Annotated in this window: 90 protein-coding genes, 1 tRNA gene and 1 rRNA gene (1 of these 92 only partly in view); 66 read left to right on the top strand and 26 right to left on the bottom strand. The window is 73.0% G+C overall.

What is annotated here, in order from left to right:
* Nucleotides 1-22: 22 nt before the first annotated feature.
* The 4 genes from rrf (at nucleotide 23) to K329_RS0106650 (ending at nucleotide 2,404) form a co-directional block, all read left to right on the top strand.
* Nucleotides 23-139, top strand: a 5S ribosomal RNA gene (gene rrf / locus K329_RS0106665).
* A 98-nt stretch (nucleotides 140-237) separates the two neighbouring features.
* Entirely contained in the window at nucleotides 238-1,359 is a 1,122-nt protein-coding gene (locus K329_RS31430; protein WP_052336443.1) for a hypothetical protein, read from the top strand.
* 159 nt (nucleotides 1,360-1,518) lie between these two features.
* On the top strand, nucleotides 1,519-2,100 hold the full coding sequence (locus K329_RS0106655) for a hypothetical protein (protein WP_028472429.1): 582 nt from the start codon (nucleotides 1,519-1,521) through the stop codon (nucleotides 2,098-2,100).
* Nucleotides 2,101-2,131: 31 nt separating this feature from the next.
* Complete coding sequence (locus K329_RS0106650; RefSeq protein ID WP_043642079.1) at nucleotides 2,132-2,404, top strand: DUF4031 domain-containing protein; 273 nt, start codon at nucleotides 2,132-2,134, stop codon at nucleotides 2,402-2,404.
* A gap of 41 nt (nucleotides 2,405-2,445) precedes the next feature.
* On the opposite strand, the gene K329_RS25120 is transcribed toward K329_RS0106650, so the two are convergent.
* From K329_RS25120 to K329_RS0106635, 3 genes are all read right to left on the bottom strand, one after another.
* Nucleotides 2,446-3,045 carry an HD domain-containing protein gene (locus tag K329_RS25120; RefSeq protein WP_043642076.1) on the bottom strand — a complete coding sequence of 200 codons (600 nt, stop codon included), beginning with the start codon at nucleotides 3,043-3,045 and terminating at the stop codon, nucleotides 2,446-2,448.
* 44 nt (nucleotides 3,046-3,089) lie between these two features.
* Nucleotides 3,090-3,896 carry an alpha/beta fold hydrolase gene (locus tag K329_RS0106640; RefSeq protein ID WP_052336442.1) on the bottom strand — a complete coding sequence of 269 codons (807 nt, stop codon included), beginning with the start codon at nucleotides 3,894-3,896 and terminating at the stop codon, nucleotides 3,090-3,092.
* 98 nt (nucleotides 3,897-3,994) lie between these two features.
* Nucleotides 3,995-4,714: a hypothetical protein gene (locus K329_RS0106635; RefSeq protein WP_028472426.1), complete on the bottom strand. Its 720-nt coding sequence runs from the start codon at nucleotides 4,712-4,714 to the stop codon at nucleotides 3,995-3,997.
* 102 nt (nucleotides 4,715-4,816) lie between these two features.
* On the opposite strand from K329_RS0106635, the gene rlmC reads away from it, so the two are divergent.
* Complete coding sequence (rlmC, locus tag K329_RS0106630; protein WP_028472425.1) at nucleotides 4,817-5,944, top strand: 23S rRNA (uracil(747)-C(5))-methyltransferase RlmC; 1,128 nt, start codon at nucleotides 4,817-4,819, stop codon at nucleotides 5,942-5,944.
* Nucleotides 5,945-5,980: 36 nt separating this feature from the next.
* On the opposite strand, the gene K329_RS0106625 is transcribed toward rlmC, so the two are convergent.
* Nucleotides 5,981-7,111, bottom strand: a complete 1,131-nt coding sequence (locus K329_RS0106625) for a serine hydrolase domain-containing protein (RefSeq protein ID WP_211225734.1) — start codon at nucleotides 7,109-7,111, stop codon at nucleotides 5,981-5,983.
* Nucleotides 7,112-7,308: 197 nt separating this feature from the next.
* On the opposite strand from K329_RS0106625, the gene K329_RS29395 reads away from it, so the two are divergent.
* Both K329_RS29395 and K329_RS0106615 read left to right on the top strand, forming a co-directional pair.
* A complete protein-coding gene (locus tag K329_RS29395) occupies nucleotides 7,309-7,815 on the top strand; it encodes an EVE domain-containing protein (protein ID WP_052336440.1) in 507 nt (168 codons plus the stop codon).
* A gap of 43 nt (nucleotides 7,816-7,858) precedes the next feature.
* Nucleotides 7,859-8,146, top strand: coding sequence for a DUF7218 family protein (locus K329_RS0106615; protein WP_211225733.1), 288 nt, complete (start codon nucleotides 7,859-7,861; stop codon nucleotides 8,144-8,146).
* A 40-nt stretch (nucleotides 8,147-8,186) separates the two neighbouring features.
* On the opposite strand, the gene K329_RS25110 is transcribed toward K329_RS0106615, so the two are convergent.
* The gene (locus K329_RS25110) at nucleotides 8,187-9,101 is read right to left on the bottom strand and encodes a sigma-70 family RNA polymerase sigma factor (protein WP_084541024.1); all 915 of its coding nucleotides are present in this window, start codon (nucleotides 9,099-9,101) and stop codon (nucleotides 8,187-8,189) included.
* 290 nt (nucleotides 9,102-9,391) lie between these two features.
* On the opposite strand from K329_RS25110, the gene flgN reads away from it, so the two are divergent.
* On the top strand, nucleotides 9,392-9,901 hold the full coding sequence (gene flgN, locus K329_RS0106600) for a flagellar export chaperone FlgN (RefSeq protein ID WP_245596449.1): 510 nt from the start codon (nucleotides 9,392-9,394) through the stop codon (nucleotides 9,899-9,901).
* The gene (locus K329_RS30745) at nucleotides 9,894-10,055 is read left to right on the top strand and encodes a hypothetical protein (RefSeq protein ID WP_157571590.1); all 162 of its coding nucleotides are present in this window, start codon (nucleotides 9,894-9,896) and stop codon (nucleotides 10,053-10,055) included. The genes flgN and K329_RS30745 overlap by 8 nt, the downstream gene beginning before the upstream one ends.
* Nucleotides 10,056-10,071: 16 nt before the next feature.
* Here K329_RS30745 and K329_RS0106590 read toward each other — a convergent pair whose 3' ends face one another.
* Both K329_RS0106590 and K329_RS0106585 read right to left on the bottom strand, forming a co-directional pair.
* Nucleotides 10,072-10,419 (bottom strand): MmcQ/YjbR family DNA-binding protein, encoded by a 348-nt coding sequence (locus K329_RS0106590; protein ID WP_028472421.1) that lies wholly within the window; start codon nucleotides 10,417-10,419, stop codon nucleotides 10,072-10,074.
* 64 nt (nucleotides 10,420-10,483) lie between these two features.
* A complete protein-coding gene (locus tag K329_RS0106585; protein WP_028472420.1) occupies nucleotides 10,484-11,173 on the bottom strand; it encodes a response regulator in 690 nt (229 codons plus the stop codon).
* 213 nt (nucleotides 11,174-11,386) lie between these two features.
* Here K329_RS0106585 and K329_RS25105 point away from each other — a divergent pair, with 213 nt between their 5' ends.
* Nucleotides 11,387-13,129 carry an MDR family MFS transporter gene (locus K329_RS25105; protein ID WP_245596448.1) on the top strand — a complete coding sequence of 581 codons (1,743 nt, stop codon included), beginning with the start codon at nucleotides 11,387-11,389 and terminating at the stop codon, nucleotides 13,127-13,129.
* The gene (locus K329_RS0106575) at nucleotides 13,126-13,608 is read left to right on the top strand and encodes a MarR family winged helix-turn-helix transcriptional regulator (RefSeq protein WP_028472419.1); all 483 of its coding nucleotides are present in this window, start codon (nucleotides 13,126-13,128) and stop codon (nucleotides 13,606-13,608) included. The genes K329_RS25105 and K329_RS0106575 overlap by 4 nt, the downstream gene beginning before the upstream one ends.
* Nucleotides 13,609-13,765: 157 nt before the next feature.
* On the opposite strand, the gene K329_RS0106570 is transcribed toward K329_RS0106575, so the two are convergent.
* Nucleotides 13,766-15,412: a glycoside hydrolase family 13 protein gene (locus K329_RS0106570; protein ID WP_028472418.1), complete on the bottom strand. Its 1,647-nt coding sequence runs from the start codon at nucleotides 15,410-15,412 to the stop codon at nucleotides 13,766-13,768.
* 82 nt (nucleotides 15,413-15,494) lie between these two features.
* Nucleotides 15,495-16,898 (bottom strand): cryptochrome/photolyase family protein, encoded by a 1,404-nt coding sequence (locus tag K329_RS0106565; RefSeq protein WP_052336439.1) that lies wholly within the window; start codon nucleotides 16,896-16,898, stop codon nucleotides 15,495-15,497.
* Between the two features lie 60 nt (nucleotides 16,899-16,958).
* Here K329_RS0106565 and K329_RS0106560 point away from each other — a divergent pair, with 60 nt between their 5' ends.
* Both K329_RS0106560 and K329_RS0106555 read left to right on the top strand, forming a co-directional pair.
* Nucleotides 16,959-17,645, top strand: coding sequence for an iron-dependent transcriptional repressor DtxR (locus K329_RS0106560; RefSeq protein ID WP_028472416.1), 687 nt, complete (start codon nucleotides 16,959-16,961; stop codon nucleotides 17,643-17,645).
* A 199-nt stretch (nucleotides 17,646-17,844) separates the two neighbouring features.
* The gene (locus tag K329_RS0106555; RefSeq protein WP_028472415.1) at nucleotides 17,845-18,126 is read left to right on the top strand and encodes a hypothetical protein; all 282 of its coding nucleotides are present in this window, start codon (nucleotides 17,845-17,847) and stop codon (nucleotides 18,124-18,126) included.
* Here the strand turns inward: K329_RS0106555 and K329_RS25100 are convergent.
* Both K329_RS25100 and K329_RS0106545 read right to left on the bottom strand, forming a co-directional pair.
* Nucleotides 18,066-18,959 (bottom strand): Sir2 family NAD-dependent protein deacetylase, encoded by an 894-nt coding sequence (locus K329_RS25100; RefSeq protein ID WP_052336438.1) that lies wholly within the window; start codon nucleotides 18,957-18,959, stop codon nucleotides 18,066-18,068. The two genes, K329_RS0106555 and K329_RS25100, sit on opposite strands and share 61 nt — an antisense overlap.
* Entirely contained in the window at nucleotides 18,956-19,225 is a 270-nt protein-coding gene (locus K329_RS0106545) for a DUF2277 domain-containing protein (protein WP_028472414.1), read from the bottom strand. Before K329_RS0106545 ends, K329_RS25100 begins: the two co-directional genes overlap by 4 nt.
* A 120-nt stretch (nucleotides 19,226-19,345) precedes the next feature.
* Here K329_RS0106545 and K329_RS0106540 point away from each other — a divergent pair, with 120 nt between their 5' ends.
* Nucleotides 19,346-20,569, top strand: a complete 1,224-nt coding sequence (locus K329_RS0106540; RefSeq protein WP_052336437.1) for a saccharopine dehydrogenase family protein — start codon at nucleotides 19,346-19,348, stop codon at nucleotides 20,567-20,569.
* Between the two features lie 138 nt (nucleotides 20,570-20,707).
* Nucleotides 20,708-23,341 carry a SpoIIE family protein phosphatase gene (locus tag K329_RS0106535; RefSeq protein ID WP_084541021.1) on the top strand — a complete coding sequence of 878 codons (2,634 nt, stop codon included), beginning with the start codon at nucleotides 20,708-20,710 and terminating at the stop codon, nucleotides 23,339-23,341.
* 53 nt (nucleotides 23,342-23,394) lie between these two features.
* Here the strand turns inward: K329_RS0106535 and K329_RS0106530 are convergent, their stop codons facing one another.
* Genes K329_RS0106530 through K329_RS25095 form a run of 3 tightly spaced genes read right to left on the bottom strand, consistent with a single transcriptional unit; the run spans nucleotide 23,395 to nucleotide 26,455 of the window.
* Nucleotides 23,395-24,201 carry a carbohydrate ABC transporter permease gene (locus K329_RS0106530; protein WP_028472411.1) on the bottom strand — a complete coding sequence of 269 codons (807 nt, stop codon included), beginning with the start codon at nucleotides 24,199-24,201 and terminating at the stop codon, nucleotides 23,395-23,397.
* Between the two features lie 2 nt (nucleotides 24,202-24,203).
* Nucleotides 24,204-25,118, bottom strand: coding sequence for a carbohydrate ABC transporter permease (locus K329_RS0106525; protein WP_028472410.1), 915 nt, complete (start codon nucleotides 25,116-25,118; stop codon nucleotides 24,204-24,206).
* On the bottom strand, nucleotides 25,115-26,455 hold the full coding sequence (locus tag K329_RS25095) for an ABC transporter substrate-binding protein (RefSeq protein WP_169721572.1): 1,341 nt from the start codon (nucleotides 26,453-26,455) through the stop codon (nucleotides 25,115-25,117). The genes K329_RS0106525 and K329_RS25095 overlap by 4 nt, the downstream gene beginning before the upstream one ends.
* Before the next feature lie 139 nt (nucleotides 26,456-26,594).
* On the opposite strand from K329_RS25095, the gene K329_RS0106515 reads away from it, so the two are divergent.
* A complete protein-coding gene (locus K329_RS0106515) occupies nucleotides 26,595-27,431 on the top strand; it encodes an alpha/beta fold hydrolase (protein ID WP_052336435.1) in 837 nt (278 codons plus the stop codon).
* Between the two features lie 154 nt (nucleotides 27,432-27,585).
* Nucleotides 27,586-28,806 (top strand): sensor histidine kinase, encoded by a 1,221-nt coding sequence (locus tag K329_RS0106510; protein WP_028472408.1) that lies wholly within the window; start codon nucleotides 27,586-27,588, stop codon nucleotides 28,804-28,806.
* A gap of 209 nt (nucleotides 28,807-29,015) precedes the next feature.
* Here the strand turns inward: K329_RS0106510 and K329_RS0106500 are convergent.
* Nucleotides 29,016-29,088 (bottom strand) — tRNA-Arg (locus tag K329_RS0106500).
* A 162-nt stretch (nucleotides 29,089-29,250) separates the two neighbouring features.
* Here K329_RS0106500 and K329_RS25090 point away from each other — a divergent pair.
* From K329_RS25090 to K329_RS0106460, 7 genes are all read left to right on the top strand, one after another.
* A complete protein-coding gene (locus K329_RS25090) occupies nucleotides 29,251-30,486 on the top strand; it encodes an LCP family glycopolymer transferase (RefSeq protein WP_052336434.1) in 1,236 nt (411 codons plus the stop codon).
* Nucleotides 30,486-30,701 carry a hypothetical protein gene (locus K329_RS0106490; RefSeq protein WP_043642075.1) on the top strand — a complete coding sequence of 72 codons (216 nt, stop codon included), beginning with the start codon at nucleotides 30,486-30,488 and terminating at the stop codon, nucleotides 30,699-30,701. Before K329_RS25090 ends, K329_RS0106490 begins: the two co-directional genes overlap by 1 nt.
* A 7-nt stretch (nucleotides 30,702-30,708) precedes the next feature.
* Nucleotides 30,709-31,350: a hypothetical protein gene (locus K329_RS0106485; protein WP_028472406.1), complete on the top strand. Its 642-nt coding sequence runs from the start codon at nucleotides 30,709-30,711 to the stop codon at nucleotides 31,348-31,350.
* Nucleotides 31,351-31,557: 207 nt separating this feature from the next.
* The gene (locus K329_RS0106475) at nucleotides 31,558-32,571 is read left to right on the top strand and encodes an ABC transporter substrate-binding protein (protein ID WP_028472405.1); all 1,014 of its coding nucleotides are present in this window, start codon (nucleotides 31,558-31,560) and stop codon (nucleotides 32,569-32,571) included.
* A 43-nt stretch (nucleotides 32,572-32,614) separates the two neighbouring features.
* Nucleotides 32,615-33,823 carry an ABC transporter ATP-binding protein gene (locus tag K329_RS25085; RefSeq protein ID WP_043642073.1) on the top strand — a complete coding sequence of 403 codons (1,209 nt, stop codon included), beginning with the start codon at nucleotides 32,615-32,617 and terminating at the stop codon, nucleotides 33,821-33,823.
* Nucleotides 33,820-35,634, top strand: a complete 1,815-nt coding sequence (locus tag K329_RS25080) for an ABC transporter permease (RefSeq protein ID WP_157571588.1) — start codon at nucleotides 33,820-33,822, stop codon at nucleotides 35,632-35,634. Before K329_RS25085 ends, K329_RS25080 begins: the two co-directional genes overlap by 4 nt.
* A complete protein-coding gene (locus K329_RS0106460) occupies nucleotides 35,631-36,200 on the top strand; it encodes a nuclear transport factor 2 family protein (protein ID WP_028472404.1) in 570 nt (189 codons plus the stop codon). Before K329_RS25080 ends, K329_RS0106460 begins: the two co-directional genes overlap by 4 nt.
* 204 nt (nucleotides 36,201-36,404) lie before the next feature.
* On the opposite strand, the gene K329_RS0106455 is transcribed toward K329_RS0106460, so the two are convergent.
* From K329_RS0106455 to K329_RS0106440, 4 genes are all read right to left on the bottom strand, one after another.
* On the bottom strand, nucleotides 36,405-37,670 hold the full coding sequence (locus tag K329_RS0106455) for an MFS transporter (protein ID WP_028472403.1): 1,266 nt from the start codon (nucleotides 37,668-37,670) through the stop codon (nucleotides 36,405-36,407).
* Nucleotides 37,667-38,923 carry an NAD(P)/FAD-dependent oxidoreductase gene (locus tag K329_RS25075; RefSeq protein ID WP_052336432.1) on the bottom strand — a complete coding sequence of 419 codons (1,257 nt, stop codon included), beginning with the start codon at nucleotides 38,921-38,923 and terminating at the stop codon, nucleotides 37,667-37,669. The genes K329_RS0106455 and K329_RS25075 overlap by 4 nt, the downstream gene beginning before the upstream one ends.
* 62 nt (nucleotides 38,924-38,985) lie before the next feature.
* Nucleotides 38,986-40,617, bottom strand: coding sequence for an FAD-dependent oxidoreductase (locus tag K329_RS25070; protein WP_043642524.1), 1,632 nt, complete (start codon nucleotides 40,615-40,617; stop codon nucleotides 38,986-38,988).
* Nucleotides 40,618-40,677: 60 nt separating this feature from the next.
* Nucleotides 40,678-41,937, bottom strand: coding sequence for a cytochrome P450 (locus tag K329_RS0106440; protein ID WP_028472402.1), 1,260 nt, complete (start codon nucleotides 41,935-41,937; stop codon nucleotides 40,678-40,680).
* Nucleotides 41,938-42,086: 149 nt separating this feature from the next.
* Between K329_RS0106440 and K329_RS0106435 the strand changes: the two genes are divergently transcribed.
* From K329_RS0106435 to K329_RS31425, 10 genes are all read left to right on the top strand, one after another.
* Complete coding sequence (locus K329_RS0106435; RefSeq protein WP_028472401.1) at nucleotides 42,087-42,278, top strand: ferredoxin; 192 nt, start codon at nucleotides 42,087-42,089, stop codon at nucleotides 42,276-42,278.
* 2 nt (nucleotides 42,279-42,280) lie between these two features.
* Nucleotides 42,281-43,630, top strand: a complete 1,350-nt coding sequence (locus tag K329_RS0106430) for an acyclic terpene utilization AtuA family protein (RefSeq protein WP_028472400.1) — start codon at nucleotides 42,281-42,283, stop codon at nucleotides 43,628-43,630.
* Nucleotides 43,627-43,971, top strand: a complete 345-nt coding sequence (locus tag K329_RS0106425) for an AtuA-related protein (RefSeq protein WP_028472399.1) — start codon at nucleotides 43,627-43,629, stop codon at nucleotides 43,969-43,971. Before K329_RS0106430 ends, K329_RS0106425 begins: the two co-directional genes overlap by 4 nt.
* Nucleotides 43,968-45,437, top strand: coding sequence for an aldehyde dehydrogenase family protein (locus K329_RS0106420; RefSeq protein WP_043642072.1), 1,470 nt, complete (start codon nucleotides 43,968-43,970; stop codon nucleotides 45,435-45,437). Before K329_RS0106425 ends, K329_RS0106420 begins: the two co-directional genes overlap by 4 nt.
* A complete protein-coding gene (locus tag K329_RS0106415) occupies nucleotides 45,434-47,020 on the top strand; it encodes an AMP-binding protein (RefSeq protein WP_169721571.1) in 1,587 nt (528 codons plus the stop codon). Before K329_RS0106420 ends, K329_RS0106415 begins: the two co-directional genes overlap by 4 nt.
* Nucleotides 47,013-48,236, top strand: coding sequence for a CaiB/BaiF CoA transferase family protein (locus tag K329_RS25065; protein ID WP_052336431.1), 1,224 nt, complete (start codon nucleotides 47,013-47,015; stop codon nucleotides 48,234-48,236). Before K329_RS0106415 ends, K329_RS25065 begins: the two co-directional genes overlap by 8 nt.
* Before the next feature lie 17 nt (nucleotides 48,237-48,253).
* Nucleotides 48,254-48,910, top strand: a complete 657-nt coding sequence (locus K329_RS25060; RefSeq protein ID WP_043642070.1) for an EthD domain-containing protein — start codon at nucleotides 48,254-48,256, stop codon at nucleotides 48,908-48,910.
* 103 nt (nucleotides 48,911-49,013) lie between these two features.
* Entirely contained in the window at nucleotides 49,014-50,150 is a 1,137-nt protein-coding gene (locus K329_RS25055) for a hypothetical protein (RefSeq protein WP_157571587.1), read from the top strand.
* Nucleotides 50,147-50,704, top strand: a complete 558-nt coding sequence (locus K329_RS30740; protein WP_028472396.1) for a UGSC family (seleno)protein — start codon at nucleotides 50,147-50,149, stop codon at nucleotides 50,702-50,704. Before K329_RS25055 ends, K329_RS30740 begins: the two co-directional genes overlap by 4 nt.
* 8 nt (nucleotides 50,705-50,712) lie before the next feature.
* Nucleotides 50,713-51,291, top strand: coding sequence for a TetR/AcrR family transcriptional regulator (locus tag K329_RS31425; RefSeq protein ID WP_052336429.1), 579 nt, complete (start codon nucleotides 50,713-50,715; stop codon nucleotides 51,289-51,291).
* Nucleotides 51,292-51,366: 75 nt separating this feature from the next.
* On the opposite strand, the gene K329_RS0106385 is transcribed toward K329_RS31425, so the two are convergent.
* Nucleotides 51,367-52,398, bottom strand: coding sequence for an LLM class flavin-dependent oxidoreductase (locus K329_RS0106385; RefSeq protein ID WP_028472395.1), 1,032 nt, complete (start codon nucleotides 52,396-52,398; stop codon nucleotides 51,367-51,369).
* A gap of 100 nt (nucleotides 52,399-52,498) precedes the next feature.
* Here K329_RS0106385 and K329_RS0106380 point away from each other — a divergent pair, with 100 nt between their 5' ends.
* From K329_RS0106380 to K329_RS0106350, 7 genes are all read left to right on the top strand, one after another.
* The gene (locus K329_RS0106380) at nucleotides 52,499-53,755 is read left to right on the top strand and encodes a cytochrome P450 (RefSeq protein WP_043642068.1); all 1,257 of its coding nucleotides are present in this window, start codon (nucleotides 52,499-52,501) and stop codon (nucleotides 53,753-53,755) included.
* 106 nt (nucleotides 53,756-53,861) lie between these two features.
* Nucleotides 53,862-54,521, top strand: coding sequence for an alpha/beta hydrolase fold domain-containing protein (locus K329_RS31420; RefSeq protein ID WP_342665402.1), 660 nt, complete (start codon nucleotides 53,862-53,864; stop codon nucleotides 54,519-54,521).
* A gap of 103 nt (nucleotides 54,522-54,624) precedes the next feature.
* A complete protein-coding gene (locus tag K329_RS0106370) occupies nucleotides 54,625-55,824 on the top strand; it encodes an ABC transporter substrate-binding protein (RefSeq protein WP_084541017.1) in 1,200 nt (399 codons plus the stop codon).
* Between the two features lie 121 nt (nucleotides 55,825-55,945).
* A complete protein-coding gene (locus tag K329_RS0106365) occupies nucleotides 55,946-56,833 on the top strand; it encodes a branched-chain amino acid ABC transporter permease (RefSeq protein WP_028472392.1) in 888 nt (295 codons plus the stop codon).
* On the top strand, nucleotides 56,830-57,783 hold the full coding sequence (locus tag K329_RS0106360; RefSeq protein ID WP_028472391.1) for a branched-chain amino acid ABC transporter permease: 954 nt from the start codon (nucleotides 56,830-56,832) through the stop codon (nucleotides 57,781-57,783). Before K329_RS0106365 ends, K329_RS0106360 begins: the two co-directional genes overlap by 4 nt.
* Complete coding sequence (locus K329_RS0106355; protein WP_084541016.1) at nucleotides 57,780-58,619, top strand: ABC transporter ATP-binding protein; 840 nt, start codon at nucleotides 57,780-57,782, stop codon at nucleotides 58,617-58,619. The genes K329_RS0106360 and K329_RS0106355 overlap by 4 nt, the downstream gene beginning before the upstream one ends.
* Complete coding sequence (locus K329_RS0106350) at nucleotides 58,612-59,337, top strand: ABC transporter ATP-binding protein (RefSeq protein WP_028472389.1); 726 nt, start codon at nucleotides 58,612-58,614, stop codon at nucleotides 59,335-59,337. The genes K329_RS0106355 and K329_RS0106350 overlap by 8 nt, the downstream gene beginning before the upstream one ends.
* A gap of 99 nt (nucleotides 59,338-59,436) precedes the next feature.
* Here the strand turns inward: K329_RS0106350 and K329_RS0106345 are convergent, their stop codons facing one another.
* On the bottom strand, nucleotides 59,437-60,192 hold the full coding sequence (locus K329_RS0106345) for a FadR/GntR family transcriptional regulator (protein ID WP_211225732.1): 756 nt from the start codon (nucleotides 60,190-60,192) through the stop codon (nucleotides 59,437-59,439).
* A 115-nt stretch (nucleotides 60,193-60,307) separates the two neighbouring features.
* Here K329_RS0106345 and K329_RS0106340 point away from each other — a divergent pair, with 115 nt between their 5' ends.
* Nucleotides 60,308-61,558, top strand: a complete 1,251-nt coding sequence (locus K329_RS0106340) for an acyl-CoA dehydrogenase family protein (RefSeq protein WP_169721570.1) — start codon at nucleotides 60,308-60,310, stop codon at nucleotides 61,556-61,558.
* Nucleotides 61,559-61,599: 41 nt separating this feature from the next.
* The gene (locus tag K329_RS0106335; protein ID WP_028472386.1) at nucleotides 61,600-62,364 is read left to right on the top strand and encodes an enoyl-CoA hydratase/isomerase family protein; all 765 of its coding nucleotides are present in this window, start codon (nucleotides 61,600-61,602) and stop codon (nucleotides 62,362-62,364) included.
* Between the two features lie 98 nt (nucleotides 62,365-62,462).
* Here the strand turns inward: K329_RS0106335 and K329_RS0106330 are convergent, their stop codons facing one another.
* The 4 genes from K329_RS0106330 to K329_RS0106315 form a co-directional block, all read right to left on the bottom strand.
* Nucleotides 62,463-62,918 carry a hypothetical protein gene (locus tag K329_RS0106330; RefSeq protein ID WP_028472385.1) on the bottom strand — a complete coding sequence of 152 codons (456 nt, stop codon included), beginning with the start codon at nucleotides 62,916-62,918 and terminating at the stop codon, nucleotides 62,463-62,465.
* A gap of 171 nt (nucleotides 62,919-63,089) precedes the next feature.
* The gene (locus K329_RS0106325) at nucleotides 63,090-63,890 is read right to left on the bottom strand and encodes a crotonase/enoyl-CoA hydratase family protein (protein ID WP_052336425.1); all 801 of its coding nucleotides are present in this window, start codon (nucleotides 63,888-63,890) and stop codon (nucleotides 63,090-63,092) included.
* Entirely contained in the window at nucleotides 63,887-64,651 is a 765-nt protein-coding gene (locus K329_RS0106320) for an SDR family NAD(P)-dependent oxidoreductase (RefSeq protein WP_028472383.1), read from the bottom strand. The genes K329_RS0106325 and K329_RS0106320 overlap by 4 nt, the downstream gene beginning before the upstream one ends.
* A 69-nt stretch (nucleotides 64,652-64,720) precedes the next feature.
* Nucleotides 64,721-65,926, bottom strand: a complete 1,206-nt coding sequence (locus tag K329_RS0106315; RefSeq protein WP_245596447.1) for a thiolase family protein — start codon at nucleotides 65,924-65,926, stop codon at nucleotides 64,721-64,723.
* A gap of 119 nt (nucleotides 65,927-66,045) precedes the next feature.
* Here K329_RS0106315 and K329_RS0106310 point away from each other — a divergent pair, with 119 nt between their 5' ends.
* Genes K329_RS0106310 through K329_RS0106290 form a run of 5 tightly spaced genes read left to right on the top strand, consistent with a single transcriptional unit; the run spans nucleotide 66,046 to nucleotide 68,617 of the window.
* Complete coding sequence (locus K329_RS0106310) at nucleotides 66,046-66,561, top strand: pyridoxamine 5'-phosphate oxidase family protein (RefSeq protein WP_028472381.1); 516 nt, start codon at nucleotides 66,046-66,048, stop codon at nucleotides 66,559-66,561.
* A 10-nt stretch (nucleotides 66,562-66,571) separates the two neighbouring features.
* Nucleotides 66,572-66,970, top strand: coding sequence for a DUF4286 family protein (locus K329_RS29390; RefSeq protein ID WP_052336424.1), 399 nt, complete (start codon nucleotides 66,572-66,574; stop codon nucleotides 66,968-66,970).
* Complete coding sequence (locus tag K329_RS0106300; protein ID WP_028472380.1) at nucleotides 66,967-67,740, top strand: SDR family NAD(P)-dependent oxidoreductase; 774 nt, start codon at nucleotides 66,967-66,969, stop codon at nucleotides 67,738-67,740. The genes K329_RS29390 and K329_RS0106300 overlap by 4 nt, the downstream gene beginning before the upstream one ends.
* Complete coding sequence (locus tag K329_RS0106295; RefSeq protein ID WP_028472379.1) at nucleotides 67,737-68,192, top strand: nuclear transport factor 2 family protein; 456 nt, start codon at nucleotides 67,737-67,739, stop codon at nucleotides 68,190-68,192. The genes K329_RS0106300 and K329_RS0106295 overlap by 4 nt, the downstream gene beginning before the upstream one ends.
* Nucleotides 68,189-68,617, top strand: a complete 429-nt coding sequence (locus K329_RS0106290) for a nuclear transport factor 2 family protein (RefSeq protein ID WP_084541014.1) — start codon at nucleotides 68,189-68,191, stop codon at nucleotides 68,615-68,617. The genes K329_RS0106295 and K329_RS0106290 overlap by 4 nt, the downstream gene beginning before the upstream one ends.
* 165 nt (nucleotides 68,618-68,782) lie before the next feature.
* On the opposite strand, the gene K329_RS0106285 is transcribed toward K329_RS0106290, so the two are convergent.
* A complete protein-coding gene (locus tag K329_RS0106285; protein WP_028472377.1) occupies nucleotides 68,783-69,358 on the bottom strand; it encodes a nuclear transport factor 2 family protein in 576 nt (191 codons plus the stop codon).
* Nucleotides 69,359-69,478: 120 nt separating this feature from the next.
* Here K329_RS0106285 and K329_RS0106280 point away from each other — a divergent pair, with 120 nt between their 5' ends.
* From K329_RS0106280 to K329_RS0106195, 18 genes are all read left to right on the top strand, one after another.
* Nucleotides 69,479-70,276, top strand: a complete 798-nt coding sequence (locus K329_RS0106280; RefSeq protein ID WP_052336423.1) for an SDR family NAD(P)-dependent oxidoreductase — start codon at nucleotides 69,479-69,481, stop codon at nucleotides 70,274-70,276.
* 78 nt (nucleotides 70,277-70,354) lie between these two features.
* Nucleotides 70,355-71,410, top strand: coding sequence for an LLM class flavin-dependent oxidoreductase (locus K329_RS0106275; RefSeq protein ID WP_028472375.1), 1,056 nt, complete (start codon nucleotides 70,355-70,357; stop codon nucleotides 71,408-71,410).
* Nucleotides 71,411-71,412: 2 nt separating this feature from the next.
* Nucleotides 71,413-73,056 carry an AMP-binding protein gene (locus K329_RS0106270; protein WP_211225731.1) on the top strand — a complete coding sequence of 548 codons (1,644 nt, stop codon included), beginning with the start codon at nucleotides 71,413-71,415 and terminating at the stop codon, nucleotides 73,054-73,056.
* Nucleotides 73,057-73,073: 17 nt separating this feature from the next.
* A complete protein-coding gene (locus K329_RS0106265) occupies nucleotides 73,074-74,240 on the top strand; it encodes an acyl-CoA dehydrogenase family protein (RefSeq protein WP_028472373.1) in 1,167 nt (388 codons plus the stop codon).
* Nucleotides 74,241-74,254: 14 nt separating this feature from the next.
* Nucleotides 74,255-75,175, top strand: a complete 921-nt coding sequence (locus K329_RS25035; protein ID WP_052336422.1) for an HpcH/HpaI aldolase/citrate lyase family protein — start codon at nucleotides 74,255-74,257, stop codon at nucleotides 75,173-75,175.
* Complete coding sequence (locus K329_RS0106255; RefSeq protein WP_211225730.1) at nucleotides 75,172-75,651, top strand: MaoC family dehydratase; 480 nt, start codon at nucleotides 75,172-75,174, stop codon at nucleotides 75,649-75,651. The genes K329_RS25035 and K329_RS0106255 overlap by 4 nt, the downstream gene beginning before the upstream one ends.
* The gene (locus K329_RS0106250; protein ID WP_028472371.1) at nucleotides 75,651-77,129 is read left to right on the top strand and encodes an aldehyde dehydrogenase family protein; all 1,479 of its coding nucleotides are present in this window, start codon (nucleotides 75,651-75,653) and stop codon (nucleotides 77,127-77,129) included. The genes K329_RS0106255 and K329_RS0106250 overlap by 1 nt, the downstream gene beginning before the upstream one ends.
* A gap of 1 nt (nucleotide 77,130) precedes the next feature.
* Nucleotides 77,131-78,339, top strand: a complete 1,209-nt coding sequence (locus tag K329_RS0106245) for a CaiB/BaiF CoA transferase family protein (RefSeq protein WP_028472370.1) — start codon at nucleotides 77,131-77,133, stop codon at nucleotides 78,337-78,339.
* Between the two features lie 86 nt (nucleotides 78,340-78,425).
* The gene (locus K329_RS0106240) at nucleotides 78,426-79,247 is read left to right on the top strand and encodes a mycofactocin-coupled SDR family oxidoreductase (protein WP_028472369.1); all 822 of its coding nucleotides are present in this window, start codon (nucleotides 78,426-78,428) and stop codon (nucleotides 79,245-79,247) included.
* Between the two features lie 65 nt (nucleotides 79,248-79,312).
* On the top strand, nucleotides 79,313-80,761 hold the full coding sequence (locus K329_RS0106235) for an aldehyde dehydrogenase (RefSeq protein ID WP_028472368.1): 1,449 nt from the start codon (nucleotides 79,313-79,315) through the stop codon (nucleotides 80,759-80,761).
* Between the two features lie 183 nt (nucleotides 80,762-80,944).
* Nucleotides 80,945-81,841, top strand: coding sequence for an SDR family NAD(P)-dependent oxidoreductase (locus tag K329_RS0106230; protein WP_028472367.1), 897 nt, complete (start codon nucleotides 80,945-80,947; stop codon nucleotides 81,839-81,841).
* A 41-nt stretch (nucleotides 81,842-81,882) separates the two neighbouring features.
* A complete protein-coding gene (locus K329_RS0106225; protein ID WP_028472366.1) occupies nucleotides 81,883-83,670 on the top strand; it encodes an AMP-dependent synthetase/ligase in 1,788 nt (595 codons plus the stop codon).
* The gene (locus K329_RS25030) at nucleotides 83,667-84,569 is read left to right on the top strand and encodes an enoyl-CoA hydratase-related protein (RefSeq protein ID WP_052336421.1); all 903 of its coding nucleotides are present in this window, start codon (nucleotides 83,667-83,669) and stop codon (nucleotides 84,567-84,569) included. Before K329_RS0106225 ends, K329_RS25030 begins: the two co-directional genes overlap by 4 nt.
* Before the next feature lie 148 nt (nucleotides 84,570-84,717).
* Entirely contained in the window at nucleotides 84,718-86,271 is a 1,554-nt protein-coding gene (locus K329_RS25025; RefSeq protein WP_052336420.1) for a sugar ABC transporter ATP-binding protein, read from the top strand.
* Nucleotides 86,268-87,362, top strand: coding sequence for an ABC transporter permease (locus K329_RS25020; protein WP_052336419.1), 1,095 nt, complete (start codon nucleotides 86,268-86,270; stop codon nucleotides 87,360-87,362). Before K329_RS25025 ends, K329_RS25020 begins: the two co-directional genes overlap by 4 nt.
* A 114-nt stretch (nucleotides 87,363-87,476) precedes the next feature.
* Nucleotides 87,477-88,622 carry a substrate-binding domain-containing protein gene (locus K329_RS0106205; protein WP_028472365.1) on the top strand — a complete coding sequence of 382 codons (1,146 nt, stop codon included), beginning with the start codon at nucleotides 87,477-87,479 and terminating at the stop codon, nucleotides 88,620-88,622.
* A complete protein-coding gene (locus tag K329_RS0106200; RefSeq protein WP_028472364.1) occupies nucleotides 88,619-89,791 on the top strand; it encodes a thiolase family protein in 1,173 nt (390 codons plus the stop codon). Before K329_RS0106205 ends, K329_RS0106200 begins: the two co-directional genes overlap by 4 nt.
* A gap of 64 nt (nucleotides 89,792-89,855) precedes the next feature.
* A protein-coding gene (locus K329_RS0106195; RefSeq protein ID WP_043642063.1) for an LLM class F420-dependent oxidoreductase crosses the window boundary here: on the top strand, nucleotides 89,856-90,875 show its 5' portion. 24 nt of this gene lie beyond the right edge of the window; 1,020 of the gene's 1,044 nt are visible here — the first part of the coding sequence; it begins with the start codon at nucleotides 89,856-89,858; its stop codon lies off the right edge, out of view.

Genomic DNA, 90,875 nt, shown 5'->3' with positions numbered 1-90,875 from the left:
GGGGTGGGGTGGTTCATAGAGTTACGGCGGCCATAGCGAGAGGGAAACACCCGGTCCCATTCCGAACCCGGAAGTTAAGCCTTTCAGCGCCGATGGTACTGCGATCGAGAGGTCGTGGGAGAGTAGGACGCCGCCGGACAACACTTCAGGTAGAGGCCATCCCGTTCGCGGGATGGCCTCTACTCTATTTGCACGTACGATCACACATCTGCACAGAGACTTCGAAGGAGACCAGCAGTGGCTGAGGAACGCGGGAAGGGCCGTCGTCCGTCATCGGGGCGCCCGGGCGCATCCGGGGGCTCTGGTCGTCCACAGCGGAGCTCCGGTGCCGGCGGCGGGAGCCGAGGAGCCGGTGGCGGAAACCGTGGCACCGGCAGCGACGGTGGCGGCCGCACCGGCGGACCTCGCAACGGCGGCACCGGCGGTTCGTCCTCCGGTGGCTCGGACGGCGCCCGCGGCGGTTCGTCGTCGGGCGGGTCCCGAGGCACGTACACGCCCGGTCAGGGTCGTACGGGTGGTCCGGGCCGAGGCAGCGGGGGACCCACGCGCTCCGGTGGTGGCTCCCGTTCCGGTGGCCAGGGTGGCGGCTCCTCGCGGTCCGGCGGTCAGGGTGGCCAGGGCCGCTCCTGGTCCCGTGACCGCAACGACGAGCGGAAGGTCGAGCGCACGGTCGACCAGGCGCAGTACGACGGTCCGCCGCTCCCCGAGGAGATCACCGGCAAGGAGCTCGACCGCAACCTCGCCGCCCAGCTGAAGGGTCTGCCCGAGAAACTGGCCGCTCGTGTGGCGCGCCACCTCGTCGCGGCGACGCAGCTGATCGACAGCGACCCCGAGACGGCCTACCAGCACACGCTGGCGGCCCGGGCTCGCGCGGCGCGGCTGGCCGTCGTACGCGAGGCCGTGGGCGAGGCGGCGTACGCCGCAGGCCACTACCAGGAGGCGCTGGGCGAGCTGCGAGCCGCGAAGCGCATGAACGGTGTCACCGCCTACCTGCCGATCATGGCGGACTGCCACCGTGCCCTCGGGCAGGCGGAGCAGGCGCTCAAGCTGGCGCGCAGCCCCTCCGTGGCGAACTTCGCCCCGGAGGCGAAGGCGGAGATGACCATCGTCGAAGCCGGCGCACGGCTGGACCTCGGTCAGGTCGACGCGGCCCTTCGGACGCTCGAGCTCGCCCCGCTGAACACGAAGACCCGCGCCTCGTGGGTGGTGCGGCTGCGCTACATGTACGCCGACGTGCTCGTGGCGGCTGGGCGCAAGAAGGACGCGCTCGAGTGGTTCCACCGCACCCACGCGATCGACAGCGACGAGGTCACGGACGCGGCCCACCGGGCCGAGCTCCTCGAGCTCGAGGTCGACTGACCGACGCGTCGTCGCCGACGCACGCAGGAGCAGAACGGGCGTGTTGCCTCCACAGGCGGCGCGCCCGTTCTGTCTGTCCACACGCGCCGGCCGACCGCCACGCCGGCGGGCTCGTCCCGCCACCCTGGAACGACGAGACGTCCATCAGGGGGAAGAGACATGAGCAGCAGCATCCAGTTCGTCGGGCACGTCGTGGTGACACCGCCGCTCGACGAGGCGGAGAAGAGCGACGTGCGCCGGCTCAGGTCGGGTGCCGGCGCCGGGGCGACCTCCACGGCATCGATGAGGGGCGGGGTCCGCGGCCGCTCGCCCTGGGTCCCGTGCGGCCAGGGGTGCTGCCTGACGGTCTCCGACGGTGCCTCCCCGACATCGGCCGAGGCGACGGCCTGGCTCGGTCGTCTGGTCGACCTCCTGGGAGGTGGCAGGGCGGCTGGCGAGCCCGGTCGGGCCGGTACGGCCCTGCGGCACTCCCTGCGGGGGATGGTCGTGGGCTGCGAGGTGGAGGACGGCGCGCTGTTCTCGGTCGCGGTCCACGACCGCCGGGTGACCCGTCGCCAGCTGCGTGCTGCCGGGCACACGCGGGGACGGTCCCGCCCCTGGGTGGTGTCGGGCGCGAGCTCCCACGGCTCCGGTGCGTTGCGACGCGCCGTCGTGGCGAGGGTGCGGCGTCGTACGACGTCGGAGGCCCGGGCGGCGGTGATCGACCTGGCGCGGCGGCGTGCACGGGCTGCCCGTCCCTGACTCCGTCGGTGCCGGGCACTAGCCTGCGGTGATGATCCTGATCGACGCCCCGCTGATCCCGTGGCGCGGGCGGCTGTGGTCGCACCTGGTCTCCGACACGTCCTACGACGAGCTGCACGCCTTCGCGGCGGGTCTCGGCGTACCGGACCGGGCCTTCGACCGGGACCACTACGACGTACCGGAGGAGCTGTTCCAGCCGGCGCTCGACGCGGGGGCCGAGCTGGTGCGGAGCCGTGAGCTCGTACGGCGTCTGTCGGCGGCAGGTCTCCGGCAACGCAAGGTGGCTCGGTCCCGTCCGTCCTGAGCGCCCGCACGACCGGACCTCCGGCCGGGCAGGGTCCGGGGCTAGGTGAGGTCCGACGCGCTCAGCGCCGCGATCTCGGCCTCCAGGTTGCGGCGGGCCGGAGCGTCCCAGCGGACGCGGGCGGCCGCCGTGCGGAAGAGGTGCTCGCGACCGGCGAGGTCCCGGAGCACCGCGAGGCGTCCTGCGCGGAAGGCCTCGTCCGGGAACGCTGCGTACTCGCGTCGGACGCCCGCGGTGTAGTCGGCGTAGCGCTCCGGGGCGGCGGCGAGGATCGCGAGGTCGGCGTCGCACAAGGCGGCGCCGCGGGTGTCGTCCGGCGCCGGGTCGTGGTGCTCGGTGAGCCGCACGAGTCGGGCGACCTCGTCCACGTCGACCCCCGTGCCGGCGAGCTCGGTCGACGCGAGGTCCGCCGATCGCTCCTCGGGCTCGGGCCTGCCGTCGTACACGGCGTCGTGGTACCACGCGGCGAGCACGACCTCGACGTCGTCGCCGTGCCCGAGCTCCGCCAGCCGGCTCAGCACCTCGGTGAGGTGCAGGACGTCGTGGTAGTCGCGGCCGGTGCCGTAGGCGAGCAGCAACCGGTCACGCAGGTCGGTGCGCGCCGGCAACGGCCAGGGCGGCGCGGGGGCGGGTGCGGCCATGACGGCAGCCTCGCAGACCCCGCCTGAACGCGGAACCGTCGGACTCAGGCGGCGACGACTCCTCGCGCCCGCGCCACCGTGGCCTCGACGAGGGCGACGATCTCATCGGGGCAGTCGGTCATGGGCACGTGGCCCGCGTCGGGGAGCGGGACGTGCGCGGCGTGCGGGAGCCGGCGGTAGGCCCGGGCGGACTGCCGGTAGGGGAGGATCCGGTCCTGGGTGCCCCACGCGACCGTCGTCGGCACGTCGACGGCGCCGGAGAACTCGTAGTGCAGGCCCTCCTTGGCGACGGCCTCGAACCCGGTGCAGCGCTTCAGGGCCACGGCGTCGCCGTACGACGCCTCCGGGTCGTGGCGCTCGGGGCGCGCGTAGAGCGTCATGCCGAGGAGGCGGCGACCGAGGGCGCGGCGGGTGAGGGCGCGCAGCAGGCGGTCGGGCGCCTGGCTGGCGAGGCGCAGGAGGGTGAGGATGCCGAGCGCCTGGAAGCGGTCGACGGGGCCGAAGAAGCCGGCCGGGCTGAGGGCCGTCACCGACGAGACGAGGTCGCGGACACCCAGCTCGAGGGCGATCGCCCCGCCGAGGGAGTTGCCGACCACGTGCGGACGCTCCACGCCCCAGGCTGCGAACTGCTCGGCGAGGTGCACGCACGCCACCTCCATCGAGTAGGGCACCCCGGCCGGGAACGACGGCGACTCCCCGAAGCCGGCCAGGTCGACGGCGATCACGTCGTACCGCTCGGAGAGGCGCTCGAAGACGGGGCGCCACGCCTGGCGGCGGTGGCCGATCCCGTGGATGAGCACGACGGGCTCACCCGTCCCGGCCCGGTCGTAGACCAGCTCTGCAAGCCCCACGGCTACCTCCTCGATGAACGTGACATCGGGAGTGTTACATCAAAACTGGCAGATTGCACGCGTCGGACCGGACCGGTTCTGGACCGGTCCACCGGGCCTCAGCCGACCTCGACCCCCACCTCGACCCGGACCTCGTCGTCCACGGTGACGTCGGTGAGGGTGACCGCGGGCCCGTCGCCGGCGCCGCACCCGTCGTCGCCGCCCGTGTCGTCCCCGTCGTCGCCCAGCGCCTCCGTGAGCAGGTCCTGCAGGCCGAGGTCGACCACGGCGTCCACCATCCAGCCCGGGGCGTCGACGCCCGCGACCCCGACCTCGGTGACGCCGAACCCCAGGTCGCCGCCCTCGATCTCCGGTGCGACCGCGACGTCCAGGGGGATCGTGCCGAGGACCGCGTCGTACCCCAGCGAGAGGGCGATCTCGCCCCCGCCGAGCTCGACGGTCACGGGCTGCTCCGAGTCGGCGAAGGGCGTGCCGACGAGCTGCTCGGTGACGATCGCCTCGAGCCCGGCCGCGTCCAGCGCCGCCTCCCCGTGGAGCTCGCCGCCGAGCACCTGGAGGACCACCGGCGTGCCCGACAGGGAGAGGGAGAGCTGCTCCGGCAGGCAGCCGGCGTCGTCCCCCGGCAGGCCCGCCACGACGGCCCGGGGCGCGACCTCGCCGAGCACGAGGCCCAGCACACCGACCGCGACCAGGGTCGCCGCGACGACGAGGCGCCTGACGGTCCGCGGGCGCCGCACGCCCACCACGACCCCGGCCACCAGCAGCGCCAGGCTGAGCGCCGCGAGGGCGACGAGCGCGACCGCGAGAGGCGTCGACATGGGTCTCCTGAGGTGGGTGCGCCGCCGCGGTGACGGGCCGGACTGCATTGGACCATCCCGTGGGTGCCGCCGGCCGCCGCACCTCCGCCTATCGTTCCCGCCGTGGACTGCCACCACTTCGACGCCGGCCGCTGCCGCTCCTGCAGCTGGCTGCCCCGCGCGTACGACGACCAGCTCGCCGCCAAGGAGCAGGGGTGTCGCGACCTGCTCGCGCCCTGGTCCGACCTGGAGTGGCTCCCGCCCGTCGCCAGCCGGCCCGAGCGGTTCCGCAACAAGGCCAAGATGGTCGTCGGCGGCACCGTCGACGCGCCCACCCTCGGGATCCTCGACCCGGCCGGCGCCGGCGTCGACCTGCAGGACTGCGGTCTCCACGAGCCGCCGCTGCGTGACGCGCTCCCTGCTCTCGCCGCCTTCGTCACGCGGGCGGGGCTGGCGCCGTACGACGTGCCGCGGCGCCGCGGGGAGCTCAAGCACGTGCTCGCGACCGTCTCGCCGGACGGCGAGCTCATGGTGCGGTTCGTGCTGCGGTCGACGGAGGCGCTGAGCCGGGTGCGGAAGCACCTGCCGACCCTGCTCGCCGACCTGCCGACCCTGGTCGTGGCGACGGTCAACCTGCAGCCGGAGCACAAGGCCGTGCTCGAGGGGCCGGACGAGATCGTGCTGACGGAGCGGCAGACGCTGCGGATGCGCGTCAACGACGTGGATCTGCACCTGCGCCCGCAGAGCTTCTTCCAGACCAACACCGAGGTCGCCGCCGCCCTCTACCGCCAGGGGCGCGCCTGGGTGGACGAGGTCGCGCCGGCACGGCTGTGGGACCTCTACTGCGGGGTCGGGGGGTTCGCCCTGCACGCCACCGCGCCCGACCGCGAGGTCGTCGGCATCGAGGTGAGCGCCGAGGCCGTCGCGAGCGCCGAGCAGAGCGCTAGGGAGGCGGGCGTGCGGGCGACGTTCGCGGCGGGCGACGCCACGACGTACGCGGCCCGGAGCCGTCGCGGCCAGCCGGACCTCGTCGTCGTCAATCCGCCGCGGCGAGGCATCGGCGCCGACCTGGCGGGCTGGCTCGAGGCCTCGGGTGCGGGCCACCTCGTCTACTCGAGCTGCAACGCGACGACGCTCGCCCGCGACCTGGCGGCGATGCCGTCGCTCCGGCCGCGACGCGCGCGGGTGCTCGACATGTTCCCGCAGACGGGGCACTACGAGGTCGCGGTGCTCCTCGAGCGCGAGGCCTGACACCGGGCCCGGGAGGCCCGGGAGGCCCGGGGTCGCTCAGCGCGGGAGGGGGAGCAGCCAGTCGTCGATGCTGCGCACGGGCTCCCACACGGCGTCCTCGCTGTTGGCGACCAGGGCGACCGTGACGTCGTACGCCGGGTAGTGGCGCAGCATCGCGCTCGACCCGGCGTTGACGCCCTCCTTCCACGACGAGAGGACGCGGCCGTCGGCGTCCAGCTCGTGCTCCAGGCCCAGGCCCACGTGGTGGGCGACGCCGCCCCCGGCGGCGGGTGCGTCGTACGCGTGGTGCAGGACGTGCGGAGCGAGGAAGGCGGTCGTGAGGTCGGGGCCGAGGAGGAGGCCGGCGCGGACCGCGCGGAGGAAGCGCAGCAGGTCGGCCGCGGTGACGTGGGCGCCGCCGTCGGGCGAGCCGATCGGCGGGTAGGAGTAGATGTTCTGGCGCCAGCCGACGACCGGGGCCTCGTCGGGCTCGTCGTCGGTGGCGGCACGGACCGGCTCCCAGCCCTCGGCGACGTCGGGCTGGGCGTCGGCCATGTGGAAGAAGCCCGACCGGGTCATGCCGGCGCGGCAGAACACGTCGCGGCGCACGACGTCGCGGTAGGTGGCACCCGCGACGCGCTCGAGCGCGAGGCCGGCGAGGACGTAGCCCACGTTGCAGTAGCGACACCCCTCGCCGGGCGCGAAGTTGGCGGGCTTGTCGACGAAGCCGGGCAGGAAGTGCTCGGTGCGGGTGACGCCGTAGCTGGGCCGGTCGACCCAGAGGGCCTCGTAGGACTCGCCCGCCTCCTCGTCGGCGTCGTCGGCGATGCCGGAGCTGTGGGTGAGCAGGTGCCACAGCGTCACGTCGGAGCTGATGGTCGTGCCGCTGAGGTCGACGTACGTCGCGAGCGACGCGTGCAGGTCGAGGCGACCGGCCTCGACCTGCTGGAGGACCGCGACGGACGTGAAGAGCTTCGTCACCGAGGCGACGTCGAACCGCATGCCCGCGTGGACGGGGACGCCCCAGCGCCGGGAGGCCGTACCGACCGCGTGCTCGACCACGAGCTCTTCGCCCTGCTCGACGCGCAGGACGCCGGAGAAGGCGTCGGCCGCTGCGGCGGCGTCGATCGCGGCCACGATCGACTCGAGGCCGTCGGGCAGCGCGAGGGGGCGGGAGGACGGGGGCACACGACCAGACTGCCTCGCCCGGGCCGTGCGGGCCATCGCTTTTCCCCAGGGGCCGGTGTGCGTCCACAGGCGGAGCACGGCGCGTGATGGTCCCCAGGGCGCGGCCGAGGCGCGCGGGTCGGGGCCGGTCCGCCGCAGGGTGGGGGAACTGAACGCCGGGCGACCGGCGCGAGCCCGACGACTCCCGGAGGACCCCGATGGACCACCCTGCCGACGAACCCCACGACGCACCCGCCGCCGCGCCGGACGAGCCCCGGTCCTGGATCTGCGTCGTGAGCCGCGAGGACGCGCTCGTCGCGCGGGCGACCGACGCCGTGCGGCTCTCGGCCACCGGTGAGCAGCGGCTCGGGCGCCTGCGGGCGGGAGACGGGCTGCTCCTCTACTCACCGCGCGAGCAGAACAAGGCGGGCGAGAAGGTGCAGCGCTTCACCGCGGTCGGGGTCGTGACGGGGGTCGCGCCGTACCAGCGGGACGACGACCTCCACGGGTCCTGGTTCCGGGACGTCGTCTTCGACCGGCCGACCGGCGAGGTGCAGGTCCGACCGCTGCTGGGCGCGCTCTCGTTCGTGCGTGACGCGAAGGGCTGGGGCGTCGTCTTCCGGCCCGGCTTCCTCTCCGTCACCCAGGCCGACTTCGACCTGGTGCGGCGACACATGGCAGCGACCACCGCTCCTCGGGGTGAGCCTGTCGTCGCGGAGGAGTGACTAGCGTCGAGCGCGTCATCGCCGTCGACCGAGAGGACCCCCCGTGCCCACCGAGCAGGGAGGCAGCGACGCCTCCGAGAACCCCAGCATCAAGAACCCCGACATGTACGACGCGCTCCGCGAGGACGGGGCGTCGAAGGAGAAGGCGGCCCGCATCTCCAACGCCGCCGCTCGGGACGGAGCCTCCAAGGTCGGGAAGAGGGGCGGTGCATCCGGCTCGTATGAGGACTGGACCGTCGAGGAGCTCAAGGAGCGCGCCAAGGAGCTCGACTTCTCGGGGTACTCCGACAAGACCAAGGACGAGCTGATCGAGCTGCTGCGCTCGCACTGAGCCCGGGCCGGCGTGCGACCGGGCCCCGGACGGGGTGGCGTCAGCCGGCGAGGCCGGCCGCCGCGTGGACCGGCTGGGGGGCCGTGCGTCGGGTGCGCGGCCGGGTCGTCGCGGCCGGGGACGGGACGACCGTGAGGGGTGCGGTCGCGGCGACACCCGACCGTGCGGCGTGCCGGTCCATCACGGCCGACACGTAGGACTCCCTGCGGCGTGCGGCGCACCCGCCCGGGCGGGCGCTCGGGCTCGCGAGCTCGGGGTCGAGAGCGTGGTGCAGGGCGTCGCGCAGGAGCACGAGGGCCTCGGCGCGGATCTGCGAGATCCGGGACTCGCTCACGCCGAGATCGGCGGCGATGTCGGCCATGGGCCGCTCCGCGAAGAAGTAGTCCTGGACGACGACGCGCAGACGCTCGGGCAGCTCGGCGACCGCGGCCACGAGGTACTCCAGCTGCTCGCGGTGCTCCAGCTGCTCCGCCGGGGTGGCGCCGGGGCTGACGAGGGTCTCCTCGAGGCCGACGCCCGCGGTCCCCTGGAGGGAGAGCACCTGGGCGCGGGCGATGTCGTCGTCGTTGGACTCGATCTCGGCGACCGTCAGGCCGACGGACGAGGCGACCTCCTCGGGTCGCGCCGGCCGGCCGAGGGCGGCAGCGAGCCGGCTGCGGGTCTCCTCGAGGTCACGGGAGCGGCGGCGGACCGAGCGCGAGGCCCAGTCGACGCTGCGGAGCTCGTCGAGGATGGCGCCGCGGATGCGGCGGGCGGCGTACCGGGTGAACGGGACGCCGCGCTCCTCCTCGAAGCCCTGAGCGGCCTGCACGAGCGCGGTGAGACCGGCCGACGTGAGGTCGTCACGGTTCACGTGCGCCGGCACGCGCCCCATCGTCTCGCGGACGATGTGGCCGACGAGCGCCATGTGGCTGGTGACCAGCTCGTCGAGGTCCCGGGATGCGTGTGCCGTCATGCAGACGATCTTTCGGGCTGGCGAGGCTCCGTGGTGGGGATCGGGGTGGGGAGAGGACTCTTGGGCGGGACACCCGGGACCTTGGTCCCGGGTCCGGTTAGTCACCCCCGGTCACCAGGGGGTCACCGAACAGCCCACAACCGAAGCCGACCACAAGGCAGCCTCAAGTTCACCTCAAGTGATCCTCGGTCGAGAACGAGGTGTCATGGCGGTCCGGAAGTGCTCAGTCCGCCGCCGTGCGGGCCGAAGAGTCGGTCATGCCGTCCGGGAGCTCCTGGACGACCCCTGTCGTGGTCGCCACGACCCGCACCCGCCCGAGGAGCCGCCAGGTGGAGCAGCTGTCGCTCATCCTGTGGCGGGAGCGTGAGCTGCTGGACGCGTTGCTCTACCGCCTCGAGGTGGAGCAGCTGGTCCTCGCCAGCGGGCGTCCCCGGTGGGTGGCGCACGCGGCGCAGGACGTCGAGGCCGTGCTGGTCCCGCTGCGGGAGACGGAGCTGATGCGCGCCGTCGCCGCCGACGAGGCCGCGGCCTCGGTGGGACTCGATCCGGACCCCCCGCTGCGGCTGCTCGCCGAGCGTGCGCAGGAGCCCTGGCGCGAGGTCCTCCTCGAGCACCGCGAGGCCTTCCTCGCCCTGGCGCGTGAGATCGCAGAGGTCGCCGACACGAACCGGGGCCTGCTCGCCGCCGGCTACCGGGCGGCTCGCAAGGCCTTGCTGACGATCGGCGTGACGGACGGTGTCCCCACGCGGACCGCGCCCGGATCCTCGCCCCGTCCCGACGGAGGGCGCGCGGGTGGGTGACGGCACGGCGTCGTACGACGAGGAGGCTCCCGGCGGCGTCGTCGAGGAGTCGCCGCGGGTCACCGACCTCCGGTGGCAGGCGGTCGCGTACGCATCGGCGCTGGGCGCGACGACCCGCGCCGTCCAACCGAGTCTCACGGACTTCCTGCGCTGACCCTGTGTCGTGCCCCTCAGGTCGGCAGGCGGTCGGCGCGCGCCTCGACGAGCTCGGCCGGAGCGGCGAGACGCCAGGCCTCGAAGGCGAGCTCCGCGAGCTCGGTGCGGTCGACGCCCTCGACGTGCACGACCACCCAGCCGTAGGCGCCGGCCGTGAACTGCACCTCGAACACCTCGGGGCGCTCCGCCACCAGGTCCAGCTGGTCGGGCAGCAGCTGCTTGAGGCCGACGGTGTCGGTCGCCGGCCAGAGGTAGGCGAACGTCCGCCCGGTCACGCCGTACGAGACGTGGCGGCCGTGGTCCGCCGAGGTCACGTCGGGCGGCTGGGCGACGAGGGCGGTGAAGTCGGCGAGCGTGGCCACGGGTCCATCATCGTGCAGACGCGACAGCTCGGCGCCGTGCGGTGGTGCAGACGTGCCGGCTCGGTCAGCGGGCGAGGCGCGGCAGGGGCCGGTCGCACCCCGGGAGGCGCAGCCGCGCCGCGATGAGGGCGGCCTGCGTGCGGCGCTGGACGCCGAGGCGGGCGAGGAGGTGCGTGATGTGGTTCTTCACGGTCTTCTCCGAGAGCGTCAGCCGGTCGGCGATCTCGCGGTTGGTGAGGCCCTGGCCGAGGAGCGCGAGGATCTTCACCTGCTGGGGGGTCAGGCCGCCGAGGTCGGAGTCGGCGGCCTGCTCGGCGCTGGCGCGCATGCGCTCCATGACCCGGATCGCGACGGTGGGGTCGATGAGGGAGTGGCCCGACGCCACCGCCCGGACGCCGCTGAGCAGCGAGCTGCCGCCGATCTCCTTGAGCACGTAGCCGTCGGCGCCGGCGAGGATCGCGCTCTGCAGCGCCTCGTCGTCGTCGTAGCTGGTCAGGATCAGGCCGCGCACCCCGGGGACGCGGGCCTTCATGGCCCGGCACAGGTCGACGCCGGACCCGTCGGGGAGCCGGGCGTCGAGGACGGCGACGTCGGGCGCGCTCTCGACGATGCCCCCGAGCCCGTCGCGGTAGGTGCCCGCCTCGCCGACGACCCGCAGGTCCCCCTCCGACTCGAGCAGGGAGCGGACCCCGCGGCGGACCACCTCGTGGTCGTCCACGAGGAACACCGTGAGGGGAGCGGCCGCCGAGGTCATGGGGACCACTCTGCGGCGTCGGCGGCGTCCTGATCAGCCTTTCCAGCGAATCGGACGCGCACCACCACGCACTCCCCGGACGCGTCCGGGAGGGAGTGGCGCGACCCACAGGCGGATTGGTTGTTGTTTGCAACCAAAGGCGTATGCTTGCGGAATGCAACCAATCGTCACCGGTTGCCCCAGCCCCGCTCCCGTATCGAAGGTGTTCTCCGCATGACCTCCACGTCCGCTCCACCGGCCTCCGCCTCGAAGGGGTCGACCACGTCGGCCCCCGCCGACGCCGAGGTCGCCATGACCCACCGCGAGATCCTCACGGTGCTCTCCGGCCTGCTGCTCGCCATGTTCGTCGCGATGCTGTCGTCGACGATCGTCACCAACGCGCTCCCGCGCATCGTGGTCGACCTGAACGGCGGTGAGGCCGGCTACACGTGGGTCGTCGTCGCGACGCTCCTCACGATGACCGCCTCCACCCCGATCTGGGGCAAGCTCGCCGACCTCGTCGACAAGAAGCTGCTCGTCCAGATCGCGCTCGTCACGTACGCCGTCGGCTCGATCGCCGCCGGCTTCGCCCCGAACATGGGCTCGCTCATCGCGGCCCGCGCCCTCACCGGTCTCGGCGTCGGCGGCATGACGGCCCTCGTGCTCGTCGTGATCGCCTCGATCGTCTCGCCGCGCGAGCGCGGCCGCTACTCCGGCTACATCGGCGCCGTCTTCGCCGCCGCCACCGTCAGCGGCCCGCTCATCGGCGGGTTCATCGTCGACGCCCCCGGCCTCGGCTGGCGCTGGACCTTCTGGGTCGGCGTGCCCGTCGCCCTCGCCGCGCTCGTCGTGCTGCAGCGCACGCTGCACCTGCCCAAGCCCGCTCCGCGTCCCGCCGGCCAGAAGGTCCGCATCGACTACGCGGGCGCGCTCCTCATCGTCGGCGGCGTCTCCGTGCTGCTGGCCTGGGTGTCGCTGGCCGGCCACCAGTTCGGCTGGGGCTCCGCCACCAGCTGGACGATGATCGTCGTCGGCGTGCTCCTGCTCGTGGGTGCCGTCGTCGTCGAGCGTCGCGCCGCCGAGCCGATCATCCCGCTGCACCTCTTCGCGGACCGCACGACCCTGCTCGCCACCCTCGCCTCGGTGATGGTCGGCGTCGCGATGTTCGGCTCGACCGTCTACCTCTCGCAGTACTTCCAGATCGCCCGCGGCATGACCCCGACGCACGCCGGTCTGATGTCGATCGCGATGGTCGGTGGCCTGCTCGTCTCGAGCATCACGACCGGCCGGATCATCTCGAACACCGGCTACTGGAAGCGCTACCTGGTGAGCGGCATGACGCTCGTCGTCATCGGCCTCGCGCTGCTGTCGACCATCGACGAGACCACGAACCTCGTCGTCGTCGGCGCCTTCATGGCGGTGCTCGGCCTCGGCCTCGGCGCCACGATGCAGAACCTCGTGCTCGCCGTGCAGAACCAGACGGCGCAGCGCGACATGGGCGCGGCCAGCTCGCTGGTGACGTTCTTCCGCTCCATCGGTGGGTCCGCCGGCGTCGCGGCCCTCGGTGCGCTGCTCGGCCACCAGGTTGCCGACAAGGTCGCCAGCGGCCTGGCCCGCATCGGCGTCACCGCCGAGGCCGGCGGTGGCGGTGGCCTGCCGGACCTGGCCGCCCTGCCCGCCCCCGTGCGTGCCGTCTTCCAGCAGGCGTACGGCGAGGCGTCGGCCCACCTGTTCCTCGTGGCCGTGCCGTTCGCGGTCGTCGCGCTGCTGCTCGTGCTGGCCATCCGCGAGGTGCCGCTGCGCACCACGCTGGACCTCGAGCCGGCCGCCGGGGTCGTGCCGGAGTCCGAGGAGCTGCTGCCGACCACCGCGTCCACCGCGCCCGCCACGCCCGCCCGGGACGTGACGGACCCCGCGCCGCAGGAGGACGCGGACGCCCGCCGGGACGGAACGACGGTGGCAGGATCGGTCCGGTGACCTCCTTCGACGACCGGATGCTCCTCGACCTGGAGACCCAGCTCCTCGTGCTGCTGCGGCGCATGCGCCGCAACATCGCGGAGCGGGCCCACGAGGTCGAGCCCGGGCTGGCGGTGCTCGCCTACGCGGTGCTCGACCAGCTGGTCCGGGACGGATCCGGTCGGGCGGCCGACCTCGGCTGCCACCTCGGCGCCGACAAGGGCGCCATGAGCCGGGCGGTGCACCAGCTCGTCGAGCTCGACCTGGTCGCCCGCACGACCGACCCGGAGGACGCCCGCGCCCAGCTCCTCAGCCTCACCGAGGAGGGCCGCCGTCGGATGAACGCCGTCGCCGAGCGTCGTCGGGGCCGGTTCGCCGAGCGGATGTCGGGCTGGGAGCACGACGAGATCGCCGCGCTGGTCGACGGGCTCACCCGCTACAACCGCACGATCGACCCGACCGCCGTCGGGACGCTGGCCGAGGCGACGGCCTCACGCTGAACGCACCGGCCGGGCGGCCGCAGGGTCGTCCGTCGCACCTCGGGAGCGGGGCGCGGACGGCAGCACCGGCCGGCCGGTGGAACGGAGGATCGCGGTAGGTGGCACCCGGAGAACGGGTACCACCTACCGCGATTCGTCGTTCTCGGGGCAGGAGCCGTCAGGCCCGGCGGAACCAGGCGGCCGTGTCGGGCGCGAGGGTGCCGTCCGGGTCGTCGCCGCTGCTGAGGAGCAGCTCGCGGGCCTCGGCGGGGAGGGCGGCGGGCGTCGTACCCGCGTTGAGCACGCAGACCACGTCGCCGCGGCCGAGCACCAGCAGGTCGGGCGCGCCGGGGAGGATCTCGACGTCGGTGCCCGCGGTCTCCGCGAACGTCCGGCGCAGCCGCAGCGCCTCCCGGTAGAACTCGAGCGTCGAGCCCTCGGCGCCCGTCTGGGCCTCCACGCTGAGGCCGGCCCAGTCGTCGGGCTGGGGGATCCAGGGCTGCTCGCCGGTCTCCGCGGGGCCGAAGCCGTACGGCGCGGCGTCGCCGCCCCACGGGATCGGGACCCGGCAGCCGTCGCGGCCGATGTCGACCTTCGCCGTGTCCTTCGTGCGGAACCAGGACGGGTCGGTGCGGTCCTCGGGCGCGACGTCGACCTGCGCCAGGCCGAGCTCCTCGCCCTGGTAGAGGTAGGCCGAGCCCGGCAGGGTGAGCATCGCGAGCGTGGCGGCGCGGCCCCGGGCCAGGCCCTGGGCGCCCCCGCCGTACCGGGTCACGTGGCGCACGACGTCGTGGTTGCTCAGCACCCAGGTGGGCACCGCGCCGACCGGGGCGAGCGACGCGAGGGTCTCGGTGACGACGTCGGCGAACGCCTCGGCCGACCAGGGCGCCGAGAGCCAGTGGAAGTTGAACGACTGGTGCAGCTCGTCGGGGCGCACGTAGCGGGCGATCGCCTCCGCGGTGCGGGCCCACGACTCGGCGACGGCCATGCGCGGGCCGACCTCGCTGTCGTCGTACTCGGCCAGCACCTCGTGCCAGCGGCGGTAGACCTCGTGGACCTCGGGCTGGTCCCACATCGGCTCGTCGACGCCGGCGGCCTCGACCATCGAGGCGGGTGCGTCCTCGTCCGGGTCGCGCAGCACCGTGTCGGGCAGGCCCTCGGCCTTGAAGAGGCCGTGGGCGACGTCGACGCGGAAACCGTCGACGCCGCGGTCGAGCCAGAACCGGAGGATGTCGACGAGCTCGTCGCCGACCTCCGGGTTGCGCCAGTTGAGGTCGGGCTGGGTGGAGTCGAAGAGGTGGAGGTACCACTGCCCCGGGGTGCCGTCGGGCTCGGTCAGCCGCGTCCACGCGGCGCCGCCGAAGACGCTGGGCCAGTTGTTCGGGGGCTCGTCGCCGTCCGGGCCCGCGCCGTCGCGGAACATGTACCGCTCCCGCTCCGGGCTGCCCGGGGGAGAGGCGATCGCGGCCTGGAACCACACGTGCTGGTCGGAGGTGTGGTTCGGCACGAGGTCGACGATCACCTTGAGGCCCAGCTCGTGGGCGCGCGCCAGCATCGCGTCGGCGTCGGCGAGCGACCCGAAGAGCGGGTCGACGTCGCGGTAGTCGGCGACGTCGTAGCCGTGGTCGCGCTGCGGCGACGTGTAGAACGGGGTGATCCAGAGGGCGTCGACACCGAGGTCACGCAGGTAGGGCAGCCGCGAGGTGATGCCGGGCATGTCGCCCACGCCGTCGCCGTCGGAGTCGGCGAAGCTGCGGATGTAGACCTGGTAGACGACGGCGTGCCGCCACCAGGGCAGGTCGGTTGGATCGTTCACAGCAGGCATGCGCCCATGCTGGCACACGGGGGAGGGGCGACAAGGGGTCGCGAGGGTGACCTCCGACGCGGCCGCAGGTGCCCCTGCGGGCTCAGCGGATGGTCTCCCACCGGTCGAGGGCCTCGACGCGCTCCGCCTTGTGGTCGACGATCGCCGCCGGGTAGCCGACGGCCTCCCGCTGCTCGGGCGTGGGCTCGTGGGGGTCGGCCCCGTCGGGCAGGTCGCGCAGCTCGGGCACCCAGCGCCGCACGTACTCGCCGCGGGGATCGAACTTGCGGCCCTGGCCCGTCGGGTTGAAGACGCGGAAGAAGGGCGAGGCGTCGGTGCCGGAGCCGGCCGTCCACTGCCAGCCGTGCTGGTTGGAGGCCAGGTCGCCGTCGACGAGCCAGTGCAGGAAGTGGCGGGCGCCGTGCTGCCACTCGACGTGCAGGTCCTTGACGAGGAAGCTCGCGTTGATCATCCGCACGCGGTTGTGCATCCACCCGACGGCCCGCAGCTGGCGCATCCCGGCGTCGACGACCGGGAAGCCGGTGCGGCCCTCGCGCCAGGCGTCGAAGGCGTCGCCCGGCTCGTCGTAGGGCATCCGCGCGTACTCCGGCTTGAGGTAGTCGCGCGCCGTCTCGGGCCGGTGGTGCAGGACGTCGGCGTAGAACTCCCGCCAGGCCAGCTCGCTGCGGTAGGTCGTACGCCCCTGACCGGCGGAGCGCCCGAGGTCCGCGAGCATCGTGCGGGGGTGGATCTCGCCGTACTTGAGGTGCACCGACATCCGCGAGGTGGTGTCGAGGTCGGGGCGGTCGCGCTCGTCGGCGTAGTCGCCGACGTGGTCCGCGACGTACGTCGCCCAGCGCTCGGCGGCGGCCTTCTCCCCCGCGGGCGGCAGGGTGAGGCCCTCGGGCAGCTCGACCTCCGGCAGGTCGACCGTCGAGGCGAGCTCGAGGCCGTGCAGCCCCGTGGGCGCGTCGACCGGCGCCCGCCAGCCGTGCGACGCCCACGCCTTCGAGAAGGGCGTGAACACCTGGTACGGCGTGCCGTCGGGCTTGGTCACGCGGCCGGGGCCCACCGCGTACGGCGAGCCCGTGCGCACCAGCACGACGTCGTGCTCCGCCAGCGCCTCCTCCACGCGGGCGTCGCGCTGCGCGCCGTACGGACCGAAGTCGGCCGCGACGTGCACCTCCCGCGCGCCGACCTCCCGCGCCGCCGCGACGACCTCGCGCACGGGGTCGCCCTCGACGACCGAGAGACGGGTGCGGCGCGAGCGCAGGGAGGCGTCGAGCGCCGCCAGCGAGTCGACGAGGTGGGAGCGTCTCGACGGGCCGGCGGGGCCCCAGAGCGCGGGGTCGAGGACGAAGAGCGGCAGCACGCCGTCGTCGCCACCGGACGCGCACGCCTCGAGCAGCGCCGGGTTGTCGGCGAGCCGCAGGTCGCGGCGGAACCACATGACGGCGGGCCCCGACGGGTGCGCGGGAGACGACGAGGTGCTGCTCGCGGGCGACATTCCTCCACTGTGCCAGCGCACCTGAACCGGCCCGGACGGGAGTAGGTAAGAATGGGTCTCGTGAGCGATCTGATCGACACCACCGAGATGTACCTGCGGACCATCTACGAGCTGGTCGAGGAGGGCATCGTGCCCCTGCGGGCGCGCATCGCCGAGCGCCTGCACCAGTCGGGCCCCACCGTGTCGCAGACGGTCGCGCGCATGGAGCGCGACGGTCTGCTGACGGTCGAGGGCGACCGCCACCTCGAGCTGACCGAGGAGGGCTCTCGCCTCGCCGTGCGCGTCATGCGCAAGCACCGGCTGGCCGAGCGGCTCCTCACCGACGTGATCGGCCTGGACTGGGAGCTGGTGCACGCCGAGGCCTGCCGCTGGGAGCACGTGATGAGCGAGACGGTCGAGCGCCGCCTGCTCGAGCTGCTCGGCAACCCCACGGAGTCGCCGTACGGCAACCCGATCCCCGGCCTCGCCGAGCTCGGCCAGGCCGACGCCCCCCAGGGCTTCATGGAGGGCGTCGAGTCGCTGCTGGCCGTCGCCGCCTCCGAGGAGTCGCGGGTGCACGTGGGCCGCATCTCCGAGGAGATGCAGAAGGACGAGGTGCTGATGAGCGCCCTGCGTCGCGTGGGCGCCCTGCCCGACAAGACCATCACCGTCGTCGCCACCGCCGAGGGCGTCCTCGTCGGCTCCGGCGGCGAGACCGCCGAGATCTTCCCCGAGGCGGCCGAGCACATCTTCGTGCGCCGTCTCTGACGGCGCGGTGGGGAGGCCCGAGGGCCGAACGACCCGGTCAGGCCGGTACGACGCCACGTGCGCCGTACCGGCCTGATGTGTTCTCGGACGCCTCGGCGGCGGGGGTGGTCCGCCCGCGATCCGGGACCGTGACCCCGCGCCACGACCGTCGTTGTCGCTGTCGACGCCGGGGGAGCACCCCGCAGGAGGGGAGTCGGTCGTGGAGCTGCTCGAGGTCGTGCACACCCCGTTCACGCGCCGCTCGCGCAGCGTCGTCGTCGCCCACGGCGCCACCGGTCTCGGGCGTGGCCTGGAGCCGGGGGAGCCCGTGCTCGTGCGGGACGAGACCGGCGCGGTGTCGTCGGCGCACGTGAGCGACCTGGACTTCGACCTCGACGACACCTACTACCGCATCACGGTCGGCGCGCGCCTCGACGAGGCTCAGGCCCGACGGGCCGCCAGGTCGACGAGGAACTCGGAGCAGCCCGCCTCGACCGCGTAGGTCGCCAGCTCGTCGCCCCGCGTGGCGCCCCGGTTGACCACCACCACCGGCACGCCCGCCCGCGCCGCGCGCCGCACGAACCGGAACCCGCTCATCACCGTCAGCGACGTGCCCACCGCGAGCAGCGCGCCCGCGTCGGGCGTCAGGTCGTCGACCGCGGCGAAGCAGCGCTGCACCCGCTCGGCGGGCACGTTCTCGCCGAAGAAGACCACGTCGGGCTTGAGCACCCCGCCGCAGTCGAGGCAGTCCGGCACCACGAAGTCGCCCGTCGCGTCGAGGTCGACGTCGCCGTCCGGGCGGGCGACCACGTCGCCGTGGCGCTCCGCCCAGCCGGGGTTGGCCGCGGCCATGCGCTCCTGCAGGGCGGCTCGCGACGACGTGACCCGGCAGTCGAGGCACACCACGTCGGCGATGCGACCGTGCAGAGCCACCATCCGGCGGGTGCCGGCGGCCTCGTGCAGGCCGTCCACGTTCTGCGTGATGAGCAGCTCCGGGTCGAGGCGAGCGACGGACCGGTGCCCGTCGTTGAGGTCGGCACGACGCATGCGCGCCCAGCCGAGGTGGCTGCGGGCCCAGTAGCGCTGGCGCGCCGGCGGGCCCGAGACGAAGTCGCCGTAGGTCATCGGCGTCGGCCGGGCGGTGCCGGGTCCGCGGTAGTCCGGGATGCCCGAGTCGGTGGACAGCCCGGCCCCGCCGAGCACGACGAGCCGGCGGTCGGCGAGGAGGTCGAGCGCGGCGACGCGGTGCGCGGGGTCGGCGGACCGGTGGCCGGACGTCGCGTCCGCCGACGCGGCCGGCTCGTCGTACCGCGACCGGCTGAGCGGGAGGGTCAACGCGCGTACCGCAGCTCGGCCCGGGCACGGGCCTTGGCGGCCTCCACGTCGCGGTCCTTCGGGGGAGCGGTCGTCGTCAGGTCGTCGATCAGGTGCCGCGTGAGGTGGGCGATCTCGCGCACGGCCTGGTCGAAGACGGCCTGGTTGGCCTGCGACGGCCTGGCGGTGCCGCTCACCTTGCGCACGAACTGCAGCGCCGCGGCGTGCACCTCGTCGTCGGTGGCCGGCGGCTCGAAGTTGTTGAGCGGGCGAATGTTGCGGCACATGCCCTCCACGGTACGCCGCGGCCCACCGCTGCGGGAGGGCTGCGGGAGGGCTGCGGCCGGGCGCTCGGACCGCCCCTGCGGGGGTTCACCTGCCGCGGGCGGTGGGGCACGATGTCGCCCATGTCCGACCCCACACCGGCGCCTCGCCCGGATGCCACGTCCGCCCGTCCCCACGACCGCGAGCTCGACGTCGTCGTGCTCGGGGCCACCGGCTTCACCGGCCGGCTGACGGCGGAGTACCTCGCCCGTCACGCTCCCGCGGACCTGCGGTGGGGGCTCGCGGGCCGCAACGCCGAGAAGCTCGCCGCCGTACGGACCCAGCTCGCCGAGATCGACGGCGTCGACCCGTCCGTCGCCGACCTGACCCTGGTCGCCGCCGACGTGGAGGACCCCGACTCCCTGCGCGCGCTCGCGGAGCGCACCCGGCTCGTCGTCACGACCGTCGGCCCGTTCCTCGCGCACGGCCGTCCCCTCGTCGCCGCCTGCGCGGCAGCGGGCACCGACTACCTCGACATCACCGGCGAGCCCGAGTTCGTCGACCAGGTCTGGCTCGACCACCACGCGGAGGCCGAGGCCACCGGGGCCCGCATCGTGCACGCGTGCGGCTTCGACTCGATCCCCCACGACCTCGGTGTGCGCTTCGCCGTCGGCGAGCTGCCCGACGACGTGCCGATCACGGCCCGCGGCGTCGTGCGCGCCTCCGCCATCTTCTCGTCGGGCACCATGCACTCGGCGCTGGAGCAGTTCGCCCGCGCGCGCCCGATGAGCAAGGTGCACGCCGCCCGGCGCAAGGCCGAGGGCCGACCCGAGGGTCGCCGCGTGCGCGGCGTCGCCGGCAAGCCCCACCGCGACCGCACCCTCGGCTACTGGCTGGTGCCCCTGCCCACGATCGACCCGATGATCGTGGTGCGCAGCGCCGCTGCGGACGCGTCGTACGGGCCGGCCTTCACCTACTCCCACTACGCGGGCACGAAGACGCTGCGGTACGCCGCCGGCGGCGCGGCGGCGACGGGCCTGCTGGCCACGGCCGCCCAGGTCGGACCCGTGCGGCGTGCCCTGCTCAGCCGCTTCCCCGTCGGCCAGGGGCCCGACGAGAAGCGCCGCGCCCGCTCCTGGTTCACGGTCGACGTCGTTGCCGAGGGCGGCGGCCGCACGGTCCACGCCCGCGTGCGCGGCGGCGACCCCGGCTACACGGAGACGGCGAAGATGCTCGCCGAGTCGGCGCTGAGCCTGACGTACGACGACAACCCCGAGGTGGCCGGGATGCTCACGCCCGCGCAGGCCATGGGGGAGCACCTGACGGCGCGACTGCAGGCCGCCGGCATGACCTTCGAGGTGCTCTGAGGTCTCACCCGTCGCGATCGGGTGAGGCATCGCGCTGCGGGCCACGCGGAGGGGCGACTATCCTTCCCGGGATCCGGTCCTGGCGCCGGTGCACGGGCCTCCCGGCCCCAGGTCCCTGAGGGGAGGTGCGGGTCCGCGGTGACGACCTCCGACGACCCCGGCGCTCCGGACCTCCGTACCCGACCGCGCAGCCCGTTCGGCGACCCCGCCGACGAGGGGTCCGCCCGCGTGGAGCGGGCGCTCTCGCTGGCGGCGCGCCCGGGTGGACTGCCGTCGCTGAACCGCCTGGCCGAGCTGGCCGCCCGCCTGCTCGGGGTGGAGTCCGGGCAGGTCTCCGTGATCGCCGACGAGCAGACCATCATGGGCGGATCGGGTCTCGCGTCGGCCTCGGTGGGCCTGCGCTCGCCCGGCGCCGAGTCGCTCTGCTCGGTGCCCGTGGCGGCCGGCGTGCCGGTGCCGATCGCAGACACGCGCACCGACGTCCGGGTGCGCACCCTGCCCCCGGTGGCCGCCGGGGTGGTGGGCGCCTACCTCGGGGTGCCGCTGCGCTCGGGCGACCACGTGATCGGGGCGCTCTGCGTCTTCGGCGGGCTGCCCCGCGAGTGGTCGGCCGAGGACGTCGCCCTGCTCGAGCAGCTCGCAGGGCCGGCCATCGCCGAGCTCGAGCTGGCGGCGCTCGAGACCTCCTACGAGGAGGACCGTGCCGTCTGGCAGCTGGCTGTCGACGCCGCCGGGGTCGGCGCCTTCGACTGGGACCTCGGGTCGGGCACGCTGCGCTGGGACGAGCGGCTCATCGATCTCTTCGGCCTCAGCCGGGAGACGTTCGGCGGCACCATCGAGGCCTTCAACGAGAGCGTGCACCCGGACGACCGGGCCCGGGTGGGCGCGGCGCTCGACGACGCCATCGCGTGCTGCGGCGAGTACGCCGCCGAGTACCGGGTGGTCCGTCCCGACGGCGCCGTGCGATGGGTGGCGGCCCGCGGACACGCGGTGCCCGGCGCCGACGGCGCGGCCGTGAAGGTGGTCGGCGCGGCGTACGACACCACCGCCGTGCGGGAGGGCGAGGCCCGCGTGGCCCGCACCCTCGACGTGATGCCGACCGCGTTCTACCACCTCGACCCGGACTGGCGCTTCACCTACGCGAACCCCGAGGCCCAGCGGCTCCTCGGCGCCGTCAGCTCGGCCGTCGAGGGACACGTCGTGTGGGACCTGTTCCCCGCCACCGTCGGCAACGACTTCGAGCGCAACTACCGCGGCGCGGTCGCCTCGGACGAGCCCCGCGCCTTCGAGGCCTACTACCCGCCACCGCTCGACGCCTGGTTCGAGATCCGCTGCTGGCCGACGCCCGACGGCCTGTCGGTCTACTTCATCGACGTCACCGAGCGCCGGAAGGCGCAGGACGTGCTGCAGGAGGCGGCCCGTCGCGCCGAGATGATCGCCGCCGTCGCCGACGCCCTGACCGACACCCTCGAGGAGGACGAGGCCGTCGACCGCCTCACCAAGATCCTCGTGCCCGGGATGGCGGACTGGTGCGTCATCACGCTGGTCGACGGCACGCTGCCCGCCGACCCCCTGAGCGACCCCGGCTGGCGCAAGCGGCTGCGCGACATCGGCTGGTGGCACACCGAACCCGAGGCGCGCCCGCTCGTGGAGAGGTACGCCGAGGTGCGGGTGCCCTCGCTGACCGACGACTCGCTCGTGCTGCGGGCGCTCGCCACCGGGGAGCCCGTGGTCGTGCTCGACGACGCCGTCGAGCGCCTCACCGCGGTGCTGCGCCCGGGGCCCGCCGCCGACACCTGCCGCCTGCTGGCGCCGACCGCGGCCGCCGTCATGCCGCTGCGGGGGCGCGGCCGCATCTCGGGCCTGATGAGCGTGTTCCGGGGCGCGGGTCGCCCGGCCTTCGGTGACGACGACCTCCAGCTACTCGGCGAGATCGCCGACCGGGCCGGCCTGGCGCTCGACAACGTGAGCCGCTACACGAACCAGCGCGACCTCGCCGAGGGCCTGCAGCGGAGCCTGCTGACCGCCGCACCGCGCGCCGAGGGGCTCGAGGTGGCCGTGCGCTACGAGCCCGCGGCCGAGTCGGCCCAGGTCGGCGGCGACTGGTACGACGCGTTCCTCCAGCCCGACGGGGCGCTGACCCTCGTCATCGGCGACGTCATCGGCCACGACACCGTCGCCGCCGCGGCGATGGGCCAGGTGCGCACCCTCCTGCGCGGCATCGCCGTCACCACCGATGAGGGGCCGGCCGCCGTCCTCCACCGCGTGGACCAGGCGATGGAGATCCTGCAGGTCGACACGATCGCCACCGGCGTCGTCGCGCGCCTCGAGCCCGCCTCCGAGGAGGAGACGGCGACGGCGGGGTCGCTGCGCCTGCGGTGGTCGAACGCGGGCCACCCGCCCCCGGTGGTCGCGCTGCCCGGTGCGACGGCCACCGAGGTCACCACCCGGCTGCTCTGGGCCGAGGGCGCGAACTCGATGCTCGGCCTGCTCGCCGACCCGACGCGGTCGTCGCAGCGCGACGAGTCCGTCGTCGTGCTCCCGCCGGGCGCGACCCTGCTGCTCTACACCGACGGGCTGGTCGAGCGCCGCGGCGAGCTGCTCGACGTGGGCCTGGAGCGCCTGCGCTCCGCGCTGACCGACCTCGCCGCGGCGGACCTCGGGCTCGACGAGCTCTGCGACCGCCTGCTCCGCGAGCTGCTGCCCACCTGGACCGAGGACGACGTCGCGCTGGTCGCCGTACGCATCGCGGCCCCGGGCGCCCCGGCCTGACCCCGGCCCGACCTCGGCCCTGCGTCAGCCGGCGGGCACCCGCCGTACCCGCGTCAGCGGATGCCGGACCTGGTGATGCCCGCGACGAAGTAGCGCTGCAGCACCACGAACATCACCAGCAGCGGGAGGCTCGAGAGCAGGGCCATCGCCATGATGCCGCCGTAGTCGTTGTCGTACGCCGTCTGCAGCAGCCGCAGCGCGACGGGCAGCGTGTAGAGGTCGGGGTCGCGGAGGGTGATGAGGGGCCAGAGGAAGTCGTTCCACTGGGTCATGAACGCCAGCAGCGTCATGACGGCCATCAGGGGCCGGGCGTTGGGGAGGACGACGCGGCGGAACGCCTGGAAGGTCGTGCAGCCGTCGACCCGGGCCGCCTCGACCAGCTCGTCCGGGAAGCCGACGAAGAACTGCCGGGCGAGGAACAGGCCCAGGGCGGTCGACGCCGACGGCAGGATCACGGCCCAGAAGAAACCGACGAGACCCAGGCGGGCGACGAGCTCGAACTGCGGGATCATGATGACCTGGGTGGGCACCACCAGCGTGGCGAGCACCACCAGGACGACGAGGCCGCGGCCGCGGAACCGCAGCTTGGCGAGGGCGTACCCGCCCAGCAGGTTGACCGTCACCGACAGCAGGGTCGTGAGGCTCGCGACCAGCAGGGCGTTGCCGAACCACCGGGCGACCGGGAACTGGTCGAAGAGCCCACGGAAGTTGTCGAGGGTCCACCGCCCCGTCCACAGGCTGGCCTCGCCGTCGAGCAGGGCGTCACGGGGTGTGAACGCGATGACGACCATCGCGACGAGCGGGAGGACGAACACGCCCGCGACGACGAGGCAGACGAGGAAGCGCACCGGACGGGACACGACTACACCTCCGACCGGGTGTTGCGACGGACCTGCAGGACGGTGAGCAGCACCGTGATGACGAACAGGACGACGCCGACGGTCGCGCCGTACCCGAAGTTGCGCGCCGGGCCGAACCCCTCGTCGTACGCGTAGGTGACGAGCATGGTCGTGGAGTAGCCGGGCCCGCCGTTGGTCATCACGTAGACGACGTCGAAGACCTGGAACGACCAGATCAGGTTGATGAGCACCAGGAAGAAGGTCGTCGGGCGCAGCAGCGGCACGACCACGCGGCGGGTGGTCTGCCAGGGGGTCGCGCCGTCGACGCGGGCGGCCTCGACGACCTGCGGGTCGACGTCCTGGAGGGCGGCGATGTAGACGACCATCGAGAACCCGACGCGCGACCAGAGGGTCATCACGACCACCGACGCCATCGCCAGCGTGCCGTCGGACTGCCAGGAGACGGCCCCCAGCCCGAGGTCGGCGAGGACGCCGTTGACGATGCCGACGGTCTCGTCGAAGAGGAGCAGCCCGATCAGCGACGTGACGAGCGAGCTGATGACGATCGGCAGGTAGACGATCGTGCGGAACACACCGCGGCCGGGCAGCGCCTTGTCCATCAGCAGGGCCAGGCCGAGCCCGAGCAGCACTCCGACCGGCACCGTGACCGCGGTGAAGACAGCCGTGTTGAGCAGGGCGCGCCAGAAGACGTCGTCGCCGAGCAGGCGGGCGAAGTTGTCGAGGCCGCTCCAGGTGCCGCCGCCGAACGAGCGCTTCTCCTGGAAGGCCATGAGGAAGGCCCACACGAGGGGGCCGAGGAGGAACACGCCGAGCAGCAGCAGGTTCGGCGCGAGCATCGCCCACGCGACCCGGGCCTGGCCGCGCGAGCCGGTCGTGCCGACCAGCGGCGGTGGTGGCTCGACGACGGGGGCGGTCACGAGCCGGCTCCGTCGTTGAGGGCGGCCGAGGCCGTCACCTTCTCGGCGATGGCGCGCAGCGTGTCGTCGGTCGAGCGGCCGCCGAGGAAGCACTCCTCGAGCTCGTTGGCCAGGTCGACGTTCACCTCGGCGAACGTCGGCGTCGTCACGTCCTCCACGTCGCGGTCCTCGATGGTCGCGACCTGGTCGGCGTACACGCCCATGAGGTCGCCGCCCACGACGAAGTCGAGGTCCTGCGAGGCCAGCGACTCGCGGGTCGGCAGCAGCACCGAGGCCTCGCAGAACTGCCGCATCGCGTCCGGCGAGGCCAGGTGCACGAGCAGCTCGGAGGCCAGCTCGGGGTTGCCGGAGTCCTTCGTCGCGACCAGCGCGTTGCCGCCGAGCTCGCTGGCGCGGCGCTCGTCGCGGGGCAGGTAGGTGACGGCGTACTCGAAGCGGTCGCCGATCGTCTCGGCGAAGGCCGGCACGAGGAAGTTGCCCGCGCAGAGCATCGCGAGGCGGCCGGCCGTGAACTGGGCGTCGGGGTAGGTCGGGCTCTTCGTCGACGTCGTTCCCGGCACCCAGCCGTTCTCGAAGAACGACCGCGTGAAGTCGAGCGCCCGGCGCCCCGCGTCGTCGTCGAGGGCGGCGGCGCCGAGGTCCTCGGTGTAGAGGTGGCCGCCGGCGGCGAAGAGCCAGTTCAGCCAGCGGAACGCCCCGGCCGCCTGCCAGTTCACCGCGAAGGCGGAGCGGTCGTCGCCGCCGGAGTCGCGCAACCGGTCGGCGACCTCGCCGAACTCCTCCCACGACCAGGCGTCCTCCGGCCGGTCGGGCACCGCGCCGACGCCGGCGTCGCGGAGCACGTCGGGGCGGTAGACCAGCGCGCTCGTGTCGACGTGCTGGGGGATGCCGAAGCGGCGCTCGCCGTACGTCACCGCCGCCATGAGCGCGGGCCGCACGTCCTGCGCCAGCTCGTCGAGGGGGTCCGTGACGTCGAGCAGCTGCCCGGTCGCGGCGTAGAGGCCCATGGTCGGGTAGTCGACCCGGAACACGTCTGGCGCGGTGCCCGACAGCAGGCCCGCGTCGATGCCGGTGGCGAAGTCGGCGAAGGGCACGACCGTCAGGTCGACGGTCACGCCGCGGTCGGCCGCGAACTGATCGCAGAGACGCGCGTAGACCGCGGTCTCGGTGTCGGTGCCGTAGACCTGCATCGTGACGCGGTCACCGCCGCCGCTGCTCGTGCTCGAGACCCGCTGCGTGAGGCCGGCGCACCCGGCGAGGGTCGACGCGCCCCACAGGGCGCCGACCGCGGCGCCGCCCCGCAGCACCGCGCGACGTCCGAGCTGCGGAGGAGGCACCGTCGGAGTCGAACACGCGAGCGAGGCCTGCGGTTCACCCGGAAAGGCGACGTGCCCCTCCGACCCGCATGCGGTCCTCGGGCCCTGGGCACCGCGCGCCTGTCCGTGCACGCCCCGCCCTCCCCGATCGGAGATCCTCATGCCCGAGGTCGTCGCCAACTCGTTCCTGCTGAAGAAGACCAAGGTCCACGTGGACGACACCGGCGGGACCGGCCGCCCGGTGGTGCTCATCCACGGCTGGCCGCTGTCGGCCGAGTCCTGGAAGGACCAGGTCCCCGCCCTGCGCGACGCCGGCTACCGCGTCGTCGCCTACGACCGCCGCGGCTTCGGCCGCAGCGACAAGCCGATGGGCGGCTACGACTACGACACGCTCGCCGAGGACCTCCAGGGCGTCCTCGAGGAGCTCGAGCTCACCGACGTGACCCTCGTGGGCTTCTCGATGGGCGGCGGCGAGGTCGCGCGCTACGTCTCGAAGTTCGGCGAGGAGCGCCTCCACAGCGTGGTGTTCGCGGCCGCCGTGCCGCCGTACCTCGTGAAGGGCCCCGACAACCCGGAAGGGCCGCTCAGCCCCGAGCAGGCGGAGCAGATGGCCTCCGACCTCGGGACGGACCGCGGCGCGTTCTTCGACGACTTCACGACGCAGTTCTTCTCGGTCGACGGCGACCTCAAGGTGACCGAGCAGCAGCGCCAGGACGCGATCTCGCTGTGCCACCAGTCGGACCAGAAGGCCGCGGAGGCCTGCATGGCGGCCTTCGGCGGCACCGACTTCCGCGAGGACCTCCCGAAGATCACGGTGCCCACGTTGGTGATCCACGGGGCCGGTGACGGCACCGTGCCGTTCCACGGATCGGGCGACCGCACCCACGCGGCCGTCCCGCAGAGCGAGCTCGTCGTCGTCGACGACGCGCCCCACGGGTTCAACGTCAGCCACGCCGCCGAGTTCAACCGCGCGCTGATCGAGTTCCTGGCGCGCTGAGCGTCCCGAGGTCCGCCGCCGCCGGTTACCCGTGCGTCACCGACCCGTCGTCGTGCGCCCGCGACCGACGGCGGAGGATGTGCTCGCCGTGACGACCACGGTGGCGGCAGCGGACCTCGGCCACGGGTGGCATCGGGGCAGGAAGGAGGGGCGGATGGGTGCACGGACCTTCGCCGGGATCTCGCAGGAACGGCTGACGGACGGCGACGTGCCGCCCGAGCTGCGGTCGGTGGTCGAGATGGCGGCCGACGTCGCCGGGGCGCCGATGGCCACCATCAACATCATCACCGACGTGCGGCAGCACCAGATCGTCGCGACGGGGTTCGAACCGGCGGTCTGCCTGCGCGAGGACTCGATGTGCGCCGTCACGCTCGCGGGCGGCGAGGCCGTCACCCTCGCCGACGCCAGCGAGGACGCCCGCTACCGCACCAACCCGTTCGTCGACGGTCGCATCGGCACCGTCCGGTTCTACTCCTCCCACCCGCTGGTCACGCGCCAGGGCACGGCCATCGGCACCCTCTGCGTGTTCGACGACCAGGCCCGCGAGATCGACGACCACCAGCGCACGGCGCTCGCCACCCTCGCCGACCGGGTCGTCGACGTCATCGAGCTGTGGCAGCGCACCCAGGAGCTCGACCGGGCGCTCGACGAGACCGAGACGTCCCGCGCCGAGCTCGAGCGCTCCAACACCCACCTGGCCTCCTTCGCCGGCCAGGTCAGCCACGACCTCCGCAACCCGCTCGCCACCGTGGCGATGTCGCTCTACCTCCTGCACGAGCAGCTGGACGAGGCGGAGGCCACGGGCGGCGCGTCGGAGACGGCGACGGTGACCGGGATGACGGCCACGGTCGACCGGGCGCTGCGCGGCACGCAGCGCATGGAGGCGCTCATCCAGGACCTCCTCGCCTACGCCCGCGTCGGCGGCGACCTCCACCGCGAGGAGGTGGCCGTGGGTGACCTGGTCGCGCACGTGCTCGCCGACCTCGGCAAGGCGGTCTCCCTCTTCTACGTGCGCACGCGCGACCTGCCGGTCGTGGTGGGCGACGCCACCCAGCTCGGGGCGCTCCTGCAGAACCTCGTGGCGAACGCCGTGAAGTTCACCCCGGCCGGAGCCCGGGAGCGCGTCGTCGAGATCAGCGGCGCGACCTCCGACGACCACTGGCGCATCGAGGTCGCCGACCGGGGTATCGGCATCGATCCCGCGGACGCCGAGAAGGTGTTCGCGCCCCTGACGCAGGTCGACCGCGACGCGGAGGGCTCCGGCATCGGTCTGGCGACCTGCCGGCGGATCGTCCAGGCCCACGGCGGACGCATCGGCGTCCGGCCGCGCGAGGGCGGGGGAACGGTCGTGTGGTTCGAGCTGCCGCGGCCCTGAGGCGGCCGCCGGCCCGGCGGCCGGCCTGGCCTCCCGCGGACCGGGGTACCGGGGAGTGCCGCGCCTACCCCGGAGGTCCCCGTGTTCCTGTTCTTCAGCAATCGTCTCGGCTGCCTGGGATCGGTGATGCTCTCGCTCGCGCTCACCGGCGTCCTGCTGATCGTGCTGGTGGTCCTCTGACCGGCGTCGCCGGGCCCGCGTCGTACCGGTGCCCCAGGCAGGAGTCGAACCTGCGACCTTTCGCTTAGGAGGCGGCTGCTCTATCCGCTGAGCTACTGGGGCGTGCGCGGGTCATCCTGCCACCCGGGGCGGGCCCGCCGGAGCGCGACCCGACGGCACGGGCGACGCCGTGAGATGGGGCACGGAATCCTCGTGGATGCCGGGCCGTTTGCTCGATCCGCGTAGATTGCGTCTGCCGATCAGATCGTCAGGAGCATCCCAGCCGTGTCCGAGGAACTCTCGAACCAGCCCGTGTCCGGGCGCCGTGCCGCGCCCAAGCGGCGCGCTCGCAAGAAGAAGCGCCACACCGTGCTGCGGGCCGTCCTGGGCACGGCCTTCACGCTGGCGCTGGTGACGATGCTGTCGGCCACCTTCGTCTACCGCCAGCTCGACGGCAACATCTCCTCGTTCGAGAACGAGGACGACATCCTCGGCGAGCGTCCCGACAAGGAGACCGTCGAGGGGCCGAAGGAGCCGCTCAACATCGTGCTCATCGGCTCCGACGAGGCCGACGACCGCGAGGGCAAGCGCTCCGACACCACGATGATCCTGCACGTCTCCGCCGACCGTGAGTTCGCGTACGGCGTGAGCCTCCCGCGCGACGCGATCGTCGACCGGCCGGACTGCCGCGTGACGAACGAGGACACCGGCGCGATCGAGACCGTCGCCGGTGAGGACACGGTCATGTTCAACACCGCCTACAACGCCGGCGGCGCGCTCTGCACGGTCGAGACGATCGAGGAGCTGACCGGCATCTACGTCGACGCCGTCGCCGAGATCGACTTCCGCAGCTTCGAGAACATGGTCGACGCGATCGGCGGCGTCGAGATCTGCGTGCCCGAGGAGATCGAGGACACGCGCTACAACATCTCGCTCCCCGAGGGCCGCTACGTCGCCACCGGTGAGCAGGCGCTCGACTACGTCCGCGAGCGTCACCGCCTCTCCACCAACGGCGACGTCGGCCGCATGAAGCGGCAGCAGTCGTTCCTCGCGTCGATGGCCAACAAGATCGTCTCGGCCGAGACGCTGACCAACCCGGGCCGCCTCTACAACCTCGCCGACGCGGTGACCCAGTCGATCACCATCTCCGAGGACTACGCGGGCATCCAGCAGCTCGCCGGCCTCGGCTCCGAGCTCAACGGGATCGGCCTCGACCGCATCCAGTTCGTCACCGTGCCGAACGAGGAGTGGGTCGAGGACCCGAACCGGCTCATCTGGACCGACGAGGCCGACGACCTCTGGCAGCTCATCCGCACCGACCAGGCGCTGACGGCCGAGTTCCTCGGTGGCGCGATCGGGGCCGAGGACCCGGGCGGCTCGGTCGTCACGACCCCGCCGTCGGCGGCGCCCACGACGCCGACCGACGGCCCGACGAGCACGGCCACCGACGAGCCGACGGACGAGGACCCGGTCGAGAGCCTGACGCCCGAAGAGGTCGCGGCCGCGAACGGTCTCTGCTGATGGTGGCCGAGGACGTGGACAGGTCGGCCCAGCAGGACGCGGACCAGCCGGCGGGGGAGACCGACTGGCAGCGACGGCGACGCCTCGCCGCCGTGTTCGGCGACGCCCTGCCCGAGCAGACCTCCGACGACCGCGACGAGCGGCGGCCGTCGGCGGACGGGGCCGACCCGACCGACGCCTGGCTGCTCGCCCAGGTCCCGCCGCACCACGGCTGAGCCCCGGATGCCCACGCCCTCCCCGGGGCCCACGGTCGTCGTGGTCCCGCCCGCGCTCGCGCTGCTCCCCGAGCACGCGGGCCTCACCGACCCGGTGGCCGACCTCCGTGCGGCGGTGACGAGCGCCGTCCGCGACCTGCTCGACGCCCGCGACCCGCAGGCCGCCGGTGACGGGGCGCGGGTCGTCGCCCTGGCTGCCGGGCCGACCGACGACGACGTACGGCGCGGGGCGCCCGCGTCGGCCGGCGAGCGCGTCGCGGCGGCGCTGCTGGCGGGCACGCCGTACGAGGTCGTGACGTCGGTGCCGAGCGACGCCCGGGCGGTGCTGGTGCTGGCGAACGGCTCGGCCGCCCGCGGCGAGAAGGCGCCCGGCCACCTCGACGAGCGCGCGCACGCCTACGACGCCGACCTCGGTGCAGCCCTCGGTGCCGCGGGCGCCGGCCCCGACGCGGCCGCGCTGGCCGACCTCGACACCGCGCTCGGGGAGACCCTCTGGGCCGAGGTGGCGACGCTGCCCGCGCTGGGTGCGTACCTCGCGGCGCAGGAGGCCGCGGGTCTCGCGTGGTCGAGCGCGACGTCGTACGACGCCGACCCCTTCGGCGTGCAGTACTGGGTCGTGCGCCTGACGGCGACGCCGCCGCGCGGCTGACGCCCGCCCCGGCCGGTCGTCCGGTCCCCTCCGGCCCGCACGACTCGTGGAGGTCCATCCATAGGACCCCTATGGACGTCAATCTCTGCATATGATTATCCTGCTGGTGATACGCGTCACGCGGGCCGGCTCGGGTCCCTCCCGGCCGCCGGCTCCGCACCGGCGAGGTCCGCCTCGCCCGTCTCCGAGCAAAGGACGTCACCCGCCATGAAGCGCACGCCGATCGTCGCCACCGCAGCCGCCCTCGCCCTGGTCCTCGCCGGATGCGGGGGAGGCGGGGACGACGCCGAGGTCGTGACCGACGACTTCGACGCGCTCGTCGAGGCGGCCCAGGAGGAGGGTCAGCTCGACTGGTACTCCGACCTGCCCGAGGCCATCATCACCAACGCGGTCGAGGCCTTCGAGGCGAAGTACGACATCGACGTCAGCTACATCCGCAGCGTCTCCAGCCAGCTCGGCGGTCGCTTCGCCGGCGAGGCCGAGGCCGGCGACCCGCAGGCCGACTTCCTCAACATCGCGAGCCAGTCGTTCTTCCAGGAGGCCGTCTCGCAGGGCTGGTTCTCCGAGCTCACCGACGACACGGTCGACTCGCTCGCCGACTGGCCGACCGAGTACCTCTACGACGACACCTACGCGCTCATCAACGTGCAGCCGTTCGGCATCGCGTACAACACCGAGACGAGCCCGGTGCAGCCCCAGACGTGGGAGGAGGTCGCGGACGACCAGCTCCAGGGCCGGCTGATGATGGGCGACACCGCGGTCGTCGCCTACTCGGGCCAGTACCTCCACCTCAGCGAGACCCTCGGCGAGGACTACCTCTCCGAGCTCGGCGGCCTCGACCCGATCGTCGTCGACAGCCTCGTGCCCGGCACCCAGCAGATGGCGGCGGGCGAGGCCGACGTGGCCGTGCCGTCGCTGATGGCCGTCGTGCAGCCGCTCATCGACCAGGGCGCTCCGCTCGAGTTCGTGATCCCCGACGACACCACGGGCGTCAACCAGTACGGCGGGGTGGTCGAGGGCGCCGAGCACCCGAACGCGGCCCGGCTCTTCATGTCGTTCCTCCTGAGCCGTGAGGGCCAGGAGGTCATCACCGCCGGCATCGCCGCCTCGGTGCTCGAGGACGTGCCGGGCGCGCTGGAGCTGCCGGCCGAGTTCGCCCAGGTCTCCGAGACCGACATCAACGACCAGCAGGACGCCATCGACGAGCTGCTCGGCTTCTGAGCCGGACGCCCGCTCCGCGCACCGCCGTACCCGAGGAGTCCGCATGACCGCCACCGCCACCACCCGCCCCCGCGACGCCGTGGGGGAGACGTCGTCGGGATCCGGCCGCATCGAGATCCGGGGCCTGCGCAAGACCTACGTGCGCAACGACAAGACCGTCGTGCCCGCGATCGACGACGTCGACCTGGTCGTCGAGGCCGGCGAGTTCTGCGTGCTGCTCGGGCCCAGCGGCTGCGGCAAGACGACGCTGCTGCGCTGCCTGGCGGGGCTCGAGGAGCCCGAGTCCGGGGAGATCGTCGTCGGCGGCCGACCGTTCTACGCGTCGGACCGCAAGGTCTCGCTGACGCCGCAGCAGCGCCGGCTCGGGATGGTGTTCCAGTCCTACGCGCTCTGGCCCCACATGAACGTCGAGCGCAACGTCGCGTTCCCCATGACCACGCGCCGGGCCCGGGGCACCTTCGGCAAGGACGAGGTACGGCGCCGCGTGACGCGCGCGCTGGAGACCGTCGGCATCGGCGAGCTCGCCCAGCAGCCCGTCTCCGCGCTCAGCGGCGGGCAGCAGCAGCGGGTCGCGCTGGCCCGCGCCATCGCGTTCGGCAGCGACGTCGTGCTCTTCGATGAGCCGCTGTCGAACGTCGACGCCAAGGTGCGAGTGCAGCTGCGCCAGGAGATCCACGCGCTGCAGCGCGAGCTCGGCTTCACCGCGGTCTACGTCACCCACGACCAGGAGGAGGCGATGGAGCTCGCCGACGTGCTCGTCGTGCTCAAGCGCGGCAAGGTCGAGCAGGCCGGCCGACCCCGACGCCTCTACCGCGAGCCCGTCTCCCGCTACGTCGCGGACTTCGTCGGCACCGCCGACATCCTCGACGGCACCGTCGTGGGCCCGGTCGCGTCGGCCGACCCCGGCGAGGGGCCCCGGCTGGTCGAGGTCGCGACCGCGCTCGGCACCCTCACCGCCACGGCGCCGCCGGAGGAGGCCGGTGTCGCGCGCGAGGGCACGGAGGTCGGCGTCGTCGTCCGCGCCGAGGACTGGCGCATCACGCCCCCGCGCACGACCACGGACGGGCCGGGCGCGAACCGGCTCGTCGGCGTCGTGCGGGAGAGCGCGTACCTCGGAGCGTCCACGCAGTACCTCGTCGAGATCGCCGAGCAGGTCGTGCGCGTGCGCCCGCAGGGGTCGGCCGAGCTGGCGCCCGGGCAGGAGCTCGCCCTCTACCTCGAGCCCGGCGACCTCCACCTGGTGACGACGTGAGCGCACCCACCCTCGAACGGCCTGCCCCGGCCGCCCCGCCCCCGCGGGGTGGCGGGCGGCGCCGGCCCGACGGCTTCCGCGTGCTCGGGTGGGTCGTCTGCGCCGCGGTGTGCCTGACGATCCTCTACCCGATCGGGACGATCCTCATGGACGTCCTCGGGCTCTCGGACGAGCCGTCGATCGCCTCCGACGTCTGGGGCGAGGCGACGAGCGCGGAGGCGCTGGGCACCCTCGGCGGCACCGTCCTGCTCGTCGTGCCGGCCGGGATCGTCGCCCTCGCCATCGCCTCCCTGCTGGCGTGGATCAACGAGCGCACCGACGCCCGCATCGGGTTCCTCGCCGACATCACCCCGGTCCTGCCCATGTTCATCCCGCCGGTCGCGGGCGCCATCGGCTGGGTCTTCCTCGCCGCGCCCAGCGCGGGTCTCCTCAACGGCGCGTTCGAGGGCTTCTTCGGTCTGTTCGGGGCCGAGGTCGACGGGCCGTTCGACATCTTCACCTGGAAGGGCCTGTTCTTCGTCTACGTCCTCGACCTCGTGCCCTTCGCCTACATCACGCTCGCCGCCGGGTTCCGCAACCTCGACCCGGTGGCCGAGGAGGCCGCTCGCGTCTCCGGAGCCGGTCCGCTCGAGACCTTCCGGCGCGTGACGATGCCGAGCCTCGGCCCGTCGGTCGGCGGCGCCCTGCTCATCGTCATGGCCATCGGGTTCGCGCTGTTCTCGACCCCGGTCGTCATCGGCACCCAGGCCCGCGTCGACGTGCTCTCCATCGAGATCGTCGAGGCGATGACCCGGTCGTTCCCGGCCGACGAGGCACGGGCGCTGGGCCTCGGCCTGCTGCTCCTGCTCATGGTGACGATCGCCTGGCTGCTGCAGCGCCGGCTCGTCCGCAGCGGCGGCCACGCGACCGTCGGCGGCCAGGGCCTCAACTCGCAGCCGACCCGGCTCGGCCCGTTCAGGCACGTCGCGCGGGCCTTCACCGTGCTCTACCTGCTCGCCGCCACCGTGCTGCCGATCATGGCGCTGGTGATCGTCTCGCTGGAGAGGTTCTGGACCGCCGACGTGCCGTGGGGCGACCTCACCCTGGAGCACTACCGGGGCCTCTTCGACAACGACATCGTCACCGACGCGCTGCGCAACAGCGTGCTGGTCGGCGTCGCCTGCGCGACCATCGGCATGGTGCTGGCCGCGATCGTCGCCCGCATGACGCACGGCGAGACCTCGCGCTGGTCGGGGGTCGTCGAGGCGGTCACGCGCATCCCGGCCGCGGTCCCGATCCTCGTGCTCACGCTCGCGTTCATCAGTGCCTTCGTCGGCCCGCCGTTCGGCCTCGGCGGCACCACCGTGCTGCTCGTGCTGGCCTACACCGCGGTCTTCTTCCCGCACGCCGTCGTCAACGCGACCTCGGCCTTCGTGCAGGTCGGGCCCCAGCTGCGCGAGGCGGGCGCGGTCTTCGGCGTCTCGGAGGGGCGCTCGTTCCGCAAGGTGCTCGTGCCGCTGATGCTGCCGGGCCTCACATCGGGCTGGGCGTTCCTCTTCGTGTTGGTGGCGGGAGACGTCACGGTCGCCTCGCTGCTCGCCGGCACCGGCAACCCCGTCGCCGGCTTCGTCATCCTCGACCTCTACAACACGGGCACCTACCCGCCCCTGGCCGCGCTCGCCGTCGTCACCACCGCGCTCACCACGGTGGTCGTCTCGATCGCGCTCGGCCTGGCGCGCTGGCAACGCTCCCGCACGACGGGTGGCTCCACCCGCCGCCGTACGCCCCCGACCCCGACCGCCGCCATCTCGACAGAACAGGTGACCACATGACCACCGACCGCACGCCGCTCAGCGCCGAGCAGCGCCTCCAGCGCCTCGAGGACCGCGAGGAGATCCAGGAGCTCGGCATCCTCTACGGGTTCGTCATGGACGAGCGCGACGAGCCCGGCATCCGCCAGATCTTCACTGAGGACGCGCAGCTGCGCTCCCAGGACGGCGTCTTCGCCGCCACCGGCATGGAGGAGATCGTGACGACCTACCTGGGCCGCTTCGCCCAGCTCGGCCCCACGAACCACTTCTCGCACGGCCACGTCGTGCGCTTCGACGACGCCGACCCCGACGTCGCCCGCGGTCTGCTCGCCGGCCACGCCGAGGTCTCGCGCAACGGCGTCGCCATGCAGGTCGCGCTGCGCTACAAGGACGAGTACCGCCGCGACGGCGGCCGCTGGAAGTTCGCGTCGCGCCTGATGAGCTACATGTACTACCTGCCGTTCACCGAGCTGTCCGAGCTCGGCGACCGCGACAGCGTCCGGGCGTACGGCGACCACCGCCCCTCCGACTGGCCCGAGGCGCTGTACTCGCCCACCGGGAGCGCGTGGCTGCACGACTACCTCTGAGCGAGCCGGCACGTCTGCAACGCCGAGTTGTCGCGTCTGCACGACGTGACGGTGTCGAGTTGTCGCGTCTGCACGGGTGAGTCGGTGCAGACGCGAAAGCTCGGCGTGCTGGGGGCGTGCAGACGCGAAAGCTCGGCGTGCTGGGGGCGTGCAGACGCGACAGCTCGGCGTGCTGGGGGCGTGCAGACGCGACAGCTCGGCGGGTCAGGCTGAGTCGGCAGCCCGGGGGCGCTGGTCGTGGATCGTGCGCCCGGGGCGGTAGGCGACGACCGCGAGCAGCATCGCGACCGACAGCGCGAGCATCACGGAGTAGCCGGCGACGAAGCCGCCGGTGAGGTCGCGCAGGACGCCCATGACGAACGGCCCCATCGCGCCGGCGAGGAACGCGACGAGCAGGGTCATCGCACCCAGGCGGGCGGCGTCGGCCTGGGTCGAGGTGACGTCGACGATGAGCACCAGACCGAGGGTCGAGCCGCCGCCGACGCCCATGCCGAACAGCGTCATGCAGGGGATCGCCAGGCCCACCGGGTCGATCAGCAGCATCGAGATCCCGATGACGGTGCTGGCGACGACGAACCCGAGCAGCGGTCGCCGGTCGCGGGTGCGGTCGCTCAGCGCGGGCAGCGTGAGCATGGTGAGCAGCTGCACGACCTGGAAGAGCACGAACATGTTCGCGGCCTCCTGGCTCGTCTTGCCGAGGCTCACGTAGAGCGGCGTGATCCACGCCAGACCGCTGAAGCCGATGATCATCTGCGACGTCGAGAAGAGCGTCACCCACCAGGCGGTGCGCGAACGCCACGGCATCCGGTGGTCGACCACGACGGCGTGCTCCGGAGCGCTTCCGGTCGAGCCCCGCAGCGCGGGGGTGATGAGCAGCCACGCCGCGGCGGTGACCGCGGAGATGACGCCCCAGGTGGCGAGCGCGGGCCGCCAGCCGCCGAGGAGGTGCTCGAGGGGGACGGCGGTGCCCGCCGCGATCGCGACGCCCATCGCGAGGCCGGCGGAGTAGATGCCCATCGTGAAGCCCCGGATCGAGGGCACGTGGTGGCCGATCAGCGACGGCATGAGCGCCGAGGCGCCTCCCATGGCGGCACCGGCGAGGGCGACGGACGCGAACAGCAGCGGCGCGCCGAGGGGGACGAGGCGTACGACGCCGGCCACCGCCAGCAGCGCCATCATCAGGCCGGTCGCGACCTCGGCGCCGATGCGGGCGCCCAGCCGCTGCCCGAGCGGCGCGCAGAGCCCCATGAACACCACGGCGAGCGCGGTCAGCAGTCCCGCCGCGGTGCTGGAGAGGTGGAGGTCGCGGTTCATGTCGTCGAGCAGCGGCGGCACCGAGCCGAGGCTCGCCCGCAGGTTGAGGCCGATGGCGCCGACCAGCACGACGATCAGCCACGCGGGCAGCCGCGAGGGGCGGACCGTGGACCGCCCGTCGGCGGGGGCCGGTGCGGGTATCGGCGCCTGGCTCACCCGGCCGGCTCGAGGGTCTGCGCGGCGCGGGCGTCGACCACGGCCGAGCGGAACTCGAGCATCCGCTTGGGCAGGCCGAGCAGCACGACGCCCACGAGGGAGCCGTCGGGGGCGTGGAAGCCCAGGACCGCCTCGCCGGTGAGGTCGCCCTCGAGCACCCGCACGTCCGCGACCCCGAGGTGGGGGAGGCCGAACGACTGCATGCGCACGCCGTACTGCTCGCTCCAGAAGGACGGGAGCGGGGCGAAGCCGTCGCCCGGGACCGGCTCCCCGGCCAGCCCGGCGAGCAGGCTGGCGGCGGCGTGCGCCGACATGTCGGTCGGCATGCTCCAGTGCTCGATGCGGACGGCGTCGTCGCCGTACCCGCGCACGGGGAACCGCGCGACGTCGCCGACGACCACGACGTCGAGCACCGGGTCGCCACCGCGCAGCGGGTGGAGGCCGTCGTCGCAGAGCACGCCGTTCGTGAGGTCCAGCCCGAGGCCGGCCAGCGGCTCGGTGTTCGCCTGGGAGCCGACGGCCTCGACGACGACGTCGGCCGCGACGCGCGCACCGCTGTCGAGCACGACCTCGAGGTGCTCGCCGGCGTCCTCGATCGCCGTGACGACGCGGCCCAGCGCGAAGCGCACCCCGTGGCTCTCGTGGCGGCGCTGCACCTCCCGGCCGAGGACCGCGCCGACCGGCCGCTCGAGCGGCGTCGGGAGCGGCTCGACGACGGTGACGTCGCAGCCCAGGGTGACGGCCGTGGCCGCCACCTCGCAGCCGATGAACCCGGCGCCGACGACGACGACCCGCGAGCCGGGTCGCAGCTCGGGGGCGAGGCGCTCCGCGTCCTCGAGGGTGCGGATGGTGTGGCGCCACGACAGCTCACCGGCGAGGTCGAGGCGACGGGCCCGGACGCCCGCGGCGTAGACGAGCCCGTCGTACGCGAGCGTGCTGCCGTCGTCCAGCGTCACCGTGCGGGCGTCGAGGTCGACGGTGGTGACCCGCACGCCGAGCCGCCACTCGACGTCCGCCGTCGTGGGCCGCTGCCGGAAGGGGAGCTTCTCGCGGGTGGTGGTGCCGCGCAGCACCTCCTTCGACAACGGGGGGCGGTTGTACGGCGGGTGCTCCTCGTCGCCGACCACCACGAGGCGGCCGACGTGGCCCGCGGCGCGCAGGCGCTCGCAGGCGCGGAGACCGGCGAGCCCGGCGCCGACCACGACGATCGTGGCCTCGGCGGGGGAGGGGGCGGTGGGGACTGTCGGGGCCATCGGGCGGGTCCTTCCGTGAACGGGTCGGGCGCCGGGTGGACCGGTCGCCGGGGAGAGGGGGGTCAGCGGGCGGCGGCGCGGCCGGCGCGGTAGCCGAAGACCATGGCGGGCCCGAGGGTGCCGCCGGCGCCGCCGTAGACCATGCCGGTGGGGCCGGCCATCGCGTTGCCGGCCGCGAAGAGGCCCTCGATGCGGTCGCCGTCGACGTCGAGCACGGCGCCGTCGACGTCGGTGCGCGGTCCGCCCTTGGTGCCGAGGGTCGAGCCGACGAGCTCGACCGCGTAGTACGGCGCCTGGTCGAGCGGTCCGAGCGTGGCCCCGACGCCGGGGTACTGCGTGCGGTCGCCGCACCAGCCGTCGTACGCGCTGTCGCCCCGGTCGAAGTCGTCGTCGTGGCCGGCCGCGGCCATCGTGTTCCAACGCTGCACGGTCTCGTCGAGCGCCCGGGCGGGCACGCCGATCAGCCCGGCGAGCTCGGCCAGCGAGCCGGCGCGGTGGATGAAGTCGGGCACCGGGGTGCCGGGGGCGTTGCCGAAGCAGCCGTAGCGCTGGACGAAGCCCTCGTCGAAGACGAGGTGGGCCGGCTGGTTGACGTAGCGGAAGCGCGTCGGGTCGAACGCGTGGAAGGCGCCGCCGAGGGCGTTGTAGTTGGCCGCCTCGTTCGTGAAGCGGCGGCCCTGGTCGTTGACCACGATCGAGCGGGGGAGCGTGCGCTCGCGCAGGACCAGGAAGACGTTGCTGCCGCCGTCGGCGCGCTCGCCGGGCAGCTCGACGACCGGCACCCACCACGCCTCGCGCATGTTGCCGAGCCGGGCGCCGACCCGCATGGCCATCCGCAGCCCGTCCCCCGTGTTGGTCGGCACTCCGGCGGGCGAGCGCACCGGGCCGCGGAGGAAGTCGCGCACGAGCTCCGCGTCGTACTCGAAGCCGCCCGTGGCCAGCACGACCGAGCGGGCGCGCACGGTGCGCACGCCGTCGGGGCCCTCGACCTCGACACCGACCACCCGGTCGGCCTCGACGACCTGCCGGGTCGCCCGTGCCCGGGTCTGCGGGACGACGCCCTGCTCGAGGCAGCCCGCGAGCAGGCTGCCGACGAGGGCGCGGCCGAGGCCCTCGAGCCCGGACTCCTCGCGGCGGGCGAGCTCGTCGGCGGCCAGGACGCCGGTGCCGCCGCCGGTGGGCGTGTCGGAGACGTTCATGCGGCGCGGTGCGCCGACGACCCGGTCGACCCAGGTGGGGATCGCATCGTACGAGAACAGCACCGGCTCGATCGAGCGGCCGCCCGTCGGCTTCCCGCCCGGGTGCTCGGGGTGGTAGTCGGGGAAGCCGGGCACGAGCCGGAAGTGCACGGGGGTGTCGGCCTCGAGCCAGTCGAGCATCTCGGCGGTCGTGTCGACGAGGGCCTCGGCGAGCTCGGGCAGGATCAGCCCGTGCGAGAGCGACTCGAGGTAGTCGAGCCCCTCCTGGCGCGAGTCCGCCACGCCCGCCTCGGCGGCGTAGCGGTTGGCCGGCAGCCACACGACCGCGCTGGAGAGCGCCGTCGTCCCGCCGACCTTCTCGCCCTTCTCGAAGAGGCCCACCGACGCACCCGCGTGGGCCGCGGCCAGGGCCGCCGTCAGGCCGGCCGCCCCGGTGCCCAGCACCACCACGTCGTACGCGTCGTGCTGCTCCTGCGCGGGGCGGCCCTCGGGCATCTCGGCTCCTCGTACGACGCTGGGTCGCGCGCGGCGCGGCTCAGAGGTGGTGGCGGACGGTCACTTCTCGGTGGCGGCGAGCGGGTCGCCCTCGAGCACGCGCGGGCCGGGGGTGAACGTCGCCGGGATCGCCTGCCAGCCGGTGTTGGTGCCCTGGTGCGGGTAGGGCTCGAGCGCGTCGAGGTCGACGACGTAGTCGCCCATGCGGCCGAGGATCTGGCTGAGCAGCTCCTTCGCCATGGCGCGGCCGAGGTGGGAGCCGGCGCAGCGGTGCGCGCCGATGCCGAAGGCGGTGTGGCGGTTGGGCCAGCGCTCGATGTCGACCTCGTCGGCGTCCTCGAAGTGACCGGCGTCGCGGTTGGCCGACGACCACGCGATGAGCACGCGGTCGCCCTCGTGCATGTCGACGCCCTGGAACTCGACGTCCTTCGTCACCGTGCGGGCGAGGCCCTGCGTGGGGGAGAAGAAGCGGAGGAACTCCTCGATCGCCCGCTCGAGCTTGTCGGGGTTCTCGATGAGGTCGGCGCGCACGTCCTGGTTCTTGTAGAGCCACACGACGGTGTTGGAGACGAGCGAGGCGGTCGTGCCGACGCCGCCGGAGAGCAGCAGGTCGACGATGGCGAACACCTCGTCGGCGGTGATCGGGCGACCGTCGACCTCCTGGCCGGCCAGGTAGCTGATGATGTCGTCCTTCGGGTCGGCCATCCGCTCCGCGATGACGCCCTTCGTGACCTTCTCGAGCATCGGCAGGTCGACGTTGACGGCCTTGTCGAACTCGGGGGTGCCGGGCACCGCGACGAGCAGCGCGTGGAAGGCGAACGCGTAGGTCTTCCAGTGCTCGATCGGCAGGCCGAGCCAGTCGACCGTGACGATGGCGGGCACGCCGATGACGGAGGTCAGGTCGGCCTCGCCGACCTCGATGATGTCGTCGATGAACGCGGTCACGAAGTGCTGGACGATCTTCTCCATGCGCTCGACGGCGGCGGGAGCGGTGATCGGGTTGATCAGCTTGCGCCACTTCTTGAAGTCGGGCGGGTCGATCTCGATCGGGATGTGGAACGGGGCCGGCGTCTTCGGGATGACCACCGAGAGGCCCTCGCCGCCGTAGCTGTTGCGGGCCGAGGAGAAGGTGTAGTCGTCGCGCGCCGCCTCGAAGACGGCGTCGTAGCCGGAGAGGACCCAGTAGCCTCCGTGGGCGTCGGACCACGCGACGGGGTGCTCCTCGCGCAGCGCGCGGTAGGAGCCAGCAGGATCGGCCGAGTGCTCGTCGGAGTTGTGGTCGAAGTCGACCACGGGGGCGCGGTGGGCCGTCTCGGTCATCGGTCTCGTCCTTCGTCTCGGGGCGTGCGTCCTGGGGTCCGCGAGGGACTTCCCATGAATGTGATCATGGTTATACTCGATTCGCTCGCTGTCAAATGGATCACACCATTTCCAGGGCGCACCGGAGACCGAAATCGAGGAGGAACCCCATGCACGTGAAGGTCGACGACGACCGCTGCCAGGGCCACGGCCTGTGCCGCATCAGCGCCCCCGACCTCTTCTTCGCGCGCGAGGAGGACGGCAACGCCTACGTGAAGGACGAGCTCATCCCGGCGGGCCAGGAGGACGAGGCGCAGCTCGCGGCGGACAGCTGCCCCGAGCTCGCCATCGAGGTCGACTGAGCGTGGCCGCCGACGCGCGGCGCCCCCCGGCCCTCCTCTCCCTCGGGGCGGGCTCGGCGTACGCCGACGACCGGCTCGACTCCGTCGCGGCCATGGCCGCGAGCGGGCGGGTCTCCTACCTCGGCTTCGACTGCCTGGCCGAGCGCACCATGGCGCTCGCCCAGGTACGACGCCGGCAGGACCCCGCGAGCGGGCAGGACCGACGGATCGCCGCGCTGGTGCCGCTGCTGCGCGACTACCTCGCCGCGGGCGGCAAGGTCGTCGGCAACTTCGGCGCCGCCAACCCCGACGCCGCGCGTGACGACTTCTCCCGCGCGCTGAAGGAGGTCGAGCTGCCGGGCGTGCGCATCGGCGTCATCCACGGCGACGACGTGCGCGACCTGGTGCACGAGCTCGACGCCGACCTGCCCGAGCTCGGCACGACCGTGCGCGCGCTCGGCGACCGGGTCGTGTCGGCCAACGCCTACCTCGGCGCGGGCGGGATCGTCGACTGCCTGCGCGAGGACGCGCAGATCGTGCTCGGCGGGCGGCTCGCCGACCCCTCCCTCTTCGTGGGCCCGATCTGCCACGAGCTCGGGTGGGACCTCGACGACTGGGACCGCGTCGGCCACGCCACCCTCGTGGGCCACCTGCTCGAGTGCGGGGTGCACTCGACCGGCGGCAACTACGAGGACCCGCCGTACCGCGTCGTGCCGGACCCCCACCACCTGGGCTTCCCGATCGGCGAGGTCTCCGACGGGTCGGTCGTCGTCACCAAGCTCCCGGGCACCGGCGGCGCGGTCGACGCCATGACGATGAAGACCCAGCTCTACTACGAGATCCACGACCCGGCCGCCTACCTGACGCCCGACGTGACCGCCGACTTCACCGGCCTCGACGTCGACGACCTCGGTGGCGACCGCGTCCGCATCTCCGGCGCACGGGGCACCGCCTGGCCCGAGACCCTCAAGGTGCTCGTCGGGATCGACCAGGGCTGGCGGGCGACGGGGGAGATGTCCTACGCCGGCCCCGGCTGCGTCGAGCGGGCCCGGCGCGCGGAGGAGGTCGTGCGGGCGCGGCTGGCGCCGTACGCCTCGCAGATCGACGAGATGCGCGTCGACCTCGTGGGGATGGACTCGATCCTCGGCGACCGCCTGCGCGGGGGCTACCCCGCCGAGGTCCGGCTGCGGCTGGCGCTGCGCAGCACGTCGTACGACGTCGCGCGCACCGCCGCGCACGAGACCGAGCTGCTCTACTTCGGCCCCGCCGGCGGGGGCGGCAACACCAGCTCGGTGGTGCCCGCGCTCGGCGTCACCCCGGCGTACGTGCCGCGCGACCTCGTGCCGGTGCGCACGGAGGTGGGGGTCGCGTGAAGCTCCGCGAGATCGCCGCCAGCCGCTCGGGCGACAAGGGCGACGTCAGCAACATCTGCGTCTTCGTCTACGACGAGGCCGACTACCCGCTGCTCGTCCAGCACCTCACCGCCGACCGCGTGCGCGACCACTTCGGTGCGCTCGTCGAGGGCAGCGTCGTGCGCTACGAGCTGCCCCGGGTGCACGGCCTCAACTTCGTGCTCGACCGCGCCCTGGGCGGTGGCGTGTCGATGACCCTGCGCGCCGACCCGCACGGCAAGGCCTTCCAGTCCCTCGTGCTCGACATCGACCTGCCCGACCGCGCCCCCACCGGGGCAGCGGCCGGCGAGGAGACCGCATGACCCTGACGCTCCCCGACAGCTCGACCACGACGTACGTCGACGGCACCTGGCGGGAGGGCCGGGGCGCGTCCTTCACCAGCGTCGACCCGGGTACGGCGGCCACCCTCGCGACGTGGACCGGCTCCGACGTCGAGCAGGCCGGCGAGGCCGTGCTCGCCGCGCGCCGCTCGTTCGACGCGCGCGTGTGGCGTGGCCGCTCGCCGCAGGAGCGGGCCGGGGTGCTGCGGCGCCTGGCCGCCCTCATGGAGGAGCACCACGAGGAGCTGGCGCAGCTCGTCACCGCCGAGGTCGGCTCGCCGATCGCCCTGGCGCGGAGCCTGCAGACCGCGACGCCCGTCGTGAACGTCCGCTGGGCCGCCGACCGGGCCGAGGCCGGGCCCCGCGGCGGCTACCGCGAGGAGCTGCCGCCGCTCGAGCTGCCGTTCCCCGCCGCCAGCGTGCTGCTGCGGGAGCCGATCGGCGTCGTCGCGGCGATCACGCCGTACAACTACCCGATCAACATGATCGCCTGGAAGGTCGCGCCCGCGCTGGCCGCCGGCTGCTCGGTCGTGCTGCTGCCCTCGCCGCGCGGCACGTTGTGCACGCTCGCGTTCGTGCGGCTCGCCGAGGAGGCGGGGGTGCCCGCGGGCGTGCTCAACCTCGTCACCGGCGGACCCGAGGTCGGGCAGCTGCTGTCGTCGCACGAGGCGGTCGACATGGTGACCTTCACCGGCTCCAACGCGGTGGGCGAGGCCGTGATGACGGCGGCGGCGCCGACGAACAAGAAGATCGTGCTCGAGCTGGGCGGCAAGTCGCCCACGGTCGTGCTGCCGGGCGCCGACCTCGACCGCGCCGTCGGGCCGTCGATGCTGCGGTTCTGCCGCAACGCGGGCCAGGGCTGCGGCGCCACCACGCGCATCCTCGTGCACCGCGACGACGCCGAGGCGTTCGTCGCGAAGGCCGTCGCGTTCCTCACCGACCACGTGCCCACGGGCGACCCCACGCTGGCCACGACGGAGGTCGGCCCGCTCATCTCGGCCGAGCACCGCACCCGGGTCGAGGGCTACCTCGAGCGGGCGGTCGCCGGCGGCGCCCGGGTGCTGGTGGGAGGCACCCGTCCCGAGGGCCTCGACGGCTGGTTCCTGATGCCGACGCTCGTCGACGGGGTCGGCGCCGACGATGAGATCTGCCAGGACGAGCTCTTCGCGCCGATCGCCGCCGTGCTCGTCTACGACACGGTGGACGAGGCCGTCGCGATCGCCAACAACAGCCGCTACGGCCTCAACGCCCTGGTCTGGGGGGAGCCGGAGGAGGCCCTCGCGGTCGCAGGGCGGCTCGAGTCCGGCACCGTGGCCGTCAACGGCGGGGGAGCCGGTCGCCCCGACGTGCCGTGGGTCGGGGCCAAGCAGTCGGGCGTCGGCATGGAGATGGGCGAGGACGGCTTCGCCGAGTTCTTCACCGTCAAGCACCTGCAGTGGCCGCTGTGAGCGCCCCGGTCGCCGCTGCTCCGGTCGCCGCTGCCCCGGTCGCCGCTGCTCAGGGCCGCGACGTCGGCTGGCTGGTCGAGACGTGGGCCCGCCGCACGCCGGACCGGCCCTTCCTGCTCTGGTCGCCCTTCGACGGCGACCCCGGTCGCTGGACCCGCCGCGAGTTCGCCGCCGACGTCGACCGCATCGCCGGCGCGCTGCACGCCCACGGGCTGCGGCCCGGCGAGCGGTTCGCCCTCGTGCTGCCCAACGGTCCGGCGTTCCTGCTCACCTGGGCGGCGGTGGCCTCGCTCGGGGCGGTCGCGGTCTGCCTCAACCCGCGGCTCTCGCGCGACGAGCTGACCTACGCGCTGGGCCACAGCGAGGCCGTCGGCGTGCTCACCACGCCCGACCGGGCCGACAACGTGGCCCTGGCCGCGCCCGCCGCGCGGCTCTACGTCGACGGCGCCTGCGGTGCGGCCCGGGGCACCTTCGCGGGGCTGCTGGCCGGGGACCCCGCGCCGTACCCGCGCGGTGTGGCCCCCGGCGCGCCCGCGAGCATCCAGTACACCTCCGGCACGACCGCCCGGCCGAAGGGCGTCGTCTGGTCGCAGGCGAGCGCGCTGTGGGCCGGGCAGGTCGGCGCCGCCCACCAGGGCCTCGGGCCCGGCGACGTGAACCTCGTGCACCTGCCGCTGTTCCACACCAACGCGCTCTCCTACTCCTTCCTCTCCACGCTGTGGTCGGGCGGTGCGCTCGTGCTGCAGCCGCGGTTCTCCGCGAGCCGGTTCTGGCCGACGGCGGTGCGGTACGGCGCCACCTGGTCGTCGGTGGTCTCCTTCTGCCTGCGGGCGCTCGAGGGCCACGACGTGCCGGAGCACCACCGCTTCCGCGGCTGGGGCAACAGCGCGGTCGTCACCCCGTCGGCGGCCACCGGCGGCGTCGGCGCGATCGGCTGGTTCGGCATGACGGAGACCGTCACGCACCCCCTTGTCAGCGACCTCCACCACCCGGGGGCCGCGGGCTCGATGGGGCGGGCGGCGAGCGAGTACGACGTGGCCGTCGTCGACGATGAGGGCCGCCCGGTGGTCCCCGGCGGCGACGGCGAGCTGCGCGTGCGCGGCGTGCGGGGGGTCTCCCTGTTCTCGGAGTACCTCGGCGACGCGGCGGCCACCGCCGCGGCCTTCACCGCCGACGGCTGGTTCCGCACCGGCGACCGCGTGCGGCTCGACGAGGGGGGCGACCTCTGGTTCGTGGAGCGCGACAAGGACGTGCTCAAGGTGGGCGGGGAGAACATCGGCGCCCCCGAGATCGAGCGGGTGCTGCGCGGGGTCGCCGGGGTCGACGAGGTCGCGGTCGTCGGCCGGCCCGACCGGATGCTCGGCGAGGTGCCCGTGGCGTTCGTGACGGCCCGGTCGGGGGAGCGGGTCTCCGTCGAGGCGGCCACCGCCGCCTGCGCCGAGCTGCTGACCGACTTCAAGCGGCCGCGGGAGATCCGCGTGGTCGACGACCTGCCCCGGTCGACGCTGGACAAGGTGGCGAAGGCGGTGCTGCGCACGCAGCTCGCCGAGGAGACGGCCGTGCTGGAGGACGCCCGTGCCTGAGGCGCAGGAGGAGACGGGCCCGGGCGGGCCGCTCGCCGGCGTCCGCGTGGTCGAGCTGGCGGGCATCGGGCCCGGCCCGTTCAGCGTGATGCTGCTCGCCGACATGGGCGCCGAGGTGGTGCGCGTCGACCGCACCGGACCGCCGAGCGCCGACTACACCCCCAACCCGGTGATCGAGCGCGGGCGCCGCTCGATCGCGCTCGACCTCAAGTCACCCGACGGCGTGGCGGTGCTCCTCGACCTCGTGGCGACCGCCGACGTGCTGGTCGAGAGCTACCGGCCCGGGGTGGCCGAGCGGCTCGGCGTCGGGCCCGACCGCTGCCTGGCCGTGAACCCGCGGCTGGTCTACGGGCGCCTGACGGCGTGGGGCCAGGACGGGCCGCTCGCGCAGGTCGTCGGCCACGACATCAACTACATCGGCATGACCGGGGCGCTGCACAGCATGGGTCGTGCGGGGGAGCGGCCCGTGCCGCCGCTCAACCTCGTCGGCGACTTCGGGGGCGGCGCCGCGTCGCTCGCGTTCGGCGTGGTCTGCGCGCTCCTCGAGGCCCGGACGTCGGGCCGCGGCCAGGTGGTCGACGCCAACGTGCTCGAGTCGACGTCGACCCTCATGGGCCTCGTGCACGGGCTGCGCGCCCAGGGCCGCTGGTCGACCGAGCGGGGCACCAACCTGCTCGACACCGGGTGCCCCTACTACGACGTCTACACGTGCGCCGACGGCCGCTGGGTGGCCTTCGGCGCGATCGAGGAGCGGTTCTTCCGCAACGCGCTCGGCGTGCTCGGCCTCACCGATCCCGACCTGGTCTCCGCCCACAAGGACCGGACCCGCTGGCCCGCCCTGCGGGCCGCCCTCACCGACGCCTTCGGGGGCCGCGACCGCGACGACTGGACCGCCGCCTTCGAGGGCGTCGAGGCCTGCGTCTCGCCGGTGCTCGACCTCGACGAGGCCGCCGCCCACGAGCACGCCGTCGCGCGGGCGGCGTACGCCGAGGTGCCCGGCGTGCCGCCCGGCAGCCCGGTGCGCCAGCCCGCCGTCGCGCCGCGGTTCAGCCGCAGCCCCACGCCCGTGCCCGGCGCGGCCCCCGGCCCGGGGCAGGACAGCGCGGCGGTCCTCGCCCAGCTCGGGTACGACGCGGCCCGCGTCGCCGCCCTCGTCGACAGCGGTGCCGTCGGCACCCCCCACTCCGCCGGTTCCCCCCGATCACCCCGTTCCTAGGACCCCTGGAGGTCTCCGTGCTCACCCGCATCGGCATGGCGCCGCGACGTGCCGGCCTCACGACCACCGCGTTCGTCGACCACTGGCGCAGCGCGCACGCCGACGCAGCCGGTGCCATCCCCGGCCTGCGCGGCTACGTGCAGCTGCACCCCGTGCTGGTCGACGGCCGACGGCCCTTCCCGTACCTGGGGGTCGACGCGTGCTCGCTGCTGGACTTCGACACCGTCGCCGAGATGGAGGCCGGTTTCGCGTCGGCGCACTACCAGGGGGCGGTGCGGGCCGACGAGGAGCAGCTGGTCGACAAGTCGGGCTTCTCGGTGATGCTCACGGAGGCCGCGCGGCACCGACCGGTGCCCGACGGTGCGGTCGCGGTGGCGACCCTGCTGCGCCGCCACGTCGCCGTACCCGTCGAGGAGTTCCGCGACGCCGCCGCGGAGGCGTGGCCCGCGCGCACCGACGGGCCCGGGCACGAGCAGTACTGGGCGACCGGCGGGGTCGGCACGGGCCGGTACGGCGACGCGGCCGACCTGCTCGACCTGCGGGCCTTCGGGTCGGTGGAGGAGGCGGTCGACCACGTGCTCGGCGAGGGCGAGGGCCTGGCCGAGGACCTGCGCGTCGCCGGCCTCACCCTCGGCAACGCCCGGGCGCTCGTGCGCACGCACCGGGTCGTCTGAGCACCCGCTGCCCCGACCTCTCGAAGCGGATTGCTCTAGTCCGGTTCCGGGGCTACTGTCGAACGATCGCGCCCACCCGTCCGTGGTGGGGTGGGAGGTGTCCATGACCGACCTTCTGGAGCTGCCGGCCGACGAGGTCGGCGAGATCTTCTTCGCCCGGGGGTGGACGGACGGCCTGCCCGTCGTGCCGCCCACCCCGCCGGCCGTCGCCGCGATGGTGGCCGCGGTCGACGGGGAGCCCGACGACGTGATCGGCGGCATCCCCCGGCGCGGCCGGGTCGTCACGATCGAGCAGGCGGCGGTGAACGCGGTCATGGCGGGCTGCCTCCCGGCGTACTTCCCGATCGTCGTCGCCGCGCTCGGCGCCGCCCTCGACCCGGCCTTCAACGCGCACGCCGCGTTCACCAGCACCGGCGGAGCGGCCACGTGCGTGGTCGTGAGCGGACCGCTGGCCGCCGAGGTCGGCATGAACGCGTCGCACAACGCGCTCGGACCCGGCAACCGCGCCAACGCCACGATCGGTCGCGCGGTGCGGCTCGTCGCCCGCAACGTCTTCGGGGCCCGCGTCGGCGACATGGACGCCACCTCCATGGGCAACCCCGGCAAGCTGACGCTCTGCTTCGCCGAGCAGGACCCGCCGGCGCCCTGGGAGCCGCTGCGCGTGCAGCTCGGCTTCGACGCCGACGACACGACGGTGACCGTGATGGCCACCGAGGCGCCGCGGCAGGTCGCGAACCACCTCTCCGAGGTGCCGGAGGACGTCGCCCGCACCTTCGTGTCCGCCATCCGGGTGGCCGCGAGCTTCCCCGTCGGCAAGGGCGGCCAGGGGATCGCCGTGCTGTGCCCCGAGCACTCCGGGGCGCTGCGCGACGGGGGCTGGTCGCAGGCGCGCGTCCGCGAGTTCCTGTTCCGGGAGAGCCGCCTGCCGCCCGACGAGCTCGTCGCGCACGGCGTGCCCCTCGAGGTGGGGAGCCAGCACGACATGACGCCGGGCGCCGACGGGCTGCTCCCGTCGCTGGCCTCGGCCGACGACGTGCTCCTCGTGACCGCAGGGGGTCCCGGACCGGGCTGGTCGGCCTACCTGCCGGCCTTCGCGCCCGCGCAGCACACCCGCGCGGTCACCCGCCGCGTGCGTACGGCGGGCGAGGCCCTGCCCGACTGCGGGCCCGACGCCTGCGAGGTCGACCTCTCGACGTTCTCCCGCCCGACCGCCCGTCCCACCCCCGAGGAGCCCGCATGACGACCATCCAGGTGCACGTGCCCGTCGTCGAGGACGCGCCCGCCGCGCCGGTGGACCTCGCGTCCCGCGTCGGCCGCGACGTCGTCGGGGGCCGGCTCGTGCTGATCGACAACGGCAAGCCGAAGGCCCGCGACCTGCTCGCCCATCTCGGCGACGCGCTCGCCGAGCGTCTCTCGCTCGACCACGTCGAGCTGGTCAGCAAGTCGTCGGCGGCGTTCCCGGTCGAGGACGCCCACGCGGACGAGATCGCGGCGCGCGCCGACCTCGTCGTCACCGGTCTCGGTGACTGCGGGGCGTGCAGCGCCTGCTCCCTGCAGGACGCGCTGCTCCTCGAGCGTCGCGGTGTGCCGGCGACGGTGCTCATCACCGACGTGTTCGTGGCCCACGTCGCCCGGTTCGCGGCGAACCTGGGCTCGCCCGGCTACCACCACCTCGTGGTGCCCCACCCGGCCGCGACCAAGAGCGACGACCGGCTGCGGACGCTGGCTCGCGCGTCGGTCGACGCGGCCGTCGAGCAGCTGCGCAGCGCCCCGGCCCTGCTGCCGGTCTCGTGACGCCAGTCGTGCCTCCCGCCGACGACGCCGACCCGCCCCGTGCCAGGGGCCGGGCCGACGCCGAGCGCAACCGGACCCGCGTCGCGGAGGCGGCGGCGCTCGTGTTCGCCGAGCACGGGCTCGACGCCACCGTCGCCCAGGTGGCCGACCGGGCGCGCGTCGGCAACGCGACGGTCTACCGCAACTACCCGAGCAAGACCGAGCTGCTGAGCGAGGTCGCGCTGCGGTGGCTGGTCGACTGGCGCACGGCGCTGCGGGCCGCCGCCGACGCCGGCGACGTACCGTTCCGCGAGGTCTTTCTCGAGCTCTACGCGCGCCTGCGCGGCGACCGCCTGGCCCTCGACCTGCTCCGGGCGGGCGCGATCGACGACGAGGTGACGGCCGCGCGCGCGGAGGTCGAGGCCCTCTTCACCGCGTCCCTCGACGCCGCCGTGGCCGACGGTCTCGTGCGGCCCGGCATCACCTACGCCGACCTCTCCGTGCTCATCCTCGGCACCGCCGGACGGCTCTCCGAGATCGGCGAGACCGACCCGGCCGCGTGGCGCCACGTCGCCGACATGATCTGGGCGGGCATCGCGACGGGCTGAGGCCGGTCGGTTCGCGGTAGGAGGTACCCGTGGCGCGGGTACGACCTACCGCGAGGGGTCAGGGCCGTCGTCGGCTCAGGCGGCCCGCACGACGCGGTCGACCGAGACGATGTCGGCGACGGCGGGCACGATGTCGCGGCCGAGGTCGTCGAGGTACTCCACGACCGCCTCGCTCGTCATGTGCGGCCACTGGGCCCGTACGAGGATCGGGTCGATCGGCACGAGCGCGGCCATCTCGGCGATCTGGGCGACGCACTCGTCGGGGGTGCCGATGAACGTCTCCTTGCGGGCGACCTCGCGGAACTCCCGGGAGAGCTCGTCGGCGCTGCGGGTCGCGAGCTGGCGGTCGGCGTAGGCGAGCAGCCGCTCCTTGGCCATGGACTCGAACCGCTCGTACGCCGCGTCCGTCGTCGCGGCCGGGATGATCTCGCGGCGCAGCGGGTGCTTCACCTGGGGCCGGCCGACCCGCTCGCGCTCGTCCTCGTAGATCGAGAGGAGCCGCACCATCTCGGGTCCGCGGGTCTCCGGGGTGATGGGCCAGCCGTCGCCGAGGCGGGCGGAGCGTCGTACCCCGTGGTCCTTCATGGCGCCGATCCAGATCGGCGGGTGCGGCTCCTGGTAGGGCCGGATGTGGGTCTTGCCCTCCGTCAGCGACCAGAACCTCCCGTCGAACGACACCGTGTCCTGCGTCCACATCTGCTTCATGATGCTGATCGCCTCGTCGAACATCGCGAAGCGCTGGGAGAAGTCGACGCCCAGTGCCGTGAACTCGTCCTCGCGGTAGCCGGCGCCCGCCCCGACGACCAGGCGGCCGCGGGTCAGGATGTCGAGCGTCGCGAGGTCCTCGGCCAGCATCACCGGGTGGTAGAGCGGCACCTGCACGACCGTCGTGGCCAGGGTGACGTGCTCGTCGAGCTCGGCCGCGATGCGCGCCAGCGTCGGGATGGGCTGCAGCCAGCGCAGGTCGCCGTACAGGAAGTGCTGCCCCATCGTGATGTGCGAGATGCCGTTGCGCTGGGCCGCCTCCACCTGGCGCAGCAGGCCGTCGAGGTGGTCGCGCGGGGAGACGCTCGCGTGGACATCGCCGAGGATGACGCCGATCTGCACTGCGGACCTCCGTGCTGGGTGGCCGCCACTGGCCCGTGGCGAATATCTCCCTATCATATGCATGAATTGCGTCACACTGTCGAGCAGCGCGAGGGGTCCCATGTCCACCGAAGCACCCGACCGTCCGGGCGTCACCGTGGTCGAGTTCGACCACAACTCGCCCACGCACTCCGCCGACCTGGTGGCGTCGTACCGCCGGCTCCGCGCGACCGCACCGATCGCCTGGACCCCCGCGCAGGGCGGCTTCTGGGTGCTGAGCGACTACCCGTCGGTGTTCGACGCCGCCCGTGACGAGGGCACCTTCTCGTCGGCGCGCAGCGAGCACGGCGGCACCGGGCTGAACAACGTGATCCCGAAGGCGCCGACGCGCCTGCACATCCCGGTCGAGCTCGACCCGCCGCTGCACCGCTCCTACCGCCAGCTGCTCAACCCCCTCACCTCGCCGGCGGCGGTCGCGCGCCTCGCGCCGATGGTCGAGGGGTGGACGACGTGGTTCGTCGACCAGGTCGTCGAGCAGGGCGCGTGCGACTTCTCCAGCGTCATCGGCGTGCCCGCCGTGGTGACGCTCGACTGGCTGGGGCTCGACGTCGCCGACTGGCGCCGCTACTCCCGGGCGCTGCACTCCGTGCTCGCCGACACCCCGGGCAGCGAGGCCCACACCCGCTCGGTGCAGGTCGACATCCCGTGGATGGAGGGCCGCATCATGGAGGCGATCGTCGCCCGTCGGGCCGAGCCGCGCGACGACGTCATCAGCCACCTGCTCGACCAGGAGGTCGACGGCGAGCCCATCACCGACGACGGCGTCTACTCCCTCGTCGAGCTGCTCATCAGCGGCGGCGTCGGCACGACGGCCTCGCTCGTCAGCCAGACCCTCGTGCACCTCCAGCGGGACCGGGCGCAGCGCCGGGAGCTGATCGAGCAGCCGGAGCTGCTGGAGCGGGCGGTCGAGGAGTTCCTGCGCGCGTTCTCGCCCACCCAGGCGCTGGCGCGCACGGTGGTGCAGGACGTCGACTTCCACGGCGCTCCGCTGCGCGTCGGCGACCGGGTGCTGCTCGCCTGGAGCTCCGCCAACCGCGACCCCGCGCAGTTCGACGACGCCGACGAGGTGCGGATCGACCGCTGGCCCAACCGCCACACCGCCTTCGGGATGGGGGTCCACCGGTGTGCCGGGGCCCACCTCGGACGGGCCATGGCGCGGTCGCTGATCGGGCAGGTCCTCGAGCGCATGCCCGACTACGAGATCGACCTCGACGCGGTCGAGACCTACGTGCACCAGGGCGTCAACGCCGGCTTCCAGCGCATCCCGGCGACCTTCACACCGGGGCCGCGCCGCGGCTCCGACGTGGCGGGGATGTGAGCGGGGTGGCCGGGTTCCGGTACGACGAGCGCCTCGACCCCGAGGTGGCGGCGGCGCTGGAGGCGATGCCCGTCTACGACCTCGCTGACATCCCCCGGGCCCGGGCCTGGCGCCGCGAGCTGGCTGCGGCCACCCGCGCGCAGGCGGTGCCGCACGACGGGGTGCACGTCGAGGAGCGCACCCTGACCGGGGCGGACGGCCGCGACGTGCTCGTGCGGGTGCACCGGCCCGCCGCGGGGGCGGCGCCGGACGCGGGCCGGCTGCTCTGGGTGCACGGCGGTGGGCACGTGTCGCGCTGCGGGCCCGCGACGAGGGCGACGTCGTGGTCGACGCCCAGCTGCTCGTCTACCCGATGCTCGACGACCGGGAGGCGACGGTCTCGAGCCGCGGGGTGGTCGACCCCCGGGTCTGGGACGTCACCAAGAACCGCCACGCCTGGGCGGCGTACCTGGGCGGGGTTGCGGGAACCGTGCGCCCCGGCGACGCGGGCGTCCCGGCGTACGCGGCACCCGCCCGCGCCGACGACCTGCGTCGGCTGCCCCGCACCTGGCTGGCGACGGCCGAGCTGGACCTCTTCTGCGACGAGGACGTCGCGTACGCCGCCCGCCTCCTCGAGGTGGGGGTGTCGGTCGAGCTGCACGTCTATCCCGGCGCCGTGCACGGCTTCGACGTCTTCGCCCCGGCCTCGGCCGTCGCCCGCCGGTTCGTCGCGGAGCGGACTCGTGCGTTCCGCACGTTTCTCGCGCCGGCGTCCGATCTGCACTGATCTGCACCTTTCGCTGAACCGCTTTACAGCGAACCGACGCGACCCTATGGTGTGGATCACATGCGAATCATGCGCATGATATTCAAAGTAACGAGGAGTTCGGATGAGCGGGTTCATGGGCGGGTCCCAGCGCCGGATGGCATTCGGTGCCATCGTCACGGCGTCAGTTCTCGGGCTGTCAGCGTGTGGAAGCGTCAGCGGAGGCGGTGGCCCCCAGGCCAGCGACGAGCTGCCGGACACGATCAAGGTCGTGTCGATCAACCCGACGACGGGCGTGGTCGCCTTCGCCGGCGAGGCCGCGAACAAGGGCTACGAGCTCGCGATCAAGGAGATCAACGAGCAGGACTACCTCGAGGGCACGACCATCGAGATCGACTACGTCGACACCAAGTCCGAGCCCCAGACCGCCGCCCAGGAGATGACCAAGGCCACCGCGGGTGGCGAGGTCTCCGCCGTGTTCGGCTCCGTCTCGAGCAACGAGGCCGTGGCCATGTCGCCGCTCGCCGAGCAGCGCCAGATGCCCACCATCTACACGCAGGCCGGCAGCGACGGTGTGGTCGTGGGCGACTACACCTACCGCGCCACGCCCCTGATGCGTGAGTACTACCCGCTCCTGAAGCAGTACATCGAGGAGACCGGCGCCCAGTCGCTCGGCATCATCTACACCGAGGCCACCCCGACGCTGCAGGACATCGGCAGCAACACGCTCCCCGCCATGGCGGAGGAGCTCGGCATCGAGATCACCGCGTCGGTCGGCACGCAGGCGACCACGCAGGACTTCTCGGCGCCGATCTCGCAGGTGCTCGGCTCCGAGCCCGACCTCGTGTCGGTGCTGCTCGTGGGTGCCGCCAACCCGACCGCCATGACGCAGCTGCGCCAGGCCGGGTACGACGGCCCCGTGCTCGGCAACTCGGGCGCCTCGGCCGGCAACCTCGACCCCGCGGGCGAGGCCGGCAACGGCATGGTCTGGGCCGCTGACTTCAACTACCAGATGAGCGCGACCTCCAGCCAGGAGTTCGTCGAGGCCTACAACGAGGAGTTCGGCGAGGACCCGCTGAACTACGCGGCCGAGGCGTACGACGCCGCCTGGTTCCTGGCGCGCTCGCTCAAGGAGGCCCAGTCGGCCGACCGCGAGTCCGTCAAGGACGCCATGGCGACCGTCGCCGAGGAGAGCTTCGACGGTGCTCTGGGCGAGGGCCTGACCTGGGTCGACAACGACCTCCAGGTGCCCGGCGTCGTCATCGAGTACTCGACCGACGGCGAGATCCTGCTCTACGAGGGTGAGCCCGCCGCGGCGGAGTGACCTCTCGCTCCACCCCGCACAGCACGGGTGGGGGTCGCGACGGAGCCTCGTCACGGCCCCCACCCCAGGGCGTCCCGGACGCCCGGACACCACCACGCACCGACCATGAATGGGAGGGGCCATGCAGGACGTCCTGAGCGTCGTCAGCCTCGGCTCGATCTACTTGCTGTTCGCCCTCGGCATGAGCTTGACCTGGGGCACCATCGACGTACTGAACTTCTCGCACGGCTCGATCTTCATGTTCTCCACCTTCACCGCCTACCTCCTCCTGGGCTCGACGGCGCTGCCGTTCCTGGCCGTCGTGGCGGTGGCGGTGGCGGTGGGCGCGCTCATGTCGGTGCTCATCCAGGTGCTGGCGTTCGAGCAGATCATCAAGCGGGCACGCACGAAGAAGAACGCCGAGATGCAGATCCTCATCGGCGGCATCGGCATCGCGATCATCCCGCTGGCGATCGCGCAGCACCACACCAAGAGCAACCCGTTCGGGCTGCGTGAGTCGTCGTTCTCGGTCGACACCTGGGTGGTCGGCGACCTCCGCATCACGAACATCGCGGTGATGACGATCATCGTCGCGCTGGTGCTCTGGCTCGCCCTCGCCCTGTGGCTGCGCCGCTCGCGCAACGGCCTCGCCCTGCGGGCGATCGGCGTCGACGCCGAGGTGGCCTCCCTCATGGGCGTCGACCGCCGCCGCCTCGCCCTCGTCACGATGGCCGTCGCCGGCGGTCTCGCCGGCCTGGCCGGTGTGCTCTTCACGTTCACGCTCGGCGCGATCACGCCCGAGAGCGGCGACACCCTGCTCGTGAAGGCGTTCGCCATCATCATCCTCGGCGGCGTGGGCAGCATGCGCGGCGTCGCCTTCGGTGCCTACTTCCTCGCGGCCTGCGAGGTCTGGGTGCTCACCCAGACCAGCGGCTCGTGGGTGGAGGCCGTGTCGTTCGGCCTCATCTTCATCGTCCTGCTGATCCGTCCCGCCGGCGTCTTCGGACGCAAGGAGGTCCGTCGCACATGAGCAGCTTCTACCTGACCAACCTGGTCCTGGTGCAGGCCACCATCACCGGCCTGCTGCTGGCCCTCAGCATCCAGGTCCCGATCCGCATGGGCGTCTTCTCGTTCGCCGGTGCCGGCGCCTACGGCTTCGGCTGCTACGCCGGCGCGATCCTCGTGCTGGACTACCAGATGGCTGCCGTCCCGACGATCGTCATCACCGGGCTCCTGGCGGGTCTGGTCGTGCTCGTCGTCGGCCTGCTGATCGCCAAGCTGAACGGTCTCTACCTCGCCATGGCGACGGTGGCGTTCTGCCTCATCATCAGCGTGGTCGCCATCAACGGCGGCGAGCTGACGGGCGGCTCGACCGGCCGGTACGGCGTGATCTCCGACTTCACGATGGGCCACATGTTCGCCATCGGTGCGATCGCCCTCGTGCTCGTCGCGCTCAGCGAGCGGGGCAAGCTCGGCCGCCGCGTGGACGCCGTCCGCGAGGACCCCGAGCTCGCCGCCTCGATGGGCATCAACGTCCGCCGCTACCGCCTGGTCGCGTTCGCCGTGAGCGGCGTCCTCGGCGGCGTCGCCGGCGCCATGAACATCCTGGTGCGCAGCGCGGTCAGCCCGCTCGACATCGGCTTCCCGCTCATCGTGCTCGCCCTGACGATGATCATCGTGGGCGGCTCGCTGTCCTGGAAGGGCGCGGTCATCGGCGCCCTCATCTTCACGTGGCTGCCCGACCTGCTCGCCGTCGTCGGCGAGTGGCAGGAGCTCATCTACGGCATCATCGTCGCGATCGCGGCGGTCCTGCTCCCGCGCGGCCTCTACGGCGTGTACGTCGACACGAAGCGCTCCGTGCTGCGCCGCCGCCGCCAGGAGGCGACCGACAAGGCGACCGCGCAGACGCCCCCGCCGACCAGCACCGGCGACACCACGGACATCGACCGGCTCGCGCCCGAGATGGAGGCCCAGCGATGAGCACCCCGAACACCGCGGAGACCCTGCCCACGACGGGCCCGGCCGGCGGCGCGCCCGCGTCGCCCGGTGGCGTGGCCGTGCTCGAGTGCGACGACGTCTGCGTCCACTTCGGCGGCGTCAAGGCCGTCGACGGCATCTCCCTGCAGCTGCTGCCCGACACGATCCACGGGATCATCGGCCCCAACGGGTCGGGCAAGAGCACCCTCATCGGCGCCATCACCCGGCTGACGAAGCTGACCAGCGGCCGTCTGCTCTTCGACGGCGAGGAGTACCAGAGCTCGCCGGCGTCGGTGGTGGCCCGCAAGCGCGTGGCCCGCACGTTCCAGACGGTCCGGCTGCTGCCCGACCTGACCGTCCTGGAGAACATCCAGCTCGGCGCCGACGGTCGCACGCACGACGAGGGCCCCCGCCCGAACCTGCTGAAGCGGCTGCTGGGCAAGCAGATCTCGCCCGCCGTGGGGGAGGCCATCGAGCGCACCAACCTCCAGGGCTTCGAGAGCTTCTACCCGTCCGAGCTCTCGTACGGCACGCAGCGCCGCGTGGAGATCGCCCGGGCCATCTCCACCGGACCGCGGCTCCTGCTGCTCGACGAGCCGACCGCCGGCATGAACCAGACGGAGCGCGCGGAGATCTCGGCGCTGCTCCAGAGCCTGCGCACCGGTGGCCTCAGCCAGCTGCTGGTCGAGCACGACGTGCAGATGATGATCGACACCTGCGACCACGTCTTCGCCATGAACTTCGGCAAGCTCATCGCCGAGGGCCGGCCGAAGGACGTCGTGCAGAGCCCCCAGGTCCAGGAGGCCTACCTCGGAAGGAAGTGGCGCGACCATGCTTGATGTCAGCGACCTGCACGTCAGCTACGGCAACGTCGAGGCCGTCCGCGGCGTCTCGATGTCGACGACGCCGGGCAAGATCACGCTCGTGCTCGGCGCCAACGGCGCCGGCAAGACCACCACGCTCAAGGCGGTGGCCGGCCTCGAGAAGCCGGTGAGCGGCAAGGTCACGCTCGACGGCACGGACCTCACCGGGCTCGCGCCCCACAAGATCGTGCGGCACGGCGTCTCGCTCGTGCCCGAGGGGCGTCGGATCTTCGGCCCCCTGACGGTCGCGGAGAACCTCCGGATGGGCGCCTACACGGCGGACAAGTCGCTCGTCGCCGAGACCCTCGAGCGCGTCCACGAGATGTTCCCGATCCTCCAGCAGCGCGCCGACTCCGCCGCTGGCCTGCTCAGCGGCGGCGAGCAGCAGATGCTGGCCTTCGGGCGCGCGCTGATGGCGCAGCCGAAGATCATGCTGCTCGACGAGCCCTCGATGGGTCTCGCGCCCGCGATCGTCGACTCGATCCTCGCCAAGGTGCGCCAGATGGCCGACTCGGGCATCGGCATCCTCATGGTCGAGCAGAACGCCGAGGCGGGTCTCGACGTCGCCGACGACGTCGTCGCGGTCGCCCGCGGCGAGGTCATCTTCGCCGGCGCCGCCAGCGAGGCGCGCGACAACAGCGCCGTGCTCCGGGCCTTCCTCGGCGAGGCGGCCCTGGCCGGCTCGGACGACTGACACGTGCCACGCACGACAGAGGGTCCCCACGCCGCGAGGCGCAGGGACCCTCTGTCCGCGTCTGCGGGGGAGCCGGGCCCGACGTACCGGGCGACGGGGTCAGCCGAAGTAGCGCTGGTCCCAGGGGATGGTCTCGCCCATGAGCTGGGGGAACTTGCGCTCGGCGTAGCGCTCGTAGGCCTCGATGTGCTCGCGCATGCGGGCCTCGGACGCCTCGGGGTCACGGGCCGCGAGGGCCTCGTAGATCTCCACGTGGGCCTTGAGGATCGCCGTGCGGCGGTAGCCCGGGTAGTCGATGCCGATGACGGTGCCGTCCATGATCCCGAGCAGGGACTCGATGACGTAGCCGAACAGCGAGTTGCGCGACGACCAGGCGATGATGTCGTGGAAGCGCTTGTTGGCGTCGAGGAACGAGTACTGGTCGTCCATCTCGTCCCGCATCTGGTCGACCGTGCCCCGCAGCGCGGTGAGCTCCTCGTCGGTCATGCGCGTGGCGGCGAGGTTGCTGATCATCGGCTCGACGGCCGAGCGCACCTCGACGATGTTGCGGAACGGCGCCGACCGCAGCTGCATCAGCAGCACGAGGGTGCTGCCCAGGTGGGCGGCGTCGGGGTTCTGCAGCACCGGGCCGCCGCGCGGTCCGGGCTTGAGCGAGATGACGCCCTGGAACTCGAGCAGCCGCAGCGCCTCGCGGAGCGTGCCGCGCCCGGTCTGGTACTTCTCCAGCATCGTGCGCTCGGGCTCGAGGAGCTCGCCGGGGCCGAGGCCCGCGCGCAGCGCGTCCTGGACGATGCGCTGGGCGACGAGCATCGCGGCCTTGGGGGGCCGCTGAGCTGCGGAATCGCGTGTGACCATCGTGGTTCGTCCTCCGAGCGGCCGGTCAAAGATGGTGAACATTAGCACCGATGCGTTATTCGAATGCTGCTTCGACGCACCGTACGTCGAGCTGACCCGAAGGAGCCTGAACACGATGTCTGTGACCACCGCCCCCGCCGCTGTCGGCGACACCGACGAGGCGCGTCGCGCCGCCTTGCTGGAGCGGGCCGAGCGGGCCGACCTGGCCCGCGAGATCGGCGACCTGGTGCAGGAGTGGGGACGGCGCGAGGTGCGCCCCACGATCGCCGCCCGGGAGACCGCGGGGGAGTTCCCGCGCGACCTCTACGCCCAGATGGGCCAGATGGGCTTCTTCGGCTGCTGCTTCCCGCCCGAGGTCGGCGGCACGGGTGCGGGCTTCCGCGCGCTCGCGGCGGTCTCGGAGAAGCTGGCGTGGGTCTACCCGCCGCTGTCGGCGTCGATGAACCTCCAGGCCGCCACGGTCCCGCTGACGATCGCGAACTGGGGCACCCCCGAGCAGCGGGAGCGCTGGGTGCCGGGCCTGCTCACCGGCGAGCTGCTCGGCTGCAACGCGATGACCGAGCCCGACGGGGGCTCCGACTTCCTGGGCGCCATGCGCACGCGCGCCGTGCGCGACGGGGACGACTACGTCCTCAACGGCGCGAAGATGTGGATCACCAACGCCAACGTCGCCGACGTCGCGATCGTCTACGCGAAGACGGACCCCGCGGCCGGCCACAGGGGCGTCACCGCGTTCGTCGTCCCCACCGCCACCCCCGGCTTCGAGGCCACCCGCGTCCCCTGCCGGGGCCTCGGGAAGCTCATGCCCACGAACTCGGTGAGCCTGACCGACGTGCGCGTGCCCGCCAGCGCTCTGCTCGGCGCCGAGGGCCAGGGGTTCGTCGTGGCCATGAACGCCATGGACTACGGCCGCCTCACCGTCGCCGCCCGCTCCGTCGGTCTCGCCCAGGCCTGCCTCGACGCCGCGCTGGCGTACGCCGACGAGCGCACCGCCTTCGGCGACAAGATCGGCTCGTTCCAGATGGTCAAGAAGCAGCTCGCCGACATGACCGTCGAGGTCGCCGCCGCGCGCGGTCTCGTGGCCGAGGCCGCCGCGAGGTACGACGAGGGCGACCTCGCCACGCGGGAGAGCTCGATCGCCAAGTACTACGCCGGCGAGGTCTGCAACCGCGCGGCCCAGGCGACCGCGGAGATCTTCGGCGGCGCCGCCTTCATGGACGAGCTGCCGATCGGGCTCTACCTCAACTTCGCCAAGCTGTGGCAGACCGGCGAGGGCTCGGCCAACATCCAGGCCGTGCTCATCGCCGACGACGCCCTCGGCTGGAAGCGCATGGACCGGCACCGCACGGTGCTGAAGTCGTCCTGATCAACCCGACCGTTCCCGCACCACCACCAGGAGGAAGAACCTTGTCCGACGTCCTCGTCACCGAGCGCGGCACCGCGCTCTGGATCCAGCTCAACCGGCCCGAGCGTCGCAACGCGTACGACGCGCACATGGCCGCCGCGATCACGGAGGCGCTCGAGGACGCGTCGACGTACCACTCGGTGGTCATCACCGGGTCGGGCGGGTCGTTCTGCGCCGGCGGAGCGCTCACCAACCTCAGCGAGCCCGACATGCCGTCGATGCGCGGCCTCTACAAGGGGTCGCTGCGGCTCTTCGACGCCATCCGCACCTGTCCCCGTCCCGTGATCGCCGCGGTCAACGGCGCGGCCGCGGGCGGCGGCAACGAGCTCGTCGTCGCCTGCGACCTCGCGGTCGCGGCCCGGTCCGCCACGTTCGGCCAGACCGGCCCGAAGGTCGGCAGCTCGCCGGTGACCGGCGCGACGAACGTGATGGGCGTGCAGATCGGTGAGAAGCGCGCGAAGGAGCTCTCGATGCTCTGCCGGCGCTACCCCGCGCAGCGGGCGTACGAGATGGGCCTCGTCAACGAGGTCGTCGACGACGACCTGCTCGAGGAGACCGTCGAGGCCTGGTGCGCCGACCTGGCCGCGCTCTCGCCGCGCTACCTCGAGATCACGAAGATCAGCTCCAACATGTGGTGGAACGCCGCGCGCGACTCGTTCTCCACCGGCCTCGGCATGCTCGTCCAGGCCATCGGCTCGCCCGACATGCGCGAGGGCGCCGCCTCGTTCATGGAGAAGCGCAAGCCGCAGTTCCCGGCCCCGGAGTGAGCCAGGCCTAGCCCCGTCGGCCGGGTAGTCCCTGACGATCGGGTCGTCTCCCGGACCCGGGAACGACCACTGCGTCAGGGACTACCCGCGCGATGCCGTCAGGCTGGACCGGCCCAGTGGGGCAGGTCGGGCGTGGCGGCGATCCGGGTCGCGCGCATCTCGGCGTCGTAGGAGAACTGCACGAAGGAGCCGTCGATCTCGTAGACGTCGAAGTCCTCCCCGTCGTGGCGGAACGGCGGCCCGAGCAGCGCCCGCACCTCGTCGCGCGACGGCGCGACCCGGAGGCCGTCGACGAGCGGCTGGTCGGGGTCGTGGACGTCGAAGCCCGCGGCGTTCCGCCCCGTGGAGAAGGTGACGGACGCGAGCAGCCGGTGCTTGAAGAGGAAGCCGACGCCCGCGGCCGTGTAGTTCATGTAGAGGGCGGGCGGCCCGGAGAACTTCCGGACCTTCACCGGGCCGTCGTGGGTGGCCTGGAGGTCCGTGACCACGGGGTCCTGCGGGGTGCGGCCGAGGGCGGGCAGGTAGGCCGTGAGGCCGCCGGAGAGCGTGGGCATCAGCGAGACTCCTCGTCGTCGGGTCGGTGCGACCGCTCCTACCCGCCGGCCGCTGTGCGGATCCGCGGTGACGCCCTCGGGGCGCAGGGCCTCCCCGGACGAGCCGGTCCCCCGGTCGGGGCTGCCGAACGGGGGACCGGGACCTGCGGGCGCCGGGGGCGCGGGGGTGGGTCAGCGACCCTGCCAGCGGGGAGCGCGCTTCTCCTTGAAGGCGGTGGCGCCCTCGCGGGCGTCCTCCGAGCCGCGGACCGGGACGGTGATGTCGCGCTGACGGTCGAACATCTCGTCGCGCGACCACTCCGGGGCCTCGACGATGACCTGCTTCGTGGCGCGTACGGCGAGGGGGCCGTTCGCCGCGATGGCCCGCCCGAGCTCGAGCGCCCCCGCGAGGGCGCCCCCGCGCGGGGTGAGGCGGTTGACGAGGAAGACCTCGTGGGCCTGCTGGGCGGTGATCATCGCGCCGGTGAGGGCCCACTCCATCGCGAGGTGGTACGGAACGCGCTGGGGCAGGCGCATCAGTCCGCCGCCGGCGGCGACGAGCCCGCGCTTGACCTCGGGCAGCCCGAACTTCACGTCGTCGGCCGCCACGATCATGTCGCAGGCCAGCGCGATCTCGAACCCGCCCGCGAGGGCGTAGCCCTCCACCGCGGCGATGAGCGGCTTGCTCGGCGGGCCCTCGACGATGCCGGCGAACCCGCGGCCGGGGATCGACGGCTTCTCGCCGGCGAGGAAGGCCTTGAGGTCCATGCCGGCGCAGAACGTGCTGCCGGCGCCGGTGATGATCCCGGAGACGAGCGTCGGGTCGGAGTCGAGGCGGTCCATCGCCGCGCCGATCGCCTCGGCCGTCACCGTGTTGATGGCGTTGCGGGCGCCCGGACGGTTGATGGTCACGACGAGCACGCCGTCGACGACCTCGGTGAGGACGGGGTCCTGCTCCTCGGTGACCGTCGTGTCCGTGGTGCCGGCGGTCATCGCGGCGACATCCGGATCGCGCCGTCGAGGCGGATCGTCTCGCCGTTGAGCATCGCGTTGTCGATGACGTGCAGCGCGGTCGAGGCGAACTCCTCGGGGCGGCCGAGGCGCGCCGGGTGGGGCACCTGGGCGGCCAGCCCGTCGCGGATCTCGTCGGAGAACCGGGCGAGGATCGGGGTGTCGAAGATGCCGGGCGCGAGCGAGCAGACCCGGATCTTGGCGCGCGAGAGGTCGCGCGCCGCCACCAGGGTCATGCCGACGACGCCGGCCTTCGCCGAGGCGTAGGGGATCTGGCCGATCTGGCCCTCCCAGGCGGCGACCGAGGCGGTGAGCACGCAGACGCCGCGCTCGCCGTCGACGGGCTCGTTCGCCGCCATGCGGGCGGCGGCCAGGCGCAGCACGTTGAAGGTGCCGACGAGGTTGATGTCGACGATCTCCTTGTAGAGGTCGTAGTCGCCGGCGCTGCCGTCCTTGTTGACGAGCCGCACGGTGCCACCGCGACCGGCGCAGTGCACGAGGGCCCGCAGCGGCGCCTTCGACGTGGCGACGTCGAGCGCGGCGTCGACGGCGTCGGCGTCGCGCACGTCCGCCGGGCTGAAGCTGGCGAGGTCGCCGAGCTTCTCGGCGACCTCGGCGCCCGCGGAGGAGGGCAGGTCGACGATCGTGGTGGGCACGCCGCGGTCGACCAGGGCGGTCACGGTGGCCAGGCCGAGGCCGGAGGCGCCGCCGGTGACGAGGGCGGAGGCGTTGTCGAGGTTCAAGGAAGGGCCTTTCGTCAGGTCCGGGTCAGGTCGAGACAGAGGGGTCGAGCGGGGAGACCGGGCTCCGCGTCAGCGGAGGATCTCGATGATGGTGGCGTTGGCCATGCCGCCGGCCTCGCACATCGACTGCAGGCCGTAGCGGCCGCCGGTCTGCTCGAGGTGGTTGATCATGGTCGCGAGCAGGCGTACGCCGGAGGCTCCCAGCGGGTGGCCGAGCGCGATGGCCCCGCCGCGCGGGTTCAGCTTCTCGACGGCGATCGGGAACTCGGCCGCCCACGCGAGCGGGACGGAGGCGAAGGCCTCGTTGATCTCGACGGCGTCGATCTGGTCGATCGTCATGCCGGCCCGCGCGAGGACCTTCGTCGTCGCCGGGATCGGGCCGGTCAGCATGAGGGTGGGGTCGTCGCCGACGACGGCCGAGGCGACGATGCGGGCCCGCGGGCGCAGGCCGAGCTCGGCGGCCTTCGTCGCGCTCATGACGAGCACGGCGCCGGCGCCGTCGGTGATCTGCGAGGCGTTGCCGGCGGTGACCTTCCAGTCGACCTGCGGCAGGCGGTCACGGTTCTCGTCGGTGCCGAAGACGGCCCGCAGCTCGCCGAGCTTCTCCACCGTCGTGCCGGCGCGGATCGACTCGTCGACGCTGACCACGGTGCCCTCGGGGGTGGTGATCGGCACGATCTCGTCAGCGAACCCGCCCGAGGCGGCGGCCTCGGCGGCACGGGCGTGCGAGCGGGCGGCGTACTCGTCGAGCGCGAGGCGGGAGATGCCCCACTTGTCGGCGACGAGCTCCGCGGAGACGCCCTGGGGCACGAGGTCGGGGAAGCGGGCGCGGACGCCCGGGCCGTGGGCGTCGGCGCCCTGGCGGTTCGAGCCCATGGGCACGCGGCTCATCGACTCGATGCCGCCGGCGACCACGACGTCGTACACGCCCGCCATCACGCCCTGGACGGCGAACTCGACGGCCTGCTGGCCCGAGCCGCACTTGCGCTCGATCGAGACCGACGGCACGTGCACGGGGTAGCCGGCCGACAGCCAGGCCTGGCGGCCCGGGGTGCCCGACTGCTCGCTCACCTGGCCGACGCAGCCGACCATGAAGTCCTCGACGATGCCCGGGTCGATGCCGGTGCGCTCGACGAGGCCCTTCAGGGTGCCCGCGAGCAGGTCGACCGCGTGGATCGAGGAGAGGGCTCCGCCCGGCTTCCCCTTTCCCATCGGGGAACGGACGGCGTCGACGATGACGGCCTCGGGCATGGGCACCTCCAGATTGTTGATCATGATTAGCGTAGCCGTCGCCCGCCCCTTGCGAGAAGGGGTGGGCGACGTGTAATTATGCTCACCAATATCATGATTCGGATCACACTCGCGTGGATCCGGACGCAACGGGAGGGCACGGCATGAGCGAGCTCGGCACGAAGAACCTCGAGAAGCTGAAGGGCACCCACCTCGACCAGGAGGACCAGCAGGAGCTGCTGCAGGCCCAGACGGAGTGCAGCTTCATCTTCTCGGACGCCGAGGGCTGGCCGCGCGGCGTGATCATGAGCTTCATCCACCGCAAGGGCAGCATCTGGCTCACCGCCGTCGAGGGGCGGGCCCACGTCAAGGGCGCCGACCGCGACGAGCGGGTCAGCATCATCGTCTCGAGCAAGGGCAGCGGCCTCCCGGGTCGTCGCATGATCTCGCTCAAGGGCCGCGTGAAGGTGCACCGCGACCCCGAGGTGAAGGACTGGTTCCTCCACGAGTTCACCCACGCCCTGCAGCCGGCCGACCCCGACTCCTGGCGCGCCCTGCTCGACAGCCCGCAGCGGGTGGTCTTCGAGGTCGTGCCCGAGGGCAGGCCCACCAGCCACGACCAGCGGAAGATCCCCGGCAACGGACGCGGCATGGCCGCCGACGCCGACCCCGGTCGCTGAGGCGGCGGCGGTGCCCCGGCACCTCATGGTCGTGCTGAGCAACGCCCGCACGGACGCGGAGGACGAGTTCAACCGCTGGTACGACGAGCACATGGTCGACACCATCGAGAAGCTCGACGGCTTCGCGGCGGCCCAGCGCTTCGAGCTCGCACCCCTCCCGGGGGCCGACTCGTCGCCGTACCGCTACCTCGCCGTCTACGAGGTGGAGGACGACCGCCTCGAGCGCGCGCACCAGCAGTTCCTCTTCGGTCGCCAGGAGCGGGCCGACGCGGCCGCGGCCGGCCGGGAACCGCTGGTGAAGGTCTCCGACACGCTCGACCCGACGAGCTTCGTCGTCGGCTTCTACTCGGCGATCACCGCGCGCACGCCCGCCTCGCGGCTGGCCGGCGCGGACGAGGGCCAGGCATGACGCGACGTCTCGAGGGCCGGGTGGCGGCCGTCGTCGGGGGCGGTTCCGGCATGGGGCGCGCCACGTCCCTGCGCCTCGCCGAGGAGGGGGCCCACGTCTACGTGGCCGACCTGTCCGAGGCCCACGCCACCGAGGTCGCGGCCGCGATCACCGCCGCCGGCGGCAGCGCCGATGGGGTCGCGCTCGACGCGACCGACAACGACGCGCTGCGTGCCTTCTACGCCCGCATCGACGCCGCCCACGGCAAGCTGCACGTGCTGCACAACCAGGTGGGCATGCCCGGCGCCGGCGGCCTCGACGTCGCCGAGGCGGACTTCGACCGCGCGATCGAGGTGAACGTGAAGACGGCGTTCTACGTCGCCTCGCTCGGCTACGAGCTCGTCAAGAAGGCCGACAAGCGCGGCTCCATCACCATGACGGCCTCGACGGCGGCGCTCGTCGGGTCGCCGTTCAGCCCGCTCTACTCGATGACGAAGGGCGCGCTCACGGCGTACACCCGCGCGCTCGCGCTCGTCGGCGGACCCGACGGCGTGCGCGTCAACGTCATCTGCCCCGGCCCGGTCGACACCCCCATGCTCCCGACCTTCTTCGGTCGCGACCCCGGGGCCGACATGGCCGACCTGATGGAGAACTTCATCTCCCTCATCCCCATGCAGAGGCCCGCGAGCCCGGCGGAGATCGCCGGGGTCGTCGCGTTCCTCGCGAGTGACGACGCCGGTTTCGTGACCGGCGTGACCATCCCAGTCGACGGAGGACAGACCGCCAGATGAGCACCGCACTGACCGCTGAGAACGCCGAGCTCGGCGCCCGCGCCGCACGCACCTACTACGTCTACGCCCGGGCGGTGGACGAGGGCGACCTCGACACCCTGCGCGCGATGGTCACCGACGACGTGCAGATCACGCGCGGCGACCACCCGACCGAGGACGGCGTCGAGAAGTTCCTCGACGTCTACCGCGGCCACAACGCGCTGCAGATCCCCGTGTGCAAGCACGTCGTCACGAACGTGCTGGCCGAGCGCGTCGGCGACGACGTCGTGACGCACGCCTACTTCCAGGCGACCTTCTTCGAGGACGAGCGCACCCGCATCATCACGGGGGTGTACGACGACGTCCACCGCGAGGTCGACGGCGAGCTGAAGCTGGCCCACAAGAAGATCCGCGTGGAGCGCATCCAGGACGTCGCGGCGGCCACCGGCACCTACACGCACGTGGGTCGGTGACCACGGTGTCGGACCGCGCCGCCCACCGGGGCGAGATCGAGGACGTCCTCAACGCCTACGCCCACGCGTACGACGACCGCGACGCTGCCGCCGTGGGGGAGGCCTTCGCCGTGGACGGCACGATGTCGTTCCGCATCGCCGACGGCGACCTCATCGGCCCCTTCGAGGGACGTGAGGCCATCGTGGCGATGATGGCCGCCACGTTGGGCGGCCAGACCGACCAGCGCCGACACCTCGCGTCGACGTTCACGCTCGACCACGTCGACGGCGAGACCGCCCGGGCGCGCTCCTACCTGACCCTGGCGGCCGTGGCCGACGGGAAGCTCGAGGTGCTCACCACCGGCCGCTACCTCGACGAGCTCGTGCGCGTCGACGGCGCCTGGCTCCTCAGCAGCCGGCACCTCGCGCTCGACCTGCCGTTCTGAGGGGTCCGCCCCGCCACGACGTCTCGTGGTGCCCCGGTCCCGGGTAACGCGGTGTCCGAGCCACTGCACACGCGGTAGAACACGTGTGCAGCAGCCCGGACACCGCGTTGCACGGGGCGTACGGCGGGGGTGCCGGCCGCACGGGGCGTACGGCGGGGGCCGGCGTCAGTCGCGGTAGGTCGTCCAGGTCGGCAGGGTCTCGGGGTAGTCGGCCTCGGCGTACGGCGCGCCGGGCAGCCGTACCCGGTCGCTGCCGGCGAAGCTCGTCGGCATCTGCTCGACCGGCACGTTGTACATGAAGCTCAGCTCGCGGGCCGCGAACACCCAGCGGTCGTCGAGGCGCACGTAGGCGTCGGTGTAGCGGTAGGTGGCCATCAGCAGGCGGCCGTCGAGGGCCAGCTCGGCCTGGCCGGTGAGCAGCCCGGTCGCGGTGCCGGCCTCGGTGTCGACCTCGATGACGTGCGAGTTCGGGATGTGCAGCGTCGTGACGTAGCGATCCATCATCCCGGCGTAGAAGTCCCGCAGCACGTCGTGGCCGGCGTACGTCGTGCCCGCCCGCGTGAAGGTGCCGTCGGGGGCGAAGCAGCGCACGACGGTCGCGAGGTCGTGGTCGTCGACCGCGATCGAGTAGAGGGCGCCCAGGGCGCGCACGGCGTCCTTGTCGGCGAGCGTGCGCAGCGCGAGCGCGAGCTCGTCGGGGGAGCCGGCGAGCCGGGTGCTGGTGGCGCGGTCGAGGTCCACGGTTCTGCCTTTCAGGAGCATTTAGGCGCATCATTGTCAGGAACTGCTTCCCGATGTTAGCGTCATCACACCGCGCTGGCGAGCGTCGCGCGGGGCAGGCCACGAGCGGCAGGAGGCGTCATGGACACCGCGGTTGCGGAGGCGGTCGACCGGATCGGATCCGGCACGACGGGCACGGGTGTCGTCGTCACCGGTGGCGCCCGCGGGCTCGGCCGGGGCATCGCGCAGGTGCTCGCCGCCCAGGGCCTGAACGTCGTGGTCGTCGACCTCTCGTCGGTGGCCCAGGACGTCGCGACCGAGCTGGGCGAGGGCCACGCGGCCGTCGTCGGCGACGTGTGCGACGCCGACGTCGTCGAGCGGGCGTGCCGCCTGGCCGCCGAGCTCGGCGGGGGTCTGCGGGCCGCCGTCTTCAACGCCGGCGTCGCCGCCCCGGGCGAGACGATCGGCTACGACCTGGCCGACTGGGACAAGGTGCTCGGCGTCAACCTGCGCGGCGTCTTCGTCGGCGCCCAGGCCGCCCGGCCGCACCTGTCGGCCGGCGGCAGCATGGTGATGCTCAGCTCGATCACCGCCTCCCAGGGCTTCGCGGCGCGGGCGTCGTACTGCGCCTCGAAGGCCGGCGTCGACGGCCTCGTGCGCTCCCTGGCGATGGAGTGGGGCCCGGCCGGCATCCGCGTGAACGCGGTCGCGCCCGGCACCATCACCACCGAGATGCAGCAGGCCATGATCGCGAGCGGCCGCGCCTCCACCGACGCCTACCTCGAGCGCATCCCGCTCGGTCGCGTCGGCGATCCCGCCGACATCGGCGAGGCGGTCGCCTTCCTGATCTCGCCGCGCGCCGGCTACATCTCCGGCGTCGTGCTCCCGGTCGACGGCGGCTGGGCGGGCGGTGGCCTCCCGGCCACGGCGCCCACCTGACCGACGTACGCCCCGCCGCCCGACCACTCGGGACGGCCCCGCAACGCTCCGCTCCACGATCACCAGAAAGAGGCACTCATGGTCCAGGTAGGTCTGCTTCTCAGCGACGTCCCCAAGTCGGTGACGCCCGCCCAGCAGTTCAAGGACGTGCTCCGCATCGTCGAGGCCGCGCAGGAGAACGGGTTCACCTACATCGCGATCGGCCAGCACTTCCTGTACGGCGAGCTGCGCTGGCTGCAGCCCGTGCCCCTGCTGGCCCGGCTCGCGGCCGAGGTCGACCCGCACGTCAAGCTGGTCACCCAGATCATGATCGCCCCGCTCTACCACCCGGTGATGCTCGCCGAGGAGATCGCGACGCTCGACGTCGTCACCGAGGGCCGCCTCATCTTCGGCGCGGGCCTCGGCTACCGCCCGGAGGAGTTCGACTACCTCGGCATCCCCTACAAGCAGCGCGCCGGCCGCTTCGACGAGTCGCTGCAGCTGATGAAGCGGCTGTGGACCGAGGAGTCGGTGACCCACCACGGCAAGTACTTCGACCTGGAGGACGTGCACCCGCACCTCTTCCCGGTGCAGGACCCGCACCCGCCGATCTGGATCGGCGCCCACGCCATCCCCGGTGTCGAGCGCTGCGCGAAGTACGGCGACGCGTACGCCTGCCCGCCCGAGACGCCCATGCACGAGATCGCCGAGCGCCACGCGATCGTGCGCGACGGCTTCGCCGCCCGGGGCAAGGAGTTCACGCCGCAGCCGCTGCGCCGCAACTGCCTCGTGGCCGACACCCGCGAGGAGGCGATCGTCGAGTTCGCCCGCGTCGCCCAGGGCCGCTACCTGACCTACGCCAACAAGGGTCTCGACGTCATGAAGGACAAGGACCTCGAGAACGAGTTCGCGAAGGCCGTCTCCGGCCACGCGGTCATCGGCACGCCGGACGACGTCGTCGCCCAGCTCACCGACTACGTCAAGAAGCTGCCGGTCGACCCGCTGCTCCTGCGCCCCCAGTGGCCCACGATGGACGGCGACGAGACCATCGCCGCCATCAACCGGCTGGGCAAGGACGTCGTGCCCGCGATGCTCGAGCTCGAGGCGCGCACCACGATCGACGAGGCCGCCTTCGCCGTCCCCGGGCAGGCGTGAGCATGGCGATCCAGTACTACGAGGACCTCGTCCCGACGTTCTCCGACCCGGAGACCTGGACCCTCGACCACGTCCTGCGCCACCACGCCGCGGAGCGCCCCGACGCCGTCTGCCTCGACACCCCCGAGGAGGACGCCACCTGGACGTACGCCGAGGCGGTCGACGCCTGCGAGCACGTCGCGAGCGGCTTCCACGCCGCCGGTGCCCGGCAGGGCGACCGCGTCGTGCTCATGGCCGGCAACTCGTCGCGCTTCGTGCGCACCTGGTGGGGCACCGCCCTCGGCGCGCTCGTCGAGGTGCCGATCAACACGAACTACGAGGGCGAGTTCCTCCGCCACCAGCTCGAGGTCGCGCAGGCCCGGTTCGCGGTCGTCGACGACGTGCTCGCCGAGCGCTGGGTCGGCGTCGCCGAGCACGCACGCGGCATCGAGAAGTTCTGGGTCATCGACACCGGCGCGGGCATCCTCGACAAGGTCCTCGACCTGCTGCGCGACAACGGCTGGCAGGCCGCCCCGTGGGAGGAGCTCGAGGCCACCCCCAAGACGGTGCTGCCGAAGGCCCGCCCGCAGGACCTGGGCGCGATCTTCTACACGTCCGGCACCACCGGCCCCTCCAAGGGCGTCGCGATGCCGCACTCGCAGCTCTACTTCTTCGCGCAGATCGTCGTGAGCCTCACCCGGCTCACGCCCGCTGACACCTACCTCACCACCACGCCGCTGTTCCACGGCAACGCCACGTTCATGGCCGTCTACCCGGTCATCGTGGCGGGCGGTCGGGCCGTCGTGCGGTCGAAGTTCAGCGCGAGCCGCTGGATCGACCACGTGCGCGACTCCGGTGTCACGGTGACCAACCTCGTCGGCGTGATGATGGACTTCGCCTGGAAGCAGGCGCCGCGCGAGAACGACACCGACAACGTTCTCCGGGCCGTCTACGCGGCCCCCACCGCCAGCACGATCGCCGACGCCTTCAAGGAGCGCTACGGCATCGAGGCCCTCGTCGACGCGTTCGGCCTCACGGAGACCTGCGCGCCGATCATGTCGCCGTACGGCGTCGAGCGCCCCGCGGGCGCGGCCGGGCTGCAGAACAAGGAGTGGTTCGACATCCGTCTCGTCGACCCCGAGACCGACCGCGAGGTCGCGGTCGGCGAGGTCGGGGAGCTCGTCGTGCGCCCCGTGCAGCCGTGGACCTGCAGCAACGGCTACTACAACATGCCGGAGAAGACGCTCGAGGCGTGGCGCAACCTGTGGTTCCACACCGGTGACGCGCTCAAGCGCGACGAGAACGGCTGGTACTACTTCATCGACCGCTACAAGGACGCCCTGCGCCGCCGGGGCGAGAACATCAGCTCCTACGAGGTCGAGCAGGCGGTGCTGGGCCACCCGGCCGTCGTCGAGTGCGCCGTGATCGGCGTGCCCGCCGACCAGGAGGCCGGCGAGGACGAGGTGCTGGCCGTGGTCGTCGCCTCCGAGCCCGTCGAGGCCGCCGAGATCCTCGCGTGGTGCAAGGGCAAGATCCCCGGGTTCGCGATCCCGCGCTACGTGCGCGTCGTCGACGCCCTCCCGAAGACCCCGTCGGAGAAGGTGCGCAAGGCAGCCCTGCGCCAGGACGGCATCACTCCGGACACCTACGACAGCACCGCCGGCTGAGCGGCGAGGAGACCCACATGGACTACACCACCGATCCCGTCCACGAGGACATCCGCAAGGCGGTCCGCTCGATCTGCGAGAAGTTCCCCGACGAGTACTGGGCGGAGCGGGACGAGAAGCACGAGTTCCCGTGGGACTTCTACAACGCCGTCGCCGAGGGTGGCTGGCTCGGCCTGACGATCCCCGAGGAGTACGGCGGGGGTGGGCTCGGCGTCACCGAGGCCGCCATCGTGGAGCGCGAGATCGCGGCCTCCGGCGCCGGCATGGGCGGCTGCTCGTCGGTGCACATCGGCATCTTCGGCTTCGAGTCGATCGTCCACCACGCCAGCGAGGACCTGAAGAAGCGCTTCCTGCCGCGCGTGCCGCAGGGCGACCTGCAGATCTCGTTCGCCGTGACCGAGCCCGACTCGGGCACCGACACCACCAACCTCCGCACCTTCGCGCGGAAGGTGGACGGCGGCTGGCTCGTGTCGGGCAAGAAGGTGTGGATCTCCAACGCGAACCAGGCCGAGCGCATGATCCTGCTCGCCCGGACGACGCCGAAGGAGGACTGCGTCAAGAAGACCGACGGCCTCACGGTGTTCTTCGCCGAGATGGACCGCTCCAAGGTCACGATCCGCCGCATCCCCAAGATGGGCCGCAACTCCGTCGACAGCAACGAGCTCTTCATCGACGACCTCTTCGTCGCCGACGAGGACGTCGTGGGCGAGGTCGGCAAGGGCTTCAAGGTGATCCTCACCGGCCTCAACGCCGAGCGGGTCATCGCCGCCAACGCCATGCTGGGCATCGGCGAGGCCGCGCTGCGCCGCGGCGCGCGCTACGCCAAGGAGCGCGTCGTCTTCGGCCGCCCGATCGGCCAGAACCAGGGCCTGTCGTTCCAGCTGGCCGAGGCGAAGATCCGCATCGAGGCCGCCGACGCCGTGCTGCAGAAGGCCGCGTGGATGGTGGACCAGCAGCTGCCGTGCGGTGCCGAGGCCAACTACGCCAAGTGGCTGTGCGCCGAGGCCGGCTACTACTCGGCCGACGTCGCCCTGCAGGTGCACGGGGGCATGGGCTACAGCAAGGAGTACCACGTCGAGCGCTACTTCCGGGAGGCACGCCTCATGCGGATCGCGCCGATCAGCCAGGAGATGGTGCTCAACTACGTGGCCGAGCACGTCCTCGGCCTCCCGCGCAGCTACTGAGAGGCACGCGAGCGATGAAGCCCTACCGTTCCATCCTGTTCGTCCCGGGCCACCGGCCGGCCTGGGCGGACAAGGCCGTCGCGTCGGGCGCCGACTGCGTCGTGCTCGACCTCGAGGACTCGGTGCCCGCCGACGAGAAGGTCGCCGCCCGCGCCGTGGTCTCGGAGTCGATCACCCGCATCCGGGCGACGAACCCGGACGTCGGGCTGCTCGTGCGGGTCAACCCGCTCGCGACCCGGCTGACGGGCGCCGACCTCGAGGCGGTCGTCGTACCCGGTCTCGACGGCGTCTTCGCGCCGAAGATCGAGAAGGCCACCGACGTGCTGCAGTACGACGCGCTGCTCGACCACTTCGAGTCGCGCAACGGCGTCACGGGTCTGGAGTACATCGTGCCGGTCGAGACCGTGCAGGCGATCCAGAACTGCCGCGAGGTGGCCCTCGCCTCGCCCCGCGTCGGCGCGATGATCGGCCCGAGCGCGGAGCACGCCGACATCGCCCGCGCGGTCGGCTACGAGTGGACGCCGGAGGGTCTCGAGACCCTCTACCTGCGCAGCCGCGTGCTGCTTGCCTGCCGCGAGGCCGGCATCCACGCCATCACCGGGCTGTGGGAGGACCTCGAGAACCTCGAGGGCCTCGCCCAGTTCGCGCTGCGCGGCCGGCAGCTGGGCTTCCGCGGCATGATCGCGATCCACCCCAAGCACGTGGAGATCGTCAACGAGACGTTCACGCCGTCCGCCGACGACATCGCCTTCTACGAGGGCATGGTCGCGGCGTACGAGGCGGCGGCCGCCGAGGGCAAGGGCGCGCTGCGCTACCGGGGCCTCCACATCGACAAGGCCCACTACGACAAGGCAGTGGAGTGGCTCGACCGGGCCGCCCGCTTCACCGGAGCACGCTCCGACCAGGCACACGAGGCAACAGGAGATCGGGCATGACGATGCGGGGACTGTGGTTCGAGGAGTTCGAGGTGGGCGCGCACTACAAGCACGCGCTGCGCCGCACGATCACCGAGATGGACAACGTCATGTTCACGTCCCTGACGATGAACCTCGCGCCGATCCACCTCGACGAGGAGTACTGCAAGGGCACGATCCACGGCCAGCGGGTGCTCAACTCGCTGTTCACGGTCGCGCTCATCGGTGCCTTCCACGTGCCCGAGCTGACGATGGGCACGACCCTGGGGAACCTGGGCTACGACAAGATCAAGTTCCCCCACCCCGTCTTCCACGGGGACACCCTGCGCGCCGAGACGACCATCGTCGACAAGCGCGAGTCCAAGACCCGTGACGACTCCGGGATCGTCTGGTTCGAGCACCTCGGGCTCAACCAGCGCGACGAGGTCGTCGTGGAGATGACCCGGGTGGGCCTCATGGCCCGACGCCCGGCCGACAGCAACGAGGGAGCAGCCTGATGACCGCCACCACCGAGTCGACGTACTCGCAGGACTGGGTGCCCGACACCCGCACGCTCCTCATCGGCGACCGCATGGTCGAGCCGGAGGGGGAGCGCTGGGACGTCTACAACCCGGCCACCGAGCAGGTCATCGCCACCGTCGGCGGGGCCACCCCGGCCCAGGTCGACGACGCCGTCGCCGCGGCCCGCAAGGCCTTCCCGGCCTGGGCGGCGCTGTCGGGCGAGGAGCGCTCGCGCCACCTCCACCGCTTCGCCGACGTGCTGGAGGCGGCGGCCGACCGGCTGCTGCCCTCGATCGTCAACGAGGTCGGCACGCCCGTCTCGCTGGCCGAGTACCTCCAGGTCAAGATGGCCGTCGACGAGCACCTGCGCTGGGCCGCGGAGGCCGCGAAGGTCGACCGCACCGTGCACCTCGGGGGCTACGACAAGCCGCACCCGACGGAGAGCGACGTCGTGCACCAGCCGGTGGGCGTGGTCGCCGCGATCACCGGCTACAACTACCCGCTGAACCTCGCGATCTTCAAGTTCGGCGCGGCCCTGGCGGCCGGCTGCACGGTCGTGCTCTTCCCGTCGCCGCGCACCCCGCTCACCACGCTGCTGCTCGGCGAGCTCATCCAGGAGGCCGGCCTGCCGGCGGGCGTCATGAACGTCATCGTCGGCGGCACCGAGGTCGGCGTGCGGCTGTCGTCGCACCGCGACGTCGACCGCGTCTCCTTCACCGGCTCCGACGGCGTCGGCGCGAAGATCATGGCCCAGGCGGCCGACAACCTCGCGGGCGTGACGCTGGAGCTCGGCGGCAAGTCGCCCAGCATCGTGACGGCCGACGTCGACGTGAAGAAGATCGCCGTCGAGATGCACCTGCGCTGGGCGCGCAACGGCGGCCAGGGCTGCGCGGCGCTCGCCCGCCTGCTGGTGCACCAGGACCAGTACGACGAGTTCCTCGAGGCCGGTGCCTCCGCCTTCGACCAGATGGTCGTCGGGGACCCGTGGGACCGCGCGACCAACGTCGGCCCGATGATCCGTGCCGACCACCAGGCCCGCGTCCAGGGCTTCATCGACGGCTCCGTCGCCGAGGGCGGCACCAAGCTGCTCGAGGTGACGACGCCGCTGCCCGAGAAGGGCTGGTTCGTGAACCCGGTGCTGCTGGGCGACCTGCCGCACTCGGCCCGCGCCGTCCAGGAGGAGATCTTCGGTCCCGTCGCGGTGATCGTGCCGTTCAAGGACACCGAGGAGGCCATCCGCCTCGCCAACGACACGGCGTACGGGCTGGCCGCCAACGTCTGGTGCGACGACCTCGTCGAGGCCCGCCGCATCGCCGAGCAGGTCCGCGCCGGCACGGTGTGGATCAACGGCGGCGGCGCCATGCGCCCCGACGCCCCCTTCGGTGGCTACGGCCGCTCCGGCATCGGGCGCGAGCTCGGTGAGTGGGGCATGAAGGAGTACCTCGAGGTCAAGCACATCCAGTGGAGGCTCTGAGATGACGCGCACCGAGGGACCGCTCGCGGGCGTGCGGGTGCTGGAGCTCGGCTCCATGTACGCCGCCCCCACCTGCGGGCGCATGCTCCGCGACTTCGGGGCCGAGGTCGTCAAGGTCGAGGACCCGACGTCGGGCGACTACGCCCGCCAGTGGACGCCGATGAAGAACGGCCAGTCGATGGGCTTCGCGCGCATCAACTCCGGGAAGCGCTCGGTCGCGCTCGACCTGCGCTCGACGGAGGGCCGCGACGTCGTGCGGCAGCTGGCCGGCAAGTTCGACGTCGTCATCGAGTCGTTCCGCCCGGGGCGGATGGCCGAGTGGGGCATCGGGTACGACGCGCTCGCCGCCGAGAACCCGGGCCTCGTGCTCACCAGCGTCAGCGGCTTCGGCCAGACGGGGCCGAGCTCGAAGAAGCCGGGCTTCGGCACGGTCGCGGAGACGGGCAGCGGGTTCGCCTACATCAACGGCTGGCCCGAGATGCCGCCGACGTCGCCGCCCTTCGGCTTCGCCGACTCGATCGCCGGGATCTCCGCGGCGATGGGCACGGCCATGGCGCTCTACCGCAAGGCCCGCACGGGTCAGGGCGACCACGTCGACATCGCGCTCTACGAGCCGCTGATGTTCATCATCGGCGACATGATCATCAACTACACCGGCACGGGCTTCGTGCAGGGCCGGGTCGGCAACGGCACCGGCTCCGCGTCGCCGCGCGGCGTCTACCAGGCGGCCGACGGCAAGTGGCTCTCGATCGCGGCCTCCAACCAGGGCATCGCCAAGCGGCTCTTCGCCGCGATGGGCCGCGCCGAGATGATCGACGACCCGCGCTACGCCACCAACGAGGTGCGCATGCAGCACAACGACGAGCTGCAGGAGATCGTGAAGGCCTGGGTGGGGGAGAGGCCGCGCGCCGAGATCCTCGCCGACCTCGACAAGTTCGAGGTGGTCTGCTCGCAGGTCAACGACGCGAGCGACATCGTCGAGGACCCGCACTTCCTCGACCGCACGCTCGTCGAGCTCACCGGCAGCACGGCGCTGGGTCGGGTGCTCACCCCGGGCCCGGTGCTCCACCTGGGCTCCTACGACGGCCCGACGTACGACGGGGTGCCCGCCATCGGCGAGCACACCACCGAGGTGCTGACCGACGTGCTCGGTCTCGACGCCGCAGGGGTCGCCCGCCTGGTCGACTCCGGCGTGGCCCGCCAGGGCTGACGCCGTCGCGCGGGCCGGTCCTCCGGGCCGGTCCGCGCCCGCACCACCTCCGCAGCACCCGCACCACCAACTCGGGAGGTTCCTCCATGGACCAGTTCACCGGCAAGGTCGCCCTCATCACCGGGGCGGCCCGCGGCCAGGGCCGCAACCACGCCGTCCGCCTGGCCCGCGAGGGCGCCGACGTGATCCTCGTCGACATCTGCGCCCAGATCGAGAGCGTGCCCTACCCGCTCGCGAGCCGGGCCGACCTCGACGAGACCGTCCGGCTCGTGGAGAAGGAGGGCCGACGCGCGTACGCCGAGGTCCTCGACGTGCGCGACCTGCCCGCCCTCGAGGCCGCCGTGGCGGCCGGGGTGGCCGAGCTGGGCCCCGTCGGCATCGTCGTGGCCAACGCCGGCATCGCCCCGCTCGACTCGACCGAGCCCGACCCCGTGCAGCGCTGGCACGACGTCATCTCCGTGAACCTCACCGGGGTGTGGAACACCTGCCGTGCAGCGCTGCCCTCGATGGTGGCGGCCGGCGAGGGTGGCGCGATCGTGCTGGTCAGCTCGACGGCCGGTCTGCGCGGCAACCTGGGCGGGTCCGCCGCCGGCGACGCCTACGTCGCGTCCAAGCACGCGCTCGTCGGCCTCGCCCGCAACCTCGCCAACCACCACGCGCCGGACTCGATCCGGGTCAACACGGTCCACCCGACCGGCGTCGCGACGCCGATGGTGGAGAACGAGTCGCTGGCCCGCAAGCACGCGGCGCAGACCGAGGCCTCCGCGGCGAGCTCGAACCTGCTGCCCGTGGCGATCCTGCAGTCCGACGACATCAGCGACGCCGTCCTGTGGCTCTGCTCGCCCTCCGCCCGCTACCTCACCGGCGTGTCGCTGCCCGTCGACGCGGGCTACAGCGTCAGGGCCTGACCGCCCCCGTCCCAACCCGAACGGTCCCAACGGAATCCACGACACAAGGAAGTGACACGGACACCATGAGCGACTCCACGAAGGTCTGGCACGACAAGCTGTTCATCGGCGGCGCCTGGGTCGAGCCCAGCTCGGACGCCCGCATCGACATCGTCTCCCCGAGCACGGAGGAGCACCTCGGCAGCGTGCCCGAGGCCCAGCCGGCCGACATCGACAAGGCGGTGGCCGCCGCGCGCAAGGCCTTCGACGAGGGCCCGTGGCCGCGGATGTCGGCCGCCGAGCGCGCGGAGTACCTCGTGCGCGTCGGGGCCGAGGTCCAGGCCCGGTACGACGAGATGGCCGCCTCGTTCTCCGCGGAGATCGGTGCCCCGCTCGCGGTCAGCCGGGCGTTCCACGACAACGCGAAGAAGATGTGGGACGACGCCTCCACCCTGCACGAGCGGGTCTCCTTCGAGGAGGAGCGCACGTGGGAGGACGGTGGCCACGGTGTCGTCGTGCGCGAGCCCGTCGGCGTGGTCGCCACGATCATCCCGTGGAACGGCCCCGTCGCCACGGCGTCGCTCAAGATCGCGCCGGCGCTGGCCGCCGGCTGCACCGTGGTGCTGAAGCCGGCGCCCGAGGGCCCGATGAGCACGCTCATGCTGGCCGAGGCGCTGGAGGCGGCCGGGCTGCCCGAGGGCGTCATCTCGGTGCTGCCCGCGGGTCGCGAGACCGGCGAGCACCTCGTCAAGCACGCGGGAGTCGACAAGGTCACCTTCACCGGCAGCACGGCGGCAGGCAAGAAGATCATGAGCATCTGCGGCGAGCGCATCGCCCGCGTCACGCTCGAGCTCGGCGGCAAGTCGGCCGGCATCATCGCCGACGACATCCCGATCGCCGACGTGCTGCCGAGCCTCGGCTTCGCCGGCATCATCAGCTCCGGCCAGGTCTGCGCCGCGCTGACGCGCATCGTCGTGCCCCGCGCCCGCCAGCAGGAGTTGCTCGACGCGATGGTGCCGATGTTCGAGGGCATCAAGGTCGGCGACCCCGCCGAGGACGACACCGTGCTCGGGCCGCTCGCCGCCGAGCGCCAGCGCGACCGCGTGGAGGAGTACATCCGCGTCGGCAAGGAGGAGGGCGCCCGTCTCGTCACCGGCGGCGGACGTCCCGAGGGCCTCGACAAGGGCTGGTACGTCCAGCCGACGATCTTCGCCGACGTCGACAACAAGATGCGGATCGCGCAGGAGGAGATCTTCGGCCCGGTCGTCGTCGTCATCCCGTTCGACACGATCGACGAGGCCGTCGACATCGCCAACGACTCGCCGTACGGGCTCTCGGGCGCCGTCTACGCCAGCGACGAGGAGCTCGCGAGGTCGATCGCCCGGCGCGTCCGCACGGGCCAGATCTCGGTGAACTCGTGGGGCATGTGCGTCACGCAGCCGTTCGGCGGCTTCAAGCAGTCCGGCCTCGGTCGTGAGGGCAACGTCGAGGGGATCGCGCCGTACCTCGAGACCAAGCTCATCCAGTACGCGTGAGTCGACCGGCGACGCCGGCGGCGTCGCCCTGACGGTCCCTCTCGGTGGGTCCGGCGCACCCCGGTGCGGCGGGCCCACCGTCGTCGTTCCGGGCCCGTGCCGACATGTGACGGGCGCCACGATGATCGTTGCTAATCAAACATACGGTTGGTAGTGTTCGGGGACCCGACCTCAGGAGGCCCGATGGGCATGCTCGACGACCGCACCGCCGTGGTGACCGGCGCCGGCCGCGGACTCGGCCGCGAGCACGCGCTGCTGCTCGCCCGCGAGGGCGCCCGCGTCGTGGTGAACGACCTCGGCGCAGGCCTGCACGGCGAGGCCGGTGACGACTCGCCCGCCCACGCCGTCGTGGAGGAGATCCGGGCCGCCGGCGGCGAGGCGGTCGCCGACGGCTCCGACGTCGCGACCCGGGCGGGCGCCGCCGCGCTCGTCGCCCGCGCGGTCGAGACCTGGGGCCGGCTCGACGTCGTGGTCAACAACGCGGGCATCCTGCGCGACGCCCCGCTCTCGCGCCTCGGCGACGACGACTGGGACGCCGTGCTCGGCGTCCACCTGCGCGGCCACTTCCTCGTCACCAGCGCGGCCGTCGCCCACTGGCGGCCCCGGGCCAAGGCGGGGGAGGACGTGCGGGGCTCGATCGTCAACACCGTCTCCGCGTCCGGCACCACCCACGTGCTGCCCGGGCAGGCGGCGTACGCCGCGGCCAAGGCCGGCATCGCCGCCCTCACGCTCGTGGCCGCCGCCGAGCTGGCACGCATCGGCGTGCGGGTGAACGCGATCTCGCCCGGCGCGCGCACCCGGATGACCGAGTCGACCCCCGGCGAGATCGGCGCCCTCATGGCGCGGCCGGTCGCCCCCGGCGAGCTCGACGTCTTCGACCCCGCGAACGCGGCGCCGCTGGTCGCCCACCTCGCGGCCGCCGGATCCACCGTGACCGGCCGCGTGTTCGCCGTCCAGGGTGGCTCGGTCGACGAGCTGCTGCCCTGGTCGGTGCGTCCCGACTGGGGCCTGCGCAGCGACGAGAGCTGGACGCCCGGGGCCGTCGCCGCAGGCTTCGCGCAGCAGGACCCGCGGCCCTGAGCCGCCCCGCCCCTCCCCGCCCACCGAACTGGAGACGACCGATGACGACCCTGACCTCTCTCGAGGAGCCCTTCGAGGCGCTCGATCGCCCGGTCACGCTGGTGGAGGCGTTCGACCGGGTCGTGGCCCGCCGTGGCGACCGCACGGCTGTGCGCAGCCACGACGGCCGCATCTCGTGGACCTGGAGCGAGCTGCAGGAGAGGGTCGAGGCGGCGACGGCCGGGTTCTGGGCCGCCGGCGTGCGCCGGGGCGACAAGGTCGCGCTCCTGATGCGCAACCGACCCGAGTTCTACGTCGTCGACCTCGCCCTCGTGCACCTCGGGGCCGTGCCCTTCTCGCTCTACGCCTCGTCGTCGCCCGAGCAGCACGCCTACGCGCTGGGCGACTCCGGCGCGGTCGGCATCGTGGTCGACCCGGCGCTCCAGGCCGGGCTCACGGGCATCGACCTGCCGGCGCTGCGGGTGCAGCTCGACGGCGACCCGGCCCCCGGCTGGCGCGCGCTCGCCGACGTGGTCGCCGACGGCGAGCGCGCCGACGTGCCCCCGCTCGAGGCGCCCGGCCCGGACGACGTCGTCACGATGATCTACACCAGCGGCACGACGGGCACCCCGAAGGGCGTGCTGCTGTCGCACCAGAACTTGCTGACCTGCGCCGAGGCGACGCTGCTGACCCAGAGCATCCCGGCGGGCACGGTGACGGTGTCGTGGCTGCCGTCGGCCCACGTCGGGGACCGGCTCGGGGGCTACGCCATCCCGCTCTACCAGGGCTTCGAGGTCGTCACGCTCGACGACCCGCGCCAGGTCGTCTCCGCGATCGTCGACCTCCACCCCGGCTACTTCTACGGCCCGCCGCGCATCTTCGAGAAGCTGCGCGCCGGCTTCGACACGTGGGTGCTCGGGCTCGACGAGGCCGACGGCGACGCCGTCCGCGCCGCCCTGGCCCGTGGCTACGCCCGGGTCGAGGTGGAGCAGGCCGGCGGCGTGCCCGACGCCGAGCTGGTCGCCGCCACCGACGCCGACCGCCGCGACGTCTTCGGGCCCTGGCTCGCGAGCGTCGGCCTCGACCGGCTGCGGGTGTGCATCGTCGCCACGGCGCCGAACCCGGGCCCGCTCATGGGGTTCTTCCACGCGCTGGGGGTGCCCATGGGCGAGGCGTACGGCGCGACCGAGACGAGCGGCGGCGGCACGGCGGCCCGGCCGGAGCGGATCCGCATCGGCACGGTCGGCGAGGTGAGCCTGCACATGGAGCTGCGCCTGCTCGACGACGGCGAGGTGCTGCTGCGCGGGCCCCAGATCATGCTGGGCTACCACGGTCGGCCCGACGCGACGGCGGCCTCGATCGACGCCGACGGCTGGTACCACACGGGCGACCTCGGCAGCCTCGACGCCGACGGCTACCTCAGCATCGTGGGCCGCAAGAAGGAGATCATCATCAGCTCCTCGGGCAAGAACATCTCGCCCGTGACGGTCGAGTCGGCCATCCTCACCTCCAGCCCGTTCATCGGGCAGATGTGCTGCATGGGCGACGGGCGGCCCTACAACGTCGCGCTCATCGTGCTCGACGTCGAGTACGTCCGCGGCTGGGCGAAGGGCCACGGCCTCGCCGACGCGACCCTCGAGCAGCTGAGCACCGACCCGCGGGTGGTCGCGGAGGTCGAGGCGGGGGTCGCGGCCGGCAACGCGCGCCTCAACCGCCCCGAGCAGATCAAGCGCTTCAGGATCGTCCCGGGGGAGTGGCTGCCCGGGGCCGAGCTGACCCCCACGTCCAAGATGCGTCGGGCCGTCATCGCCCGCACCTACGCCGAGCTCGTCGAGGAGATGTACGCATGACCGGTCTGCAGGGGCCGCCCGACGTACCCGCCGAGGTGGCCGCGGCCGCCGCCGACGTCGTGCTCCTCGAGGTCGACGACGGGGTCGCCCTGGTCACGCTCAACCGCCCGGACCGGCTCAACGCCGTCGACGGCCACCTCATGGCGCGGCTGCTGGAGCGGCTCGACGAGGCGGCCGACCGCGAGGACGTGCGCGTTATCGTGCTCACCGGGGCGGGGCGCGGGTTCTGCGCCGGCGCCGACTTCTCGGTGCTGGGCGACCTCGGCACCGGCGAGCAGCAGGTCGAGATGCCCGGCATGGCCTACCTGGCCGCCCGCTCGATCCCGAAGCCCGTCATCGCGGCGATCAACGGACCCTGTGCGGGCCTCGGCCTCATCCTCGCCCTCACCTGCGACCTCCGGTTCTCCACGCCCACGGCACGGTTCGGCACGGGGTTCGCCCGGATCGGGCTGGTGGCCGAGCAGGGCCTCGCGTGGCTGCTGCCCCGGGTGGTCGGACCGGGGAAGGCGATGGACCTGCTGCTCACGGCACGCCTCTTCGACGGCGCGGAGGCCGAGCGGCTCGGCGTCGTCGACCGTCTCCACCCGGCCGAGGACCTCCTGGCGGAGACGATGACCTACGCGCGCGCCATGGCCGCCGCGGCCTCACCCGTCTCGATGGGCGTCATCAAGTGGCAGGTGCAGCGCGCCCAGGAGTCGACGCTCGAGCAGGCGATGGACGACGCCGATCCCCTGACCCGTCGGTCGCTCGTGGGGCGCGACTTCGTCGAGGTCGGAGCCCGCCTGCGGGCGGGGGAGACCCCGTCGTACGCACCGCTCGTGACCGGGGTGCGCCTGGGCGACGAGCCCCCCGTCGACCTCATCCCGTCCGCCCACGCCGAGGTGCCCACGGCGCGCTGACCCGCCCTCCCGTCGTGACCCCCGAGCCGCCGGCTCCGGGGTCACGACGCGTTGGGGGAGTGGGGCGGGGGCCGTCGGACCCCGGATCCATGAGCATGATCCTCATCGGCCATTGACAACCAACCGATTGGCAGATTAGACAGTGCCTGTGACCCCGACCACATCTCCCGACGCCGACACCCGCCCCGGTGAGCGACCCCGTGAGCGCGCCACCGACGGCGCGCTCGCGCTGAGCGTGCGCGGGCTGACCAAGACGTTCGGCGCGGCGCAGGTGCTGCGCGGCGTCGACCTCGACGTCCGGGCCGGCGAGGTGCACGCCTTCATCGGCGCCAACGGGTCGGGCAAGTCGACGACGATCAAGGTGCTCGCGGGCTACCACCCGGCCGACGAGGCCCGCTGCGAGGTCAACGGCGAGGAGGTCGGCCTCACGACCCGCGTCGCCAAGCGCCACGACAGCCTCCGCTTCGTGCACCAGGACCTCGGGCAGGTGCCCGAGCTGAGCGCGGTCGACAACATCGCGCTCTCCCACGGCTACGTGCGCAGCCGCTTCGGCGCCATCGACTGGAAGGCCCAGCGCGAGCTCACCCGTCGCGCGCTGGCCCGCTTCGGCACCCGCATCGACATCGAGCTGCCGCTCGCCTCGCACAGCGCCGTCGTGCGCACCGAGCTGGCGATCTCCGCGGCGATGCACGGGTGGGACGCCGGCCAGGGCGTCCTCGTGCTCGACGAGCCGACCGCGATGCTGCCGCCGACCCAGGTCGAGCGGCTCTTCGACGTGGTGCGCTCGATCCGGGCGTCCGGGGCCGGTGTCCTCTACGTCTCCCACCGGCTCGACGAGATCTTCGCGCTGGCCGACCGCGTCAGCGTGATCCGGGCCGGGGTGGTGGTCGCGACGTACGACGTCGGCGACGTCACCGCCGAGCAGCTCGCCGACGAGATGGTCGGGGAGCAGGGCTCCAGCGTGCGGCAGAACGCGAAGTCCGGCAGCGTCGCCGACGAGGTCGTGCTGCGGGCCGAGGGCCTCACCGGTCGCACCATGCGCGGCATCGACCTCGAGCTGCGGCGCGGGGAGGTGCTCGGCATCGCGGGCCTCGTCGGCTCGGGGTCCGAAGAGGTCCCGTACGCCGTGACCGGCCGCCTCACGGGGCCCCGCGGCGGCCGGGTGACGGTCACCGACGGCAGCCGCCCCACCGACATCCCGCTCGTGCCCGGCAACCGGATCGCGGAGGGCGTGTTCCTTGAGGCCTCGGTGGCCGAGAACCTCTCGATCTCCTCGCTCGGCTCGATCAGCCGCGGCCCGCGCCTCTCGGTCCGTCGCGAGCGCACCGTCGTGGCGGACTGGATCCGGCGCCTCGGCATCGCCGCCCCCGGGGCCGACGCCCCCATCTCGACCCTGAGCGGCGGCAACCAGCAGAAGGTCGTGCTGGCCCGCTGCCTCAACCGCTCGCCGCAGATCCTCGCGATGAGCGAGCCGACCGCCGGCGTCGACATCGCGACGCGGGCCCGCATCTACGACCTGGTGACGCGCGAGGCCGCCGACGGCCTCAGCGTCGTCGTCACCTCGTCGGACCCCCAGGACCTCGTGGCGCTCTGCGCCCGCGTGCTCGTCGTGCGCGACGGCCGCGTCGTCGAGGAGCTGGCCGGCGACGACGTCGCCGAGCACACCATCATCCGTGCCATCGAAGGGATCAGTGCAGCATGAGCGACCTGCAGACCGGGCCGGCTCCCGGCGGACCCGTCGTGACCGGCCAGGCACCCGGAGGCCCGGAGAAGACCGACCCCGTCGGCCCGTCCTCGCCCGCCGACGACGCCGAGGCCCCCCGCCGCTGGACCCGCCACCTGGCCTTCTCGAACATCGGGGCCGTCTACGTGCTCGGCGCGCTCGTCGTGATCTTCTCGATCTGGGTGCCGCAGACCTTCCTGACCTCGGCCACGCTCTACCAGGTCTTCAACAGCAACGCCGTCACGGCGCTGGCCGCGCTGAGCGTCATCATCCCGCTCTCCGCGCGGGTCTTCGACCTCTCGATCGGCGGCACCATCACGCTCACCGGCGTCGTCGTGACGCAGGCGATCGTGAAGTACGAGCTCGGCATCGCGACCGCGATCCTGCTGGCGCTGCTCGTGGGCGTGCTCATCGGCGTGCTGAACGCCGTGATCGTCGTGGTGCTGAAGATCGACTCGTTCATCGCCACGATGGCGTCGGGCGCCCTGCTCGCCGCCTTCACCACGATGGTGACGGGCGACCTCGACGTCACCGGCGTCGTGCTGTCGCAGGGCTTCAACGAGGTCGGGCAGTTCATGGTCGGCGGGATCACGCTCCCCGTCGTCTACGTCGCCGTGGTCACGGTCGTGCTCTGGTTCGTGCTCCAGCAGACGGCCTTCGGTCGCCGGATGTACGCCACCGGCTTCAACAAGGAGGCCGCCCGGCTCTCGGGCGTGCCCACCGAGCGCCTGCGCTTCGCCTCCCTCGTGATCTCCGGCGGTCTCGCCGGTCTCGCCGGCATCGTGCTCGCGGGCACCCTCGCCGCCGGCTCCGTCACGGCGGGCACGCCGTACCTGCTCGGCGCGTTCGCCGCGGCCTTCCTCGGCGCCACGCAGCTGCAGCACGGCCGGTTCAACGCGTTCGGCACGATCATCGCGGTGCTGCTCCTCGGCACCGGCGTCGTCGGCCTCGGGCTCGCCCAGGCCCCCACGTGGTCGCAGGACCTCTTCACCGGTGTGGTCCTCATCGTGGCCCTCATCGCGACCCGCTACCAGCGCGCCGGCACCGCGAACGCGACCGTCGGCCACTGACCCCGCGCGAGGCCCCCACCCGCTCGGCCCGCGCCCCTCGCACCACCTCATTCCCCTCCCCGGCGGCACCGTCCGCCGGTCTCGGACCCGACTCGAGAAGGACCCGTGATCCCCATGACCACCACCCGTCGGACGCCGCGCCCGCGGCACGCGATCGGCGCGATCGCCCTCGGTGTGCTCCCCCTGCTCCTCACCGCCTGCGGCGGTGGCGGCGCGAGCGGCGAGACCATCGACGGCTCCAGCGACGAGCAGCTGAGCGAGGCCGCCGAGATCAACGCGACGGCGCAGGAGCGCCCCACGGAGATCTGGGAGCAGCTCGAGCCCATCGGCGCCGAGATCCCCTCGGACAAGACGATCGTCAGCATCCTGTGCGGCGTGACCTCCTGCGAGGAGCTCAACAACATCTTCGCCGAGGCGGCCGACGTGCTCGGCTGGGAGGTCATCACCCTCACCACCACGGGGACGCCGGAGAGCGTCAAGGACGCCTGGGCCCAGGCGGTGCGGCTCGAGCCGGACGGCGTGATCGCGTCCGGCCACGACACCCACCTCTACGCCGCCGAGCTCGCCGAGCTGGTCGAGGCCGGCGTGCCCGTCGTCCAGAACTCGCTGAGCGAGCAGGCGACCGAGGAGAACGGCCTGCTGGCCTCCTTCAACAACGCCGTCACCACCCGGGCCGGTGGCCTCGCCGCCGCCTACATCGTCGACGAGTCGCAGGGCAGCGCGAGCACCCTGTACGTCGACATCCCGGCCTTCACGGTGCTCGCCGCGGTGCGCGAGAACTTCGAGGAGAGCTACGACGAGCTCTGCCCGGGCTGCGAGTACCAGACGATGGACATCTCGATCACGCAGGTCGGCAAGGAGGTCCCCAACCTGGTGGTCTCCAAGCTGCGGGCCAACCCCGACATCAACCGCGTGATGTTCCCGTCGGGCGCCGCCAGCACCGGTGTCGCCGCCGCGCTCCGCGCCGCCGGCCTCGCCGACAAGGTCGAGATCGTCACGTCGTCGTCGGGCGCCACGAACTTCGCCGCCGTCGCCGCCGGTGACGAGCTCGCCGGCCAGGCCCTCGGGTTCTACGAGCTCATGTGGCTCGAGGCCGACACGCTCGCCCGCCACTTCGCGGGCGTCGAGCCGGCGGACCTCAACGAGCTGCCGATGATCCGCCAGACGCTGGTGGCCGACAACGTGGTCGAGACCGAGGGCCTCTACCCGCTCGTCGAGACCTACGACGACCAGTTCAAGGCTCTCTGGGGCGTCGAGTGAGTCCTCTCCACGGCCGTCGCGCGGTGGTGCTCGGCGCCACCCGCACACCGATCGGCAAGGGGCACCTCGAGCGCGGCGTCTTCCGCGACGAGCACCCGGCGGTCCTGCTCGGGCGGGCCTACACCGGCCTGCTCGACCAGGTCGGCCTCGACCCGGCCCTCGTCGACGACGTCGTCGCGGGCTGCGGCCAGCAGGTCGGCGCCCAGTCGGCCAACATCGCCCGCAACGCCTGGCTCCACGAGAACCTGCCCGTCACCGCGGCGGCCACGACCGTCGACCGGGCGTGCGGCTCCTCCCAGCAGGCGGTCAACGTCGCCACCGCGCTCTGCGCCTCCGGCTCCGCCGACGTCGTCGTCGGGGCCGGGGTGGAGCACATGGGCCGGATCTCGTTCGCGGCGGGGCCGGCGATCCAGAAGGACTGGGGCGCGCCGTACACGCCGCAGGTGCTGGAGAACTTCGCGCTGGTGGGCCAGGGCGAGGCGGCGGAGATGATCTCCGACGACCACGGCATCAGCCGACGGGAGATGGACGAGCTCGCGGCCCGGTCGCACCGGCTCGCCGCCCGCGCGGTGGCCGAGGGGCGTTTCGACCGGGAGATCACGCCGGTGACGACCGCGCACGGCGTGGTCGCGGCCGACCAGGGCATCCGCCCCGACACCACCGAGGAGGGCCTCGGCGGGCTCCGCCCGGCGTTCCGCGAGGACGGCCGGCTGACGGCCGGCAACTCCTCGCAGATCTCCGACGGCGCCGCCGCGATGCTCCTCGCCGACGAGGGCTGGGCCCGCGACCGTGGTCTGCGGCCGCGCGCCGTGGTGCTCGACGCCCTCACCGTGGGCTGCGACCCCGTGCGGATGCTCGAGGGGCCGATCCCGGCCACCCGGCGCATCCTGGAGCGCAACGGCATGACTATCGACGACATCGACCTGTTCGAGGTCAACGAGGCGTTCGCCGCGATCGTCCTGGCGTGGGAGCGCGAGCTCAAGCCTGACCGCGACCGCGTCAACGTCAACGGCGGCGCCATCGCGCTCGGCCACCCCCTGGGAGCGAGCGGGGCCCGCCTGCTGACGACGCTGCTCCACGAGCTGGAGCGCTCCGACAAGGAGATCGGTCTCGTGACGATGTGCTGCGGCGGGGGCTTCGGCACCGCCACGCTGATCCAGCGGGTCTGAGCCCGGCACCTGCCGGCAGCCGCGACGACGTACGACCACCCCCACCCACTCAGAGGAGACCAGCGTGAAGATCGGACTCGCCGTCGGCGCCGGCGGCATGGGGGGCTCCAGTCTGGAGCCGCTGAAGATCGTGCCCGAGGCCGAGCGCCTCGGCTACGACTCGGCGTGGGTGGGGGAGGCGTACGGCGCCGACGCGGTCAGCGCCGTCGGCTGGATGGCCGCCCGCACCGAGCGCATCCGCCTCGGGACGAGCATCATGCAGATGGTGGCGCGCACGCCCGCCATGACGGCGATGACGGCGGCCGGCCTCGACCAGCTGTCGGAGGGCCGGTTCACGCTCGGGCTCGGCACCTCGGGGCCGCAGGTGGCCGAGGGTTGGCACGGCGTCCGGTTCGACAAGCCGCTGGGCCGCTCCCGCGAGTACGTCGCGATCGTGCGCGCCGCGCTGGCCCGCGAGGGCGCGGTCGAGCACGCGGGGGAGCACTTCCGCCTGCCGCTGCCCGACGGCCCCGGCAAGGCGCTCAAGCTCGCGACGACGCCGGTGCAGCAGCCGGTGCCGATCTACGTCGCGGCGATGGGACCGAAGAACACCGAGCTGGCCGGGGAGGTCGCCGACGGGTGGCTCCCGATCCTCTTCAGCCCGGGCCACGCGTCGTACTTCACGAAGTCGCTCGAGGCGGGCGCCGCCCGCTCGGGACGCTCCCTGGTCGACTTCGCGATGACCCCGATGGTGAGCATCCTCGTCACCGACGACGTCGACGCGGGGCGTGACGCGATGCGACCGTTCCTGGCGCTCTACCTCGGCGGCATGGGCTCGCGGGAGAAGAACTTCTACCTCAACCTCGTGGCCGAGTACGGCTTCGAGGCCAACGCCCGCGAGGTCCAGGACCACTACCTGGCCGGCCGCAAGCGCGAGGCCGAGGCGGCGCTCGGCACCGACCTCATCGACGCGGTCACCGTGGTCGGACCGCCGGCCGCGGTGCGGGAGCGGCTGACGGCGTACGCCGACGCCGGCGTCCACACGGTCGTCCACACCCCGCCGTACGGCCTCACCCCCGAGCAGCACCGCGAGCAGCTGCGGCTG

The sequence above is a fragment of the Nocardioides alkalitolerans DSM 16699 genome (genome assembly GCF_000426525.1).
Lineage (GTDB): Bacteria > Actinomycetota > Actinomycetes > Propionibacteriales > Nocardioidaceae > Nocardioides > Nocardioides alkalitolerans.
The sequence above is the reverse complement of the archived record's forward strand: the minus strand, read 5'-3'. Positions and strand labels throughout refer to the sequence as shown.

What these genes read in the sequence shown, in the direction of transcription:
- K329_RS0106295 (WP_028472379.1), top strand. Translation starts at nt 67,737, where the DNA reads ATGAGCACCGCACTGACCGCTGAGAACGCCGAGCTCGGCGCCCGCGCC.
- K329_RS0106250 (WP_028472371.1), top strand. Translation starts at nt 75,651, where the DNA reads ATGACCGCCACCACCGAGTCGACGTACTCGCAGGACTGGGTGCCCGAC.
- K329_RS25105 (WP_245596448.1), top strand. Translation starts at nt 11,387, where the DNA reads ATGACCTCCACGTCCGCTCCACCGGCCTCCGCCTCGAAGGGGTCGACC.
- K329_RS0106270 (WP_211225731.1), top strand. Translation starts at nt 71,413, where the DNA reads ATGGCGATCCAGTACTACGAGGACCTCGTCCCGACGTTCTCCGACCCG.
- K329_RS0106585 (WP_028472420.1), bottom strand. Translation starts at nt 11,173, where the DNA reads ATGACCTCGGCGGCCGCTCCCCTCACGGTGTTCCTCGTGGACGACCAC.
- K329_RS0106240 (WP_028472369.1), top strand. Translation starts at nt 78,426, where the DNA reads ATGGACCAGTTCACCGGCAAGGTCGCCCTCATCACCGGGGCGGCCCGC.
- K329_RS0106235 (WP_028472368.1), top strand. Translation starts at nt 79,313, where the DNA reads ATGAGCGACTCCACGAAGGTCTGGCACGACAAGCTGTTCATCGGCGGC.
- K329_RS0106325 (WP_052336425.1), bottom strand. Translation starts at nt 63,890, where the DNA reads ATGACCGCCGGCACCACGGACACGACGGTCACCGAGGAGCAGGACCCC.
- K329_RS25020 (WP_052336419.1), top strand. Translation starts at nt 86,268, where the DNA reads ATGAGCGACCTGCAGACCGGGCCGGCTCCCGGCGGACCCGTCGTGACC.
- K329_RS0106355 (WP_084541016.1), top strand. Translation starts at nt 57,780, where the DNA reads ATGAGCACCCCGAACACCGCGGAGACCCTGCCCACGACGGGCCCGGCC.
- K329_RS0106360 (WP_028472391.1), top strand. Translation starts at nt 56,830, where the DNA reads ATGAGCAGCTTCTACCTGACCAACCTGGTCCTGGTGCAGGCCACCATC.
- K329_RS0106345 (WP_211225732.1), bottom strand. Translation starts at nt 60,192, where the DNA reads ATGGTCACACGCGATTCCGCAGCTCAGCGGCCCCCCAAGGCCGCGATG.
- K329_RS0106485 (WP_028472406.1), top strand. Translation starts at nt 30,709, where the DNA reads ATGCCCACGCCCTCCCCGGGGCCCACGGTCGTCGTGGTCCCGCCCGCG.
- K329_RS0106545 (WP_028472414.1), bottom strand. Translation starts at nt 19,225, where the DNA reads ATGTGCCGCAACATTCGCCCGCTCAACAACTTCGAGCCGCCGGCCACC.
- K329_RS0106225 (WP_028472366.1), top strand. Translation starts at nt 81,883, where the DNA reads ATGACGACCCTGACCTCTCTCGAGGAGCCCTTCGAGGCGCTCGATCGC.
- K329_RS0106230 (WP_028472367.1), top strand. Translation starts at nt 80,945, where the DNA reads ATGGGCATGCTCGACGACCGCACCGCCGTGGTGACCGGCGCCGGCCGC.
- K329_RS25035 (WP_052336422.1), top strand. Translation starts at nt 74,255, where the DNA reads ATGAAGCCCTACCGTTCCATCCTGTTCGTCCCGGGCCACCGGCCGGCC.
- K329_RS0106275 (WP_028472375.1), top strand. Translation starts at nt 70,355, where the DNA reads ATGGTCCAGGTAGGTCTGCTTCTCAGCGACGTCCCCAAGTCGGTGACG.
- K329_RS0106330 (WP_028472385.1), bottom strand. Translation starts at nt 62,918, where the DNA reads ATGCCCACGCTCTCCGGCGGCCTCACGGCCTACCTGCCCGCCCTCGGC.
- K329_RS25110 (WP_084541024.1), bottom strand. Translation starts at nt 9,101, where the DNA reads ATGACGGCACACGCATCCCGGGACCTCGACGAGCTGGTCACCAGCCAC.
- K329_RS30740 (WP_028472396.1), top strand. Translation starts at nt 50,147, where the DNA reads ATGACGACCATCCAGGTGCACGTGCCCGTCGTCGAGGACGCGCCCGCC.
- K329_RS0106435 (WP_028472401.1), top strand. Translation starts at nt 42,087, where the DNA reads ATGCACGTGAAGGTCGACGACGACCGCTGCCAGGGCCACGGCCTGTGC.
- K329_RS0106475 (WP_028472405.1), top strand. Translation starts at nt 31,558, where the DNA reads ATGAAGCGCACGCCGATCGTCGCCACCGCAGCCGCCCTCGCCCTGGTC.
- K329_RS0106420 (WP_043642072.1), top strand. Translation starts at nt 43,968, where the DNA reads ATGACCCTGACGCTCCCCGACAGCTCGACCACGACGTACGTCGACGGC.
- K329_RS0106265 (WP_028472373.1), top strand. Translation starts at nt 73,074, where the DNA reads ATGGACTACACCACCGATCCCGTCCACGAGGACATCCGCAAGGCGGTC.
- K329_RS25085 (WP_043642073.1), top strand. Translation starts at nt 32,615, where the DNA reads ATGACCGCCACCGCCACCACCCGCCCCCGCGACGCCGTGGGGGAGACG.
- K329_RS0106315 (WP_245596447.1), bottom strand. Translation starts at nt 65,926, where the DNA reads ATGATCAACAATCTGGAGGTGCCCATGCCCGAGGCCGTCATCGTCGAC.
- K329_RS0106300 (WP_028472380.1), top strand. Translation starts at nt 66,967, where the DNA reads ATGACGCGACGTCTCGAGGGCCGGGTGGCGGCCGTCGTCGGGGGCGGT.
- K329_RS0106540 (WP_052336437.1), top strand. Translation starts at nt 19,346, where the DNA reads ATGTCCGACCCCACACCGGCGCCTCGCCCGGATGCCACGTCCGCCCGT.
- K329_RS0106650 (WP_043642079.1), top strand. Translation starts at nt 2,132, where the DNA reads ATGATCCTGATCGACGCCCCGCTGATCCCGTGGCGCGGGCGGCTGTGG.
- K329_RS0106370 (WP_084541017.1), top strand. Translation starts at nt 54,625, where the DNA reads ATGAGCGGGTTCATGGGCGGGTCCCAGCGCCGGATGGCATTCGGTGCC.
- K329_RS0106245 (WP_028472370.1), top strand. Translation starts at nt 77,131, where the DNA reads ATGACGCGCACCGAGGGACCGCTCGCGGGCGTGCGGGTGCTGGAGCTC.
- K329_RS0106205 (WP_028472365.1), top strand. Translation starts at nt 87,477, where the DNA reads ATGACCACCACCCGTCGGACGCCGCGCCCGCGGCACGCGATCGGCGCG.
- K329_RS0106350 (WP_028472389.1), top strand. Translation starts at nt 58,612, where the DNA reads ATGCTTGATGTCAGCGACCTGCACGTCAGCTACGGCAACGTCGAGGCC.
- K329_RS0106565 (WP_052336439.1), bottom strand. Translation starts at nt 16,898, where the DNA reads ATGTCGCCCGCGAGCAGCACCTCGTCGTCTCCCGCGCACCCGTCGGGG.
- K329_RS25030 (WP_052336421.1), top strand. Translation starts at nt 83,667, where the DNA reads ATGACCGGTCTGCAGGGGCCGCCCGACGTACCCGCCGAGGTGGCCGCG.
- K329_RS0106460 (WP_028472404.1), top strand. Translation starts at nt 35,631, where the DNA reads ATGACCACCGACCGCACGCCGCTCAGCGCCGAGCAGCGCCTCCAGCGC.
- K329_RS0106280 (WP_052336423.1), top strand. Translation starts at nt 69,479, where the DNA reads ATGGACACCGCGGTTGCGGAGGCGGTCGACCGGATCGGATCCGGCACG.
- K329_RS0106635 (WP_028472426.1), bottom strand. Translation starts at nt 4,714, where the DNA reads ATGTCGACGCCTCTCGCGGTCGCGCTCGTCGCCCTCGCGGCGCTCAGC.
- K329_RS0106365 (WP_028472392.1), top strand. Translation starts at nt 55,946, where the DNA reads ATGCAGGACGTCCTGAGCGTCGTCAGCCTCGGCTCGATCTACTTGCTG.
- K329_RS0106310 (WP_028472381.1), top strand. Translation starts at nt 66,046, where the DNA reads ATGAGCGAGCTCGGCACGAAGAACCTCGAGAAGCTGAAGGGCACCCAC.
- K329_RS0106380 (WP_043642068.1), top strand. Translation starts at nt 52,499, where the DNA reads ATGTCCACCGAAGCACCCGACCGTCCGGGCGTCACCGTGGTCGAGTTC.
- K329_RS0106490 (WP_043642075.1), top strand. Translation starts at nt 30,486, where the DNA reads ATGGTGGCCGAGGACGTGGACAGGTCGGCCCAGCAGGACGCGGACCAG.
- K329_RS0106510 (WP_028472408.1), top strand. Translation starts at nt 27,586, where the DNA reads ATGGGTGCACGGACCTTCGCCGGGATCTCGCAGGAACGGCTGACGGAC.
- K329_RS0106340 (WP_169721570.1), top strand. Translation starts at nt 60,308, where the DNA reads ATGTCTGTGACCACCGCCCCCGCCGCTGTCGGCGACACCGACGAGGCG.
- K329_RS29395 (WP_052336440.1), top strand. Translation starts at nt 7,309, where the DNA reads ATGGACCACCCTGCCGACGAACCCCACGACGCACCCGCCGCCGCGCCG.
- K329_RS25075 (WP_052336432.1), bottom strand. Translation starts at nt 38,923, where the DNA reads ATGGCCCCGACAGTCCCCACCGCCCCCTCCCCCGCCGAGGCCACGATC.
- K329_RS0106515 (WP_052336435.1), top strand. Translation starts at nt 26,595, where the DNA reads ATGCCCGAGGTCGTCGCCAACTCGTTCCTGCTGAAGAAGACCAAGGTC.
- K329_RS25120 (WP_043642076.1), bottom strand. Translation starts at nt 3,045, where the DNA reads ATGGCCGCACCCGCCCCCGCGCCGCCCTGGCCGTTGCCGGCGCGCACC.
- K329_RS0106570 (WP_028472418.1), bottom strand. Translation starts at nt 15,412, where the DNA reads ATGCCTGCTGTGAACGATCCAACCGACCTGCCCTGGTGGCGGCACGCC.
- K329_RS0106655 (WP_028472429.1), top strand. Translation starts at nt 1,519, where the DNA reads ATGAGCAGCAGCATCCAGTTCGTCGGGCACGTCGTGGTGACACCGCCG.
- K329_RS25055 (WP_157571587.1), top strand. Translation starts at nt 49,014, where the DNA reads ATGACCGACCTTCTGGAGCTGCCGGCCGACGAGGTCGGCGAGATCTTC.
- K329_RS0106440 (WP_028472402.1), bottom strand. Translation starts at nt 41,937, where the DNA reads ATGACCGAGACGGCCCACCGCGCCCCCGTGGTCGACTTCGACCACAAC.
- K329_RS25070 (WP_043642524.1), bottom strand. Translation starts at nt 40,617, where the DNA reads ATGCCCGAGGGCCGCCCCGCGCAGGAGCAGCACGACGCGTACGACGTG.
- K329_RS0106255 (WP_211225730.1), top strand. Translation starts at nt 75,172, where the DNA reads ATGACGATGCGGGGACTGTGGTTCGAGGAGTTCGAGGTGGGCGCGCAC.